The 110269-nt window shown below is 58.4% G+C and carries 121 protein-coding genes, 9 tRNA genes and 2 pseudogenes (2 of these 132 cut by a window edge); 101 read left to right on the top strand and 31 right to left on the bottom strand.

The genetic code is table 11. The features are described from left to right. The 11 genes from uvrB to AB4O41_RS06140 all read left to right on the top strand — a co-directional run. On the top strand, nucleotides 1-894 hold the 3' portion of the coding sequence (gene uvrB, locus AB4O41_RS06190; RefSeq protein WP_008007189.1) for an excinuclease ABC subunit UvrB. Its footprint begins 1122 nt before the window's first position; the window shows 894 of its 2016 coding nt (coding positions 1123-2016); its start codon lies beyond the left edge, outside the window; its stop codon occupies nucleotides 892-894. A gap of 318 nt (nucleotides 895-1212) precedes the next feature. After that, nucleotides 1213-2694 carry a glutamate--tRNA ligase gene (gene gltX, locus AB4O41_RS06185; RefSeq protein ID WP_460146697.1) on the top strand — a complete coding sequence of 494 codons (1482 nt, stop codon included), beginning with the start codon at nucleotides 1213-1215 and terminating at the stop codon, nucleotides 2692-2694. 190 nt (nucleotides 2695-2884) lie between these two features. Then, nucleotides 2885-2960, top strand: a tRNA-Ala gene (locus tag AB4O41_RS06180). Nucleotides 2961-3039: 79 nt separating this feature from the next. After that, a tRNA-Glu gene (locus AB4O41_RS06175) sits at nucleotides 3040-3115 on the top strand. Between the two features lie 53 nt (nucleotides 3116-3168). After that, nucleotides 3169-3244, top strand: a tRNA-Ala gene (locus AB4O41_RS06170). An 80-nt stretch (nucleotides 3245-3324) separates the two neighbouring features. Further along, nucleotides 3325-3400: transfer RNA gene (locus AB4O41_RS06165), tRNA-Glu, on the top strand. 180 nt (nucleotides 3401-3580) lie between these two features. Further along, nucleotides 3581-4120, top strand: a complete 540-nt coding sequence (locus AB4O41_RS06160; RefSeq protein ID WP_460146696.1) for a TetR/AcrR family transcriptional regulator — start codon at nucleotides 3581-3583, stop codon at nucleotides 4118-4120. A 30-nt stretch (nucleotides 4121-4150) separates the two neighbouring features. Further along, the gene (locus AB4O41_RS06155) at nucleotides 4151-4984 is read left to right on the top strand and encodes an alpha/beta fold hydrolase (RefSeq protein WP_460146695.1); all 834 of its coding nucleotides are present in this window, start codon (nucleotides 4151-4153) and stop codon (nucleotides 4982-4984) included. Between the two features lie 48 nt (nucleotides 4985-5032). Continuing rightward, nucleotides 5033-5470, top strand: a complete 438-nt coding sequence (locus tag AB4O41_RS06150; RefSeq protein ID WP_460146694.1) for an acyl-CoA thioesterase — start codon at nucleotides 5033-5035, stop codon at nucleotides 5468-5470. A 172-nt stretch (nucleotides 5471-5642) separates the two neighbouring features. After that, nucleotides 5643-6602: a tRNA dihydrouridine synthase gene (locus AB4O41_RS06145; protein WP_038980070.1), complete on the top strand. Its 960-nt coding sequence runs from the start codon at nucleotides 5643-5645 to the stop codon at nucleotides 6600-6602. Between the two features lie 131 nt (nucleotides 6603-6733). Further along, nucleotides 6734-7180: an Hsp20 family protein gene (locus tag AB4O41_RS06140; RefSeq protein ID WP_008075938.1), complete on the top strand. Its 447-nt coding sequence runs from the start codon at nucleotides 6734-6736 to the stop codon at nucleotides 7178-7180. A gap of 58 nt (nucleotides 7181-7238) precedes the next feature. Here AB4O41_RS06140 and AB4O41_RS06135 read toward each other — a convergent pair whose 3' ends face one another. Both AB4O41_RS06135 and AB4O41_RS06130 read right to left on the bottom strand, forming a co-directional pair. Continuing rightward, nucleotides 7239-10517 carry a sensor domain-containing protein gene (locus tag AB4O41_RS06135; protein WP_460146693.1) on the bottom strand — a complete coding sequence of 1093 codons (3279 nt, stop codon included), beginning with the start codon at nucleotides 10515-10517 and terminating at the stop codon, nucleotides 7239-7241. Between the two features lie 84 nt (nucleotides 10518-10601). Then, the gene (locus tag AB4O41_RS06130) at nucleotides 10602-11492 is read right to left on the bottom strand and encodes a LysR family transcriptional regulator (protein WP_007905966.1); all 891 of its coding nucleotides are present in this window, start codon (nucleotides 11490-11492) and stop codon (nucleotides 10602-10604) included. A 159-nt stretch (nucleotides 11493-11651) separates the two neighbouring features. Between AB4O41_RS06130 and leuC the strand changes: the two genes are divergently transcribed. The 22 genes from leuC (at nucleotide 11652) to AB4O41_RS06020 (ending at nucleotide 35270) form a co-directional block, all read left to right on the top strand. Further along, on the top strand, nucleotides 11652-13070 hold the full coding sequence (gene leuC, locus AB4O41_RS06125) for a 3-isopropylmalate dehydratase large subunit (RefSeq protein WP_460146692.1): 1419 nt from the start codon (nucleotides 11652-11654) through the stop codon (nucleotides 13068-13070). A 49-nt stretch (nucleotides 13071-13119) separates the two neighbouring features. Beyond that, nucleotides 13120-13725, top strand: a complete 606-nt coding sequence (gene leuD, locus AB4O41_RS06120) for a 3-isopropylmalate dehydratase small subunit (protein ID WP_460146691.1) — start codon at nucleotides 13120-13122, stop codon at nucleotides 13723-13725. A 155-nt stretch (nucleotides 13726-13880) separates the two neighbouring features. Next, complete coding sequence (locus tag AB4O41_RS06115) at nucleotides 13881-14669, top strand: class I SAM-dependent methyltransferase (protein WP_460146690.1); 789 nt, start codon at nucleotides 13881-13883, stop codon at nucleotides 14667-14669. Between the two features lie 72 nt (nucleotides 14670-14741). Next, nucleotides 14742-15824, top strand: a complete 1083-nt coding sequence (leuB, locus tag AB4O41_RS06110) for a 3-isopropylmalate dehydrogenase (protein ID WP_008007203.1) — start codon at nucleotides 14742-14744, stop codon at nucleotides 15822-15824. Nucleotides 15825-15891: 67 nt separating this feature from the next. Then, on the top strand, nucleotides 15892-17004 hold the full coding sequence (asd, locus tag AB4O41_RS06105) for an aspartate-semialdehyde dehydrogenase (protein WP_258621254.1): 1113 nt from the start codon (nucleotides 15892-15894) through the stop codon (nucleotides 17002-17004). 248 nt (nucleotides 17005-17252) lie between these two features. Beyond that, complete coding sequence (locus AB4O41_RS06100; protein WP_460146689.1) at nucleotides 17253-18263, top strand: aspartate-semialdehyde dehydrogenase; 1011 nt, start codon at nucleotides 17253-17255, stop codon at nucleotides 18261-18263. A gap of 208 nt (nucleotides 18264-18471) precedes the next feature. Further along, on the top strand, nucleotides 18472-21126 hold the full coding sequence (locus AB4O41_RS06095) for a FimV/HubP family polar landmark protein (protein WP_460146688.1): 2655 nt from the start codon (nucleotides 18472-18474) through the stop codon (nucleotides 21124-21126). 353 nt (nucleotides 21127-21479) lie between these two features. Further along, on the top strand, nucleotides 21480-22304 hold the full coding sequence (truA, locus tag AB4O41_RS06090; RefSeq protein ID WP_367375748.1) for a tRNA pseudouridine(38-40) synthase TruA: 825 nt from the start codon (nucleotides 21480-21482) through the stop codon (nucleotides 22302-22304). A gap of 63 nt (nucleotides 22305-22367) precedes the next feature. Continuing rightward, nucleotides 22368-23003 (top strand): phosphoribosylanthranilate isomerase, encoded by a 636-nt coding sequence (locus tag AB4O41_RS06085; RefSeq protein WP_460146687.1) that lies wholly within the window; start codon nucleotides 22368-22370, stop codon nucleotides 23001-23003. Between the two features lie 296 nt (nucleotides 23004-23299). Beyond that, nucleotides 23300-24220 carry an acetyl-CoA carboxylase, carboxyltransferase subunit beta gene (accD, locus tag AB4O41_RS06080; protein WP_007905946.1) on the top strand — a complete coding sequence of 307 codons (921 nt, stop codon included), beginning with the start codon at nucleotides 23300-23302 and terminating at the stop codon, nucleotides 24218-24220. After that, nucleotides 24217-25524 carry a bifunctional tetrahydrofolate synthase/dihydrofolate synthase gene (gene folC, locus AB4O41_RS06075; protein WP_460146686.1) on the top strand — a complete coding sequence of 436 codons (1308 nt, stop codon included), beginning with the start codon at nucleotides 24217-24219 and terminating at the stop codon, nucleotides 25522-25524. Before accD ends, folC begins: the two co-directional genes overlap by 4 nt. Next, a complete protein-coding gene (locus AB4O41_RS06070; protein WP_460146685.1) occupies nucleotides 25508-26170 on the top strand; it encodes an SPOR domain-containing protein in 663 nt (220 codons plus the stop codon). Before folC ends, AB4O41_RS06070 begins: the two co-directional genes overlap by 17 nt. A 98-nt stretch (nucleotides 26171-26268) precedes the next feature. Then, nucleotides 26269-26829, top strand: a complete 561-nt coding sequence (locus tag AB4O41_RS06065; protein WP_460146684.1) for a CvpA family protein — start codon at nucleotides 26269-26271, stop codon at nucleotides 26827-26829. A 41-nt stretch (nucleotides 26830-26870) separates the two neighbouring features. Beyond that, nucleotides 26871-28376 (top strand): amidophosphoribosyltransferase, encoded by a 1506-nt coding sequence (gene purF / locus AB4O41_RS06060; RefSeq protein ID WP_007905939.1) that lies wholly within the window; start codon nucleotides 26871-26873, stop codon nucleotides 28374-28376. Between the two features lie 78 nt (nucleotides 28377-28454). Next, on the top strand, nucleotides 28455-29666 hold the full coding sequence (locus AB4O41_RS06055; protein WP_048395135.1) for an O-succinylhomoserine sulfhydrylase: 1212 nt from the start codon (nucleotides 28455-28457) through the stop codon (nucleotides 29664-29666). Beyond that, the gene (locus AB4O41_RS06050) at nucleotides 29663-30439 is read left to right on the top strand and encodes an SDR family oxidoreductase (RefSeq protein ID WP_008007225.1); all 777 of its coding nucleotides are present in this window, start codon (nucleotides 29663-29665) and stop codon (nucleotides 30437-30439) included. Before AB4O41_RS06055 ends, AB4O41_RS06050 begins: the two co-directional genes overlap by 4 nt. Nucleotides 30440-30693: 254 nt before the next feature. After that, nucleotides 30694-30769 (top strand) — tRNA-Val (locus AB4O41_RS06045). A 55-nt stretch (nucleotides 30770-30824) separates the two neighbouring features. Further along, nucleotides 30825-30901: transfer RNA gene (locus AB4O41_RS06040), tRNA-Asp, on the top strand. Nucleotides 30902-30993: 92 nt separating this feature from the next. Continuing rightward, nucleotides 30994-31070 (top strand) — tRNA-Asp (locus AB4O41_RS06035). Nucleotides 31071-31328: 258 nt separating this feature from the next. Beyond that, the gene (locus AB4O41_RS06030; protein ID WP_460146683.1) at nucleotides 31329-31838 is read left to right on the top strand and encodes a sigma-70 family RNA polymerase sigma factor; all 510 of its coding nucleotides are present in this window, start codon (nucleotides 31329-31331) and stop codon (nucleotides 31836-31838) included. Beyond that, nucleotides 31835-32779, top strand: coding sequence for a FecR domain-containing protein (locus AB4O41_RS06025; protein ID WP_460146682.1), 945 nt, complete (start codon nucleotides 31835-31837; stop codon nucleotides 32777-32779). Before AB4O41_RS06030 ends, AB4O41_RS06025 begins: the two co-directional genes overlap by 4 nt. A 67-nt stretch (nucleotides 32780-32846) precedes the next feature. Beyond that, nucleotides 32847-35270: a TonB-dependent siderophore receptor gene (locus tag AB4O41_RS06020; RefSeq protein ID WP_460146681.1), complete on the top strand. Its 2424-nt coding sequence runs from the start codon at nucleotides 32847-32849 to the stop codon at nucleotides 35268-35270. 122 nt (nucleotides 35271-35392) lie between these two features. Here the strand turns inward: AB4O41_RS06020 and AB4O41_RS06015 are convergent, their stop codons facing one another. Next, nucleotides 35393-36676, bottom strand: a complete 1284-nt coding sequence (locus AB4O41_RS06015; protein ID WP_460146680.1) for an NAD(P)/FAD-dependent oxidoreductase — start codon at nucleotides 36674-36676, stop codon at nucleotides 35393-35395. 183 nt (nucleotides 36677-36859) lie between these two features. Between AB4O41_RS06015 and AB4O41_RS06010 the strand changes: the two genes are divergently transcribed. The 4 genes from AB4O41_RS06010 (at nucleotide 36860) to AB4O41_RS05995 (ending at nucleotide 39075) form a co-directional block, all read left to right on the top strand. Further along, nucleotides 36860-36936 (top strand) — tRNA-Val (locus AB4O41_RS06010). A 291-nt stretch (nucleotides 36937-37227) separates the two neighbouring features. Further along, on the top strand, nucleotides 37228-37695 hold the full coding sequence (locus AB4O41_RS06005; protein ID WP_460146679.1) for an anti-virulence regulator CigR family protein: 468 nt from the start codon (nucleotides 37228-37230) through the stop codon (nucleotides 37693-37695). A 177-nt stretch (nucleotides 37696-37872) separates the two neighbouring features. Further along, on the top strand, nucleotides 37873-38415 hold the full coding sequence (locus AB4O41_RS06000) for a hypothetical protein (RefSeq protein ID WP_460146678.1): 543 nt from the start codon (nucleotides 37873-37875) through the stop codon (nucleotides 38413-38415). Between the two features lie 204 nt (nucleotides 38416-38619). After that, a complete protein-coding gene (locus AB4O41_RS05995) occupies nucleotides 38620-39075 on the top strand; it encodes a DUF2214 family protein (RefSeq protein WP_460146677.1) in 456 nt (151 codons plus the stop codon). 189 nt (nucleotides 39076-39264) lie between these two features. On the opposite strand, the gene csrA is transcribed toward AB4O41_RS05995, so the two are convergent. Continuing rightward, a complete protein-coding gene (gene csrA, locus AB4O41_RS05990; RefSeq protein ID WP_007905913.1) occupies nucleotides 39265-39459 on the bottom strand; it encodes a carbon storage regulator CsrA in 195 nt (64 codons plus the stop codon). 248 nt (nucleotides 39460-39707) lie between these two features. On the opposite strand from csrA, the gene AB4O41_RS05985 reads away from it, so the two are divergent. Beyond that, nucleotides 39708-40073 (top strand): SPOR domain-containing protein, encoded by a 366-nt coding sequence (locus tag AB4O41_RS05985; protein ID WP_367372109.1) that lies wholly within the window; start codon nucleotides 39708-39710, stop codon nucleotides 40071-40073. 73 nt (nucleotides 40074-40146) lie between these two features. Here AB4O41_RS05985 and AB4O41_RS05980 read toward each other — a convergent pair whose 3' ends face one another. The 3 genes from AB4O41_RS05980 to AB4O41_RS05970 form a co-directional block, all read right to left on the bottom strand. Then, nucleotides 40147-40836: an endonuclease gene (locus AB4O41_RS05980; protein WP_367372108.1), complete on the bottom strand. Its 690-nt coding sequence runs from the start codon at nucleotides 40834-40836 to the stop codon at nucleotides 40147-40149. A gap of 4 nt (nucleotides 40837-40840) precedes the next feature. Then, entirely contained in the window at nucleotides 40841-41131 is a 291-nt protein-coding gene (locus AB4O41_RS05975) for a DUF1654 domain-containing protein (RefSeq protein WP_460146676.1), read from the bottom strand. Between the two features lie 163 nt (nucleotides 41132-41294). After that, nucleotides 41295-42383 (bottom strand): asparaginase, encoded by a 1089-nt coding sequence (locus AB4O41_RS05970; protein ID WP_201059996.1) that lies wholly within the window; start codon nucleotides 42381-42383, stop codon nucleotides 41295-41297. A 335-nt stretch (nucleotides 42384-42718) separates the two neighbouring features. Here AB4O41_RS05970 and AB4O41_RS05965 point away from each other — a divergent pair, with 335 nt between their 5' ends. The 8 genes from AB4O41_RS05965 to AB4O41_RS05930 all read left to right on the top strand — a co-directional run bounded on the left by AB4O41_RS05965 (nucleotide 42719) and on the right by AB4O41_RS05930 (nucleotide 50370). Then, complete coding sequence (locus tag AB4O41_RS05965) at nucleotides 42719-43171, top strand: hypothetical protein (RefSeq protein WP_460146675.1); 453 nt, start codon at nucleotides 42719-42721, stop codon at nucleotides 43169-43171. A gap of 179 nt (nucleotides 43172-43350) precedes the next feature. After that, nucleotides 43351-44307 carry a sugar ABC transporter substrate-binding protein gene (locus tag AB4O41_RS05960; protein WP_123356334.1) on the top strand — a complete coding sequence of 319 codons (957 nt, stop codon included), beginning with the start codon at nucleotides 43351-43353 and terminating at the stop codon, nucleotides 44305-44307. Between the two features lie 56 nt (nucleotides 44308-44363). Continuing rightward, a complete protein-coding gene (locus AB4O41_RS05955; protein WP_460146674.1) occupies nucleotides 44364-45917 on the top strand; it encodes a sugar ABC transporter ATP-binding protein in 1554 nt (517 codons plus the stop codon). After that, entirely contained in the window at nucleotides 45914-46891 is a 978-nt protein-coding gene (locus AB4O41_RS05950) for an ABC transporter permease (RefSeq protein ID WP_007905898.1), read from the top strand. Before AB4O41_RS05955 ends, AB4O41_RS05950 begins: the two co-directional genes overlap by 4 nt. 3 nt (nucleotides 46892-46894) lie before the next feature. Continuing rightward, nucleotides 46895-47914: a LacI family DNA-binding transcriptional regulator gene (locus AB4O41_RS05945; protein WP_460146673.1), complete on the top strand. Its 1020-nt coding sequence runs from the start codon at nucleotides 46895-46897 to the stop codon at nucleotides 47912-47914. Nucleotides 47915-47990: 76 nt separating this feature from the next. After that, a complete protein-coding gene (rbsK, locus tag AB4O41_RS05940) occupies nucleotides 47991-48908 on the top strand; it encodes a ribokinase (RefSeq protein ID WP_460146672.1) in 918 nt (305 codons plus the stop codon). Then, nucleotides 48850-49308, top strand: a complete 459-nt coding sequence (gene rbsD / locus AB4O41_RS05935; RefSeq protein WP_460148298.1) for a D-ribose pyranase — start codon at nucleotides 48850-48852, stop codon at nucleotides 49306-49308. The genes rbsK and rbsD overlap by 59 nt, the downstream gene beginning before the upstream one ends. A 33-nt stretch (nucleotides 49309-49341) precedes the next feature. Next, the gene (locus AB4O41_RS05930; RefSeq protein ID WP_460146671.1) at nucleotides 49342-50370 is read left to right on the top strand and encodes a nucleoside hydrolase; all 1029 of its coding nucleotides are present in this window, start codon (nucleotides 49342-49344) and stop codon (nucleotides 50368-50370) included. 38 nt (nucleotides 50371-50408) lie between these two features. On the opposite strand, the gene AB4O41_RS05925 is transcribed toward AB4O41_RS05930, so the two are convergent. Continuing rightward, complete coding sequence (locus AB4O41_RS05925) at nucleotides 50409-50615, bottom strand: hypothetical protein (protein WP_367372099.1); 207 nt, start codon at nucleotides 50613-50615, stop codon at nucleotides 50409-50411. Nucleotides 50616-50747: 132 nt separating this feature from the next. On the opposite strand from AB4O41_RS05925, the gene AB4O41_RS05920 reads away from it, so the two are divergent. Together AB4O41_RS05920 and AB4O41_RS05915 are read left to right on the top strand one after the other, a co-directional pair. Then, complete coding sequence (locus tag AB4O41_RS05920) at nucleotides 50748-51053, top strand: hypothetical protein (RefSeq protein ID WP_008075867.1); 306 nt, start codon at nucleotides 50748-50750, stop codon at nucleotides 51051-51053. Nucleotides 51054-51215: 162 nt separating this feature from the next. Next, entirely contained in the window at nucleotides 51216-51533 is a 318-nt protein-coding gene (locus AB4O41_RS05915; RefSeq protein WP_460146670.1) for an I78 family peptidase inhibitor, read from the top strand. A 72-nt stretch (nucleotides 51534-51605) separates the two neighbouring features. Here AB4O41_RS05915 and AB4O41_RS05910 read toward each other — a convergent pair whose 3' ends face one another. After that, a complete protein-coding gene (locus AB4O41_RS05910) occupies nucleotides 51606-51818 on the bottom strand; it encodes a cold-shock protein (protein WP_007905882.1) in 213 nt (70 codons plus the stop codon). Nucleotides 51819-52110: 292 nt separating this feature from the next. After that, complete coding sequence (locus AB4O41_RS05905) at nucleotides 52111-52413, bottom strand: hypothetical protein (RefSeq protein ID WP_460146669.1); 303 nt, start codon at nucleotides 52411-52413, stop codon at nucleotides 52111-52113. Nucleotides 52414-52787: 374 nt separating this feature from the next. Here AB4O41_RS05905 and thrS point away from each other — a divergent pair, with 374 nt between their 5' ends. The 9 genes from thrS to AB4O41_RS05860 all read left to right on the top strand — a co-directional run bounded on the left by thrS (nucleotide 52788) and on the right by AB4O41_RS05860 (nucleotide 60244). After that, complete coding sequence (gene thrS / locus AB4O41_RS05900) at nucleotides 52788-54710, top strand: threonine--tRNA ligase (RefSeq protein ID WP_010455934.1); 1923 nt, start codon at nucleotides 52788-52790, stop codon at nucleotides 54708-54710. Then, complete coding sequence (gene infC, locus AB4O41_RS05895) at nucleotides 54710-55261, top strand: translation initiation factor IF-3 (RefSeq protein WP_169857083.1); 552 nt, start codon at nucleotides 54710-54712, stop codon at nucleotides 55259-55261. Before thrS ends, infC begins: the two co-directional genes overlap by 1 nt. Nucleotides 55262-55321: 60 nt before the next feature. After that, the gene (rpmI, locus tag AB4O41_RS05890) at nucleotides 55322-55516 is read left to right on the top strand and encodes a 50S ribosomal protein L35 (RefSeq protein ID WP_002553160.1); all 195 of its coding nucleotides are present in this window, start codon (nucleotides 55322-55324) and stop codon (nucleotides 55514-55516) included. A 28-nt stretch (nucleotides 55517-55544) separates the two neighbouring features. Beyond that, nucleotides 55545-55901: a 50S ribosomal protein L20 gene (gene rplT / locus AB4O41_RS05885; RefSeq protein WP_007905879.1), complete on the top strand. Its 357-nt coding sequence runs from the start codon at nucleotides 55545-55547 to the stop codon at nucleotides 55899-55901. A gap of 109 nt (nucleotides 55902-56010) precedes the next feature. Further along, a complete protein-coding gene (gene pheS / locus AB4O41_RS05880) occupies nucleotides 56011-57027 on the top strand; it encodes a phenylalanine--tRNA ligase subunit alpha (RefSeq protein ID WP_007905876.1) in 1017 nt (338 codons plus the stop codon). A 26-nt stretch (nucleotides 57028-57053) separates the two neighbouring features. Next, the gene (pheT, locus tag AB4O41_RS05875) at nucleotides 57054-59435 is read left to right on the top strand and encodes a phenylalanine--tRNA ligase subunit beta (protein ID WP_460146668.1); all 2382 of its coding nucleotides are present in this window, start codon (nucleotides 57054-57056) and stop codon (nucleotides 59433-59435) included. A gap of 3 nt (nucleotides 59436-59438) precedes the next feature. Beyond that, nucleotides 59439-59741: an integration host factor subunit alpha gene (gene ihfA / locus AB4O41_RS05870; RefSeq protein WP_002553164.1), complete on the top strand. Its 303-nt coding sequence runs from the start codon at nucleotides 59439-59441 to the stop codon at nucleotides 59739-59741. Next, nucleotides 59722-60078, top strand: coding sequence for a MerR family transcriptional regulator (locus AB4O41_RS05865; protein ID WP_003179985.1), 357 nt, complete (start codon nucleotides 59722-59724; stop codon nucleotides 60076-60078). The genes ihfA and AB4O41_RS05865 overlap by 20 nt, the downstream gene beginning before the upstream one ends. 89 nt (nucleotides 60079-60167) lie before the next feature. Next, nucleotides 60168-60244, top strand: a tRNA-Pro gene (locus AB4O41_RS05860). A gap of 89 nt (nucleotides 60245-60333) precedes the next feature. Here AB4O41_RS05860 and AB4O41_RS05855 read toward each other — a convergent pair. Together AB4O41_RS05855 and AB4O41_RS05850 are read right to left on the bottom strand one after the other, a co-directional pair. Next, entirely contained in the window at nucleotides 60334-61446 is a 1113-nt protein-coding gene (locus AB4O41_RS05855) for a phage integrase Arm DNA-binding domain-containing protein (protein WP_460148297.1), read from the bottom strand. Continuing rightward, nucleotides 61446-61658 carry a hypothetical protein gene (locus tag AB4O41_RS05850; RefSeq protein WP_045060620.1) on the bottom strand — a complete coding sequence of 71 codons (213 nt, stop codon included), beginning with the start codon at nucleotides 61656-61658 and terminating at the stop codon, nucleotides 61446-61448. Before AB4O41_RS05850 ends, AB4O41_RS05855 begins: the two co-directional genes overlap by 1 nt. 149 nt (nucleotides 61659-61807) lie before the next feature. Here AB4O41_RS05850 and AB4O41_RS05845 point away from each other — a divergent pair, with 149 nt between their 5' ends. After that, nucleotides 61808-62449, top strand: coding sequence for a hypothetical protein (locus AB4O41_RS05845; RefSeq protein WP_460146667.1), 642 nt, complete (start codon nucleotides 61808-61810; stop codon nucleotides 62447-62449). 19 nt (nucleotides 62450-62468) lie between these two features. Here AB4O41_RS05845 and AB4O41_RS05840 read toward each other — a convergent pair whose 3' ends face one another. Further along, nucleotides 62469-63065, bottom strand: a complete 597-nt coding sequence (locus AB4O41_RS05840; protein ID WP_460146666.1) for a hypothetical protein — start codon at nucleotides 63063-63065, stop codon at nucleotides 62469-62471. A gap of 619 nt (nucleotides 63066-63684) precedes the next feature. Between AB4O41_RS05840 and AB4O41_RS05835 the strand changes: the two genes are divergently transcribed. After that, on the top strand, nucleotides 63685-64014 hold the full coding sequence (locus AB4O41_RS05835; RefSeq protein WP_460146665.1) for a hypothetical protein: 330 nt from the start codon (nucleotides 63685-63687) through the stop codon (nucleotides 64012-64014). Nucleotides 64015-64025: 11 nt separating this feature from the next. On the opposite strand, the gene yejK is transcribed toward AB4O41_RS05835, so the two are convergent. Further along, complete coding sequence (gene yejK, locus AB4O41_RS05830; protein ID WP_460146664.1) at nucleotides 64026-65033, bottom strand: nucleoid-associated protein YejK; 1008 nt, start codon at nucleotides 65031-65033, stop codon at nucleotides 64026-64028. A 117-nt stretch (nucleotides 65034-65150) separates the two neighbouring features. Between yejK and AB4O41_RS05825 the strand changes: the two genes are divergently transcribed. Next, complete coding sequence (locus AB4O41_RS05825; RefSeq protein WP_460146663.1) at nucleotides 65151-66092, top strand: hypothetical protein; 942 nt, start codon at nucleotides 65151-65153, stop codon at nucleotides 66090-66092. 26 nt (nucleotides 66093-66118) lie between these two features. Here AB4O41_RS05825 and AB4O41_RS05820 read toward each other — a convergent pair whose 3' ends face one another. Further along, the gene (locus AB4O41_RS05820) at nucleotides 66119-66508 is read right to left on the bottom strand and encodes a hypothetical protein (protein ID WP_460146662.1); all 390 of its coding nucleotides are present in this window, start codon (nucleotides 66506-66508) and stop codon (nucleotides 66119-66121) included. An 81-nt stretch (nucleotides 66509-66589) separates the two neighbouring features. Further along, complete coding sequence (locus tag AB4O41_RS05815) at nucleotides 66590-66952, bottom strand: hypothetical protein (RefSeq protein ID WP_460146661.1); 363 nt, start codon at nucleotides 66950-66952, stop codon at nucleotides 66590-66592. Nucleotides 66953-67009: 57 nt separating this feature from the next. Here AB4O41_RS05815 and AB4O41_RS05810 point away from each other — a divergent pair, with 57 nt between their 5' ends. Continuing rightward, nucleotides 67010-67177, top strand: a complete 168-nt coding sequence (locus tag AB4O41_RS05810) for a hypothetical protein (protein WP_460146660.1) — start codon at nucleotides 67010-67012, stop codon at nucleotides 67175-67177. Nucleotides 67178-67355: 178 nt separating this feature from the next. On the opposite strand, the gene AB4O41_RS05805 is transcribed toward AB4O41_RS05810, so the two are convergent. The 7 genes from AB4O41_RS05805 to AB4O41_RS05775 form a co-directional block, all read right to left on the bottom strand. Further along, complete coding sequence (locus AB4O41_RS05805) at nucleotides 67356-67607, bottom strand: DUF1654 domain-containing protein (protein ID WP_460146659.1); 252 nt, start codon at nucleotides 67605-67607, stop codon at nucleotides 67356-67358. Between the two features lie 173 nt (nucleotides 67608-67780). Further along, complete coding sequence (locus AB4O41_RS05800) at nucleotides 67781-67999, bottom strand: hypothetical protein (protein ID WP_460146658.1); 219 nt, start codon at nucleotides 67997-67999, stop codon at nucleotides 67781-67783. A gap of 84 nt (nucleotides 68000-68083) precedes the next feature. Next, nucleotides 68084-68569, bottom strand: a complete 486-nt coding sequence (locus AB4O41_RS05795; RefSeq protein ID WP_460146657.1) for a hypothetical protein — start codon at nucleotides 68567-68569, stop codon at nucleotides 68084-68086. Between the two features lie 10 nt (nucleotides 68570-68579). Next, a complete protein-coding gene (locus AB4O41_RS05790; RefSeq protein ID WP_460146656.1) occupies nucleotides 68580-69698 on the bottom strand; it encodes a HigA family addiction module antitoxin in 1119 nt (372 codons plus the stop codon). 16 nt (nucleotides 69699-69714) lie between these two features. After that, a complete protein-coding gene (locus tag AB4O41_RS05785) occupies nucleotides 69715-70011 on the bottom strand; it encodes a type II toxin-antitoxin system RelE/ParE family toxin (protein ID WP_415760297.1) in 297 nt (98 codons plus the stop codon). Nucleotides 70012-70388: 377 nt separating this feature from the next. After that, entirely contained in the window at nucleotides 70389-70598 is a 210-nt protein-coding gene (locus AB4O41_RS05780; protein ID WP_460146655.1) for a hypothetical protein, read from the bottom strand. 99 nt (nucleotides 70599-70697) lie between these two features. Beyond that, on the bottom strand, nucleotides 70698-71354 hold the full coding sequence (locus tag AB4O41_RS05775) for a LexA family protein (protein ID WP_460148296.1): 657 nt from the start codon (nucleotides 71352-71354) through the stop codon (nucleotides 70698-70700). An 88-nt stretch (nucleotides 71355-71442) separates the two neighbouring features. Here AB4O41_RS05775 and AB4O41_RS05770 point away from each other — a divergent pair, with 88 nt between their 5' ends. The 36 genes and pseudogenes from AB4O41_RS05770 to AB4O41_RS05595 all read left to right on the top strand — a co-directional run bounded on the left by AB4O41_RS05770 (nucleotide 71443) and on the right by AB4O41_RS05595 (nucleotide 99177). Then, on the top strand, nucleotides 71443-71655 hold the full coding sequence (locus AB4O41_RS05770; RefSeq protein ID WP_460146654.1) for a Cro/CI family transcriptional regulator: 213 nt from the start codon (nucleotides 71443-71445) through the stop codon (nucleotides 71653-71655). An 81-nt stretch (nucleotides 71656-71736) separates the two neighbouring features. Then, nucleotides 71737-72159 (top strand): phage regulatory CII family protein, encoded by a 423-nt coding sequence (locus AB4O41_RS05765; protein WP_460146653.1) that lies wholly within the window; start codon nucleotides 71737-71739, stop codon nucleotides 72157-72159. Between the two features lie 68 nt (nucleotides 72160-72227). Further along, nucleotides 72228-72389: a hypothetical protein gene (locus AB4O41_RS05760; RefSeq protein WP_460146652.1), complete on the top strand. Its 162-nt coding sequence runs from the start codon at nucleotides 72228-72230 to the stop codon at nucleotides 72387-72389. Between the two features lie 11 nt (nucleotides 72390-72400). Continuing rightward, nucleotides 72401-73177: a helix-turn-helix domain-containing protein gene (locus AB4O41_RS05755; RefSeq protein ID WP_460148295.1), complete on the top strand. Its 777-nt coding sequence runs from the start codon at nucleotides 72401-72403 to the stop codon at nucleotides 73175-73177. Beyond that, the gene (locus tag AB4O41_RS05750) at nucleotides 73177-73938 is read left to right on the top strand and encodes a replication protein P (protein WP_460146651.1); all 762 of its coding nucleotides are present in this window, start codon (nucleotides 73177-73179) and stop codon (nucleotides 73936-73938) included. The genes AB4O41_RS05755 and AB4O41_RS05750 overlap by 1 nt, the downstream gene beginning before the upstream one ends. Then, nucleotides 73931-74140 (top strand): hypothetical protein, encoded by a 210-nt coding sequence (locus AB4O41_RS05745; RefSeq protein ID WP_460146650.1) that lies wholly within the window; start codon nucleotides 73931-73933, stop codon nucleotides 74138-74140. Before AB4O41_RS05750 ends, AB4O41_RS05745 begins: the two co-directional genes overlap by 8 nt. Next, nucleotides 74137-75465, top strand: a complete 1329-nt coding sequence (locus AB4O41_RS05740) for a tyrosine-type recombinase/integrase (RefSeq protein WP_460146649.1) — start codon at nucleotides 74137-74139, stop codon at nucleotides 75463-75465. The genes AB4O41_RS05745 and AB4O41_RS05740 overlap by 4 nt, the downstream gene beginning before the upstream one ends. A 296-nt stretch (nucleotides 75466-75761) precedes the next feature. Beyond that, the gene (locus tag AB4O41_RS05735; RefSeq protein ID WP_460146648.1) at nucleotides 75762-76151 is read left to right on the top strand and encodes an antiterminator Q family protein; all 390 of its coding nucleotides are present in this window, start codon (nucleotides 75762-75764) and stop codon (nucleotides 76149-76151) included. A gap of 53 nt (nucleotides 76152-76204) precedes the next feature. Further along, nucleotides 76205-76606 (top strand): hypothetical protein, encoded by a 402-nt coding sequence (locus AB4O41_RS05730; protein WP_460146647.1) that lies wholly within the window; start codon nucleotides 76205-76207, stop codon nucleotides 76604-76606. Between the two features lie 223 nt (nucleotides 76607-76829). After that, entirely contained in the window at nucleotides 76830-77174 is a 345-nt protein-coding gene (locus tag AB4O41_RS05725; RefSeq protein WP_258696673.1) for a phage holin family protein, read from the top strand. A gap of 27 nt (nucleotides 77175-77201) precedes the next feature. Then, entirely contained in the window at nucleotides 77202-77939 is a 738-nt protein-coding gene (locus AB4O41_RS05720; RefSeq protein WP_460146646.1) for a hypothetical protein, read from the top strand. Nucleotides 77940-78118: 179 nt separating this feature from the next. After that, a complete protein-coding gene (locus AB4O41_RS05715) occupies nucleotides 78119-78664 on the top strand; it encodes a terminase small subunit (protein ID WP_223483648.1) in 546 nt (181 codons plus the stop codon). After that, nucleotides 78627-80684, top strand: coding sequence for a phage terminase large subunit family protein (locus AB4O41_RS05710; protein ID WP_460146645.1), 2058 nt, complete (start codon nucleotides 78627-78629; stop codon nucleotides 80682-80684). Before AB4O41_RS05715 ends, AB4O41_RS05710 begins: the two co-directional genes overlap by 38 nt. Then, entirely contained in the window at nucleotides 80675-80881 is a 207-nt protein-coding gene (locus AB4O41_RS05705; RefSeq protein ID WP_460146644.1) for a primosomal replication protein PriB/PriC domain protein, read from the top strand. Before AB4O41_RS05710 ends, AB4O41_RS05705 begins: the two co-directional genes overlap by 10 nt. Continuing rightward, nucleotides 80878-82412 (top strand): annotated as a pseudogene (locus AB4O41_RS05700) (phage portal protein). Before AB4O41_RS05705 ends, AB4O41_RS05700 begins: the two are co-directional and overlap by 4 nt. After that, nucleotides 82351-84417 (top strand): ClpP-like prohead protease/major capsid protein fusion protein, encoded by a 2067-nt coding sequence (locus tag AB4O41_RS05695; RefSeq protein ID WP_460146643.1) that lies wholly within the window; start codon nucleotides 82351-82353, stop codon nucleotides 84415-84417. The pseudogene AB4O41_RS05700 and the gene AB4O41_RS05695 overlap by 62 nt, the downstream one beginning before the upstream one ends. 67 nt (nucleotides 84418-84484) lie before the next feature. Continuing rightward, nucleotides 84485-84799 carry a hypothetical protein gene (locus AB4O41_RS05690; RefSeq protein WP_460146642.1) on the top strand — a complete coding sequence of 105 codons (315 nt, stop codon included), beginning with the start codon at nucleotides 84485-84487 and terminating at the stop codon, nucleotides 84797-84799. Next, nucleotides 84799-85182 carry a head-tail joining protein gene (locus AB4O41_RS05685; protein WP_460146641.1) on the top strand — a complete coding sequence of 128 codons (384 nt, stop codon included), beginning with the start codon at nucleotides 84799-84801 and terminating at the stop codon, nucleotides 85180-85182. Before AB4O41_RS05690 ends, AB4O41_RS05685 begins: the two co-directional genes overlap by 1 nt. Further along, a complete protein-coding gene (locus AB4O41_RS05680; protein WP_460146640.1) occupies nucleotides 85157-85669 on the top strand; it encodes a hypothetical protein in 513 nt (170 codons plus the stop codon). The genes AB4O41_RS05685 and AB4O41_RS05680 overlap by 26 nt, the downstream gene beginning before the upstream one ends. Next, nucleotides 85666-86223 (top strand): phage baseplate assembly protein V, encoded by a 558-nt coding sequence (locus AB4O41_RS05675; protein WP_460146639.1) that lies wholly within the window; start codon nucleotides 85666-85668, stop codon nucleotides 86221-86223. Before AB4O41_RS05680 ends, AB4O41_RS05675 begins: the two co-directional genes overlap by 4 nt. A 55-nt stretch (nucleotides 86224-86278) precedes the next feature. Beyond that, a complete protein-coding gene (locus AB4O41_RS05670; protein ID WP_460146638.1) occupies nucleotides 86279-86494 on the top strand; it encodes a hypothetical protein in 216 nt (71 codons plus the stop codon). 5 nt (nucleotides 86495-86499) lie between these two features. Then, a complete protein-coding gene (locus AB4O41_RS05665) occupies nucleotides 86500-86826 on the top strand; it encodes a GPW/gp25 family protein (protein ID WP_460146637.1) in 327 nt (108 codons plus the stop codon). After that, nucleotides 86823-87710 carry a baseplate assembly protein gene (locus AB4O41_RS05660; protein WP_460146636.1) on the top strand — a complete coding sequence of 296 codons (888 nt, stop codon included), beginning with the start codon at nucleotides 86823-86825 and terminating at the stop codon, nucleotides 87708-87710. The genes AB4O41_RS05665 and AB4O41_RS05660 overlap by 4 nt, the downstream gene beginning before the upstream one ends. Continuing rightward, nucleotides 87707-88315, top strand: a complete 609-nt coding sequence (locus tag AB4O41_RS05655) for a phage tail protein I (RefSeq protein WP_460146635.1) — start codon at nucleotides 87707-87709, stop codon at nucleotides 88313-88315. The genes AB4O41_RS05660 and AB4O41_RS05655 overlap by 4 nt, the downstream gene beginning before the upstream one ends. Then, a complete protein-coding gene (locus AB4O41_RS05650) occupies nucleotides 88308-90239 on the top strand; it encodes a phage tail-collar fiber domain-containing protein (RefSeq protein WP_460146634.1) in 1932 nt (643 codons plus the stop codon). Before AB4O41_RS05655 ends, AB4O41_RS05650 begins: the two co-directional genes overlap by 8 nt. A 9-nt stretch (nucleotides 90240-90248) precedes the next feature. Next, complete coding sequence (locus AB4O41_RS05645; RefSeq protein ID WP_460146633.1) at nucleotides 90249-90641, top strand: phage tail assembly chaperone; 393 nt, start codon at nucleotides 90249-90251, stop codon at nucleotides 90639-90641. 103 nt (nucleotides 90642-90744) lie between these two features. Then, entirely contained in the window at nucleotides 90745-91911 is a 1167-nt protein-coding gene (locus tag AB4O41_RS05640) for a phage tail sheath subtilisin-like domain-containing protein (protein WP_460146632.1), read from the top strand. Nucleotides 91912-91923: 12 nt separating this feature from the next. After that, the gene (locus tag AB4O41_RS05635; RefSeq protein ID WP_230172897.1) at nucleotides 91924-92427 is read left to right on the top strand and encodes a phage major tail tube protein; all 504 of its coding nucleotides are present in this window, start codon (nucleotides 91924-91926) and stop codon (nucleotides 92425-92427) included. An 11-nt stretch (nucleotides 92428-92438) separates the two neighbouring features. Next, nucleotides 92439-92750 carry a phage tail assembly protein gene (locus AB4O41_RS05630; protein WP_223483632.1) on the top strand — a complete coding sequence of 104 codons (312 nt, stop codon included), beginning with the start codon at nucleotides 92439-92441 and terminating at the stop codon, nucleotides 92748-92750. Between the two features lie 147 nt (nucleotides 92751-92897). Beyond that, nucleotides 92898-95396, top strand: a complete 2499-nt coding sequence (locus AB4O41_RS05625; RefSeq protein ID WP_460146631.1) for a phage tail tape measure protein — start codon at nucleotides 92898-92900, stop codon at nucleotides 95394-95396. A 12-nt stretch (nucleotides 95397-95408) separates the two neighbouring features. Next, nucleotides 95409-96254, top strand: coding sequence for a phage tail protein (locus tag AB4O41_RS05620; RefSeq protein WP_460146630.1), 846 nt, complete (start codon nucleotides 95409-95411; stop codon nucleotides 96252-96254). Next, nucleotides 96229-96435, top strand: a complete 207-nt coding sequence (locus AB4O41_RS05615; RefSeq protein WP_460146629.1) for a tail protein X — start codon at nucleotides 96229-96231, stop codon at nucleotides 96433-96435. The genes AB4O41_RS05620 and AB4O41_RS05615 overlap by 26 nt, the downstream gene beginning before the upstream one ends. An 86-nt stretch (nucleotides 96436-96521) precedes the next feature. Beyond that, the gene (locus tag AB4O41_RS05610) at nucleotides 96522-97571 is read left to right on the top strand and encodes a phage late control D family protein (protein WP_460146628.1); all 1050 of its coding nucleotides are present in this window, start codon (nucleotides 96522-96524) and stop codon (nucleotides 97569-97571) included. Nucleotides 97572-97627: 56 nt separating this feature from the next. After that, complete coding sequence (locus tag AB4O41_RS05605) at nucleotides 97628-98287, top strand: glycoside hydrolase family 19 protein (protein WP_460146627.1); 660 nt, start codon at nucleotides 97628-97630, stop codon at nucleotides 98285-98287. Beyond that, nucleotides 98269-98802: a lysis protein gene (locus AB4O41_RS05600; protein WP_460146626.1), complete on the top strand. Its 534-nt coding sequence runs from the start codon at nucleotides 98269-98271 to the stop codon at nucleotides 98800-98802. The genes AB4O41_RS05605 and AB4O41_RS05600 overlap by 19 nt, the downstream gene beginning before the upstream one ends. Before the next feature lie 30 nt (nucleotides 98803-98832). Continuing rightward, nucleotides 98833-99177: a hypothetical protein gene (locus AB4O41_RS05595; protein WP_460146625.1), complete on the top strand. Its 345-nt coding sequence runs from the start codon at nucleotides 98833-98835 to the stop codon at nucleotides 99175-99177. A gap of 91 nt (nucleotides 99178-99268) precedes the next feature. Here the strand turns inward: AB4O41_RS05595 and AB4O41_RS05590 are convergent, their stop codons facing one another. The 8 genes and pseudogenes from AB4O41_RS05590 to AB4O41_RS05555 form a co-directional block, all read right to left on the bottom strand. Beyond that, nucleotides 99269-99787 carry a GNAT family N-acetyltransferase gene (locus AB4O41_RS05590; protein WP_460146624.1) on the bottom strand — a complete coding sequence of 173 codons (519 nt, stop codon included), beginning with the start codon at nucleotides 99785-99787 and terminating at the stop codon, nucleotides 99269-99271. Then, nucleotides 99745-100056, bottom strand: coding sequence for a type II toxin-antitoxin system TacA family antitoxin (locus AB4O41_RS05585; protein ID WP_460146623.1), 312 nt, complete (start codon nucleotides 100054-100056; stop codon nucleotides 99745-99747). The genes AB4O41_RS05590 and AB4O41_RS05585 overlap by 43 nt, the downstream gene beginning before the upstream one ends. 568 nt (nucleotides 100057-100624) lie before the next feature. Continuing rightward, nucleotides 100625-100861, bottom strand: a complete 237-nt coding sequence (locus AB4O41_RS05580; RefSeq protein ID WP_460146622.1) for a hypothetical protein — start codon at nucleotides 100859-100861, stop codon at nucleotides 100625-100627. Nucleotides 100862-101772: 911 nt separating this feature from the next. Then, the gene (locus AB4O41_RS05575; RefSeq protein ID WP_460146621.1) at nucleotides 101773-102783 is read right to left on the bottom strand and encodes a YeiH family protein; all 1011 of its coding nucleotides are present in this window, start codon (nucleotides 102781-102783) and stop codon (nucleotides 101773-101775) included. A 58-nt stretch (nucleotides 102784-102841) separates the two neighbouring features. Further along, nucleotides 102842-104158 (bottom strand): MFS transporter, encoded by a 1317-nt coding sequence (locus AB4O41_RS05570; protein ID WP_460146620.1) that lies wholly within the window; start codon nucleotides 104156-104158, stop codon nucleotides 102842-102844. A gap of 141 nt (nucleotides 104159-104299) precedes the next feature. Then, nucleotides 104300-104545, bottom strand: coding sequence for an AMP-binding enzyme (locus AB4O41_RS05565; RefSeq protein WP_460148294.1), 246 nt, complete (start codon nucleotides 104543-104545; stop codon nucleotides 104300-104302). Between the two features lie 240 nt (nucleotides 104546-104785). Further along, nucleotides 104786-105915, bottom strand: a pseudogene (locus AB4O41_RS05560) (AMP-binding protein); the annotation flags it as partial. Nucleotides 105916-105991: 76 nt separating this feature from the next. Further along, nucleotides 105992-107014: an alpha/beta fold hydrolase gene (locus tag AB4O41_RS05555; RefSeq protein ID WP_460146619.1), complete on the bottom strand. Its 1023-nt coding sequence runs from the start codon at nucleotides 107012-107014 to the stop codon at nucleotides 105992-105994. 111 nt (nucleotides 107015-107125) lie between these two features. Here AB4O41_RS05555 and AB4O41_RS05550 point away from each other — a divergent pair, with 111 nt between their 5' ends. The 4 genes from AB4O41_RS05550 to AB4O41_RS05535 all read left to right on the top strand — a co-directional run. Next, the gene (locus AB4O41_RS05550; RefSeq protein ID WP_460146618.1) at nucleotides 107126-108178 is read left to right on the top strand and encodes an AraC family transcriptional regulator; all 1053 of its coding nucleotides are present in this window, start codon (nucleotides 107126-107128) and stop codon (nucleotides 108176-108178) included. A gap of 236 nt (nucleotides 108179-108414) precedes the next feature. Next, entirely contained in the window at nucleotides 108415-109461 is a 1047-nt protein-coding gene (locus tag AB4O41_RS05545; RefSeq protein ID WP_460148293.1) for a TauD/TfdA dioxygenase family protein, read from the top strand. Then, nucleotides 109442-109918, top strand: coding sequence for a 2,4'-dihydroxyacetophenone dioxygenase family protein (locus tag AB4O41_RS05540; protein WP_223516303.1), 477 nt, complete (start codon nucleotides 109442-109444; stop codon nucleotides 109916-109918). Before AB4O41_RS05545 ends, AB4O41_RS05540 begins: the two co-directional genes overlap by 20 nt. A gap of 253 nt (nucleotides 109919-110171) precedes the next feature. After that, nucleotides 110172-110269, top strand: the beginning of a protein-coding gene (locus AB4O41_RS05535) for a DUF1302 domain-containing protein (RefSeq protein WP_460146617.1). It continues 1897 nt past the right edge of the window; only the first 98 of its 1995 coding nucleotides appear in the window; its start codon is at nucleotides 110172-110174; its stop codon lies off the right edge, out of view.

Below are 110269 nucleotides of genomic sequence, written 5' to 3'. Positions count from 1 at the left end.
CCGATGCGCTTCGACGAGTTCGAAAGCATCAGTCCCCAGACGATTTTTGTCTCGGCCACGCCGGGCAATTACGAGGCGGAGCACGCCGGTCGAGTGGTCGAACAACTGGTGCGCCCGACTGGCCTGGTGGACCCGCAAATCGAAATCCGTCCGGCATTGACTCAGGTCGACGACCTGCTCTCGGAAATCACCAAGCGCGTGGCCCTGGAAGAGCGGGTGCTGGTTACCACACTGACCAAGCGCATGTCCGAAGACTTGACCGATTACCTGGCCGACCACGGCGTGCGTGTGCGTTATCTGCACTCGGACATCGACACCGTGGAGCGGGTCGAAATTATCCGTGACTTGCGTCTCGGCGTCTTCGATGTGCTGGTGGGGATCAACCTTCTGCGTGAAGGCCTGGACATGCCGGAAGTCTCGCTGGTGGCGATTCTCGACGCGGACAAGGAAGGTTTCCTGCGTTCCGAGCGCTCGCTGATCCAGACCATCGGCCGGGCGGCGCGCAACCTCAATGGGCGGGCGATTCTGTATGCGGATCGCATTACCGGTTCCATGGAGCGGGCGATCGGCGAAACCGAGCGTCGTCGCGACAAGCAGATCGCCTTCAACCTGGCCAATGGCATCACGCCGAAGGGGGTGTTCAAGGACGTCGCCGACATCATGGAAGGCGCGGTCGTGCCGGGTTCGCGCAGCAAGAAGCGCAAAGGCATGGCCAAGGCCGCCGAGGAAAGTGCCAAGTACGAGGCCGAACTGCGCTCGCCGAGCGAGATCAGCAAACGCATTCGTCAGCTGGAAGAAAAGATGTACCAGCTCGCCCGCGACCTGGAATTCGAAGCCGCGGCGCAGTTGCGCGACGAAATCGGCAAATTGCGGGAGCGGTTGATCGCGGTTTGAGATGTGCAGTGAATGGGCGGGCCTCATCGCGGGCAAGCCCGCTCCCACAAGGATTGAGGGTATTCACACAATATGTGGCCACCTACGGATCCTGTGGGAGCGGGCTTGCCCGCGATGAGGCCCGTCGGAACACTGCAAATATCAATTACGCGCTTGCGTAGCCTTCAGCCCTGCCTGCAACCTCCTGGAAGGCAACGCAGCCACCAAGCTGATCCCCCGATTCGGCTTATATGCCCTGCTGACTGGAGCCGGGCAGCTATCGCCTGTTACCATTCGCCTCTTGTTTGATCTTCGCTTTTATTCTTTTCGAGACATGCCATGACCACCGTCCGCACTCGCATCGCGCCATCGCCTACCGGGGACCCCCACGTAGGTACCGCTTACATCGCTTTGTTCAACTACTGCTTTGCCAAGCAGCATGGCGGTGAGTTCATCCTGCGGATCGAAGACACCGACCAACTGCGTTCGACCCGCGAGTCCGAACAGCAGATTTACGACGCCCTGCGCTGGTTGGGTATCGACTGGAGCGAAGGCCCGGACGTCGGCGGCCCGCACGGTCCTTACCGTCAGAGCGAGCGCGGCGATATCTATCAGAAGTACTGCCAGCAATTGGTCGACATGGGTCATGCCTTCCCGTGCTTCTGCACGGCCGAAGAGTTGGACCAGATGCGCGCCGAGCAAATGGCGCGTGGCGAAACTCCGCGTTACGACGGCCGTGCGCTGTTGCTCTCTGCGGATGAAGTCGCGCGCCGCCTGGCCGCCGGCGAGCCACACGTCATCCGCATGAAAGTGCCGACCGAAGGCGTGTGCGTGGTGCCTGACATGCTGCGTGGCGATGTCGAGATCCCGTGGGATCGCATGGACATGCAAGTGCTGATGAAGACCGACGGCCTGCCGACGTACTTCCTGGCCAACGTGGTCGATGACCACTTGATGGGCATTACCCACGTTCTGCGCGGTGAAGAGTGGCTGCCTTCGGCACCGAAACTGATCCTCTTGTATGAATACTTCGGCTGGGAACAACCGCAGCTGTGCTACATGCCGCTGCTGCGTAACCCGGACAAGAGCAAGCTGTCCAAGCGCAAGAACCCGACCTCGGTGACGTTCTACGAGCGCATGGGCTTCATGCCGGAAGCAATGCTCAACTACCTGGGCCGCATGGGCTGGTCGATGCCGGACGAGCGCGAGAAGTTCTCGCTGCAAGAAATGGTCGACAACTTCGACCTGCAGCGCGTTTCCCTCGGCGGGCCGATTTTCGACATCGAGAAGCTGTCGTGGCTCAACGGCCAATGGCTGCGTGACCTGCCGGTGGAAGAGTTCGCCGCTCGTCTGCAAAAGTGGGCACTGAACCCTGAATACATGATGAAGATCGCACCGCACGTGCAGGGCCGGGTCGAAACCTTCAGCCAGGTCGCACCGCTGGCCGGTTTCTTCTTCGCCGGTGGTGTGAACCCGGACGCCAAACTGTTCGAATCCAAGAAGCTCTCGGGTGATCAGGTTCGTCAGTTGATGCAACTGATCCTGTGGAAGCTGGAAAGCCTGCGCCAGTGGGAGAAGGACAGCATCACTGCAACCATCCAGGCGGTGGTCGAATCCCTGGAGTTGAAACTGCGTGATGCGATGCCGCTGATGTTCGCCGCGATCACAGGCCAGGCCAGCTCGGTGTCGGTGCTCGATGCGATGGAAATCCTCGGTCCGGACCTGACCCGTTTCCGTCTGCGTCAGGCCATCGACCTGCTGGGCGGCGTGTCGAAGAAGGAAAATAAGGAGTGGGAAAAACTCCTGGGCGCTATCGCTTAAGGCTGTTTAGCCTTGTGTAGGAGCTGCCGAAGGCTGCGATCTTTTGATCTTGCTCTTCGGCGCCACCCCCGTTTTTCGGGGGGAGGGCGGTAAGTGATTGTTATGTGGGCAAAAAATTTTGGAAATTGTTAAAAATAAGTTTGACAGCCTTCCGATGCGCCATTAAGATTCGCCCCGTCCTCAGCGATGAGGGGCTATAGCTCAGCTGGGAGAGCGCTTGCATGGCATGCAAGAGGTCGACGGTTCGATCCCGTCTAGCTCCACCAATTTACACTTCAAGGTCTGGCCACACCGGCCTTGAAGCGATCAACACTCAGCGTTGATCAAGTGTATAGAAGGGTTTGCGTCCCCTTCGTCTAGTGGCCTAGGACACCGCCCTTTCACGGCGGTAACAGGGGTTCGAGTCCCCTAGGGGACGCCAGTTTTACAGAAGCGATGTTGCAAGATGTCGCTCCGCCGCGAGGCGAAAAATCCGGGGCTATAGCTCAGCTGGGAGAGCGCTTGCATGGCATGCAAGAGGTCGACGGTTCGATCCCGTCTAGCTCCACCAATTTTACAGTTCAAGGTCTGGCCACACCGGCCTTGAATCGATCAGCTCTCAGCACTGATCAGTTGTATAGAAGGGTTTGTGTCCCCTTCGTCTAGTGGCCTAGGACACCGCCCTTTCACGGCGGTAACAGGGGTTCGAGTCCCCTAGGGGACGCCACGATTACCCGCTCTGCGGGATTTTTAAGGGTCATTCAATTATTGAATGGCCCTTTTGTTTGTCTGGCGTTTGGCCAACGCTCCTTTTTCCTCAAAACTTCTTCAGACCAGCGGTCACATCCACGACTTGCGGAAAATTATTATGAGAATAATATTCTAGTCGTAATATTCGGAGGCAACGATGAACGATAAAAAAGCTCAAACCCGCGAACGCATCCTCAAGGCTGCCAGTGCAGCGCTGATCCAGCGCGGCCCGGCCGAGCCGAGCGTGGGCGAAGTGATGGGCGCGGCTGGCCTGACGGTCGGCGGCTTCTATGCGCACTTCGAAAGCAAGGACGCATTGATGCTGGAAGCGTTCAAGCGGCTGCTCAGCCATCGTCGTGGCTTGATCGCCAGTATGGACGCCGAGTTGACCGGTGAAGAACGTCGCGCGTTGGTCGCAGCGTTCTACCTGTCGCGCAAACACCGTGATTCCACCGAGCAGGCATGTCCGATTCCGGCGTCGGTCGGCGAGCTGGGCCGTCTGCCGGACGAATTTCGTGTGGCGTTGAATGAGCATGTTGAGTTGATGGTCGCGCAGTTGGCGGCCAGTCCGGAAGAAGCCGACAAAGCCTTGGCCGACTTGGCCTTGATGGTCGGTGGCTTGGCTCTGGCGCGGGCGCTGGGGCCAGGAGAGTTGTCCGATCGTTTGCTGCGCGCCGCCAAGTCGGCGGTGTTATGACCTAAAGGCGTCAGCCTGAGGAGATGGGCGATGAACACGTTGAGCTGGGTTCGTGGCGTTAATGGCACCTTGGGCTGGTTCGCGCCGAAGCTGGTGGCGAGCAAGATGCGCCTGGCATTCATGACCCCGCGGCAATTGCTGCCGCGTGACTGGGAGTTGCCGCTGCTGGCGAAATCCGAACGAATCACCTTGCGCTTCGGTCTCTCTGCGCTGCGTTGGGGGCAAGGGCCGGCGGTGTTGTTGATGCACGGCTGGGAGGGTCGGCCAACACAGTTTGCCGCGCTGATCACGGCGCTGGTCGATGCCGGTTACACCGTGGTTGCCCTGGACGGCCCGGCTCACGGTCGTTCGCCTGGTCGCGAGGCTAATGTGGTGCTGTTCGCTCGGGCCATGCTCGAAGCGGCCGCTGAATTGCCGCCGCTGCAAGCGGTGATCGGTCACTCCATGGGCGGCGCCAGTGCCATGCTCGCAGTTCAGTTGGGCTTGCGCACCGAAACCCTGGTCTCGATCGCCGCCCCGGCGCGAATTCTCGGGGTACTGCGTGGATTCGCACGCTATGTGCGCCTGCCGCCCAAAGCGCGTTCGGCGTTTATTCGCCAGGTCGAGAAAGACGTCGGTATGCGCGCCGCTGCGCTGGATGTTGCGCGCTATCAACTCGACATGCCGGGGTTGATCGTTCATGCCGAGGACGACAACTTTGTTCCGGTCAAGGAATCGCAATTGATCCACGAAGCCTGGTTCGACAGCCGTCTGTTGCGCCTGGAAGAGGGTGGTCATCAGCGGGTGCTCGCCGATCCGCGGGTGATCGACGGGGTTCTTTCGCTGCTGGCCGGTCGCAGCCTGCAATCGCGCCAATCGGCCTGAGCTTCCGTTACACTGCCCCGGTCGAAATAATCTGACCGGGAGTGGGGTATGGGCTGGGATCGGGCAACGCCGTTTATCATTGATCTGGAAGTGGCCGCCGAGGACATCGACGGGCTGGGCCATGCGAACAACGCGGTGTACGTGACCTGGCTCGAGCGCTGTGCCTGGCGCCACTCGCAACGTCTGGGCCTGGATCTGGTCGAGTACCGGCGGCTGGATCGGGCGATGGCGGTGGTGCGACACGAGATCGATTACCTGGCGGCAGCCTATGAGGGCGATGAGTTGCAGTTGGCGACATGGATCGTCGATTGGGATCAGCGCCTGAAAATGACCCGACACTTCCAGTTGAAGCGCCCCAGCGACAACACGACGTTGCTGCGGGCACAGACCACTTTCGTGTGCATCGAACTGTCGACCGGCAAGCCCAGGCGCATGCCGGCGGAGTTTATCGAGGGCTATGGCCCTGCATTGCAAGTTCCAAGCTGACACGATTCTGTGGCGAGGGAGCTTGCTCCCGTTAGAGTGCGCAGCACTCTCCATTGCAGGGGACCGCTTCGCGCTCCAGCGGGAGCAAGCTCCCTCGCCACAGAGGTATGCGCAAGTCTTTCATTAGATAATCCAGTAAACTGCCGCACGTTTTTCGTTGAGTGTGTTTTTCATGCAAATTGCTTTGGCGCCCATGGAGGGGTTGGTCGACAACATCCTGCGGGACGTGCTCACCCGTGTGGGCGGTATTGATTGGTGCGTGACCGAATTCATTCGGATCAATGATCAACTGCTCACGCCTGCCTATTACCACAAGTTCGGCCCGGAGCTGCTGACCGGCGCCCGAACCGCGTCCGGCGTTCCGCTACGAGTGCAGTTGCTCGGCTCCGATCCGGTGTGCCTGGCGGAAAACGCCGCATTGGCCTGCGAGTTGGGTTCCGAAGTCATCGACCTGAACTTCGGCTGCCCGGCCAAGACCGTCAACAAGTCCCGTGGCGGCGCGGTGCTGCTCAAAGAGCCTGAACTGCTCAACCAAATCGTCGAACACGTCCGTCGTGCCGTACCCGCGCACATTCCGGTGACCGCCAAGATGCGCCTCGGCTTCGACAGCCCGGACGGTGCGCTGGTCTGCGCCACGGCCTTGGCCGAAGGCGGCGCGGCGCACATCGTGGTTCACGCACGGACCAAGACCGATGGCTACAAGCCGCCAGCTCACTGGGAATGGATCCCTCGGGTGCAGGACGTGGTCAAGGTGCCGGTGTTTGCCAACGGCGACATCTGGAGCGTCGAGGACTGGCGTCGTTGTCGCGAGATCAGTGGCGTCGAAGACATCATGCTCGGTCGTGGACTGGTATCTCGCCCGGATCTGGCCCGGCAAATCGCTGCCGCCCGCGCCGGTGAAGACGTTGTCGAGATGACTTGGGCCGAGCTGCTGCCGCTGATTCAGGACTTCTGGCTGCAAGCCAAGGCGCAGATGACGCCACGTCAATCGCCGGGCCGCTTGAAGCAATGGCTGGCGATGTTGACCCGCAATTATCCCGAAGCGGTAGAGCTGTTCACCGTCCTGCGTCGTGAGACCGAACTGGATAATGTCTCGCGTTTACTGGGGTTACAGGTGTCTGAAGCGGCCTGAAGCTACTTTAAAAAAAACAAAAAAAGAGCTCTTGAAAAGTAATCAGCGGTCCTTATCTAAGGATTACGCGATGCCGAATTCGGGTCGCGGAGACAAAAAAACTTGCTGATTATGTTCAGGAGATTTGAATCATGAGTACTGCATTTTCCCTGGCCCCACTGTTCCGTTCCTCGGTAGGTTTCGACCGTTTCAACGACCTGTTCGAAACCGCCCTGCGCAATGAACCAGGCAGCACCTATCCACCCTACAACGTTGAAAAATACGGTGATGATCAATACCGCATTGTCGTAGCGGCCGCCGGTTTCCAGGAAGAAGACCTGGACCTGCAAGTGGAGAAAGGTGTGCTGACCATCAGTGGCGGCAAACGTGACGCGGACGAAAGCGTCACTTACCTGTACCAAGGCATCGCGCAGCGTGCCTTCAAACTGTCGTTCCGTCTGGCGGACCATATTGAAATCAAGGCCGCCGAACTGCGCAACGGTTTGTTGAGTATCGACCTGCTGCGCGTGATTCCGGAAGAAGCGAAGGCCAAACGCATCCCGATCAACGGGACGGAAAAACCGGCTCTGCAGCACTGAGTCAGAGCAACGAAAAGGGCGCCATCCACTGGCGCCCTTTTTTGTGCCTGTGTCCGACTCATTTGAGAAGCTTCTGAAACTCCTCCACCAGCAGCGGCCTGCTGTGCAAATACCCTTGATACAAGTGGCAGCCCAGCCCCTGCAAAAACTCCAGTTGCTCCAGGGTTTCCACCCCTTCGGCGATGACTTCCAGCTCCAGGCTGTGGGCCATGGCGACGATGGCGCGAATGATTTCGGCATCGTTGGGATCGGTGGTGGCGTCGCGGATGAATGACTGATCGATTTTCAGGGTGTCCACTGGCAGGCGTTTAAGGTAGGTCAGCGAAGAGTAACCGGTACCGAAATCGTCCATCGCAAAGCTCACGCCGAGTTTTTTCAGGCGCCGCATTTTGCTGATGGTGTCGTCCAGGTTCTGGATGACGATGCCTTCGGTGATTTCCAGTTTCAGCAGCGAGCAGGGCAGGCCGTGGCTGCCGAGGCTGTGTTCGATGCGTTCGACGAAATCGTTCTGACGAAATTGCCGTGGGCTGATGTTCACGCACAGGCTGAAATCGAACGGGTCGATCAAGCCCTTGGCGATCAGGTGTTTAAAGGCTGCGCAGGCTTCGTCGAGTATCCATGTGCCGACTTCCAGAATCAGCCCGCTGTCTTCCAGCACCTTGATGAACTCGGTGGGCGATTGCGCACCCAGTTGCGGATGGTGCCAGCGGACCAGGGCTTCGGCGCCGGTAATGCGATTGTTGCGGGCATCCACTTGCGGTTGGTATTGCACGCTGAACTCACCTCGGGAAAGGGCCAGGCGCAGGTCGGTTTCCATGCGCAGGCGTTCGCTAGCGGCCTTTTGCATGGTGTTGTGATACATCTGCGTGGTGTTGCGGCCCGAGTCCTTGGCGCGGTAAAGAGCGATATCGGCGCGTTTGAGCAGGTCGGTCGGGGTCGAGCCATGGTCGGGAATCAGCGCAATGCCGATGCTCGGCGTCACTTGCAGGCGCTGTCCGTCGAGGAACATCGGTTCGGACAGCAGTTCGCGCAAGGTGTCCGCCAACTCCCGGACCTGAGCGCTGACGTCGCTGCGCGAGCCTTCCAGACCGCTGAGCAGCACCACAAATTCGTCACCGCCCAGGCGTGCGACGGTGTCCTCCATGCGCACGCTGGCTTCAAGGCGCGCGGTGATGATCTGCAGCACCGTATCGCCCACCGGGTGGCCGAGGGAATCGTTGATGTGCTTGAAGTGGTCGAGATCAAGGAACATCAGCGCGCCGCGCAGGTTGTGGCGTTTGAGTAGGGCGATCTGCTGGCTCAGACGATCCATCAATAGGGCGCGGTTGGGCAGGTTGGTCAGCGGGTCGTGGTAGGCCAGGTGACGGATCTGCGCTTCGGCATTTTTCAGCAGGCTGACGTCCCGCGCGGTCAGCAGCAGGCACGCCGTTTCGTTGAGGGTGATCGGCTCCACCGAGACTTCGACGGTCAGCAACTCGCCGCGTTTGTTGCGCCCGAGCATTTCCTGATGGTGAACCCGGCCCTTGATATGTAGTTCCGCCAGCAACGCCGAGCGTTGTTTTTCTTCGGCCCAGATACCGACCTGATACACCGTGCGGCCGATCACTTCATCGGCACGGTAGCCGGTCAGGCGACAGAAACCGTCGTTAACTTCCAGGTAGCGTCCGGTGTCGCGCTCGGTAATGGTGATGGCGTCGGGGCTTGAATGGAAGGCCTTGGCGAACTTCTCCTCGCTGGCCTTGAGCGCCGCTTCCGAGCGTTGCTGCTGGGTGATGTCGCGCAGGGTGGTGACAATGCACGGTTGGTCGCCGACGCTGATCTGTCGGCTCGATATCACGCAGGTCAGGGACTGCCCGTCCTTGTGCTGAACGATGATCGCCACGTTGTTCAGGCCCTGTTCGCGGATGACCCGCTCGATCCTTTGCAGGCTTTTCGCCGAAGCGTCCCACAGGCCGATTTCGTCGGCGCTGCGGCCAATCACGTCGACGGTGTTCCAGCCGAATGTCTGAGTGAAACTGGAGTTGATCTCGATGAAGTGACCGGTGTCCTGGCGCGTGACGCAAATCGGGTCCGGGCTGACTTGGAACAAGGTGGCGAATTTCTCTTCCGAGGCCACCAGTTGCTGTTCGCGTTCCACCTGATCAGTGATGTCCAGCAGTGTGCCGGCCATGCGCAGCGGGTTGCCGTGGTCGTCTCGATAAAGTCTGGCGCGGCTTTCCAGGTAGCGCGAACTGCCGTCCTGCAGCTGTACCCGGTACGTCAGTTGATAACTACCGGCCGGGCCCTCGCGCAAACTGCGGTAGGCATCGCGCATGCTGTCGCGTTCTTCGCCGGGCACGCCTTCGAAAAACGCGTCGAAGGATTCATGGAAGGGTTTGGGGTCAAGCCCATGCAACTGGGCGGCCCGCGCCGAGCCGTAAAGCATGCCGCTGGGAATGTGCCAGTCCCAAGTGCCGAGTTGCGCCGAATCCAGAGCCAGGTCGAGGCGTTCCTGGCTGTCTTTGAGGGCGTGCTCGGCAATTTTGCGTTCGGTGGTGTCGAGGAACGTGCTCAGCAGATAAGGCTGACCTTCGAGTTCGACCTTTTGCGCACTGAGAATGCCGTCGTGAACCTGCCCATTGCTGGCGCGAAACTGCACCTCCATGTTGATCAGCTCGCCTTTGGCCTTGGTGGCCTTGACCAACTGCACTCGTTGCTCCGGGTTGACCCAAAGGCCCAGTTCCAGCGTGGTTCGGCCGATGGCGTCTTGCACCGGCCAGCCGAACAGACTTTCGAAATACTGGTTGGCTTCGCTAATCAGGCCGTCTTCCTGGCGGGTCAGCAGGACCATGTTCGGGCACAGGTGAAACAGCGTGGCGAAGCGTTTTTCCGAGCTGCTCAGCGCCTGTTCGCGCTGGCGCTGATGGGTGATTTCACGAATGACCCCAATCATTCGCGGCCGGCCGTTTTTGTCCGGCAGCAGGCTGCCGTTGATTTCCAGCCAATGCAGACTGCCGTCGGGCCAGCGGATGCGGTGGTGCATCGCCTGTTCCAGCGGGGCCCCGGCGATCACTGCATTGAAGGCGCGAATGGCTTTCGCCCGATCCTCCTGAGGCAGCAGGTCGAGGTATTCCAGATCTTCCGGCAGCGGTTGTCGGGGATCGAAGCCGAACAACGCCTGAGTACCCCGGGACCAACTGATTTGCCCCCGCTCGATGTCCCAATACCAGGCGCCCAGCCGAGCGCCGTTGAGGGCCGCCAGCAACTGCGGGGCGCTTTCCCAGCTCTGCTCGGACCGTTTGGGGTCAAGTGCCTGAATTCGCGGCATCGGCGGCATACGTTCAACAGATTTGGGCATGGATAACAGGCCTTGGGCTGAATTGGGCGTTAGGCACAGGGTTTTGGGGCTCTATAGGCGTAGCACAAAAATAAGAAGCACAGCTTAGCCGCGAGTCCCTGGCTGATCGATTTGTGCATCCAGCAGAGCCATGAAGGCCCGTGCCGCGTTCGATAGCGTCCGTTCGGTGTGCAGGATATAGCCTAGCTGGCGAGTGAGCTGTATGCCCGGCAAAGGTATGCGCGCCACTTGATCGTCCAGCATGGTGCGCGGCAAAACGCTCCAGGCCAGACCGATCGAGACCATCATCTTTATGGTTTCCAGATAATTCGTGCTCATGGCGATGTTCGGCGTCAGGCCCTGAGCCTCGAACAGGCGCTGCACGATGTGGTGGGTAAAGGTGTTACCGCCGGGGAAAACCGCGGGGTGCAGGGCGATATCCGCCAGGCTGACCGGACCGTTAGCGATCAGCGAGTGCTCGGGGGCGACCACGAAATCCAGCGGGTCGTCCCACACGGGCGTCGCCTTGACCAGTGCGTGAGGCTCCGGTGCAAGGGTGATTACTGCCAGTTCGGCGCGGCCATGGAGTATTTCTTCGTAGGCCACTTCCGAATCGAGGAACTGAATATCCAGCGCCACTTGTGGGTAGCGTCGGGTGAACTCCCTTAATAAGGGCGGTAAACGGTGCAGGCCAATGTGATGACTGGTGGCCAACGTCAGACGACCGGAGACTTCGCCGGTCAGGTTGGTCAGGGCGCGGCGGGTGTCATCCAGTACATTGAGGATCTGATAGGCCCGTGGCAGCAGGGCGCGACCGGCTTCGGTCAAGCTGACTTCCCGGCCCAGTCGATCGAACAGCCGCACCTTCAATTGTTGTTCCAGGCCGGCGATGCGCTTGCTGATGGCGGGTTGTGTCAGGTGCAGCCGTTCGCCGGCGCCGGAGAAGCTTCCGGTCTCGGCAATCGCGATAAAAGCATTGAGGTTGGCGAGGTCCATGATGATGTCTCGGTGGCATTCCAGTTGGTTATGCAAAGCATAAAAAATATGAATTTGAGTTATTTAATGTAACCCCCTAGGATCGACCTCACAAGCCAAGGGGTTATTGAAACTTTCAAGATCCGGGGCATAGAAACAAGCTGATGAGGAAACCGTCTGATGGCCGGCAAAACGCTCTACGACAAGCTCTGGGATTCGCATTTGGTCAAGCAGCGCGACGATGGCTCGGCGCTGATCTATATCGATCGTCACATCATCCACGAAGTGACCTCGCCGCAAGCCTTCGAAGGCCTGCGTCTGGCCGGGCGCAAGCCTTGGCGCATCGATGCCAACATCGCGACCCCGGACCACAACGTTCCGACTACCCCGGAGCGCAAGGGCGGTATCGAAGCGATTGTCGACCAGGTCTCGCGTTTGCAGGTTCAGACCCTCGACGATAACTGTGACGAATACGGCATCGTCGAATTCAAGATGAATGATGTCCGCCAAGGCATCGTCCACGTCATTGGCCCGGAGCAGGGCGCAACCTTGCCGGGCATGACCGTTGTTTGCGGCGACTCCCATACCTCGACTCACGGCGCATTCGGTGCCTTGGCTCACGGTATAGGCACTTCCGAGGTCGAGCATGTGCTCGCTACCCAGTGCCTGGTCGCGAAAAAAATGAAGAACATGCTGGTGTCCGTCGAAGGCCAATTGCCGTTCGGCGTGACCGCCAAGGACATCGTCCTCGCGGTGATCGGCAAGATCGGCACCGCCGGCGGTAATGGCCATGCCATCGAATTCGCCGGTAGCGCGATTCGCGACTTGTCCGTTGAAGGCCGCATGACCATTTGCAACATGGCGATCGAGGCCGGCGCTCGTGTAGGTCTGGTGGCCGCCGACGAAAAAACCGTGGCTTACGTCAAGGGCCGTCCATTTGCTCCGAAAGGCGCGGAATGGGATTTGGCCGTCGAAGCCTGGAAAGACCTGGTCTCCAACGCGGATGCCAAGTTCGACACCATCGTCGAGCTCGATGCCACTCAGATCAAACCGCAAGTCAGCTGGGGTACCTCGCCTGAGATGGTCTTGGCTGTCGATCAGAACGTTCCCGATCCTGCGAAGGAAATGGACCTGGTCAAGCGTGGCTCCATCGAACGCGCCTTGAAATACATGGGTTTGACCGCCAATCAGGCGATCACCGATATTCAGCTGGACCGCGTATTCATTGGCTCCTGCACCAACTCGCGGATCGAAGACCTGCGCGCCGCTGCCGTGATCGCCAAGGGCCGCAAAGTGGCTTCGACCATCAAGCAAGCCATCGTGGTGCCGGGTTCGGGGTTGGTGAAGGCTCAGGCCGAATCCGAAGGCCTGGACAAGATTTTCCTCGAAGCCGGTTTTGAATGGCGCGAGCCGGGTTGCTCGATGTGCCTGGCGATGAACCCGGACCGTTTGGAGTCCGGCGAGCATTGCGCGTCGACCTCCAACCGCAACTTCGAAGGCCGTCAGGGCGCCGGTGGCCGTACCCACCTCGTCAGCCCGGCCATGGCCGCCGCCGCCGCGGTGAACGGTCGTTTCATCGACGTCCGTGAATTGATCTAAAGGAGCGCAGCATGAAAGCTTTACCCAGCACACTGGTCTTGTCGCGCCTTTGGATCGTGCCAACGTCGACACCGATCAGATCATCCCGAAGCAGTTCTTGAAGTCGATCAAGCGCACCGGTTTCGGTCCGAACCTGTTCGATGAATGGCGTTACCTGGATGTCGGGCAACCGTATCAGGACAACTCCAAGCGCCCGTTGAACAAGGACTTCGTCCTCAACGCCGAGCGTTATCAGGGCGCCAGCGTGTTGCTGGCCCGCGAGAACTTCGGTTGCGGTTCCAGCCGCGAACACGCGCCGTGGGCGCTGGAAGAGTATGGTTTCCGCAGCATCATCGCGCCGAGCTACGCCGACATTTTCTTCAACAACAGCTTCAAGAACGGCTTGCTGCCGATCATCCTGAGCGACGCTGAAGTCGATGAGCTGTTCCAGCAGGTTGAGGCGACTCCGGGCTATCAGTTGCAGGTTGATCTGCAAGCTCAGACCGTGACCCGTCCGGATGGCAAGGTGTTGAAATTTGAGATTGATGCGTTCCGTAAGCATTGTCTGCTCAACGGTCTGGACGATATCGGCCTGACGTTGCAGGACCACGAGGCGATTGCCACGTTTGAAGCCAAGCATCGCGCGAGCCAGCCGTGGTTGTTTCGCGACGCGTGATTGATCCGGAATTGATGTAGGCAGTACCGGCCTCATCGCGGGCAAGCCCGCTCCCACAGGTTTTGTGAACACCGCAAATCCCTGTAGGAGCGAGGCTTGCCCGCGAAGAGGCCCACCCAGACAACACAAGGCTAAACCCCAAAAAAGGAAGTCCCATGACCAGCACCGCCCAGCACAGTCAGGTAGTACAAAAGCAATTCGGTGAACAGGCCTCGGCCTATCTGAGCAGCGCTGTACACGCTCAAGGCACTGAATTCGCGTTGCTACAGGCTGAACTGGCGGGGCAGGGCGATGCCCGTGTGCTTGACCTCGGTTGCGGCGCCGGTCATGTGAGTTTTCACGTGGCTTCGCTGGTCAAGGAAGTGGTGGCTTACGATTTGTCTCAGCAGATGCTCGACGTGGTGACGGCTGCTGCCGTCGATCGGGGCTTGAGCAATGTGTCCACCGTACTGGGTGCCGCCGAGCGCTTGCCGTTCGCTGACGGCGAGTTCGATTTCGTCTTCAGCCGTTATTCGGCACACCATTGGAGCGATCTCGGGCTGGCCCTGCGCGAAGTTCGCCGGGTACTGAAGCCGGGCGGGGTGGCGGCGTTCATCGATGTGTTGTCGCCCGGCAGCCCATTGTTCGACACTTACCTGCAAAGTGTTGAAGTGCTGCGCGACACCAGCCACGTGCGCGATTATTCTGCCGGTGAGTGGTTGCGTCAGGTCAGCGAAGCGGGGTTGCATACCCGCAGCACCACGCGCCAACGGCTGCGCCTTGAATATACATCCTGGGTCGAGCGCATGCGCACGCCGCAGGTGATGCGCGCGGCGATCCTCGAGTTGCAGCAATCGATGGGCAATGAAGTTCGCGAATATTTTGAGATTGAGGCCGATGGTTCGTTCAGTACAGATGTGCTGGTGCTGATGGCTGAACGATCAGCTCTGAAACATAAGCTCTAAAACATAAGCGCCGAGCGATAGAATTTTTCCGGGTGTGCCCACGGGCGTGCCGACTGATGACATGAGGAAAGCATGAGCAAGCAGATTCTGATTCTCCCGGGTGACGGTATTGGCCCGGAAATCATGGCCGAAGCGGTCAAGGTGCTGGAGCTGGCGAACGACAAGTACAGCCTGGGCTTCGAGCTGAGTCATGACGTGATCGGTGGCGCCGCCATCGACAAGCACGGCGTGCCGCTGGCTGACGAAACCCTGGCCCGTGCCCGTGCCGCCGATGCGGTATTGCTGGGCGCCGTGGGCGGTCCGAAATGGGACACCATCGAACGCGACATCCGCCCTGAACGCGGCCTGCTGAAAATCCGTGCGCAACTGGGCCTGTTCGGCAACCTGCGTCCGGCGATCCTGTACCCGCAACTGGCCGAGGCTTCCAGCCTGAAGGCAGAAATCGTCGCGGGTCTGGACATCCTGATCGTCCGTGAACTGACCGGCGGCATCTACTTCGGCGCGCCACGCGGTGTGCGTGAACTGGAAAACGGCGAGCGTCAGGCCTACGACACTCTGCCGTACAGCGAAACTGAAATCCGCCGCATCGCCCGTGTCGGTTTCGACATGGCTCGCGTGCGTGGCAAGAAGCTGTGCTCGGTGGACAAGGCCAACGTGCTGGCGTCCAGCCAACTGTGGCGTGAGGTCGTCGAGCAAGTGGCCAAGGACTACCCGGACGTCGAACTGAGCCACATGTACGTCGACAACGCCGCCATGCAACTGGTGCGTGCACCGAAGCAGTTCGACGTGATCGTTACCGACAACCTGTTCGGCGACATTCTTTCCGACGAAGCGTCGATGCTCACCGGCTCCATCGGCATGCTGCCGTCGGCGTCGCTGGATGCCAACAACAAAGGCATGTACGAGCCGTGCCACGGTTCGGCGCCGGACATCGCTGGCAAGGGCATTGCCAACCCGTTGGCGACCATTTTGTCGGTGTCGATGATGCTGCGTTACAGCTTCAATCTGCAGGACGCGGCCGATGCCATCGAGAAGGCCGTGAGTCTGGTATTGGATCAGGGCCTGCGCACAGGCGACATCTGGTCGGCCGGTTGCACCAAGGTTGGTACGCAGGAAATGGGCGATGCAGTAGTCGCCGCGCTGCGGAATCTGTAATCTCTTTGGCCCGCTGCAACTTTCAACCATGAAAGCAGCGGCCCACTTTTAAGAAGGTGTAGTTGCGATGAAACGTGTAGGTCTGATCGGTTGGCGCGGTATGGTCGGTTCCGTGCTCATGCAGCGGATGCTGGAAGAGCAGGATTTCGATCTTATCGAGCCGGTGTTTTTCACCACTTCCAATGTCGGTGGCCAAGGCCCGTCCGTGGGCAAGGACATTGCTCCGCTCAAGGACGCTTACAGCATTGAAGAGCTGAAAACCCTCGACGTGATTCTGACCTGCCAGGGTGGCGACTACACCAGCGAAGTCTTCCCGAAGCTGCGCGAAGCCGGCTGGCAGGGTTACTGGATCGACGCTGCTTCCAGCCTGCGCATGCAGGACGACGCGGTGATCGTGCTGGACCCGGTGAACCGCAAGGTCATCGACCAGCAGCTCGACGCGGGCACCAAGAACTACATCGGCGGCAACTGCACCGTCAGCCTGATGCTGATGGGTCTGGGTGGCCTGTTCGAAGCCGGTCTGGTCGAGTGGATGAGCGCCATGACCTATCAGGCGGCCTCCGGTGGCGGCGCGCAGCACATGCGTGAACTGATCAAGCAAATGGGTGTGACCCACGGCGCTGTCGCCGATCAACTGGCCGACCCGGCCAGCGCCATCCTCGACATCGACCGTCGTGTCGCCGAAGCCATGCGCAGCGACGCGTTCCCGACTGAAAACTTCGGTGTTCCGTTGGCCGGCAGCCTGATCCCGTGGATCGACAAAGAGTTGCCGAACGGCCAGAGTCGCGAAGAGTGGAAGGCCCAGGCCGAGACCAACAAGATCCTCGGTCGCTTCAAGAGCCCGATCCCGGTGGATGGCATCTGCGTGCGTATCGGCGCCATGCGTTGCCACAGCCAGGCGCTGACCATCAAGCTGAACAAAGACGTGCCGATCGCCGACATCGAAGGGCTGATCAGCCAGCACAACCCTTGGGTCAAGCTGGTGCCAAACAACCGTGAGATCAGCATGCAGGAGCTGAGCCCTACAAAGGTTACCGGCACCCTGAACGTGCCGGTTGGCCGTCTGCGCAAGCTGAACATGGGTTCGCAGTTCGTCGGCGCTTTCACCGTCGGCGACCAGCTGCTGTGGGGCGCGGCCGAACCGCTGCGTCGCATGCTGCGGATTTTGCTTGAGCGTTGATCGATTGATGTAACGAAGAACCCGCGCCTTGAAAGAGGTGCGGGTTTTTTTTGCCCACCGATCATTCCCACGCTCCGCGTGGGAATGCCGCCATGGACGCTCTGCGTCCGCTCTTGAAGCGGTGACGCGGAGCGTCACAGGATGCATTCCCACGCAGAGCGTGGGAACGATCAGGATGGGGCGTGAATTGCCTCACTGCCAACCACCCGGTAAAGTGCCGCTCCCCCCGTTTCGCCAGAGGTAGAACCATGAGCCAGTCCTTCGATATTGCCGTGATCGGCGCCACCGGTACTGTCGGCGAAACACTCGTCCAGATTCTTGAAGAGCGGGATTTTCCGGTCGGTAACCTGCACCTGCTGGCGAGCAGTGAATCGGCCGGGCATTCGGTACCGTTTCGCGGCAAGAACGTGCGGGTGCGGGAAGTTGACGAATTCGATTTCAGCAAAGTCCAGTTAGTGTTCTTTGCCGCCGGCCCGGCAGTGACCCTCAGTTTTGCTCCGCGTGCCACAGCCGCCGGTTGCTCGCTGATCGACCTGTCCGGGGCCTTGCCGGCCGATCAGGCGCCGCAAGTGGTGCCTGAGGCCAACGCTGAAATTCTGGCCGGCCTGAAAAAGCCTTTCCAGGTCAGCAGCCCAAGCCCTTCGGCCGCGACGCTGGCGGTGGTGCTGGCGCCGTTGCTCGGTTTGCTCGACCTGCAACGCATCAGCCTGACGGCGTGTCTGGCGGTCTCTGCCCAAGGCCGCGAAGCGGTCACCGAGTTGGCTCGGCAAACCGCCGAGTTGCTCAATGTGCGCCCGTTGGAGCCGGCGTTCTTCGATCGGCAGATGGCTTTTAACCTGTTGGCGCAAGTCGGTACGCCTGATGCTCAGGGTCATACGCTGCTGGAAAAACGCCTGGTGCGCGAACTGCGTCAGGTCATGGCGCTGCCTTCATTAAAGATTTCCGTCACTTGCATTCAAGCTCCGGTGTTTTTCGGCGATAGCTTTAGCGTGACCTTGCAGTCATCGAGTGCTGTCGACCTGGCGAAAGTCAACGCAGCGCTGGAAGCGGCGCCCGGTATCGAGCTGGTCGAGGCGGGCGATTACCCGACCCCGGTAGGCGATGCGGTAGGGCAGGACGTGGTTTACGTTGGTCGGGTTCGCAGCGGGATCGACGACCCGGCGGAACTTAATGTGTGGCTGACGTCAGATAACGTACGCAAAGGGGCCGCGCTCAATGCTGTGCAGGTGGCTGAATTGTTGATAAAAGACCTGCTGTAAAAGATACTTGGCAACAATTTTTCGAATGATTCCCGTCGAGCGTCATGCTTGGCCGGAATGCTTAAGGTGAGCCACCCCGCAGGGCTTCCCATTGCATGTATGAAATGATCGCGCGCGACGACCCTTCGTCGCCGCGCGCAATGCCTTACGGCAGCGGCAATCAACACCTTCTCGCTGGCCGAGGAATGTTCAAACAAAGGAAGAGGTTATGGTTCAAGTTCGCAAACTGGTGTTAGCAATAGCGGCCGCCTCGGCGCTGTCCTCCGGTATGGCGCATGCCCTCGGGCTCGGGGAGTTGACCCTGAAATCGACGCTGAACCAGCCTCTGGTCGCAGAAATCGAGTTGCTCGACGTCAAGGACCTCACGGCTGCCGAAGTGGTGCCGAGCCTGGCCTCGCCCGAAGATTTCACCAAGGCTGGTGTCGATCGTCAGGCGTTTCTCAACGATCTGACCTTCACTCCAGTACTTAACGCCAGCGGCAAAAGCATCCTGCGCATCACGTCCAGCAAACCGCTGTCTGAACCGATGGTGAAATTCCTGGTTCAGGTCATGTGGCCCAACGGTCGTCTGCTGCGCGATTACAGCGTACTGCTCGATCCGTCCAAATTCTCGCCGCAGACCGCCGATGCCGCCGCGCAACCGGCGCCATCCCAAACAGTGACCGCGCCAGTCACCGGCGCCACCAAACCATCGCAACACACCACCACGCCGCGCGATACCCTGTGGGAAATTGCCGCGAAGGCGCGGAACGGCGGTTCGATCCAGCAAACCATGTTGGCCATTCAGGCGCTGAACCCGGATGCGTTCATCGATGGCAACATCAACCGGCTGAAAACCGGTCAGGTGCTGCGTCTGCCTGATCAGGTACTGAGCACCAACCTGCCGCAACCGAAGGCTATCGCTGAGGTCGCCGCGCAGAACACCGCGTGGCGTCAGGGTCGTCGCTATGTGGCGAAACCGGGAACCGGTCAGCAGCAACTCGACGCCACCAAGCGCGTTCGCGGTGAAGGTGCTTCGTCGCAACCTGCCGCAGACAAGCTGAGCCTGGTCTCTGCCGACACTGGCAAGGGCCGTGGCAAAGGTGCCGCCGGTGATGCGAAAGCGTTGAGCGATAAGCTGGCCGTCACTCAGGAAAGCCTCGACGCGGCTCGTCGTGACAACGCTGAACAGAAAAGCCGCATGAACGATCTGCAAAGTCAGCTGGACAAGCTGCAACGCCTGATCGAACTGAAGAACAATCAGTTGGCCAAACTGCAGGCCGAAGGTGGCGCGGGTGCGCCGGCGACCGCTCCGGCGATGTCGGCTGAGCTGGCGACCAACCCTGCGGCAACGCCTGCGGACGCGGCACCTGCACCAGAGGCTGCTGCACCAGAAGCCGTTCCGGCGCCAGCTGTCGAGCCAACGCCTGCGACATCCGATGATCAGAAATTCAACGAGCTGCTGACCAATCCGATCCTGCTGGGGCTGGTGGGTGGCGGTGCGGTGGTGCTGCTGCTCTTGCTGCTGTTGCTGGCCCGCCGCCGCAAAGCTCAGCAAGAGGCCGAGAAGCATCTGCGCATGGCCCGTGCCTTGGAGGAGGAACAAGAGTTCTCCGTCGACCAGGATTTGCCAGAAAGCAGCTTCGAAGGCCTGGAAGTTCCGCCGCCGAGTGTGAAACTTGCGACCGCACCAGCACCAGCACCAGCACCTGCGCCGGCCCCAGTGATTGCTCCGGTTGTGGTGACACCGCCGATCGCTGCGCCACTGGTGTCGCCTGCCGGCGAGCGTTCCGATCGTTCCGACGACGTACTGGCTCAGGCGCAGTCGCACATTACAGGCGGTCGTCTGAATCAAGCCGCCGCATTGCTGGAAGACGCTATTAAACAAGAGCCGCAACGCAGTGACCTGCGCTTGAAGCTGATGGAAGTCTACGGTCAGCAGGGCGACCGCGATGCATTCGTCGCTCAGGAGCGTCAACTGGTGGCAAACGGTGATAACTTCGCCCGGGTCGAAGAGCTGAAAAGCCGCTTCCCGGCGATGGCGGTCGCAGTTGCGGGTGGTCTGGCCGCCGCGGCAATCGCCGCCGAGCTGGACGCGCAATACGTCAAGGACCTGCTGCTGGACGAACCGCAAGTCCCGGAACCGGCATTGTCCGATTTCGACAGCGCCTTCGATCTGAGTCTGGACGATCTGGAGGCGGCTACTCCAATCTCGCCTGCCGTTGCGGCGGAACCAGAGCCAGCACCAGAGCCGGAGCCAGCACCAGCACCAGCACCAGAAGCTCTGGCTGAGCTGGACGAATTCCCGCTGGACGACGACCTGAGTTTTGAGTCGGTGTTGCAGCAGCAGACTGAAATCAAGGAAAACCTCGACGATCTGTCGGACTTCGACCTGGACATGGATCTGGGGGGCAATGCCTCCCCGGCAACGCTGGCCGAAGACGACTTCCTGCTGAGTCTGGATGAAGACCTCAAGGACTTGCCGGCCGCCGAAGCGCCATCCGTGACCGAGCCGACGCTCGACGACCTGGAGTTGCCTGCGGATTTCGACCTGTCACTGGCCGATGAAATGGACGCCACCCCGGATCAGCCTGACGCCTTCGAAAACGAACTCAACGACGTCAATGCCGAGCTGGATCGCCTGTCCCAGAGCCTCGGTGAGCCGAGCTTCACCGAGGAAGATGCTTTGGCCTCCGCGGCCGATGAGCCGGACTTCGATTTCCTCTCCGGCACCGACGAAGTCGCCACCAAACTCGACCTGGCCCAGGCCTACATCGACATGGGCGACAATGACGGCGCTCGGGACATCCTCAATGAGGTGGTGACCGAGGGCGATGCCGGTCAGAAGAGCGAAGCCAAGGAAATGCTCTCGCGTCTGGCGTGAGTCATCGGTAACGCATAAACAAAACGGCAGCCCATCGAGGCTGCCGTTTTTGTTTGGGTGGTGATGTGATGGCGCCTGCCAGATAGACCGAGGCGCGGCTATCGCGGGCAAGCCACGCTCCCACAGGGATGTATGCTGGCTGCATATCTTGTGTACGACACAAAACCTGTGGGAGCGAGCCTGCTCGCGATGAGGGCATCCCGTTCAACATCAAACCCGGCATTGCACCGATCGGGCAGGGCACGAAGATCACTCAGCTCTGGCGTCCCGGTCCGGCGGCCTTATAATGCCTGCCTTTGCGTAGATCAGCAGGCTGTCACCCTTTGGCAAACATAGATAATCCGGCCGCCGAAATGGCGGCCGACGGCTTTTTCCGGATCGCGTTGGGCGTTGAATACAAAGGTTCGCGTTATCGCGGCTGGCAACGTCAGGCCTCCGGTGTGGCTACGGTGCAGGAAACCCTCGAAAAGGCCTTGTCCAAAGTCGCCGACTCACCCGTGTCGCTACTTTGCGCCGGCCGCACCGACGCCGGTGTGCATGCTTGCGGGCAAGTGGTGCATTTCGACACCCAGGTCGAGCGTTCGATGAAGGCTTGGGTCATGGGGGCCAACATCAACTTGCCGCACGACGTCAGCGTCAGCTGGGCCAAGGTTATGCCGGCGGATTTTCATGCGCGGTTCAAGGCCATTGCCCGTCGTTATCGTTACGTAATCTATAACGATCAGATCCGCCCGGCGCACCTGAACGAAGAAATCACCTGGAATCACCGTCCACTGGATGTCGAGCGCATGTCCGAGGCTGCTCAGTATCTGGTCGGCACCCACGACTTCAGCGCATTCCGCGCCGGCCAGTGCCAGGCCAAGTCGCCGATCAAGGAGCTGCATCACCTGCGCGTCACCCGCCATGGCAAAATGATCGTGCTGGATATTCGCGCCAGCGCGTTCCTGCATCACATGGTGCGCAACATTGCCGGGGTGCTGATGACCATCGGCGCCGGCGAGCGTCCCGTGGAGTGGATGAAGGAAGTCCTGGAAAGCCGTGTGCGCCGTTCCGGCGGGGTGACGGCCCATCCGTTCGGCCTATATCTGGTGCAGGTCGAGTATCGCGACGAGTTCGAATTGCCCGAGCGTTACATCGGCCCACACTTCCTCACCGGTTTCTCGGAACTTGACGGCTGACGCCCTCGAACGCTTTTGTTACCATCCGGGACTTTCCCGGATTTGTCCTGAGGTTCTATCGACATGTCAGCCGTTCGCAGCAAAATTTGTGGGATTACCCGCATAGAGGATGCGTTGGCGGCGGTCGAGGCCGGGGCCGATGCCATCGGATTTGTGTTCTACGCCAAAAGCCCACGGGCCGTAACATTCCAGCAGGCGAGGGCGATCATCAAGGTCTTGCCGCCGTTCGTGACCACCGTGGGTTTATTCGTCAATGCCAGCCGCTGCGAGTTGGGGGAAATCCTCGACGCCGTGCCGCTGGACCTGTTGCAGTTCCATGGTGACGAGACTGCGGCCGACTGTGAAAGCTGGCACCGGCCCTACATCAAGGCGTTGCGGGTGAAGGCCGGCGACGACATCGCAGCAGCTTGCGATGCCTACGCCAGTGCCAGCGGGATCCTGCTCGACACGTACGTCGAAGGTATTCCCGGCGGAACCGGCGAAGCCTTCGACTGGTCACTGATACCGCAAGGCCTGAGCAAGCCGATCATTCTGGCTGGCGGTTTGACACCGGACAACGTCGCCGAGGCGATTGCCCGGGTTCGGCCTTACGCGGTGGACGTCAGCGGTGGAGTAGAGGCGAGCAAGGGCATCAAGGATCACGCAAAGATTCAGGCATTCATCAAAGCGGTTGCAGGAACTGGTGTAGGCGCTGTGTAGGAGCTGTCGAGTGAAACGAGGCTGCGATCTTTTGATCCTAAAGATCGCAGCCTCGTTTCACTCGATAGCTCCTACGTTGATGTGACGGCTGGCAGACTGCCGCCGTCCACTGCTCTGTACAAAAGAGGTGCACTGCACACAGCAGGCACGGCTGAGGATTGATGGGTTGTACGCAGGTCACGTCTCGCTGACCCGGCCACCCGATCAATCATCGCCACACACATGAATTTAGCTCAAGGGCATACGCGGGGCTGCGAACCAGAGCGTTCGGGCCGCCGGTACTGGAGAAAGAAAGCATGAGCAACTGGTTAGTAGACAAACTGATCCCTTCGATCATGCGTTCCGAGGTCAAGAAGAGCTCGGTGCCTGAAGGTCTGTGGCACAAGTGCCCGTCTTGCGAGGCGGTGTTGTATCGTCCGGAGCTGGAAAAGACCCTGGACGTTTGCCCCAAGTGCAACCACCACATGCGCATCGGCGCACGCGCGCGCATCGACATCTTCCTTGACGCTGACGGCCGTGCCGAACTGGGCGCGGACCTGGAGCCGGTTGATCGTCTGAAATTCCGCGACGGCAAGAAGTACAAGGATCGCCTGACCGCTGCGCAAAAGCAGACCGGCGAAAAAGATGCGCTGATCTCCATGAGCGGCACCCTGCTGGGCATGCCTGTGGTGGTATCGGCCTTCGAATTTTCCTTCATGGGTGGCTCGATGGGTGCCATCGTCGGTGAGCGCTTCGTGCGCGCCGCCAACTACGCCCTGGAAAACCGTTGCCCGATGATCTGCTTCGCCGCCTCCGGTGGTGCGCGGATGCAGGAAGCGCTGATCTCCCTGATGCAAATGGCCAAGACCTCCGCGGTGCTGGCGCGTCTGCGTGAAGAAGGCATTCCGTTCATCTCGGTACTGACCGACCCGGTCTACGGCGGTGTTTCCGCCAGTCTGGCAATGCTCGGCGACGTAATCGTTGGTGAGCCAAAAGCCCTGATCGGTTTCGCCGGCCCGCGTGTTATCGAACAAACCGTTCGCGAAAAATTGCCGGAAGGCTTCCAGCGCAGTGAGTTCCTGCTGGAACACGGCGCGATCGACATGATCATTCACCGTCAGGAACTGCGTCCGCGTCTGGGCAACCTGCTGGCACAAATGATGGGCCTGCCGACGCCAAAATTCGTCGCCGCGCCGATCGAGCCGATCGTGGTTCCGCCGGTGCCTGCCAACATATGACCCAACGCACCCTTGGCGAGTGGCTCGCCTACCTTGAACAGTTGCATCCTTCAGCCATCGACATGGGGCTGGAGCGTTCGCAACAGGTAGCGTCCCGCATGGGACTGGGCAAGCCGGCGCCTCGGGTGATCACGGTCACCGGCACCAACGGCAAGGGTTCTACCTGCGCGTTCGTGGCTTCGTTGCTGCGGGCGCAGGGCCTGAACGTCGGTGTCTACAATTCACCGCACCTGCTGCGTTACAACGAGCGGGTGCAGGTCAATGGCGTCGAAGCCACTGACGCCGAGCTGTGCGAAGCCTTTGCGGCGGTCGAGGCCGGTCGTGGCGACACTTCCCTGACGTACTTCGAAATGGGCACCCTGGCGGCGTTCTGGCTGTTTCAACAGGCAGGGCTTGATGCTGTGGTGCTGGAAGTGGGGCTGGGCGGGCGTCTGGATACCGTCAACGTGGTCGATGCGGACATGGCGCTGGTCACCAGCATCGGCGTCGATCATGCGGACTATCTGGGAGATACCCGTGAGTCCGTGGCTTACGAAAAAGCCGGTATTTTCCGCCAGGGCGCGCCTGCGCTCTGTGGCGATCTGAATCCCCCTCAACCTCTGCTGGATAAAGCGCGCGAGCTCAATTGTCCGTTTTTCCTGCGTGGGCGCGATTTCGACCTGGGTATCACCGATCACGCCTGGCAATGGCGCGGCCTTGATGCTCAAGGGTATGCAGTCGAGTTGCATGATCTGCCATTGCTCGATCTGCCGATGGAAAACGCGGCACTGGCATTGCAGGCTTACCTGCTGCTCGGTTTGCCTTGGGTGGATGCACAAATTATTGAAGCCCTGAAAGCGACGCGCGTGGTCGGTCGGCTTGATCGCCGTCAGTTCAACTGGCAGGGCAAGCGTCTGAATGTGTTGCTGGACGTGGGGCACAACCCCCATGCGGCAGAATACCTGGCCCGTCGTCTGGCCGGTCGCCCGCCGGCAGGCAAGCGTCTGGCGGTGTTCGGGTTATTGGCGGACAAGGATCTGGATGGTGTTGTCGGTGAATTGAATGCTAGTGTCGAGCATTGGGCTGTCGCCCCGCTGGATTCGCCGCGTTCGCGGCCTGTTGAGCAGTTGCGCGCGGCGTTGCAGAACCTTGGCGCCTCGGTAACGTCTTATGACAGCGTGGCCGCCGCTCTGGAAGGGCAGTGCGCGCAGGCGACGAGCGACGACGAAATTCTGTTGTTCGGATCATTTTATTGTGTCGCCGAGGCCCTTGAATGGCTGGCCCGGCGCTCCACGGAGGAAGCGGCAAATGGCTTTGCTGGATAAGGCGTACAAGCAGCGCATGGTCGGTGCCCTGGTGCTGGTGGCGCTGGCGGTGATTTTCCTGCCAATGCTGTTTTCCCGTCAGGACGAGCAGCGCCAGGTGAGGGTTGACGCACCGGCTGCACCGCAAGCGCCGGCTCTGCCGCAAGTGCAGATCGAGCCGGTGGTGGTGCCTGAGCCGCAGGCATTGCCGCAGGAACCTGTGCCAAGCGATGAGGAAATTGCCGCACAGCAAGCGCCGTCGACACAGATTGCGCCAAGTGCGCCCGTGGCGCCAGCACCTCCAGCTGCCAAACCGGTCACGCCGCCTCCGGCGCCAGTCGCCAAGCCTGTGCCAGCACCTGCCCAGCCAATGACTGCCGCACCGAGCAAGCCGGCTACCACCCCAAGCCGCGTCGATGCCAATGGCCTGTCAGTCAGCTGGTCGGTGCAACTGGCCAGCCTGGCGAGCCGTGAGAGCGCTGAAAGCCTGCAGAAAACCTTGCGCAGCCAAGGCTATAACGCCTATATCCGCTCCGCCGATGGCAAGAATCGGGTATTCGTCGGACCGCTGATCGAGCGTGCGGAAGCCGATCGTCTGCGTGACTTGTTGAGTCGCCAGCAGAACCTCAAGGGTTTTGTGGTGCGTTTTCAGCCTGAGCGCGGTTAAAACTATCGTCCCGATTTGAAAAGCACTGACAATCTCAGCTTACCGATAGCCATGGGCTCTGCTAAAATGCGCCGCCTTATCTGTCTGTAGGCTGCACTGTGCCATTTACCTGGGTTGATTGGGCGATCGTTGCAATCGTCGCCATCTCCGCTTTGATCAGTCTTAGCCGCGGCTTCGTCAAAGAAGCACTCTCGCTGCTGACCTGGATCATCGCAGGAGCCGTTGCCTGGATGTTCGGTGGTTCATTGTCCGAGTACCTCGGCGGATACATCGAAACGCCGTCGGCTCGTGTGATCACGGGCTGTGCCATCATGTTTGTCGCCACTTTAATAGTAGGCGCAATGATCAATTATCTTATCGGCGAATTGGTTCGCGTCACCGGGCTATCCGGGACCGATCGATTTCTCGGCATGGCCTTCGGCGCAGCGCGTGGCGTGTTGCTGGTGGTTGTGGCGGTCGGGCTGTTGAGCCTGGGGCCGGTACAGCAGGACGGGTGGTGGAAAGAATCACAGCTCGTGCCAAAATTTCTATTGGTCGCAGACTGGTCCAAAAACCTGATCCTTGGGTGGAGCAGTCAGTGGCTTGCCAGCGGAATCAGCGTACCCGCTGATATACCGTTCAAGGAGCACCTCTTGCCGACGGCCAAAACGCCTCAGTGAGTTGTGTTCAGTTCAGATCCATTAAGTAGGGGTTGCGTCGCATGTGTGGCATCGTCGGTATCGTCGGTAAGTCGAACGTCAATCAGGCGCTGTATGACGCGCTAACCGTCCTCCAGCACCGCGGCCAGGACGCTGCCGGTATCGTGACCAGCCATGATGGCCGGTTATTCCTGCGCAAGGACAATGGCCTGGTACGTGACGTGTTCCATCAGCGTCACATGCAGCGCCTGGTCGGTCACATGGGCATCGGCCATGTGCGTTACCCGACCGCGGGCAGCTCGACTTCGGCCGAAGCTCAACCGTTTTACGTCAACTCGCCGTACGGCATCACTTTGGCGCACAACGGTAACCTGACTAACGTTGAACAATTGGCCAAGGAGATTTACGAATCTGACCTGCGCCACGTCAACACCAACTCTGATTCGGAAGTACTGCTCAACGTGTTCGCACACGAGCTGGCCCAGCGCGGCAAGTTGCAGCCGACCGAAGAAGACGTGTTCGCTGCCGTCACCGACGTGCACAACCGTTGCGTCGGTGGTTACGCGGTCGTGGCGATGGTGACCGGTTACGGCATCGTCGGTTTCCGCGATCCGCACGGCATCCGCCCGATCGTCTTCGGCCAGCGTCATACCGACGAAGGCGTCGAGTACATGATCGCCTCCGAAAGCGTTTCGCTGGACGTGCTCGGTTTCACCCTGATTCGCGACCTGGCACCGGGCGAAGCGGTCTACATCACTGAAGACGGCAAGCTGCACACCCGTCAGTGCGCGACCAACCCGTCGCTGACTCCGTGCATTTTCGAACACGTCTACCTGGCGCGTCCGGACTCGATCATTGACGGCGTCTCGGTCTACAAGGCCCGCCTGCGCATGGGCGAGAAGCTTGCCGAGAAGATCCTGCGCGAGCGTCCGGATCACGACATTGACGTGGTCATCCCGATTCCGGACACCAGCCGCACCGCGGCCCTGGAGTTGGCGAACCACTTGGGCGTCAAGTTCCGCGAAGGCTTCGTGAAGAACCGCTACATCGGCCGGACTTTCATCATGCCGGGTCAGGCTGCACGGAAAAAATCCGTACGCCAGAAGCTCAACGCCATTGAGCTGGAATTCCGCGGCAAGAACGTGATGCTGGTAGACGACTCCATCGTTCGCGGCACCACCTGCAAGCAGATCATCCAGATGGCTCGCGAAGCTGGCGCCAAAAACGTCTACTTCTGCTCCGCGGCACCGGCCGTGCGTTACCCGAACGTCTACGGCATCGACATGCCAAGCGCTCACGAGCTGATCGCCCACAACCGTTCGACCCAGGACGTTGCCGACCTGATTGGCGCCGACTGGTTGATCTATCAGGATCTGCCTGACTTGATCGAAGCGGTCGGTGGCGGCAAGATCAAGATCGAGAAATTCGATTGCGCGGTGTTCGACGGCCAGTACGTCACCGGTGACGTCGACGAGGCTTACCTGAACAAGATCGAGCAGGCACGCAACGATGCCTCCAAGGTCAAGACCCAGGCAGTCAGTGCGATCATTGATCTGTACAACAACTGAGTAACTACCGGCCCCTAGGGGCCGGTTTTGTATCTACTACAGACTCTCTAAATCAAGAGCAGGGCAAGGAGTGACAGCATGAGTCAGGATTGGGATGCCGGTCGGCTGGACAGCGACCTAGAAGGCGTAGCGTTCGATACCCTGGCCGTACGCGCCGGTCAGCACCGCACGCCGGAAGGCGAACACGGTGATCCGATGTTCTTCACTTCCAGCTACGTCTTCCGTACCGCTGCCGACGCGGCCGCACGCTTTGCCGGTGAAGTGCCGGGCAACGTTTACTCGCGCTACACCAACCCGACCGTGCGCGCGTTCGAAGAGCGTATTGCCGCGCTGGAAAGCGCCGAGCAAGCCGTGGCCACTGCCACTGGCATGGCTGCGATCATGGCAGTGGTAATGAGCCTGTGCAGCGCCGGGGACCATGTTCTGGTCTCGCGCAGCGTGTTCGGCTCGACCATCAGCCTGTTCGAAAAGTACTTCAAGCGCTTCGGCATCGAAGTCGATTACGTGCCCTTGGCGGACTTGTCCGGCTGGGATGCGGCGATCAAGGCCAACACTAAATTGTTGTTCGTCGAGTCGCCGTCCAACCCGCTGGCCGAGCTGGTCGACATCAAGGCGCTGTCGGAAATTGCTCATGCCAAGGGCACGATGCTGGTGGTCGATAACTGCTTCTGCACCCCTGCGTTGCAGCAGCCGTTGAAGCTGGGCGCGGACATCGTCGTGCACTCGGCGACCAAGTTCATCGACGGCCAAGGCCGTTGCATGGGCGGCGTGGTGGCCGGTCGTAGCGAGCAGATGAAAGAAGTCGTCGGTTTCCTGCGTACTGCCGGGCCAACCCTGAGCCCGTTCAACGCCTGGATCTTCCTCAAGGGGCTGGAAACGCTGAGCCTGCGCATGAAGGCGCACTGCGCCAATGCCCAGCAACTCGCCGAATGGCTGGAGCAGCAGGACGGTATCGAGAAAGTCCATTACGCCGGTCTCAAGAGCCATCCACAGCACGAACTGGCCCAGCGTCAGCAGAAGGGTTTCGGTGCGGTCGTGAGTTTCGAGGTCAAGGGCGGCAAAGAGGGCGCCTGGCGCTTTATCGATGCGACTCGCCTGATCTCCATTACCGCCAACCTGGGCGACAGTAAAACCACCATCACGCACCCGAGCACCACCTCTCACGGCCGTCTCGCGCCGCAAGAGCGTGAAGCGGCAGGGATCCGTGACAGCCTGATCCGCGTTGCGGTCGGTCTGGAAGACGTGGCAGACCTGCAGGCCGATCTGGCGCGCGGGTTGGCTGCCTTGTGATCGAGTTGTCGACGCCGACCACGGGCACCCATGGCCGCGTCGCGCTGGTCACCGGTGCTGCGCGCGGCATCGGTCTGGGGATCGCGGCTTGGCTGATCAGCGAAGGCTGGCAGGTGGTGCTGACCGATCTGGATCGGGAGCGCGGTTCGAAAGTGGCGAAGGTGCTCGGCGAAAACGCCTGGTTCATCGCCATGGACGTCGCGAATGAAGCGCAGGTGGCACTGGGCGTGGCCGAGGTGCTGGGACAGTTCGGGCGTCTGGATGCGCTGGTGTGCAATGCGGCGGTGGCCGACCCGCACAACATCACACTGGAAAGCCTCGATCTGGCCTACTGGAACCGGGTGCTGGCGGTGAACCTCAGCGGGCCGATGCTGTTGGCCAAGCACTGTGCGCCGTACCTGCGCGCTCACAGCGGCGCCATCGTCAATCTGGCCTCGACCCGTGCCGCACAGTCGGAACCCGACACAGAGGCTTATGCGGCGAGCAAGGGCGGTCTGTTGGCCCTGACTCACGCCTTGGCCATCAGCTTAGGGCCGGAAATTCGCGTTAACGCAGTCAGTCCAGGCTGGATCGACGCGCGAGATCCCGCGGCACGGCGTGCCGAACCGCTGACCGACGCCGATCATGCGCAGCATCCGGCGGGCAGGGTGGGGACGGTCGAGGACGTGGCGGCGATGGTGGCGTGGTTGCTGTCCAAGAACGCCGGGTTCGTCACGGGTCAGGAGTTCGTGGTCGATGGTGGCATGACCAAGAAGATGATTTACAGCGAGTAATAGGGCGGGCGCTGTCTCGAGCATTGATGTTGAATGTGCCGCCATCATCGCGAGCAGGCTCGCTCCCACATTAGAAAGCATGTTGCCCGAAGAAACGCGGTCCACTGTGGGAGCGAGCCTGCTCGCGAAAGCGGTCTGACGGTTGTCGACCTCGTTCGGAAGGACACAATTTTGTCTTTTTCAGAAAAACTTCAAGCGGGGTATTGACTTAGCTTCGGTACCTGCGTAAATTTCGCGGCCTCGGAGATGCAAACGGGTGATTAGCTCAGCTGGGAGAGCGTCTGCCTTACAAGCAGAATGTCGGCGGTTCGATCCCGTCATCACCCACCACTTCCGAGAGTCTTGCGAAAGCAAGATGGAAGCTTTTAAAAGCCTCCACCGACGCGCAGCGGTAGTTCAGTCGGTTAGAATACCGGCCTGTCACGCCGGGGGTCGCGGGTTCGAGTCCCGTCCGCTGCGCCATATTTTCCGAGTCAGATTTATCTGGTTCGAGATTGAAAAGCTTCTGAGTTTTCAATCAGACGAGTTACTTGGGCGAAAGTCCAAAGCGATACGCAGCGGTAGTTCAGTCGGTTAGAATACCGGCCTGTCACGCCGGGGGTCGCGGGTTCGAGTCCCGTCCGCTGCGCCATATCTGCCTCAAGGCCCACTGAACGCCTTGGAGCTACGAAGCAAGCGCTGGTAACGCCAGTGTCTGTTTCGAGTCGATAGCAAAGACCCTGGTCGAAAGACCGGGGTTTTTTGTGTCTGCGATTTGGCTTTTCCTCTCTCATTTCCTTCCCGCCCAACCTTTCTGCGCCCCAATTGCATAAAGCACTTGGTTCCCAGTTCCTACATTAATTAGAATCACTCTCATTTACGATAACTCCTTGGCACAGGGCTTCTTGAGATGAGTGATGTGGCGATGCCGAAGGAGCAAACCTTCCACGACCTGTACCGCGATCACCGTGGCTGGCTGGAAGGCTGGTTGAGAAGACGCATGGGCAATGGCTGTGATGCGGCGGACCTCAGTCAGGATACGTTCCTGCGTTTACTCGCCAGCTCTCAACGAATTGCCGATCTGCAAGAGCCCCGTGCCTATCTGCTGACGGTGGGCAAACGCCTGCTGAGTAATTTCTATAAGCGTCGAAGCCTCGAGCAGACTTATCTGACGGCGCTGGCGGCGTTGCCGGAAGACTGTATGCCGTCGCCCGAGCAGCGCTGGTTGTTGCTCGAAACCCTGCAAGCCCTGGATGAACTGCTCGATGGATTGCCGGCGGCAGTGCGCAGGGTGTTTCTCTGGAGTCAGCTGGAAGGCTTGAACTATCAGCAAATCGCCGAGCGCCTGCGGGTATCGGAGCGCACGATCAAACGCTACATGGCGCAAGCCTATGAGCATTGCCTGTTGGTGGAACTGTGAACAGTCCAGTGCCCGATGCCCGTCAGGCGGTGCGAGCTGCCGCGCAGTGGCTCGCCTTGCTGGAATCTGGAAGTGCCAGTGAGCGGGATCATGCGAATCTGCAGCGTTGGCGCGACAGTTGCGTCAGTCACGAGCAGGCCTGGCAGAAGGCTCAAGCCTTGCGTCAGCGGTTTGCTGAGCTGCCTTCAGCGTTGGCGCTCAAAAGTCTGGATCGTCCCGAGCCGGGTCGGCGTGTGGTGCTCAAGCGTGTATTGGGTGCGGTGGCGTTGGTGCCGGCGGCTTGGCTGATTAGCCGACAATTGCCCCTGGATGTCTGGCGAGCCGATCTGCATACGGCCACCGGGGAGCGCAAACAGGTGCAGCTCGCTGATGGCAGTTCCTTGCAACTCAACACGGCCAGTGCCGTCGATGTGGATTTGCAAAGCCGTCGCTTGAAGCTGATTGAGGGTGAGCTGTCGCTGAAGGTGCCAAGCGCGTCACCGTTGACGATCCAAACGGAATTTGGACAGATCATCGTCAGCCAAAGCGAAGTCTGTGTTCGACAGGCGGCGCGCGGTTGCCGCGTGTCGGTGTACGGCGGCGCCGTGCAATTGCAGCCCTTGCAGGGGCCGGCGTTGGCTTTGCGCAGTGGTCAACAAGTCAGTCTTCAAGCAATCGGTGTCGGGCCGATCAGCCCATTCGATGTGCTTGCGCCGGGTTGGCGAGAGGGCGTGCTGATGGCGAAAAACCAGCCGCTGGGAGATTTCCTGCGCGAACTCAGCACTTATCGACCGGGTGTGCTGCGTTGGGAGCCGGAGCTTGAAGCGTTGCGTGTCACAGGCAGTTTCCGCCTGGACGACACTGATCGCGTCCTCGCGTTGCTCGCGGCCAGCCTGCCGCTGGAGGTGCATTCACGTACCCGTTATTGGGTGACGTTGCTGCCGCGCAAAAATAGTGTGTGAAGCCTGTCCCCTTTTTTCGACTCGCTTGTCATTCAAGGCATGTGAACGAATCAAGAGAACTCTATCAATGCCCGCAGTAATACCTTGCTGTCCGCGCCCGGCTTCTTCCCGCTTGCGTCCGTTGTTGCACTTGAGCCTGTTGCTGGGCCTGAGTGCCAGTCCGTTGTTCATCACTGCCAGTTGGGCCGAAGACAGTGCCCGGCGCAATTATCAGGTGCCTGCCGGCAGCTTGAGCGATGCGTTGACCCGGTTTGCCGGTCTGTCTGGCGTCAATCTCTCGGTCGACCCGGCACTGGTGGGCGGTCGCACCAGTCCTGGTCTTTCCGGCGAATACGCGGTCGAGGAGGGCTTTGCCCGGCTGTTGCAGGGTTCCGGTCTGCAATTGCAACTGGTGGGCGAGCAAGCCTACATCCTGACCCCGGCGCCAGAAGGCAGCAGCCTGCAACTGGCCCCCACCTCGATTCTCGGTGCCACGGGCGGGGCGGACGGTGAGGTGTATGCCGGCGGCCAAGTCGCGCGCCGCGGTTCGCAAGGCTTGCTGGGCTCGAAAGATTTCATGGAAACGCCGTTCAGCATGACCACCTACACCGGTGAGGCGGTCAAAAACCTTCAGGCTCGTACCTTGGGCGACCTGATCGCCAGCGATCCCTCGGTTCGCGCCACCAACCCGGCGGGTGGGCGTTATGAGCAGTTCACCATTCGCGGGCTCAGCCTGTTCAACAGTGATGTCGCCTACAACGGTCTCTACGGAGTCCTGCCGACCTATACGATCGACATGGAGATGGCTGACCGCGTCGACATCATCAAGGGCCCGAGCCAGCTCATCAACGGCATCTCGCCGCGGGGCAGTGTGGGTGGCGGGATCAACGTGGTGCCCAAGCGCGCGACCGACAAGCCCATCACTTCGTTTACCGGTAGCTACGCTTCCGACAACCAGGTCGGCGGTGCCGTGGATGTCGGTCGGCGCTTTGGTGAAGACAACAAGTTCGGTATCCGTTTCAACGGCGTGAAGCAGTCCGGCGACACCGAATGGGATCACCAGAGTGTCGACCGCGAGATGGCTGTGCTGGGCCTGGATTTTCGCGGTGAGCGTCTGCGACTCTCGACGGACATCGGGCGCACCGAGCGTGATACCGACGCCCCGCAGGAACGCGTGCAGGTTGGCGCCAATGCCAAGGTGCCGAATGCGAACGATGTGCGCGACAACTATGCGCAGCCCTGGAGCAAGGCGAGCACCAACGACACTTTCGGAGCGGTGAACGGCGAATTCGATGTCAGTGATTCGGTCATGCTGTACGGCGGCGTGGGCGCGCGTAAAAGCAATCATGACTTCCTCCGGCATGCCGTTGCGGTCACCAATGATGCCGGCGATTTCAGCGTTCAGCCCCGTGACTTCACCCGTGACGAAAATGTCCGGACGGCCACGGCAGGGGTGCGCAGCTGGTTTCATACCGGTCCGGTGAGCCATGAGGTCAACCTGGCCGCCAGCTATTTCTACATGGACTTCGAAAATGGCGGCGCCCGTTATGCCGCGGCCCGCAGCAACCTCTACGACCCCGTGGAAACACCAACACCTGCGAGACCCACTCGACTCGATTCGAAGGTCTACACCGAGAACCGCTTCAGCGGCGTGGCGTTGTCCGACACTCTGGGCTTCTTCGATGACCGGCTGTTGCTGACCCTGGGCGCCCGCTGGCAGCGCGTGAAGGTTGACGACTGGACGGATGATGTCAAAGGCGCCACGGCCTACGATGAGGAAAAGGTTTCGCCGTCGGGCGGCATCCTGTTTAAGGCAACCGATAAGCTGTCGCTGTATGCCAACTACATGGAAGGCCTGAGCCAGGGCAAGATTGCGCCATCAACATCGGTGAACGAGGACGAGATATTCCCGCCGTTCATCAGTCGACAGGTCGAGGTCGGCGCCAAGTATGACGCGGGTGCGTTCGCCGTGACTGCCGCGGTGTTCCGGATCAAGCAGCCGGCCTATGAAACCAACGCCACGACCCGGGTTTTCGGCCCGAACGGCAAGCGCGAGAATACGGGCGTGGAACTGAGTGTGTTCGGTGAACCGCTCGATGGTTTCCGCCTGCTCGGCGGTGTCATGTACATCGACAGTGAGTTGAGCAACACCACCAATGGCACCTATGACGGCAACCGGGCGCCAGCCACGCCGAAATACAACGTCAACCTGGGCGCCGAGTGGGATGTGCCGACCGTGCAGGGCCTGACCCTGACCAGTCGCGGCCTCTATTCCAGCTCGCAGTATCTGGACCAGTCCAACAACAAGGAAATCGACTCCTGGGAGCGTTTCGATGTGGGTGCACGCTACGCATTCAAGATCGACGAAAAGAACATTACCCTGCGTGCCAATGTCGAGAACGTGGCGGACAAAAGCTACTGGAGTTCGGCCGGGGCCTCGGATGACAGCGAGCCTGGCTTGACATTGTCGACCCCGCGCACCTACCTCCTTTCGGCAACCATCGACTTCTGAGTGAACCGCCTTTCGTAGGAGCCAGGCTTGCCGGCGAAAGCGTCATCAATTGCGCTTTCGCCGGCAAGCCTGGCTCCTACGTTTCCTAGTCGCATTCAGCGGCCCCTTTTCACATCTATCGGTCAGTATCCGAACTTGTCCCGCAATCCGTAATACCAGGCGCCCAACGCAGCGAACGGTGTACGCAGCAATTGCCCGCCGGGGAACGGGTAGTGGGGCAGATCGGCAAAGGCGTCGAAGCGTTCGGCCTGGCCACGCAATGCCTCGGCCAGCACTTTGCCCGCCAGGTGCGTATACGTCACGCCATGGCCACTGCAACCCTGGGAATAGTATATGTTGTCGCCCAGCCGTCCGACCTGGGGAAGTCGCGACAGGGTCAGCAGGAAATTGCCGGTCCAGGCGTAATCGATTTTCACATCCTTGAGCTGCGGGAAGGCCTTGAGCATCTTCGGTCGAATGATCGCCTCGATGTTCGCCGGATCCCGCGCGCCATACACTACGCCGCCGCCGAAAATCAGGCGTTTGTCAGCGCTCAGACGGTAGTAGTCGAGCAGGTAGTTACAGTCTTCGACGCAGTAGTCCTGAGGCAACAGGCGCTTGGCCAATTCATCGCCCAAGGGCTCGGTGGCGATCACTTGAGTCCCGCAGGGCATCGACTTGGCCGCCAGCTCCGGCACCAGATTGCCGATATAAGCGTTGCCGGCGACGATAATAAATTTGGCCCTGACCTTGCCCTGAGGCGTATGCACCACTGGATTGGCGCCGCGCTCGATGCGCACCGCTGGCGACTGCTCGTAAATAGTGCCGCCCAGCGACTCCACGGCGGCTGCTTCACCCAAGACAAGATTGAGCGGATGAATATGCCCGCCGCTCATGTCGAGCATGCCGCCGACGTATTGATCGCAAGCCACCACTTCACGGATGCGTCGCTGATCCAATAGCTCAAGCTGCGTATGACCGAAACGTTCCCACAGGCGCTTCTGGGATTCCAGATGGCCCATCTGCTTGGCGGTAATGGCGGCGAACACACCGCCGTCCTTCAGGTCGCACTGGATGTTGTATTTGGCCACCCGCTCACGAATGATCCGTGCGCCCTCGAACGCCATTTGCCCCAGGAGCTGAGCTTGCTTGGGACCGACACTGCGCTCGATCACATCGATATCACGGCTGTAGCTGTTAACGATCTGGCCACCGTTGCGCCCCGATGCGCCAAAACCCACTTTGGCTGTTTCCAGGACCGTTACCCGAAAACCGTTTTCCAGCAGGAACAGGGCAGAGGACAGGCCGGTATAACCAGCGCCGATGACACAGACATCAGTCTCTACATCATCCTGCAAGGCCGGGCGCGGCGGCGCTGCATTAGCCGATGCGGCGTAATAGGACTCTGGGTAGGGAGTGTTCGCCATCCTGCAGCCTCTGTTTAATATATTTTACGAGTGCATCGATCCTACCCGAGTTAAAAAACGACCGCCAGCCAGCGGAAAATCTTCTTTGCCACAGCAAAATTAAATATTTTGCATATTCATAGGGTTAGGTGAAAAAAAGGTGTTGACACCCCTCCGGAATTCCGTAGAATGCCGCCTCACAGCAGGCACGTAGCTCAGTTGGTTAGAGCACCACCTTGACATGGTGGGGGTCGTTGGTTCGAGTCCAATCGCGCCTACCAAACAAAATCCGCTCTGCTGGGCGGTCTAGAAGGGCTCACCGAAAGGTGGGCCCTTTTTTGTTGTCTGCGATTTGCAAAACTTTTGCAAAACCCCCGCTCAAAACGCCAGTTCGGCGCCTCCCTCCAGGTACTCGATCTTCTTTTCGTCGTGCCCTATCAATGTCTGAATGTCTCCGTTCATTCGATTTTCCCATCTGGCCCTGTCGCCACCTCCAGTGAACACAGTTTCTGAACTAACACAGCCATAACCGTCTACATTGCAGGGGGCATCCCCTTTCTGAGAGAACGGATATGTTTAGATCTCGCTCGTTGATTGCCGCTATGACGTGTTTTGCCTTGGCGTCCGGTTCAATGACTGCATTGGCCGACCCGGGAAACGGGAAGGGCCAGGGAAGCGGCAAGGGAAATCCACAAAACATCCAGGACCATGGCAACGCCAGCCATGGAAGCAAAGGCAAAGGTTCAGGGGGTGACGATTGGAGTCACGGCCCGAGCATCAATCACGGAAGTGTTCTTGGAGTCGTGGGTGGTTATCGCGACTACTGGAGCCCCGGGCCCGCCTTGCCACCCGGCATTCAAAAAAATCTCGCCCGCGGAAAACCGTTACCGCCGGGGATCGCCAAAAAACTCGATGGCCGATTGCTCGGCAGGCTTCCCCATTACGATGGCTACGAGTGGCGGCAGGCTGGCACTGACTTGATACTGGTGGCCATCGCTACCGGGATCATCTATGAGGTTCTCAATGGCGCATTCGATTGAGGTGAAACCACAAATTCCAATCGCGCCCTCGCTGCATAACGATCAGTAAAACTACGGGGAGCAATGTGCATCGTTCGATAACGGCACATTGCCTGCCCGCTGGTCGTCAACCTTTGAACTGTGTGGGGCCGGAACGGTCAATTACTTCGTGCGATATCAACCTCACGGAACCCACCCATGTTATTAAAAAACAAGAGTTTTGCAGCTGTCATGTCCTGCGTGCTGATGCTTGCAGCCGCCCCATTATTGCCCGCTGACCTGTCCATCATGAGTTCCGCCTACGCGAAAGATGGTGGTGGTGGTGGTGGTGGTGGTGGTGGTGGTGGTGGTGGTGGTGGTGGTGGTGGTGGTGGTGGTGGTGGTGGTAACGGCGGTGGCAATGGTGGCGGTAACGGTGGCGGTAACGGCGGTGGTCATGGTGGCAGCGGTAATTCCGGCCATTCTGGCGGCGTCAGCAGCAATGGCCGTGGCGCAGGCTTGAGCAGTGATCACGTAGGCAAAGCCGTCCGCGACCATGGTCTCAGTGGCAACCACTACGGTAACGATCGTAATGGTGTTAGCGGTGTTAGCGGCCATGGTTCAGTGACTTCGGGCATTGCGAATTCCCGGGATACGCGAGGGGTGACGAAGGCCTCTGCCATTTCGACCTCTACGCCTGGCGATCACAATGCTAAAGGACTGAGCAACGCTCGCACTTCGACTTCAAAAAGAACGGATTAAATCCAGGGTTCTCAAAGCCGGGTATCCATCAGGAGCCCGGCTTTTTTGTGCCCGCTATTTGCCAATTGAGTATGAAGTTAAAACAACCGGCGTATGGGGCGTCCTGATGTGTGGGTAATCAGCGGAGCTACGTGCGTGGGCAAATCCCCGCCAATGAACTACTACTGTAGGGCTGTTTCAACTTCGTCTATAAGGAGTATGTCGATGCTGGCTCACTGGTTTCTGGCGGCGATTCACCTGTTGGCCTTTGCGCTGGGCTTCTGGGCGGTACTGACTCGCGGCACGGCTTTACGTCGTTTGACTGCCGGTGCAGGAGAGGCGCGCAGCGTTTTGGTGGCAGATAATCTGTGGGGGATCTCTGCAGTCATTCTCTTGATCACAGGTGGGATGCGAGCCTTTGGCGGGTATGAAAAAGGCACTGATTACTATCTTCACCAACCGCTGTTTCATCTCAAAATGACGCTCTTCGTCCTTATTCTGTTGCTTGAAATTGCGCCGATGGTGACGCTGATCAAATGGCGGATTGCGCTGGGGCGTGGGGCGGCTATCGATACCGGGCGCGCAACGCTGTTTGCCCGTATCAGTCATATCGAAGCGCTGCTGCTGATGTTGATGGTCGTGGCTGCCGCAGGCATGGCGCGTGGGGTTACGTTTGGTTAGCCCCGGAAGGAGGAGATCCTTTCTCGCAGTAAATCCGAAACGTCTGACAGTCATGGCATGAGATGGGCGGTAGTATCGGCTCCACGTTGCGACGGTATCGCAAGGCTGGGCAGAGGGCGATGTGGTGCTTGAATCTCTAGCCAGCCGTTATTCGAGGCTGAATGGGCTGGCTACTGACCACTGCAGGATTCAGGGTGTTTGCGGTTTGTCTGGGGCGGTCAGGCCGGCCTGAATGCGTTGATAGATCTCTTCGCGATGCACCGCAACGTCTTTCGGGGCGTTGATGCCAATCCTGACTTGCTGGCCGCTAACGCCCAGAATGGTGATCGTAATGTTGTCACCGATGTTTATGCTTTCACCGACTTTGCGGGTGAGTATCAGCATGGTTTTCTCCTTGATTGCTTGTGGGGCACCTGATTGGGACAGTGCAGAGGTCGGTATAGGTATAGATTAGTGCGAAGTCTCGCAGTTTGGGTGCCTCTTTCTGACGCGCAGATGCTGCATTAATTCCCAAGGCGTAACTATACAGAGGCCGCAACCATCATTCTCGTTGTTTTGCGCCCATTTTGCGGCGCTCGAACAGGATCCATGAGTGTTAAAATCGCCGCTTTCAGCATCCAGAGGGAAGCGTTGTGCGCAAAATGGCCTTGGTAATCGCAGTATTGACGTTGGCCGGGTGCGATGAGGGTAAGGGGGTTGACGCGCAAAAGCCGCAACCGACAGTCGCTTCCGCACCCGCGGCGACAACCGGTCCGCAATGGGACGTCGAGGTGCGCGGCGAAACGCCCCAGGCGGTCAGCGACCTGAGCGGCTGGTTGATTGAGCATAGCTTCGTTTCCAGCGTCATCAGGGATAACGGAAAGGTTCGTATCCTGATAGGGCCGTTCAATTCGAAAACCGAGGCAGAAGCCAAACAAGCTGAGGTGACGGCAGCGCTTACCCGGGCAAAGAAAAGGAATATCGAGTCGCTGGTGGTCGAACATCCGACGGCTCAATAAACAAAAACAGCGGTTAGAAACGAACAAAGGCCTGGGGTGTAATGCCCCAGGCCTTTGTGTTTTCAGCGGTCGATCAGCCGCAGGCTTTCATGTCTACCGGGCCGACAAACTCGTTGCCGCGCCCCATCACGCACGCCACGCTCTGGTTGCGCTGACGTTCCCAGGTCTGTACCGGATAGGTCTTGTTCCAGGCTTCATACAGTTGCCGATCCTGTTTTGACAGGCGCAAGCCGTACTGCTTGCTCATGTAGAAGTAAGTCCGGGCGATCATGCCGCGAATGGAAGGGCGGGGCATGACCTTCTTTGCCTTGAAGTCGACCTGCGTCAGACACGAGCCGTATTGACCGGTTTGCACCGGCAACCAGCCGAAGCTGAAGTTGCTGCGATCGCCATTCACCTCGCCGATGCTCGGCACCAGATTGTGCAGATCGGCCTCGGCTTTCTGATAGATCGGATCGTACCGCGTGCAGTTCTTGCGACCGCCTTGTTGCCAGCATTCGCGTTGATGGCCGATCTGCCAGGCCGGGACGATGTGCTCCCACTCGATGCGCGAGGCGCGTTTGGCATTTTTACGCGGCACATAACCGCAGGCGGCGAGGTTTACACGGTTGCCGGTGTATTTGCAGCCGCAATAAAACTCGGTGGATTGCGGAGCGTACAACTTCCACGCGACTTTCTTGGCTTCGTTGAAGGTGCGTGGGGCGCCAGCCTGGGCGCCGAAGGTTATGCACAGAAGCAGTAAAGCAAACCAGCGGACACTCATTGACTCAATCTTCCTTCGGCACAACCCAGAAAATCTGCACACCACCGTCGTCGCGATGGGCGAGGGTGACGTTGTCGTTCTCATCAATCTCTTCGAGCAAGCGTTCCCACTCATCCACGGGTTCGTCCGGAAGACGGAAGATCAGTGCGGCTTTGGCTTTCTGAGCGGTGGGGGAATTGATGATTTTCTGAACGCGCATACCCAGGCGTTCATAGGCGTCTGGAGAGGCTGAGGGAGTGGCCACGGAATTATCCTTATTAAGCTGTACGTGCATACAGTATTTAACTGTAAGCATTTTCGCAACTGCTTAAAATTCAAGAAATCCTCTGACAGTAGTTTTTTCCGTTTGGTGTAGGACGAAGGGGTTTTTTTTATCGGAAAAAGTCGTGAACCACTCACCAAGGCTGGCGAGGTGGTGACAGCGGTGCCCGACCCGGAACAGGTCGGGCGAGGGCGAATCAGTATTCCCAGAACATCCGTTGCAGCTCTTTGCTGTCGTTGGTCTTGGTCAGTGCGACCATGGCCAGGATGCGGGCTTTTTGCGGGTTCAGGTCGTGCGCCACCACCCAGTCGTACTTGTCGTCAGGCTGTTCGGCGTTACGCAGTACGAAACCACCGGCGTTGACGTGGGAAGAACGAATGATTTGCACGCCGTCCTTGCGCAGGGCTTGCAGGGCGGGAACTACCCGAGACGAGACCGAGCCATTGCCGGTGCCGGCATGGATGATGGCTTTAGCGCCCGACTGAGCCAGGGCTTTGTAAGCGGTGTCGCTGACGTTGCCGTAGGAGTACGCAATTTCGACATCCGGCAGGCTCTTGATGGTTTTGATGTCGAATTCCGAGTCCATAGTGTGGCGCTTGGCCGGCAGGCGGAACCAGTAGGATTTACCTTCGACCACCATCCCCAGTGGGCCCCAGGCACTTTTGAACGCCTCGGTCTTGATGTTGATCATTTTGCTGACGTCGCGACCCGACTGGATTTCATCGTTCATGGTCACCAGTACGCCTTTGCCGCGCGCATCTTTGCTGCTGGCCACGGCGACGGCGTTATACAGATTGAGCATGCCGTCAGCCGACATGGCGGTGCCAGGGCGCATGGAGCCTACGACGATGATCGGCTTATCGGTTTTTTCCACCAGGTTGAGGAAGTAAGCGGTTTCTTCCAGCGTGTCGGTGCCGTGGGTGATGACAATGCCATCGACGTCATTGCTGTCGGCCAACTCAGCCACCCGACGGCCCAGTTGCAGCAGGTTGTCGTTGGTGATGCTTTCGGACGCGATCTGCATGACCTGTTCGCCGCGAACGTTGGCCAATTGGCTCAGTTCCGGAACCCCTGCGATCAACTGTTCGATACCGACTTTCGCCGCTTGATAGGTGGCGCTATTAGCAGCGCTGGCTCCCGCGCCGGCAATGGTGCCGCCGGTGGCCAGGATCACCACGTTTGCCAGTTTCTGTTGAGTTTCGACTTCTTTTGCCTGAAGGGCGGTCGGAAGGAGTAGCAAGAGGGCCAAAGCGCCCGGAATAAAAGTGTTGAAGGCAGATTTCATTATTGTTTTCTCTAGTAGTGAGACGGTGCGGAATGCAGGTCATCTAGAAGCGCCCCAAGCAGATCTGAATGCCGGGGGTGTAGAAGAAGAGCAGGATCTGTACCAGCCTGATATTCAACAATAAGGTCTTTTAACTTTATGATTTTTAAATGAATTATTGAAGCGTCTGGAAAAGTATTGGTACTTGGTCGTCCGGGTTTCCGAACATGTGCTGCTTTTACGTTCGGCTCTCCGACCTTCATTGAGAAAGTCGCCTTGCAAAATCGGAAATCAGTGCTAAAGAATCCCCTGCGCAGGTCGATGCTCCTTTAAAGGGATCTTTTTCAGGAGTTCACATGTCGTTTACTGTCGGTTTTCCAAATGCAGGCGCAATCACTATCGCTGGCAAGTCCCCGGCGACCATCAACGCCTTGAGTGAAGCGACGTCCGACGCCTCGGCTCAAGCGCTGGGCGAAGAAGAGGGGAGCGACAACCAGGTCAGGACCGGTGGCGGCGCGCAGACTCAGAACGAAACCAAATCCGAAAAAACCAGCAATCAAAGTATTGCGGTACAGGTATTGCTCAAGCGCATGCAGGAACTGCAGCAGCAATTGCGCGAACAGCAGCAACAACTGGCGGCCGCTCAGGCAGCGAATTATCCGACTCCGGAAGCCAAAGCCACCGCTGTCATGTCGATCCAGGGGCAAATCGCCGATACCAGCGGTGCGCTCGCGCAAGTGACAGGCAATCTGGTCAAAGAGCTGGCCAAGGGTTCCAGCAGCGGCAATCTGGTCAGCACGACGGCGTGATGTAAAAGGGTCGACTTTTGCCAACCAAGCACAGAGCGGGTCGTTGACAAATCTCGACAGGGTTCGCATAGTTCGGTCTACGCAAACGTTTGCGCGGTGGTCCTTAATGGCTTGATCCCGTGAGGGGCAGGATCCCAGCGCAGCGTTGCTCAGAATAATCATAAGATCGGAGTGAACCCATGAAGCTGCCATTCGCTGGACGTCTTCTCGCTGTCGCAATGCTGGCTGCCGCATCCGCCGCGCTGCCTGTCTCTTCGGCTTTCGCCGAAACCCCTGAAAAACCTAAAGTCGCATTGGTCATGAAATCCTTGGCCAACGAATTCTTCCTGACCATGGAAGACGGCGCCAAGGCTTACCAGAAAGACCACTCCGGCGACTTCGAATTGATCTCCAACGGCATCAAGGACGAAACGGACACGGCTGGCCAGACGCGCATCGTCGAGCAAATGATTTTGTCCAAAGTCAATGCATTGGTCATCGCCCCGGCAGATTCCAAGGCCATGGTTCCGGTCATCAAGAAAGCAGTCGATGCCGGCATCACCGTGATCAACATCGATAACCAGCTTGACCCCGCCGTGGTCAAAAGCAAGAACATCACCGTTCCGTTCGTAGGTCCGGACAACCGCAAAGGTGCGCGTCTGGTGGGTGAGTACTTGGCCAAACAGCTGAAGGCCGGTGACGAAGTCGGCATCATCGAAGGCGTTTCCACCACCACCAACGCCCAGCAGCGCACGGCGGGCTTCAAGGATGCGATGGAGGCAGCGCAGATCAAAGTCGTGTCCCTGCAGTCCGGCGATTGGGAAATCGACAAGGGCGGCAAGGTTGCCTCGTCGATGCTCAGCGAGTACCCGAACATCAAGGCCCTGTTGGCCGGCAACGACAGCATGGCCGTCGGCGCAGTGTCTGCTGTGCGCGCGGCGGGCAAGGCCGGCAAGGTGCAAGTGGTCGGTTACGACAACATCAATGCTATCAAGCCAATGCTTAAGGACGGCCGCGTCCTGGCCACCGCCGACCAGTTTGCTGCCCGGCAAGCGGTGTTCGGCATTGAGACTGCGCTGAAAATCATCAAAGGCGAGACAGTCGATAGCGGCGTCAACGGCGTCATCGAAACTCCGGTAGAGCTGGTTACCAAGTAGTCCTTCTGGCAACACAACGGTGCTCGCCTCTTGGGGCGGGCACATGGAGAGTTTTTATGTCCGTTTGCGCCCCGAACGCTGTCCTCTCGGTCAGCGGTATCGGCAAAACCTATGCCCAACCCGTCCTCACCGGTATCGACCTGACGTTGATGCGCGGCGAAGTGTTGGCGCTGACCGGCGAGAATGGCGCCGGTAAAAGTACGCTGTCGAAAATCATAGGTGGACTGGTTACGCCGACCACCGGCCAGATGCGATTCCAGGGCCAGGATTACCGTCCCGGCAGCCGGAGCCAGGCCGAAGAGCTGGGCATCCGCATGGTCATGCAAGAACTCAATCTGTTGCCAACGTTGTCGGTGGCGGAAAACCTGTTTCTCGACAACCTGCCCAGCCACGGTGGCTGGATTAGCCGCAAGCAACTGCGCAAGGCGGCGATCGAGGCCATGGCCCAGGTCGGCCTCGACGCCATCGATCCAGATACGTTGGTCGGCGAATTGGGTATCGGCCATCAGCAAATGGTCGAGATCGCCCGCAACCTGATCGGCGATTGCCACGTGCTGATCCTCGACGAGCCGACAGCCATGCTGACGGCTCGTGAAGTTGAAATGCTGTTCGAGCAGATCACCCGCCTGCAAGCCCGGGGCGTGTCGATCATCTACATTTCCCACCGCCTCGAAGAATTGGCACGGGTGGCCCAGCGCATTGCGGTATTGCGCGACGGCAACCTGGTCTGCGTCGAGCCGATGGCCAATTACAACAGCGAGCAACTGGTCACCTTGATGGTCGGCCGTGAATTGGGCGAGCACATCGACATGGGACCGCGCAAGATTGGCGCGCCGGCCTTGACGGTCAAAGGGCTGACTCGTTCCGATAAGGTTCGCGATGTGTCCTTCCAGGTGCGTGCCGGTGAGGTTTTCGGAATTTCCGGTTTGATCGGAGCAGGGCGCACCGAGTTACTGCGCCTGATCTTCGGCGCCGATACAGCCGACAGCGGCACCGTCGGGCTGGGGGCGTCGGCTCAGGTGGTGAGTATTCGTTCGCCGGCCGACGCGGTTGGTCACGGCATCGCCCTGATCACCGAAGATCGCAAGGGCGAAGGCCTGCTGCTGACGCAATCGATCAGCGCCAACATTGCCTTGGGCAATATGCCGGTGATTTCCAGCGGTGGCTTCGTCAATAACAGTGACGAGATGTCGCTGGCCCAGCGTCAGATCAACGCCATGCGCATTCGCAGTTCCAGCCCGACGCAATTGGTCTCGGAACTGTCCGGCGGCAATCAGCAGAAAGTCGTGATCGGCCGCTGGCTCGAGCGCGACTGCACGGTGATGCTATTCGACGAGCCGACCCGTGGCATCGACGTCGGCGCCAAGTTCGATATCTACGCATTACTCGGTGAGTTGACCCGTCAGGGCAAAGCGCTGGTAGTGGTGTCCAGCGACCTGCGCGAACTGATGCTGATCTGCGATCGCATCGGTGTGCTGTCGGCAGGGCGTCTGATCGACACTTTCGAGCGTGACAGCTGGACCCAGGATGATTTGCTTGCCGCCGCTTTCGCCGGCTACCAAAAACGTGATGCGTTGCTCAACGAAGCAGCGCCTAGGGATCTTCCATGAATACTGCATCTTTGGCCGGCAAACGTAGTGGCAACTTCTACGGCCTCGGCACATATCTGGGCCTGGCCGGTGCCTTGCTGGCGATGGTCGCGCTGTTCTCGGTCCTGAGCAGCCATTTTCTGTCTTACGACACCTTCAGCACTCTGGCCAACCAGATTCCCGATTTGATGGTGCTGGCGGTCGGCATGACCTTCGTATTGATCATCGGCGGTATCGACTTGTCGGTGGGGTCGGTGCTGGCGCTCGCGGCCTCGGCGGTCAGTGTGGCGATTCTCGGCTGGGGCTGGAGCGTCTTGCCAGCGGCTTTGCTCGGCATGGCGGTAGCGGCATTGGCTGGGACTATCACCGGTTCGATCACCGTGGCGTGGCGGATTCCGTCGTTCATCGTGTCCCTCGGTGTGCTGGAAATGGCGCGAGGCCTGGCGTATCAGATGACCGGTTCGCGCACCGCCTACATCGGTGATGCCTTCGCCTGGCTGTCCAATCCGATCGCGTTCGGCATCTCGCCGTCATTCATCATCGCCTTGCTGATTATCTTCATCGCCCAGGCCGTGCTGACGCGTACGGTGTTCGGTCGTTACCTGATCGGCATTGGCACCAACGAAGAGGCAGTGCGTCTGGCGGGGATCAATCCGAAGCCCTACAAGATCCTGGTGTTCAGCCTGATGGGGCTGCTGGCCGGTATCGCTGCGTTGTTTCAGATTTCGCGCCTGGAAGCGGCGGATCCGAATGCCGGCTCCGGCCTGGAGCTACAGGTAATCGCCGCGGTCGTGATCGGCGGCACCAGCCTGATGGGCGGGCGCGGCTCGGTCATCAGCACATTCTTCGGCGTGCTGATCATCTCCGTACTGGCGGCCGGCCTGGCGCAGATCGGCGCGACCGAACCCACCAAGCGCATCATCACCGGTGCGGTGATCGTGGTGGCGGTGGTGCTTGATACTTATCGCAGTCAGCGCGCAAGCCGGCGGACCTGAGTCATGGCAACAATCAAGGATGTAGCGGCACTCGCGGGCATTTCCTACACCACGGTTTCCCATGTGGTGAACAAGACGCGTCCGGTCAGTGAGGAAGTACGGGTCAAGGTCGAGGCGGCGATCAAAAGCCTCGACTACGTGCCCAGTGCCGTGGCCCGGTCGTTGAAAGCGAAAACCACCGCGACCATCGGCCTGCTGGTGCCCAACAGCCTCAACCCGTACTTCGCCGAGTTGGCCCGTGGCATCGAGGATTACTGCGAGCGCAATGGCTATTGCGTCATCCTCTGCAACTCCGATGACAACCCGGACAAGCAACGCAGCTACCTTCGCGTATTGCTGGAAAAACGCATTGACGGCCTGATCGTTGCGTCAGCCGGTGGTGACAGCGGTCTGGCCGAAGGTCTGGCGGGTGTGCGTACGCCAATGGTGATCGTCGACCGTGGGCTCGAAGGTCTCGATGCCGATCTGGTGCGTATTGATCACGAGTACGGTGCCTATCTGGCGACCCGGCACCTGTTGGAGCTGGGACACCGCGACATCGCCACGATTGGTGGGCCGGCGAGTACCAGCGTGGCGCAAATGCGTCTGGCCGGTTATTGCCGCGCCTTGAAAGAGGCGGGCGTCGAAGTGCCGCGCGAGCGCATGCTGGAAAGCGACTTCACCAGCACCGGCGGTTACAACGCCGCCGCGATCCTGTTGGAAAAGAACCCACCCAGCGCGATCTTCGCCGGTAACGACATGATTGGCATCGGTGTGTTGCGCGCCGCTGCCGAGCGCAATATTCGTGTGCCCACCGAGCTGTCGGTGATCGGCTTCGACGATATCCAGATGAGCCGTTACGTCTATCCGGCGCTGACCACCGTGGGCCAGTCGATCCTGCAGCTTGGTGAGATGGCGGCCGAAGTGCTGTTGCGCAGGATTGCCACGCCGGATCTGGCGACCGATCAGCGCATCGTGACGCCCAATATTGTCCTGCGCGAATCGACTGCGCCGCTGGTTGGTGTGTTCGCTGAGTACCGCTGAACAAAAAGCACCGCTAAACAAAAAGCACTGCTGAAACCAAAAGCACCGCAGAAACAGAATTGACGAGTAGTGATGTATGCCAGCAAAAGTAGTGGTAATAGGCAGCCTGAACATGGACCTGGTAACCCGGGCGCCACGGCTGCCCCGTGGTGGTGAAACGCTGATTGGCCAATCGTTTGCCACGGTTTCCGGCGGCAAGGGCGCGAACCAGGCCGTGGCTGCGGCGCGGCTGGGGGCGCAGGTGTCGATGGTCGGTTGTGTCGGCAGCGATGCCTATGGCGAAGCGCTGCGCGGGGCGTTGTTGGCCGAGCAGATCGATTGCCAGGCGGTCAGTACGGTCGAAGACTCCAGTGGCGTGGCGTTGATCGTGGTCGATGACAACAGTCAGAACGCCATAGTGATAGTTGCCGGTGCCAACGGTGCGCTGACGCCCGAAGTGATCGACCGTTTTGACGCCGTATTGCAAACGACGGATGTCATCATCTGTCAGCTGGAAGTGCCGGACGCCACAGTTGGCCATGCTCTGAAGCGCGGTCGTGAGCTGGGTAAAACCGTGATTCTCAATCCGGCGCCGGCCAGTCGCCCGCTGCCGGCGGATTGGTATGCGGCCATCGATTACCTGATCCCCAACGAAAGCGAAGCCTCGGCCCTGAGCGGTTTACCGGTGGACTCCCTGAGCACCGCCGAAACCGCCGCGGCCCGCTTGATCGCCATGGGTGCCGGCAAAGTGATCATCACCCTGGGTTCTCAAGGATCACTGTTCGCCGATGGCAAACGCTTCGAGCATTTCCCTGCACCGAAAGTGAAGGCGGTCGACACCACTGCGGCCGGCGACACGTTCGTCGGTGGTTTCGCAGCAGCCTTGGCGGCCGGCAAAAGCGAGGTCGAGGCGATCCGCTTCGGCCAGGTCGCCGCAGCGCTGTCGGTCACCCGGGCTGGCGCACAACCTTCGATTCCCACCTTGTCCGACGTACAGGCCTTTAAAGCACCATGAAAAGACTCCTTTGCTTAACGTCGCACTCTCGCGGCTGATCGCCTCCCTGGGCCATGGCGACACAGTCGTGATCGGCGATGCCGGCCTGCCGGTTCCACCCGGCGTCGAGTTGATTGACCTGGCCTTGACCCACGGGATTCCGGATTTCGTCAGTACCTTGAAGGTCGTGCTGAGCGAAATGCAGGTCGAAAGCCATGTGCTGGCCCATGAGATTCTGGACAAGAAACCTTCGGCATTGAGCACGCTGGATGAACTGAATGCCGAAGGTGCGCTGGGTCGGCGTGAATTGCTCAGTCATGACCAATTCAAAGTACTCAGCCGACAAGCACGGGCGATTATTCGTACAGGCGAATGTCAGCCGTACTGCAACATCGTTCTGGTGGCTGGCGTAACGTTCTAACTTTCCGTTCTTCCCATGCACAAGGAGTGCGCTATGCATCGCTATGCTCAGAAACTGAACCACCTGCTCCGGAGTCTGCTGCTTTTGTCCCTGATTACCGCAACAAGCGCCCAAGCGGCGGAAAAGATCGACTTGATCATCGACACCGATCCGGGTGCCGATGACGTGGTCGCCTTGCTGTTTGCCCTGGCATCACCGGAAGAGTTGAATATTCGTGCGCTGACCACCGTTGCTGGCAACGTGCGTCTGGACAAGACCTCGCGTAATGCGCGTCTGGCCCGCGAATGGGCAGGGCGCGAGGAGGTGCCTGTTTACGCGGGCGCACCGAAACCCATGATGCGCACGCCGATCTATGCAGAGAACATTCACGGCAAGGAAGGTTTGTCGGGTGTCACGGTCCACGAGCCGAAGAAAGGCCTGGCCGAAGGCAATGCGGTCAATTATCTGATCGATACCCTGAAGGCCGCCAAACCCCACAGCATCACCATCGCCATGCTCGGTCCACAGACCAACCTGGCCCTTGCGCTGATCCAGGAACCTGAAATCGTTCAGGGCATCAAGGAAGTGGTGATCATGGGCGGTGCGCACTTCAACGGCGGCAACATCACCCCGGTGGCCGAATTCAACCTGTTTGCCGATCCTCAGGCTGCGGAAGTGGTGCTGAAAAGTGGCGTCAAGCTGACTTACTTGCCGCTGGACGTGACCCACAAGATCCTGACCAGTGAAGCGCGCCTGAAGCAGATCGCCGCCCTGAACAACAATGCCAGCAAGCTGGTGGGCGATATTCTCAACGAGTACGTCAAGGGCGACATGGAGCACTACGGCATTCCGGGTGGCCCGGTGCATGACGCCACAGTCATCGCTTACCTGCTCAAGCCGGAGTTGTTCACTGGCCGTTCGGTCAACGTAGTGGTTGATAGCCGCGAAGGGCCGACCTTCGGCCAGACCATTGTCGACTGGTATGACGGCCTGAAGGCACCGAAAAATGCCTTCTGGGTTGAAAGCGGCGACGCTCAGGGCTTTTTCGACCTGTTGACCCAGCGTCTGGCTCGTTTGAAATAAGGGGCACACCCGCAGGTGCCAGCCTGCGGGTTTTTACGTTACTCGGTGACTGTTGCGCCCATGTAGTCAACGGGGTATCTCTCGAATATCTGAGTGATGAAGGTCTGTGCGGCTTGTGTTCCCAGTTCCTTGACCAACAAATCGATACCAATGATCGCCAGCTCTTCCGGGCTACCCGGGCTGTAAGAGCTGTGGCCCTGTGGCCACTTGGCTTTGATGTCGGCGTCGATGCTTACGGTGGTCATGATGGCGCTCGTGAAGTCGGGAAAGTCTGAGTGTCGAGTTAACCATTTTGCGGGACGTTTGGCACTCCGACTTAGGCATGAGGGGAGGGCTATGCGACACTTGGTCTTTGACGATTTTTCAAGGACCGTGCTGTGCAGATCGATTTGAACACTCCTGACGGCTTGACTCTCGAAGCGGTGCGTCAGCTGCTGGCTTCTGCCAGTGACGATGAACATACTCAGTTGCGGGTCACCAAGGGCGGCATCGCCTACATCTCGTCGGGCATTGTGGGCGGCACGGACATCGACGGGTTGCTGTTTCGCCTGGAGACCTGGGCCAAGGGTTCCGGTTATGTCGGATTGGTAGCGGCCAGCGACGAGGTCTGGGTCATGCAGATTTTCAATGCGCTCAAGGAGAACTGGCCGAAACCGCCTTTCGACTACATCGACGTTTACTGATCACGTTCATATTCAGTCACGATTGATTGATGAACGGCATGCCGATGCTCAGGCACACTCGCGGCTGTCTGTATCGAGGGATGCGATAGTGCCCGCCCTGAAACCAAACGCCAAAATGGCAGTCGCACGATCTCTGCTTAATTATTGAATGAAGGAGGCTTCATGCCTTGGAAGCTCGCGTCATTGGGTACTTTGTTGGCCGCCACTCTGCTGGCCGGTTGCAGCAGTACGTCCACCGATTCGGCAAAGGACCCTGTGGCGACCGACACCGGTCACAGTCGTTGTGAAGCAAAGGCTGCCGAATTTGCCCTTGGCAAAAAGGCTTCGCCTGAATTGCTCGAGCAGGCACGTACCCGCGCAGGCGCGCAGAATGCCCGGTTCCTCAAGCCTGATGACATGGTGACCCTGGAGTACCGCTCCGATCGCCTGAACCTGAACACCGACAACAACCTGGTGGTCACCCGCGTCAACTGTGGCTGATTGCTTCAGGCTTTTGTTTCGCCCATAAAAAACCCCGTCACATGGACGGGGTTTTTTTAGTGCGGCAGAAAATTACTCTGCGCGGACTTGTGCAGCTTGCATACCCTTTTGGCCTTTCTCAGCCACGAAGGAAACGGTCTGGCCTTCTTTCAGGCTTTTGAAACCGTCGCTTTCGATAGCTTTGAAGTGTACGAACAGGTCGTCACCGCCACCTTGAGGAGTGATGAAGCCGAAGCCTTTTTCATCGTTGAACCATTTAACGGTGCCGGTTTGGCGATTAGACATGGTGTATCTCCAAGAAACATATATTTTCAGTAGTACTGTGCTGCTCAGGCCAACTGGGCACACCGGAGTATCATAGTCGAAATGTTCGCTTTGGGAGCCCCCCGGGTGAGCTGTTTGCCCTGCAGTCGCGGTTGCTTTGTTGCTTCGTGTGGCTGAAAGCCCCGGTTTAAAAGGCTTTCAACCGAAAGTATAGACAATAAAAAAAGCTGAAAAACCTGCAAAATTTGTACGAAAAAGCTGTTTTCAGACACTTTTCATCGGCTTCGAAGGCCTTCGAGGCGCTTCGTTGAGCTTATTTTTTCGCCTTGTTATCGACCTTGCAGGCGGCGATCTGGCCCAGTGCCTTCTGTTGCAGTTCCGGGCTGGCCTTGTTATCCATCAGAGCCTGAATGTCGCTGGCCGGGTACGATTTGATTGCGTCGGCACCACAGGCGCAGTGTGACTTGGCTGCCGCAGCGCCGATCTGCGGAGTGGCCGCCTGAGTGCACTGAGCCATGTATTTCTCGCGCTCGCCCTTTGGCCAGTCGGCATGGGCAGCCAGCGGCAGCAACAGGACGACGGGTGCGACGATGGCGAATAAACGATTCAGACGCATGCTGAGATGCTCCTTTTGGGTCAATGTCTTGTTATCTGAGGGGTAAAGCATGGTTCAAGTTCAGCACTCTGGCATAAAAATGCCTGATTTACCCCCGCAGAAAACCTTGCCAACGCGACGACCGTTCATCTGTGCTAGCATGCCTCGCTCGGGCGTTTGCAGGCTCCGGATGACCTTCAGTCCCGGTAGCGGCAGCGGCTCGAATAACCCTGATTTGAATCCCAGTCACTCTGGTTCGGTTTTCCGGTTGGCCGCAAGGCTCCTGCCGCTGTAAGGCAGGCGTTCGTTATTGAATGGCCTGGATCGGATCTTGTACTGGCTCATCCCAACCCACGTGACCTTTGGTAGGGGTCACCACTAGGAGAGGAGGCGCCATGCCAACTATTACTCTTCCCGACGGCAGTCAACGTTCATTCGATCACCCGGTTTCCGTAGCCGAGGTCGCCGCATCCATCGGCGCCGGTCTGGCCAAGGCCACCGTGGCCGGCAAGGTCAATGGCAAGCTGGTCGACGCCAGCGACATCATCGACAGCGATTCCACGCTGCAAATCATTACGCCAAAGGATGAAGAGGGGCTGGAGATCATTCGCCACTCTTGCGCCCACCTGGTTGGCCATGCGGTCAAGCAGCTGTACCCGACGGCCAAGATGGTCATCGGCCCGGTCATCGACGAAGGCTTCTATTACGACATCGCCTTCGAGCGTCCTTTCACGCCGGACGACCTGGCCGCCATCGAACAGCGCATGCAACAGCTGATCGAGAAAGATTACGACGTGATCAAGAAAGTCACTCCGCGCGCCGAAGTGATCGAAGTGTTCAAGGCCCGCGGCGAAGACTACAAGCTGCGTCTGGTCGAAGACATGCCGAACGAGCAGGCCATGGGCCTGTACTATCACGAAGAATACGTCGACATGTGCCGCGGTCCGCACGTGCCGAACACGCGCTTCCTGAAATCCTTCAAGCTGACCAAGCTGTCTGGCGCCTACTGGCGTGGCGATGCCAAGAACGAGCAATTGCAGCGCGTTTACGGCACCGCATGGGCAGACAAGAAGCAACTGGCGGCTTACATCCAGCGCATCGAAGAAGCCGAGAAGCGCGATCACCGCAAGATCGGCAAGCGTCTGGGCCTGTTCCACACCCAGGAAGAGTCGCCGGGCATGGTGTTCTGGCACCCGAACGGCTGGACTCTGTACCAGGTGCTCGAGCAGTACATGCGCAAGGTTCAGCGCGACAACGGTTACCTGGAGATCAAAACTCCACAAGTCGTTGACCGCAGCCTGTGGGAGAAATCCGGGCACTGGGCCAACTACGCCGACAACATGTTCACCACGCAGTCGGAAAACCGCGACTACGCCATCAAGCCGATGAACTGCCCGTGCCACGTGCAGGTGTTCAATCAGGGCCTGAAAAGCTACCGCGAGCTGCCGATGCGTCTGGCTGAATTCGGTGCCTGCCACCGTAACGAGCCGTCGGGTGCGCTGCACGGCATCATGCGCGTTCGCGCCTTCACTCAGGACGATGCTCACATCTTCTGTACTGAAGAACAGATGCAGGCCGAGTCCGCTGCGTTCATCAAGCTGACCATGGACGTTTATGCCGACTTCGGCTTCAAAGACGTCGAGATGAAGCTGTCCACTCGTCCGGAAAAACGCGTCGGTTCCGACGAACTGTGGGATCGCGCCGAAGCTGCACTGGCTGCAGCCCTTGATAGCGCTGGCTTGCCGTACGATCTGCAACCAGGCGAGGGTGCGTTCTACGGTCCGAAGATCGAGTTTTCGCTGAAAGATTGCCTCGGTCGCGTCTGGCAATGTGGTACCCTTCAGCTCGATTTTAACCTGCCTGTCCGTCTGGGAGCCGAATACGTCTCCGAAGACAACAGTCGCAAGCACCCGGTTATGTTGCACCGGGCGATCCTGGGCTCCTTCGAACGTTTCGTCGGAATCCTGATCGAGCACTACGAGGGTGCGTTCCCCGCGTGGCTGGCTCCGACACAGGCAGTGATCATGAATATCACTGATAAACAGGCTGATTTTGCCGCTGAGGTTGAAAAAACCCTCAATGAAAGCGGATTTCGTGCCAAGTCTGACTTGAGAAATGAAAAGATCGGCTTTAAAATCCGCGAGCATACTTTGCTCAAGGTTCCCTATCTCTTGGTTATCGGAGATCGGGAAGTCGAGATGCAGACTGTCGCTGTGCGTACTCGTGAAGGTGCTGACCTGGGCTCGATGCCCGTCGCCCAGTTCGCTGAGTTTCTCGCGCAAGCGGTTTCCCGGCGTGGTCGCCCAGATTCGGAGTAATTACTATTAAGCGTGAAATGAGACAAGATAAACGAGCTGCACCGAAAGCCCCGATCAACGAGAATATCTCGGCACGCGAGGTTCGGTTAATTGGGGCTGAAGGTGAACAGCTTGGGATTGTGTCAATTGAAGACGCGCTTCTTAAGGCTGAAGAGGCCAAACTGGATTTGGTGGAAATTTCCGCCGATGCAGTACCCCCTGTTTGCAAACTGATGGACTACGGCAAATCGATCTTCGAGAAGAAGAAGCAGATTGCCGCGGCCAAGAAAAACCAGAAGCAGATTCAGGTTAAAGAAATCAAGTTTCGTCCAGGGACGGAGGAAGGGGATTACCAGGTAAAACTGCGCAACCTGGTACGTTTCCTGAGTGATGGGGACAGGGCCAAGGTATCCTTGCGATTCCGCGGCCGTGAGATGGCCCACCAGGAGCTGGGGATGGAACTCCTCAAGCGAGTTGAAGGTGACTTGCTCGAGTACGGTTCGGTCGAACAGCATCCTAAGATGGAAGGACGCCAGCTGATCATGGTCATCGCCCCGAAAAAGAAGAAGTAATCAATAGGGCACGGCAGGCCTTCTGATTATGTTTATCAACTGAATGCGGAGTATCCGAACATGCCAAAAATGAAAACTAAAAGTGGTGCTGCTAAGCGGTTTTTGAAAACTGCTAACGGTATCAAGCACAAGCACGCTTTCAAGAGCCACATCCTGACTAAAATGTCGACCAAGCGTAAGCGTCAACTGCGCGGTAGCAGCTTGCTGCATCCGTCTGACGTGGCAAAAGTCGAGCGCATGCTGCGCCTTCGTTAATTTTAGTCAAGAATAGAGGAAGTAACTCATGGCTCGTGTAAAGCGTGGCGTCATTGCCCGTAAACGTCACAAAAAAATTCTGAAACTTGCTAAAGGCTACTACGGCGCTCGCTCGCGCGTATTCCGTGTTGCCAAGCAAGCGGTAATCAAGGCAGGCCAATACGCCTACCGTGACCGTCGTCAGAAAAAACGTCAGTTCCGCGCTCTGTGGATCGCTCGTATCAACGCTGGTGCACGTATCAACGGTCTGTCCTACAGCCGTTTCATCGCCGGCCTGAAAAAAGCGTCCATCGAGATCGACCGTAAGGTTCTGGCTGATCTGGCAGTGAACGAAAAAGCGGCGTTTGCTGCGATTGTCGAGAAAGCTAAAGCCACCTTGGCTTAAGTACCCCCGACAGTCACCCGGCCTCACCTCTGTGGGGCCAGGTGTTAAACGTCATAAATAGGGGAAGAGCCTTCAAGCTCTTCCCCTATTTTGTATCTGGAGTCTGTACATGGAAAACCTGGATGCGCTCGTCTCTCAAGCACTAGAGGCTGTGCAAAGCGCTGAAGATATCAATGCCCTGGAGCAAATCCGGGTTCACTACCTTGGTAAAAAGGGCGAATTGACTCAGGTGATGAAGACCCTGGGGAATTTGCCGGCAGAAGAGCGTCCGCAAGTCGGCGCGCTGATCAACGTTGCCAAGGAGCGTGTCACAGAGGTTCTCAATGCCCGCAAGGCACTGTTTGAAGAGGCCGACCTGGCCGCCAAACTGTCCGCCGAGTCCATTGACGTGACCCTGCCTGGCCGTGGCCAGACCTCCGGTGGTCTGCATCCGGTTACTCGCACTCTGGAACGTATCGAACAGTTCTTCACCCACATCGGCTACGGCATCGCCGAAGGCCCTGAGGTCGAAGACGACTATCACAACTTCGAAGCGCTCAACATCCCAGGCCATCACCCGGCCCGGTCGATGCATGACACCTTCTATTTTAATGCCAACATGTTGCTGCGCACCCATACCTCACCGGTACAGGTCCGCACCATGGAATCGAAACAGCCGCCGATCCGCATTGTCTGCCCAGGCCGTGTGTACCGTAGCGACTCGGATATCACTCACTCCCCGATGTTCCACCAGGTCGAAGGCCTGCTGGTCGACCGCGATATCAATTTCGCCGACCTGAAAGGCACCATCGAAGAGTTCCTGCGCGTGTTCTTCGAAAAAGAACTGGCCGTGCGTTTCCGTCCTTCGTACTTCCCGTTCACCGAGCCATCCGCTGAAGTCGACATGGAATGCGTGATGTGCAGCGGTAAAGGCTGCCGGGTCTGCAAACAGACTGGCTGGCTGGAAGTCATGGGCTGCGGCATGGTTCACCCGAATGTGCTGCGCATGTCCGGGATCGACCCGGAAGAGTTTTCGGGCTTTGCCTTCGGCATGGGCGTTGAGCGTCTGGCCATGCTGCGTTACGGCGTGAACGACTTGCGTCTGTTCTTCGACAACGACTTGCGGTTCCTCGCGCAATTTCGCTAGTCGTAACGAATTCTTAGGAGAGCAGGATGAAATTCAGTGAACAATGGCTGCGTGGCTGGGTAAGCCCGCAGGTAAGTCGCGACGAGCTGGTTGCTCGTCTGTCGATGGCCGGTCTTGAGGTCGATAGCGTTACGCCGGCCGCCGGTGAATTCAGTGGCGTGGTGGTGGGCGAGGTGCTGAGCACCGAGCAACACCCGGACGCCGACAAGTTGCGTGTTTGCCAGGTCAGCAGTGGCTCGGAGACCTTCCAGGTAGTGTGCGGTGCGCCAAACGTGCGCCCCGGCCTGAAGATCCCGTTCGCGATGATCGGCGCCGAACTGCCGGGCGACTTCAAAATCAAGAAAGCCAAGCTGCGTGGCGTTGAATCCAACGGCATGCTGTGCTCCCAGGCCGAGCTGCAAATCGGCGAAGGCAACGATGGCCTGATGGAATTGCCGGCCGATGCACCAGTCGGTCAGGACATTCGTGAGTACCTGAGCCTTGACGACGCGAGCATCGAGGTCGACCTGACCCCGAACCGCGGTGACTGCCTGTCGCTGGCCGGTCTGGCCCGCGAAGTCGGCGCGCTGTACGCCGCCAACGTCACTCGTCCGGTTGTTGCTACCGTTCCGGCCGTGCACGATGAAGTGCGTTCGGTTGAAGTACTGGCACCGGCCGCGTGCCCGCGTTACCTGGGTCGTGTGATCCGTAACGTCGACCTGTCCAAGCCTACGCCGCTGTGGATGGTCGAGCGTCTGCGTCGTGCCGACGTGCGCAGCATCGACGCCGCCGTCGACATCACCAACTACGTGATGCTGGAACTGGGTCAACCGCTGCACGCCTTCGATCTCGCCGAAATCAATGGCGGCATCCGCGTGCGCATGGCCGAAGAAGGCGAGAAGCTGGTGTTGCTCGACGGTCAGGAAGTCAGCCTGCGTAGCGATACGCTGGTGATTGCAGACCACACACGTGCCTTGGCTATCGCCGGCGTCATGGGTGGCGAGCACAGCGGCGTCAACACCGCGACCACTCGCGATATTTTCCTGGAAAGCGCGTTCTTCGACCAGATTGCTGTCGCTGGCAAGGCTCGTTCCTACGGCCTGCACACCGATGCCTCGCACCGCTATGAGCGTGGCGTGGATTGGCAACTGGCCCGTGAAGCCATGGAGCGTGCCACTGGCCTGCTGCTGGAAATTACCGGTGGCGAAGCGGGTCCGATCATCGAGACCGTCAGCGAGCAGCACCTGCCGTCGATCGCGCCGATCACCCTGCGTGCCCAGCGCATTACTCAGATGCTGGGTATGGAAATGGATTCGGCCGAAGTCGAGCGTCTGCTCAGCGCCTTGGGCCTGGCCATTTCTGCCGATGGGGCAGGGCAGTGGCGCGTTGAAGTGCCAAGCTTCCGTTTCGATATCAGCCTGGAAGTCGACCTGATCGAAGAGCTGGCCCGTCTGTACGGTTACAACCGTTTGCCGGTTCGCTACCCGCAAGCCCGTCTGGCGCCGCAAGCCAAGGCCGAAGCGCGCAGCGATCTGCCTGAACTGCGTCGTCTGCTGGTGGCTCGTGGTTATCAGGAAGCGATCACTTACAGCTTCATCGATCCGAAACAGTTTGAGTTGTTTAATCCGGGTGTCGAGCCGCTGCTGCTGGCCAACCCGATTTCCAACGACATGGCTGCGATGCGTTCGTCCCTGTGGCCTGGTTTGGTCAAGGCGCTTCAGCACAACCTGAACCGTCAACAGGATCGCGTCCGCCTGTTCGAAAGCGGCCTGCGCTTCGTCGGTCAGCTGGAAGGCCTGAAGCAAGAGCCGATGCTGGCGGGTGTGGTGTGCGGTAGCCGTCTGCCGGAAGGCTGGGCACAAGGTCGCGACGTCGTGGATTTCTTCGACGTCAAAGCTGATGTGGAAGCGGTACTGGGCTTCGCAGGCGCACTGGATTCGTTCACTTTCGTGCCGGGCAAACACCCTGCGTTGCACCCGGGTCAAACCGCGCGCATCGAGCGTGAAGGCCGTTTGGTAGGTTTCGTTGGCGCGATCCACCCTGAATTGTCGAAAACCCTCGGTCTCGACCGTCCGGTCTTCGTATTCGAGCTGGTTCTGGCCGAAGTGGCTTTGGGCAAAATGCCTAAATTCCAGGAGTTATCGCGCTTTCCTGAAGTGCGTCGTGACCTTGCACTGCTGGCGGATAAAGACGTTGCGGCCACTGCCGTACTGGACGTAATCCGTGAAAATGCAGGTGAATGGCTGACAGACCTCAGGCTATTTGACGTGTATCAGGGTAAAGGCATTGATCCTGATAGAAAAAGCCTCGCAGTCGGCTTGACCTGGCAGCATCCATCGCGCACTCTTAATGACGATGAGGTGAATACCACGACGCAAAATATCCTCACCTCGCTCGAACAAAGGTTGAACGCCACGTTAAGGAAGTGACGTATGGGGGCTTTGACGAAAGCTGAGATGGCGGAACGTCTGTATGAAGAGCTGGGCCTGAACAAGCGGGAGGCCAAGGAATTGGTCGAACTGTTTTTTGAAGAAATCAGGCACGCTCTTGAAGACAACGAACAAGTCAAATTGTCCGGTTTCGGCAATTTCGACCTTCGGGACAAACGCCAGCGGCCTGGCCGCAATCCGAAAACGGGAGAAGAAATCCCGATCACGGCTCGCCGTGTGGTCACCTTTCGTCCAGGGCAGAAGTTGAAGGCCCGAGTTGAGGCTTATGCTGGAACCAAGTCATAACGACGAACTACCCGTCATCCCGGGCAAACGCTACTTCACCATTGGTGAAGTCAGCGAGCTATGTGCGGTAAAACCGCACGTGCTGCGCTACTGGGAGCAGGAGTTTCCTCAACTCAACCCCGTCAAACGCCGCGGAAACCGCCGGTATTATCAGCGCCAGGACGTGCTGATGATCCGGCAGATCCGCGCGCTTCTTTACGATCAGGGGTTTACCATCGGCGGCGCACGCTTGCGTTTGTCCGGCGATGAAGCCAAAGACGACACCACCCAATACAAACAAATGATCCGCCAGATGATCGCCGAGCTTGAAGATGTTCTGGTGGTGCTCAAGAAATAAATTCCTGCTTTTAAATACTTCCAGTTTTCAAAAGCTTGCGATATATTCTTGAGCGTTCCTCGAGATGAGGGACAGATGTAACGCCTAGTCGGGGCGTAGCGCAGTCCGGTAGCGCACTAGCATGGGGTGCTAGGGGTCGAGTGTTCGAATCACTCCGTCCCGACCATATTTCCTGAGTAAAATCAGGCAGTTAAGCCGATCAGATAGATCGGCTTTTTTGTGCCTGCGCAAAACCCGCGCAAAACTTGCGCAAAACTACCCGCTGATTTCGCTAATATTCAGGTCTGGAATTGCCTCCGACCAGACGATTTCTGCGTGGTCTTTCTGGTAGTTCTTGGTCATGCTCTCGCTCGCATGGCCAGCGATTTTCTGCCCGTCCTTTCCGGCTTTTTGGTACAGGTGCAGCGACAGCGCCTGCACTTCGTGGAAGCCCGGCATTTCCTCTTCCTTCCATCCTTTGTAACAACCTGCCAACTCCCGAGCCTCCTTGAAGGCCCGCGTCAAATACCGCTCTTCAACCTGCGTCCAATGATCCTTCGTCTGCGCCTGTTTCTGTTTCAGGCGATCGGGACGGCGATGGACCAGGTACGGGGAGGCGATATCATCCCGGCACCGGCTGATCACGGCCTGAAGTTCTTCGGTCACCTTGAACCGGATCCATGCCGCATCACTGGCCTTGGCCGTTTTCTGTTGCACCACATACAAATACCCTTCCCGAACACCATCGAATCGCATGTTGAGGATGTCGGTGCGGCGCTGCGCGGTGATCAGTGCAAGGTCGATAGCGTTCTGCAGCCAGACCGGCGATTTCTCGCGGATGGCTTTCAGGCCTTCAATCGTGTGCCGTTTGCGCTGCTTCTTCTCGATCCGGTTGATGGTGCTGGCCGCCGGGTTATCTGGGCACAGACCCTTGGCCGCTGCGTGGTTAAAGATGTCGATCAGCAGGGCCCGACACTGGTTGGCCGTGCGCGGGGTGAGGGCGTCCAGCATCTCCGCGATCATGCGGATGGTGATCTGGTCGATGGCCTTTCCTTCGAAATGCTTCCGGAAACGCCGAAAATGCACCGCGTACAAACCTAGGGTCCCCTTGGCCAATTCGCGCGGCGGCAGTACGTCGCGCTCGTAGGTATCGAGGAACCCCGCGAACGATTCAGATGTGCTACCCAGTACGGCGCCGATCAGGTCAGCGCCGCGCATGAACTCCAGGTTCAACTGCTTCGCGGCGTCGATCGCCTTGATTCGGTCGGTGCCGAACTGAAACCACTTACCGTCGGTAGGCCGCCGGTAGCGATAGGTCGAGCGCCGCGAATCGAAGTACAGGTTCTGCGGGAGGCTCTTGTTCGCCTTGTTGCGCGGCCGTGGGACCATCATGCAGCTCCTTTCAATACCATCGCCACTAGATCATTGCCGTCCGAGCGGTTGAATGCTGTCCAGTCAACGTACCAGAGTTTGCCTATCTGCTCGCCGGGTACCACGCCGTTGCGGATGTGGTTGCGGATCGCCTGGGGGCATTGCGGGGTGCCGTTTTCGCCCCAGCGCCGACGCTGGAACTCACTGATCTTGATCAGCTCTCGTTTCATTGGGTGCTCCATGCCGCGCGTGGCGGCAGAAGGTGGAGGGGTTACAGAGGGGCAGGTTTACTATCTTTTGGCGATCTTTATGCTTCTAGATTTTTTTTGCTCCAAGGATGTATCCTCTTTAATCGCTTGACCAACAAGGAATGTTTTAATTGAATAATCCCTTATCAGAAAAAACGGTCCGTTACTCAGTAACGTTGCTTTGGGCACTTTTATTTCTTAGTTCCAGTAGTTGGGTTCTTGTCGGATCAGTAGCGTACTGGGTGAAGAACGGATGGTTACCTCCAGATAGTGCAGGGTGGGCGCAAGCAATCGGTGGGTTACTTGCAGTCATAGTGGCAATAGCGGTGCCTTCCTATCAGAGTTACCAACAGCAAAAACAGCTTCGAGATAAAGACGTTAAGGGCCGTCTCGATGGCCTGCAAGCAACAAGAGCGTTAATGGATCATTTGCTTGGCGTTCAGAAGCGACTGCGTACCGCACTCTTGGATTTTCAGTATCGTAGAAGTCTGACCACTTCACTAGATGGTGCCCGTGCTTCCGCGCACAATGCTAAGCAGTCTGCTGCGATGCTAAGAGAGCTATCGGTAGTGGCGTTAAGTGTTGAGATGGTCCATTTTATGGTCGGTATGCGAGAGATTGCTAACTATGGAGAGTTTGCGGCCGGGTTTCTAGACAATCCTCTTTTAGTTGTTAGTCCGGATGTTATTAAGAAGCTGGATAATCATACAAAGCTTTTGCAAAAGTGGATTGATGAGCTGGATGATTTAGAGCAGGAGCAATTTTTTTCTTAGTAAGTCTTGTCGATGCGCTTCATGCTGACACCTTCGGTGTATAGGTCAGCGTGCCGTCGAGGATCGCTTCCTTGATCGCGTTGAACTCCCAGGCGTAGTACTGCGAATCGACGTAGACCCGCATGCCTTTGCGGTAGTCGTGTTTCTTGCGCCGGATGAACGCCTCGGCGGCGTCCTTGGTGAAGTGCGCGTTGACGTACTCCCAGGTCTCTTGCCATCCAGTGATGCTGTGCCCCTCCAGATCGCCCAGCACATACCACTGATCAGACTCGTCGGCCTTCATGAACTGGCAGCTCGACCAAGCCTGCATCGCCTTGTTTAAAGCAGTGCGCTCGTCATGATCCTGATCGGCCCAGAATTCTTCCGGCGAGAACCATTCGCCCTCGTTGCAATGATCGATCAGCACACGATTGTCGCTGTAGTCGGTATCAATGCCGTAGATGATGCGCTTGGCCTGTACTATGAAGATTGCGTTGGCGGTGCAGTGATCTCGCACACCTGCACCAACGCAGTCATGGCGCAGGCGTTGGACGAAGTCGGTCCAGGTGGCTGCTTCGAGGTCAGCACCGGTTGCCACGCTCGCTTGCGGCTCGGCCGGTTTGTTTCCTGTGGGCATGGGGCGTCCTATGCCGGGTCATGCCCGGGCGGTGGATAGTTGTTATGGGTTCAAGTTGTGGACTGAAGTCAGCTCAAGCTGACATGATCAATGTCTTTTGAGTGGGGCACGCTGTTGTGGAGAGAAGGACTATTGGGATTGTTTTGGCAGTTGGGCTCGCTGGTCTTGTCGGCAAGGGAATGATTGATAGTCACAACAATCCAACCGCCAAAGTCACTCCTAGCTACAGCGTTGCTCAAGCACAGGTCGCGCCAGTTCAAGCATCTCCCCCGAGGGAAGCAACCAAGGCTGAAGATTCTGAGTTCAATCATGATCTCTCACATGCTCATAGCAGTCGGAACCTAAGCAAGGCGGACCTGGCATGGCATGCGCTAAATACCTACGGCTGGGACTGCTCGGAGGTTGTTGCTGAGAAGCTGCAACCCACGGAAAAGTACTCAGTGATAACTTGCTCCAGCGGCCTGAAGCTCAGAGTATATCTTCGGAGTGACGCGCACCCGATCATCCGCAATATGAAGGGCGGCTATGACTGAGTCTGCGGCAGAGTCATAGTGGATCATCGCCGGCTGGCGTGAAGTGTGTTTGTGGGCTATTGCTTGATGGCCTGGCATGGAGCCAGATGAAGGAGATCGAAATGGTCGGAATTACCCAGCTTTCTGAGTATCACCGTGCTTACCGAGCAGCGCTTGACCTGCACAGGCTTTGGGATGAGTCAGATGATCGAGCGCTAACAGAACTGTACGAGCGGCTTATCAGTAGGCTGAAGCCGTTGATGGATAGCGTTGGCGGTGAATGGTCCCGCAAAGCTGATTTGATTAGGCACTTGGGGTTCATTAAAAGAAACCTTGAATTGAGCGACAGGTCGCTTAGCACTGGTGATGCTCGAGATATTGTCTTCTTCGATATGCCCGCACTTGCAGACCATCTTTTAAGCCAAGCCGCGCAATAGGTGAGAGGAGGTCAGGCGGCTGCGCGCTTGAGTTGGTCGGTGAGCTGGATAGGCAGATTGCGCAGAGTCAGCTTGCCGCCTGCTTCGTCGAACTCAACTTTCGAGCCAAGGAGGTGCTGCTCGAAGCTGATCGACAGGCCATCGGCCCGGCCGGTGAAGCGCCGGAATTTGTTGAGGGTCTTCTTGTCTGGTGGAAGTGAGGCGGAAAGACCGTAGTCCTTGGCCTGGATGAAGTCTGCGAAGTTCTTCGGCTGATCTTCATCGAGCAGTTCGGACAACTCGTCGAGGGTGATTGCCTCGCCCATCTTGGCTTGGGCCATCGCGTAACTGACCAGCGTGTTGGTCTTCTCTCGAGCAGAATCTTCGCCCAAGTCTTCGCTTTCAACGAAGTCGCTGAAGGCCTTCAGCAGAGTTCGGGTTTCGCCCGGACCGTCAACCCCTTCTTGGCAGCCGATGAAGTCGCGAAAGTACTCGGTGACGCGCCGGCCCTTCTTCGCCTTGAGGAACGACAAGTATTGCTTTGAGGCCGGGTTGTTTTTCCATTCAGACAGATTGATTCTCGCAGCAAGGAAAATGCTGTCGAGATCCAGGCGCCGAATTGGCATCAGTGTTAGGCCGTCAGTCACGACCACCGCTTCTGTTTCCTGCACCAAAGCGACGACCAGATAATCGGTCAGGCCTTGCAGGTAATGGCAGAAGAGTACGTTGCCGCCAACCGTCAGGCAGGATTCTTCCATTAGCTTTTGTAAGTGCTCGACGGCCGTGCTGCTGAATTCCATAAAATCATCAGTACCAGCCAGGTATTTGCCGAGCCAACCGCTGAATGGATGGGCGCCGGATTCAGCATGGAAGAAACCCCAGCCTTTCCCGGGCTTCGCGTTGTAGCTTTCGTTGAACTGTTGAATCAGCTCGTCGCGGGCCTGGCTTTCGATCAGTTCGCCGGCGCTGCGGTGAAGAACTGCGGGATTGCCGTCGGGCTTCTTGTCGATCTTATGAATCACGCTGTGGAGAACAGGCATTGCTGTTACCTCGGGTAGGCGCCGCCCTCCGTGACCGGATGCGACAATGGTGTAGTGGCAATTTAATTTCGGTTGTGTTTGATTGGAGCGAAGCGCTTACAAAAAAAAGGAAATGTCATGGCTGACGGTAGGAACAAAACACCACAAACAGGTGCGAGTAATAGGATCAAGCACGCTCTACTTCTTCCAGGGTGGAGCTTCTCGAATGGCAGCCAGGCATTGCTCAGGCAGACAGGAAAACCTGTCCTAGTTTCTGAGTATGATGTCGAAATGAAAGGCAAAATTTTCTGCCCAGAATGTTGCTGCCCATTGTTTCGCTCCCCAGAAGATGAGGATGCAAATAAAAGGGGACGAAGTGCTTTTTTTGCACATAAAAGAGGAATCAAGACTGAGTGCAGCCTTAGGACAAAGCCGGCGGTAGGAAAAAATTACACGACCGAGGAAGAGGCAAACCAAGCTATTGTTGATGGTGCGCTTGTCGTTATTAAAGGCTTTATGCAAAGCCGGCCAATTTCACCAGACATCGAATCCAGTGTGTATGACCAAACGAAGGTCGAAGACCAAAATGGCGAATTGTCAGAGGTGCCAATTAGCCGATATCGCGGTAAAAAATTTACAGTGCCTAGCGTTTTGACATCTGTTGCAGGGATCTGTAGAAAATTTGATTCAAATCTATATAAGTACTATTACTTTCCAGAAGCTCAGCATGCTCAGCTTCTAGTAGACGCTTTAAGGCCGGTGACTCCAGCCACTGATGTGACTGAGCACCCAGTTCTTATCCATGGAGTTATTACGAGTGTCGGTGATGCAGGTAATAACCCATGGAACGTGCGATTTGTATTTTTGAAGTTTTCGTCCAACTTGGGTTATAAAGACTTCAGTCTAAAAATTTCAGTTGCCGACGGTGATCATCATGGCATCAATAAATCTGCCGTCGGCCGGACCGTTATAGCTTATGGGCGAGTGCGACAAAGCGGAATTGGGCTTGCTCTTAATGAATTAAAGTGGGGGGAAGTTGCGTTGCTGCCTGCTAAATATGTCGAAATTTTAAATTCGTGAGTGTCCGTCATTGTGCAAACCGAAAACTAAGTTTTTTTGGTTCGGTCTGTGCAATTGGGCTCGATGATTTCATCCGCGGGCTCGCTAGGTTCTTTTGCCAGTGCGCGGAGGCTCCGTGCGCGGAATGACTGCGACACCTTTTCGTTTATCTCATAAGGTGTCGTGACATTCCGCAGCATCCAGGCTTGCGTTTCGAAGTCGGCGCCGATCAGGTTCACCAGTAGCCGCTGATGGATGTCCTGCTGGTTGTTGATGCGGTGGGCGGCCATGACCTTTTTCAGGTCGGATTTGAAAACCCCGGCAACCTCAACCGTAAACTTCTCGATGCCCAGCGCGGCGTTCCGGGCTGCTTCCTTCTCGCGCTTTTTCTTCTGCTTCACCGACTCTGCTGTCGGTTCCTTCTGTTCCTCGGTCATGGCCTGCCTCTTCACTTCCGTGGGCCGGTATATCCAGCCATGTCTGTCGTCGGCGCTGGCGCACCTGGTTGTTGATGCGCCTCAATGGCCCGATCCGTAGTAGGCGAACACGATTAGCATCAGAGCCGCGCCGGCAGTCCAGCGCAGAAGCGTGCGGTAAAACTTCTTCATTGACTTGCGGCGCGCGGCGAAGAAGTCGGCGTTGTCCTCGAGCTGTTGGGCGAGCTGGCAGGCGCTGTCATGACCGAACCGTTCACCCTTTGGCGTGTCAGTGGAGCGATCGATTACCACGAAGGTGTTGTTGCCTCGGGGCAAGACGTTGTAGCGCGGTGTGCGGACGGGTTCGTCACGGCCGATCATTTGATACATGGTGCTGGTTTCGAGTGATGTCCGGAGGCGCAATCCCTGGAGAATGGCTTGGCTCTGTCTGATGGTTTGATTCATTGCGATTCCTCTGGGTAGGGATTACATCCCGATGCACCCTGTCGCCAAGGTGCAGCAGTGATGCTGTATGTCCTATTGCCGCCGGAGGGGCGGGGCGCATTGCTTGCCGGGTCATTCGTGCCTGCTGGGCGTAAACGGTTCTGGCGTTTCACCATCGAGCAGCCGTCCAGGTTGTTCCTGCCGTTGGAAGGCTTTCGGGCCTATCTGCTCGCCGGTCGCCGGTAGAGGCAATGCGGTCTGTTGTTTGTTGCGCTGACTGTTAAAGAGCGGCGCGGCTTTCGCTGCTGGGCCGGTGATGTCTTGGCTTGGCTCGAAATATAAGGCAGCTTATTTTGTTCGTCAATAAGCACGCTTATATATTTTTGCGAAGACGATAAAAAGCCCGCTCGAAGGCGGGCTCATTTCAGGCTTCGCAGTACTCTCGCCATCCGATCCTTACCGCGCCGCTCTCAAGGCGCTCCATGCTTACACCACTGGTCTCTTCAATCTCCTGAAGGACTTGCTGCCATGCTTCAGCGGGTTCTGCTTCGAGTCTGGTGACAGTTATGGCCTGGATCTTTTGAACGCCGGGCGCAGCTATCAGGCGTTGGATGCGCCGGCCAACCAATTCATATGAGTCTTTGGCTTGTGATACGGGTGACGCGATTTTCGACATAAGAAGCTCCTTGCTTTAACTGTATGTATATACAGTATTATTCCTGCCGTATTTTGGCAAGAGACATGTCCTATCTTGTTCGGAAGTAGGAGGCTGGCTCTCGCCTTTTCTTCGGGCGTAAAAAAGCCCGCGCTTGGCGGGCTCAAATTTTGTTGTATATATCAGGACCTCAATCAGTCCGGTCCCTGAGTCTTCAACCTGGCCAGTCCTTGATTGATATGCCCGGCATTCTCGCGGATCGTATCCAGAGCGCCGCGGACGTTACCGGCTATCTCGATCGCGCCCTGACTTTCAACCAGCAGCGTTAGCTCCATAATGGCGGCTTCCAAGGCGTGTTGATTTTCATGAATGCGCTCAAGAATATCGGGGAGAGAGTATTCGTTGGTGGGCATGGCTTCGACTCCGTTCGAGGGAATGGGAAGCGTAGCAGTGAGGAGAGAGAACGTTAAAGCCCGGCGCTGGGCCGGGCTTGGGTTTTATGCAGCAGCGCTGTCCTGAAAGGGGAGCTGAAGCTCCTCGACGTCATATGTGAAGTCGAGAACTATCTGGATTGGCTCCTGAGAGTGATCTTTCGTGTTGTACACATCCACATCTGTTTTCAGTTGATAGCAATCACCTACAATTTGCTGCCTACGCTGAGCGAAAGACCTCACAAAGTGTTCTCGAGGTGCTAACTCGTCATCTATATCAGCCCAGAGCGAAAGTGTTTTATTTCCTTTTTTCGACCTGACGGCGTGTTTTGCTCTGTAGCGCTGACCATTCTTGTTGGTTCTGTACTCTTCACGAAAAGCTTGAGAAATATCTGAAGCAATCGCGTCAATAATTGTTTTAGTATTTGGTTTGTGAAGGCCGTTTTTATATGCCCACGCCGCAATTGCGTGAGCATCAATCAGGCCATCATCACCGACTTCTCTCTTGTATCTTTCAAGATACAACTTTATCTGGTTGGAATAAGCAGTCATAAGTACCCCTTCAGCTTGAAAGTGATCCCCAGCCATCGGCGTCAGCCGAAGGCAAGACGAAGCTTCTTACTTTTACTTGATGCTTTCTAAGGAAGTCATGACGATCAAGCTTTCTCTGGAGCTGACCTACAACTATCCCAGGGTGGACTTTAATTCTTTGTGCGAACAAAATAACCTTTTGCTCTGAGAAGTATGGCTGAACGCGAGAAACAAAATCGTTAAGCTGTTTTGCTGAAACGCAAAAATCTTGCGCTGCTTCGTTGGCAAGTTTCTCGCACTCGTCTAGCTCGCCATCAGCAGATCCTAAATCAAGGTCTACTATTGGCATATCGGAGTGTCGTCCATCTTCCCTTAGAACGTGCTCAATCTCGTGGCGCAATACAAACCAAAAATTATCTATTCTGTCGTAACGCAGGGTCATGCCGATCACAGGCTTGTCCTCTGACAGCCAGAAGCAGGCGCCATCTATTTTTGAACCAGATATAGCCTCTACAAACACTAGTCGAACGCCGGCTTCTGCAAGGAATCTCGGTACGTGTCGAATTTCTTCAGCCGACAACAGTAAGTTTTTTAAACTGTCTACGGCGGCTAGTAATTTCTCTTTTTTATAAGATGCAATGACCTGTCTGTCGGCCATGAGCCTGACACGGAAAAGCCATGCAAGCTGAAGAGAAGTAACATCTAAAGCCACATCAGTTTTTTTTGCGTAGTGAGTCAGACTTGGATGGTCTTGTAGTGTAGGGATGTTGAAAAAATCACAAAACCGTTGCTCAAGAACATCAAGGTTTTCACTTGCCTGAATCCAGCCGCGCCTAAGCATTTCCCGCACAGGGAATTTACTATACAAATTAGCCTTTCTAGCAACACTGCTGTGTTCTGTTTTAACTTTAGAGAGCTGGTATTGACTCTCTAAACTCATCCAGTACTCAGCAGATGTTCCGAAAGCCTCGGCAAGCCCTTTCGCTGTTTCAGGCGTTACGGCTCGCTTCCCAGCGATCAGCTCACTAATAAGGCGCGGCGGGCGGTCCAGAATGTCCGCAAGTTCTTGCTGACTCCACTCTCGCGCTTCCAGCTCTTCCCGCAGGAACTCTCCTGGCGGAAATACTTCAGCAGGCACGCGTGCGCTCATAATAATAATTCTCCTGTCAGTGATAGTCGGCTATTTCAACGATTCCGATGACTTTGCAGGGGTGATTGCCTCTGATTTCCAGAATTAGACGCCACTGTAGATTTAGTCTGATCGAATGCTGGCCTTCTCTGCTTCCTTTCAATTTTTCACAATGCAGCGACTTCACTGCGTATAGATCTCTCTCATCACTAAACGCACGAATTTGCTGCATGCGTCTTCGGAAGGCGCGAACTACGTCCTGTGAATGACCTGCTGTGAACCGAGCTTCAACCTCAAGTCTATCCAGGTCTTCATCGTCAAATTCAACGTCCATGGCGCTACTCTAGATCAAGGCGTAAAAGGCGTCAAGTGACGTCATTACACCTAGTGTAAAGATGGTGTTCGGTTCATTCAAGCTGGATCAGCTTTCCCGCACAATCCTCCCCGCTTTTACCTCATCAGCACATGCCCAAAGAATTTCTAGCGCCCACTGTAGAAATGGTTCAGCGTCATCAACTCAAGGACAGTCACCATCACGCAGAATGCGACAAATCTGCGCGTGAAGACCCTGCGAGGCTTGGTGCCAGAGGGCTGGAAATTGCCAAACGCAGACAGAAGGTCGGCGAAAAACTCTATAAAGCCCATCAGTGTTCGTCCTTGGTTTAGGTTATTTGCCCAGCCTTCAACTCAGCCGTCGGTGACTCGTACGCCCTAATGGAGAGTCGCAATCCTGCGACTCTCTCCAATCCTGATCCGATCAAGCGCCCGGTTTAGTGCGTCCAAGGCATCAAGGAGGGCTTTCGCCTCAGCTTCACGGCCATCTCCCCAAAGGCGTTCAGCCATTTTGTTCAGGGCCTGGATAGAGCGCTCAATTTCAGCAGCAGTCGCTGCGACTTTACTTTCCGGTTGTTTCTTCTGCATTCGGTAACCCTTCAGCAGGGCATCGCTTTGTCTTAACGCGAGTACATCGCCCACCAGAGGACATGCCCCAGGATCAAAATCTGCCGCTGGACCATCGCCCTAAAACTTCTGAAGCGCCCGCACCACAACGCCAACGATCCGACAGTCCTCATCGAATGGCTCGATTCGCCAGGCAGGATTCAGCGGTTTCAGGAACAGCTTTCCGCCATCATTGACCAACTTCTTGAAGGTCGCCTCATTGCTGTCTGGCAGCTTGGCGATCACCAGCTTCCCGGGCACTGCTTCTGCCTCAGTGTCCACCAGAATCAGCGTGCCCTCGGTAACGCTCTGGCCGACAGGCGATGTCATCGAGTCGCCTTTGACTTCAAGCCAGAACGCAGCGCCCTTCGAGTCGTATTCGGAAAATTCGTATCGATCAGAGAATCCGGCAGGGTAGGGCTCAACGGCTTCAGCCCAGGCGCCGGCGGCGACCCAGCTGATAACCGGGTAGCGGTAGGACTCAACGGGTTGGCGAGCGTTACTTACGTTTGAGTCGACAGCGCTCGAGCCAGTCATAGGCCCAATGTTCTCGGAGAGCCAGATAGCGTTCACCCCACACACATGTGCAATTTTTGGCAGGTGTGCGCTTTGAAGGTTCTTTCCTGTCTCCAGCTGCGAAATCACTGGCTGCTCGACCCCCACCTTTAGGGCGAGAGCCTTCTGCGTCAGCTTGGCGTGATTTCGTGCGGATTTGATTCTTTCGGCGAGTGTGCTCATCCGCTGGAATTTATAAGTTCCCTTATTGGCTTGCAAATAAGTGTCCTTCTACTTAGGATATAAGCATGCTTATTATGAGGGCTCCCACATGACCCCTATCGAAAGGCTCGTCGACTTCTTCGGCGGGCAAACCAAAACAGCTTTGGCGCTCGACGTTTCCCAGGCCGCAGTTTCGTACTGGGTGGCCGGGATTCACCCGATGGGCGCCGAAAAGGCATTCAAGGCTGAAGAGTTGACTGGTGGAAAAGTTACTGCGCGTGAGCTGTGCATGCGAATAAAGCGGTCCCAGTCCGCTGTATAGCAACACAGTCAACCATCCATTGAACAAATTTTCGCCCACGCACTGGCAGGGCGCCACGGAAACAAATTTGAGGTTTTACGAATGGAAGATTTCTTGAGGGCTTGCCACACCACCATCAAGGAAAGCGGGGCAGAGGAGCTGGCAGGGAAAATGTGCATGTCGCATGTGAGCCTGCTTCAGCGCTCCAACCCGGACAACGCCGCGCATCATCTGACTATCGAACATTTGTTCGGCGTTCTGCTGCACACCGGTGACATGCGCCCATTGACCGCTCTGGCCGATCAGTTCGGGTTCGACTTGATTGCGCGGGAAAAGCCTGCGGTCAAGCCGTTGATGGTTGCGCTTGGGCAGCTTTCGGCAGAGTGCGGGGATGTTGGCCGGCTAATTTTTGATGCTGCCGAGGATAACCACATCAGTCAGCACGAAAAAGCTCAGGGCGAGAAAGCAATCTTTGAGGCGATCGACGCACTTCAGGTTCTCCGCGAGTCGCTCAGGGCCGCCTGAATCGCAGACACAAAAAAGCCGGGCTGCAACCCAGCTTTCAACAACTTGTAAAACTCTGTGGGGCCATTATGAACACGATCGTTGCTCCAAGCAATACGGTCATCATGTCAAGCCGGAAGATCAACGAATTCACCGGCAAACATCACCATGTCGTGTGCGATATAAAAGTGATGGTGACTCGATCAGGCAACGTCACGCTGGTTGAACAACTTCAAGGAATTACGCTTTGAGTGTCCAAGCAATGTCATGGGCGCTCTCTCTGCCCACCCAATCCCTGAAAGACCCAAGCGCTCGTCATGTGCTGCTGTGCCTGGCCAACTATGCCGGCTCCAACGGCGCTGGTGCATTCCCTTCGGCTTCGACATTGTCCCTGGACACTGGCCTTTCCGAGCGCACGGTCCGCTACAAGTTGGATGATCTAGAGAAATGCGGGCTGATTCAGAAGGGCAATCAAGCCATTGCCGCCGTGCACATCGATCGTCATGACCGCCGCCCAGTCGTTTACGACCTCCAACTAGCGCGGGGTGCAAATCCTGCACCCCGTACAAATCGGGGTGCAAATGACGCAGCGGGGTGCAACTCACAACAGAACGGGGTGCAGCCTGGAGCAGAACGGGGTGCAGCGGCTGCACCCAATACATCACTTAACCATCAAGGAACCGAAGAGCAGCTGCAGCGCGAGATTTCCGATGTGATTGCCGAGCAGGACCAGGCCGCCGTCGATGCGCTGAATGAACGCCAACGCTTCGCCATGTTCGCCGCCTGGGTACCGAGTGAGAAGGGATTGGCTGATCAACTCGCAATCGCCGGGCTGCCTGCTGAGTCGGTGACTGATGAGTTGTTCGCTGATTTTAAGGGCTTCTTCGTTGCCAAGCCTGTGACCGTCGACAGCCAGTCTGGCTGGTGCTTTCGACTGGTCAAGTGGATCAAGCGTGAGCAGGTGAAGCGTGCCGGAGGCCAATCTGCGCAGCCTGACTTCGATGACTCCAGCTGGGCTGATGATCTGGGGGATTTGTGATGGAGATGAAAGCGCCGCGTAGCGCTACTCAATTGCTCGGCACGATGGGAAACCTGCCCCCCGTTGCGCTGGTTCAACCGAAGCAATTGCCACCCGGCACCACCGACGTCGTTAACGCATTGTTCAAAGAGCTACAGGCGATTTTTCCGGCATGGAAACAGGCCTGGCCCGACGACGATGCCTTGCGAGCTGCAAAGCGTAGTTGGATCAAGGCGTTCATCGTCGCCGGAATCAATACCCTTGAGCAGATCCGGTATGGGCTTCAGAACTGCCGACAGTACGGCGGCGATTTCGCGCCGAGCGTTGGTAAGTTCGTAAAGTGGTGCCAGCCAACGCCTGAGATGTTAGGCGTCCCTTCACACGATAAGGCTTTCCGCGAAGCCCTGGTCAATTTGGACCCGAGCCGCGCCTCTTCCCGTGTGTGGTCGCACCCAGCGGTGCGTCATGCGGCGCTCCAGTGCGAGATGCATAACCTCAACAGCTTGGTGTCGGAAAAAGCCAGCAAGGTTTTCGATCGGGCGTACGACATCACAATCCGGATGTTGGTCCAGGGCAAGCCGCTTGAGGATATCGCCGTCGGCATCGGGCACGACTCGCAGAAGCCCGAAGTGCAGCTTGCTCAGGAGTACGGTGATGCGCGGCTGCTGGCAACCATGGCTCGGCAGTCCATTCCCGTCGACGGTCAGGTCGCCCGTGCTCAGTTGCTGTCTCGTCTCGGTATTCGAAAAAAAACAAATATCGAGGGCCACTCCAATGCCTGATCGCCTGCTGGCTGTTCCTGACCCGAAGAACTACCGATTCGCCGTGTTCTCCTGCTCTTTCAAGTGGGATCTAGGGAGCACTCCCGATCACGCATTGGCGCTGTTCGTTGATCAGGCGATGGCCGAGCGTTATGGCGCATCGATGTGGCCGAATACCTTTCAAGTCGTCGATCTTCTGGCTCCCGTAGGTAACCCGCAATGACCGCCCAACTGAAAACCCTGACCGTGAAACTTTCGGATGCCGAAATTGAGCGCAGTGCCAAGAAGCTGCACATCCGCGATCTGCGCGATGCGAGTTACCCGGCGTTGCACTTTCGTTTCGCGAAGAATCGAGCGCGCGGTTCTTGGTACTTGCTCAGCAAACGCACCTGGCACCGGATTGGCGGGTTTCCAGATCTGAGTACCAAGCAGGTTGTGGCCGCGTTGCCGGCGGTGCGCCTTCGGGTTGCTGCCGACGAGGGCTCAACGCTTTCAACTTGGGTCACTACCGGTGAGTTGTTGGCTTGGTATGCCGATCGAATGGCCCGCGACCGTAACCTATCCGAGAAACGCAAGAAGACCGGCGCTTCGATGATCAAGTGCCACCTGATGCCGCGCCTGGGTGATCTGCCGCTGACCGACATCGACAAGGCCACTCTCGACAGCCAGCTGATGTGGCCATTGCAGGAAAGCATTTCCATCGACTACGTGCGCTCGGTGTTCCAGCTGCTGGCTCTGGCCTTTCGGCAGGCGTTCAAGCTGGGCCTAATTTCGGTCAACCCGATGGCGAGCATCAAGTTCAACGACTTCTCCAAGGCCAAGGTCGGGATCAAGCCGTCTCGGTTGCGCGGCACCCAACTGCAAGACCTGATGACACGCTTGCTCGGAGCAATGGCGAGCAACCCTTCGGATGCCCTGTTGGCTCTGATGATGCTCTGCCATGGCACGCGGATCGGCGAAACCCGGCAGGCACGCTGGTCGCACATCAGCCTGGCTGAGCGTGAGTGGTTCATTCCGGCCGAGCACACCAAGACCGGTGTCGAGCATCGCCTGCCGCTGACCGATCAGGTGCGCAAGGTATTGATCAGCTATCGCGAGATTCAGCAGTTCAAAGGGTATGACGGTCAATTCCTGTTCCCATCGCGTAACGGCAAGACACTCAGCGAAGGGCAGGCGAGCGCCGTGTTCGTACGGCTGGGGGAGGGCGAGTGGACCAGTCACGACCTACGCAAGTTGGCGCGTACCGGCTGGGCAGACCTCGGCATTGACCACTTGATTGGTGAACTGCTGATCAATCACGCGATGGGTCACAACGTGAAGGTGTACATCCAGTCGGACGTGATGGGTCGCAAGCGGGACGCCCTGGAACAATGGCACGCGCATCTAGATACAAAGGGTTTTGACCAGATCCATAGGTTGACCGGCGTTAGATTTGGAGATTCCGATAATGCACTGGAAGCCACGCAGGACGAGGGCTACAAGGCCATTCAAGAATCAACCATAGGCGAGGTTTCAAAACATGGAGAAAGGGCTAGTGCCTGGCTTTAAGCGGGAACGGATCGAGCTGGAGCCTTGCCCGATCTGCAAGGGGAAAGCGGTAGTAAATGGGCTGTTTTATGAGCTGGTTTGTACTGATTGCAACGGCTCAGGTTGGGTTGTTCGGGGTAGCAAGTTGGTGCTTTCTTCTGACGAGTTAGTCACCCAGTTAAGTTTCAAATTGCAGCACGCTCAGCGTGAAATTACGGCGCTGAAAGGTTCACCACCTACGGCTGGGCCGCAAAGACAGTACGAACATTCGAACCGCCTGGGACCGGGCGGCACAAATTACACAGGGGATTGAGAGCATGATGATTCGTAAGCCGGCAGGGCGACCACTGGGAGACACCGAATACCTACTTGAACAGTGGGGCTGGTGGCGAATGGATGGAATGGGGGTTCCTGGTTACACGTCCCCAACTTTAGCGCTGATGCGCCAAGCGGTAGCCCAGCCGTCTGCCAGCAAGAACTACTGCATTACGGACGACTGGGCTATTGCTATCGACAATGCAGTGGCCAGGCTCACACATCGGGATCAGCAAATGGGCGATGTACTCTGGCTGTACTTCGGCGAAAAGTGGCCCATGGTGCGAGTGGGAAAACACTTTGGGGTCAGTGAGGGAAAGGCGAGGGAGCTAGTCAGGGCCGGGGCGGCGTGGGTCGACTGTGCAGTAAGTGACATGAGGGTGGCCGCTTGACCTTGATGGCCTATTGCTGGCTATCATCAGTGTTTTAACATCGAGACATTTACATGGATGCGTATGTAAAAGGTGCACTGGTGTTGGTTGCGATTGCTTTTGTAGTGCTTCGGTTTAGAAAAAAGGCCAGGAATGTCGAGGCTAGTGACTGGAGAGAAGGGGAGCTGGAGCAGGTGAAACACGCGGCACAGGTGGAACAGTTCGTGCCACCGTCGACGCCAGCTTCCAGGGTCCGACTGACAGAGATCCAAAGCGTGGCACTCAATTCTGCTTCCCTTGGTTACGTGCTTTACCCAGACAGTAAGTTTCAGCGTGGGCCTGAAGAATTAGAAACTTACTCTTTCAGGACAATCGACTCATTGGTCAAACGTGGCTTTCTTGAGTCAAATGGCTCGGACGGTTATGTGATCACGCAAGCAGGACGCGACGGGCTGAGGAATCATGACGGATTCTGAAAAAAGACCTTTTCCGCGCGGAATAGATTTGTTTTTATAGCAGCGTGTGTTGCTGTGAACGCAGCGAGACGCTTTCAAAAACCCGGCCATCGAGTCGGGTTTTTTGTACCTACTTACAAGCCCTGCCATTGAGCGGGGCTTTTTCGTTTTCGGCCCCATGCCTGGCTCTTTGCTCTGCGCGGATGACAGTGACATGGAGGCCGAACCTATTTGAGGACTACAGATGAACACAGAGCATCAAGCTCTCGCCGATGTGCCCCTTTGGCTATTGGTGTTGTTGAGCATGGCCGGTTTGTCTGGGGAGATGCTGAGGGCATCAGGTAGCGATCTTGGACTGCGTCAGATCCTGCAGCGCGTGGCTTTGCGCTTTCTGGCATCTGGTCTTTTGGGTATGGCCACTTTGCTGCTCGCAATGGCCCTTTGGAGCAACCTGTACCTGGCAGCCGGACTCGGCATAGTCATCGCGGTTATTGGTGCTGATGTTGCGGGCGGCCTCTACACGCAGTTTTTGGCAAGGAAGGCAGGTGTTAGCAGCCCATCGACAACGAACAATGTGCGCGATCAGTAAGGCCTTGAATGAGGGGAGGGCGATCCAGTGTTCAAAGTAGGCTTTGGATTGGATTCAGCTCCGCTTCTTTGGGAACTGGACGACATCGAGCATCGGCAATTGCCGTTTGTGCAGATGCTGGCCGCGACCCGGCTGGCTCAGCGCGTCAAGAAAGGCATGTTGCCGGTGATGAAGGCCAGGCTTGATCGGCCGACTCCTACCACGATGAACAGCCTATTTGTTGAGATGGCTCGCAAGGGCAAACCTGCCGAGGTCTATTTCAAGGACTCATGGGCGTCAGGTGTACCGGCAGATGCCTATCTACAGCAGGCGGTCAGCGGCGGCATTCGGCCCCACAAGCGTTTCGAGAAGGCGCTGATAGCTCGCGGCATCATGCAGGCCGGTGAGTACGCGGTGCCCACCACCCCGTTCATGAATCAGTACGGCAACGTCTCGCGCGGCACCATGACCAAGATCCTGTCGGGGTTGGGTGCGGCCGAGACGCGGTCGGGCTATCAGGCCAATGCCACGGGCAGCAAACGAAGCAAGCGCAAGGGCAATGCCCATCGGTTCTTTTCCGGTGAGGTCAACGGCACGCGGGCAGTGTGGGAGCGCAAGGCGATGGGCAAGGGCGATGAAGTTCGTCTGGTCTTTGTCTTCAGTGCGTCGGCCCCGCGCTACCGCATCATTTTCCCGTTCTTCAAGATCGGCGAGAACATCGTAAAGGCGCATCACGCGGCCGAGTTCGCCCAGGCATTCGCCGATGCGCGGGCGACGGCGCGCTGATCTGGCGTCGAGGCTGAAAAATGTCGAAAAAAGGCCGCTTTCCGTTGGTTTTTCGCTTGACAGGGGGGTGGGGGGCAAATCCAAAAGGTACTCCCGGACCCCACCCCCATAGGGGGTAATTCGGGCCCCGCTTCTTCGCTATGTATGACCCTTTTTCAGAGGTTGGTTGTTGTGTAGTTATGGCTAATCCATCGATCACTCGTAAGCCTGAATGGCTAAACAAATCCCGCATGGCTGAAAGCCTGGGTATCACGACGCAGGCCTTCGATAAATGGGGGGTCGTGGCGGTTGCCAAGATCGGTCGCGAGTCCTTTTATGACGTCCGGTCAGTGGTCGATAACCGCCTTCAACACCAAACCGGAAAGCAACAACCTGGTTCCGAAGAAGTCGATCCGCTGATTGGTTACAAGATCGATTGTGAGCGCCTGCGTCTGACCCGGGAACAGGCCGACGCCCAGGCGCGCAAAAACAAGGTCGGCGACAAGGAGCTTGTCCCAGTCGGATTCATGATTTTTGCCCTGTCCAGCCTGTCGGCGCAGTTGGCCTCAACCCTGAACACCATCCCCAAGAGCGTAAAGCGCAAGCACCCCGATATCGCCGTGCGTCACCTTGATGCGGTCGAGAACGAGATTGCCGTTACGCGTAACGCTGCTGTCGGGTTGGCTGACCGCATACCGGAGCTTTTGGATGAGTACATCGCCTCCTTGGATGAGGCCACTGGTTGACGCTGTCCGGCGTGGGCTGAAAAGCCTGCACAAAGATGCCCCGATGACGGCGGTCGAGTGGGCAGACGAATATTTCTACATGTCGTCGGAGTCCTCCTACGGGGAGGGCAAGTGGACGACCGAGGCTTTTCAGGTGCCCTTGCTGAACGCCATGGGCAATGACCTGATCGAAGAACTGAACCTGCTGAAGTCGGCGCGGGTTGGCTACACCAAGATGTTGGTGGCGAACATCGCCTACAAGATCGAACACAAGAAGCGCAGCGTCTGCATGTGGAGTCCGACCGACGACGACGCCAAAGACATCATGAAAAAGCACGTCGATCCGATGATTCGCGACGTGCCGGTGATCAAGGCTCTGGCGCCCTGGTGCGGAAAGAAACACGGCGACAACACCCAAGAGTCCAAGGTGTTCGAAAACCGCAAGGTGCTGTGGTGGCTGGGCGGTACCGCCGGCGGTAACTACCGGGAGAAAAGCCCGGATGAAGTCGGCTATGACGAGCTGTCGAACTTTGATGAGGATATCGATGGCGAGGGGTCGCCGACCTTCCTTGGCGACAAGCGTTTAGAAGGGGCGACCTACCCCAAGTCAATTCGCGGTTCCACGCCCAAGCTGGCTGGCACCTGCCAGATCACCCGGGCGGCCGAGGAATCGGCCTACCTGATGCGCTTTCACATTCGTTGCCCGCACTGCCGCACGGAACAAACGCTGAAGTGGGGCGGGCCGGACGAGCCGTTAGGCATCAAGTGGCTGAAGGATGAGCGCGGCGAGGTCGTCAAGGCCTGGTATCTGTGCGAGTCCGGTCACGGCTGCACGTTCGAACATCACGAGATGATCGAGGCGTCACTGTCAGGTCGGTATATCTGCGAAAAAACCGGGATTTGGACGCGCGACAGCATGGAGTGGTTCGAGGCGGACGGCACGCCGATGCGCACCCCGCGCCGTCTCACGTTCCATATCTGGACTGTGTACTCCACCTTCACCACGTGGGTAAAAATCGCCGACGAGCGCGTCAAGGCCGGTAAGGATCGGGGCAAGCTCAAGACGTTTACCAACACCACATTGGGCGAGACGTGGGAAGAAGATCAGACCGAGAAAGTCGACTGGGAGCTGCTGCACGCTCGGCGTGAAGTTTACGCCGCCCAGGTGCCGCCGCGCGTGGTGGTCTTGACCGGTTCGATCGACACCCAAGACGACCGTTACGAGCTGCGTGTGTGGGGTTGGGGGGCCGGCGAAGAAGCGTGGTTGATTGACCGCAAGATTCTGTACGGCGACCCAGACAGCGCGGTTCTCAAGCGCAAAGTCGGACGTGAGCTGCACCGCATGTACACCCGTGCAGACGGCGCAAAAATGCGGGTCGAGCGTTGGTGCTGGGACTCCGGCGGCCACCACTCGGACGCTGTCCGGGCGGAAAGCCGCAAGCATGGCGTTCATTGGGTGATCCCGATTTTCGGGGCCAGCACCTACGGCAAGCCGATTGCGAGCTTCCCACGTCGCAAGGAAAAGAAGTCGAAAACCTACCTGACGGAAATTGGTACCGACAACGCCAAAGAGGTGATCTACAACCGCCTCAAGCTACAGCCGGACGGCAATCGACCGGTTCCGGGTCTGGTGCATTTCCCTGCCGACGACCAGATCTGCGACGGCGACGAGCTGAAGCAGCTCACCAGTGAAACCAAGAAATGGATCATGGCCCGAGGGCGCCGCGTGCTTCGCTGGGATGCCAGCAAGAAGCGCAACGAGGCGCTCGACTGCTTTGTGTACGCCTTGGCGGCGCTGCGCATCAGTCAGGAAAAATTTGGCCTCGATCTGGAGTATCTGGCGCGGCAGAACTCGGCAGCGAGTGATGAGGGCGAGCAGGACGAACCGGACGAGCAGGACGAATCGATCGACCTTGACGAGCCACAAGCACCGGTCCCCGAGCCGGAGCCTGAGCCAGCCCCGGCCACGATCCAACATCAACCAGACCACCAGCCTGCCGCCGGCGGCTGGATTGAAACAGGAGCGAACGCATGGCTGTGACAGCACAGGAAATGCTTGATAAGTACCTGCAGGCCGAAGCGGACGTGCTGGCTGGTAAGGACGTGCAGTTCAACGGCCGGCGTGTCGTCATGGCGGATCTGCCGCAAATCAGACAGGGCAGGGCGGAGTGGGAGCGTCGCGTGGCCCAGGCACAGCGCGGAGGGCGCCCGGCGTATTCCCTGGCGGCGTTTGAATGAACTTGCTGGATAAGGCTCTTGCGCCGCTGTTTCCGGGCATGGTCGCCGAGCGGATGCGGGCACGGAACGTGATCATGGCCTTTGAGGCCGCCACGGTGACCCGCACGCACAAGGCCAAGAAGCAAACCAAAGCGCTGACGCTTCGCTGAACAAAACGCTGAAATCACTGCGTGATCAGTGCCGCAAGCTGGACGAAGACCACGACATTGTCACGGGTCTGTTTGATCGTCTGGAAGAGCGGGTGGTGGGCGGCCCGGGTATTGCGGTGGAGCCGATTCCGCTGGGGTATGACGGCACGATCAACGTGGCGTTTGCCGCGCAGATCAAGGCGCTATGGGGGGAATGGTCGCTCACGCCTGAGACGTCCGGCGAGTTGACCCGGCCGCAAATGGAACGGCTCATGTGCCGCACTTGGCTGCGTGATGGCGAGGGATTGGCGCAAATGCTGATGGGCAAGGTACCCGGCTACGACCACCTGCACGGTGTGCCGTTCGCGCTGGAGCTGCTGGAGCCGGATTACCTGCCCATCGACTACACCGACCTGTCCAAGGGCATCGTCCAGGGCGTGGAGCGCAACGCATGGCGGCGCAAGCGGGCTTATCACCTGTTTAAGGGCCATCCCGGGGATCAGCGCGGCATCTTCGCGCAGAACACCAAGCGCGTACCGGCCGAGCAGATGATTCACATTGCGCACCGTAAGCGCATTGGTCAGAACCGTGGCCAGCCGCTGCTCCACGCGGTGTTGATCCGCTTGGCGGACATCAAGGATTACGAGGAAAGCGAGCGGGTCGCGGCGCGGATTAGTGCGGCGTTGGCCATGTACATCAAGAAGGGGCTTCCTGACGATTACATTCCGCCGGCCGAAGGTCAGGTGCGCGCAGAGCGAACCTTTCCGATCGCGCCGGGCATCGTGATCGACACGCTGCTGCCCGGCGAAGACGTCGGGATGATCGAAAGCAACCGCCCGAACCCCTTCCTTGAAGGGTTCCGCAATGGCCAGCTCAAGGCCGTCGCGGCGGGTACGCGCGGCACCTATTCCAGTGTGGCGCGCAGCTATGACGGCACCTATTCGGCGCAGCGTCAGGAGCTGGTCGAGGGTCAGCTGGGTTACGACCTGCTGCAGCACGAATTCATCGACTACTGGTGCCGTCCGGTTTATCGCAAGTGGCTCGAAATGGCGATCCTGAGCGGCCAACTGGTTGTGCCTGCCGATGTTGATCCGCGCACGATTTACGGCGCGTTTTATCAAGGCCCGGTAATGCCCTGGATCAATCCGGTGCATGAGGCGACGGCGTGGAAACTTCTGGTTGAGGCCGGCTTTGCAGATGAGGCCGAGGTGGCCCGATCGCGGCAGCGCAACCCTTCAGAACTCAAGGCGTCGCGCAAGGCGGAAATCGCCGCGAACCGCGAGAGCGGGCTGGTGTTTAGCTCGGACTACTACCACCAAATCTACGGGAAGAATCAGCCCAATGATGACGAAAAACAACGGGCCGCTGATGCGGCCACGGGCATCGATAAGCCCGACGAATAAGCCAGAGGAAAGCTGGTACTCCATTCGCGCCGCGTCGCGGGGCGTGGCGGAAGTCATGCTCTATGACGATATCGGCGCCTGGGGAATCTCGGCTCGCCAGTTCGCTCGCGATCTGGCAGCGCTCGGTGACGTGTCACAGATCAACCTGCGGATTCATTCCGGCGGCGGTGACGTGATGGATGGCACGGCCATGTACAACATTCTGCGCGGCCATTCGGCCCGCGTAGAGGTGTACATCGACGGTATGGCCGCTTCGATGGCCAGCGTGGTCGCGATGGCGGGTGATGTGATCTACATGCCGGCCAACTCCATGATGATGATCCACAAGCCCTGGGGTGGGCAGATTGGGGATGCCGATGACCTGCGCGAATACGCCGATTTGCTCGACAAGGTCGAGGGCACGTTGGTGCAGGCGTATGCGCGCAAGACGGGCAAGTCTGCCGAGGAAATCGCAGCAATGCTCAAGGTAACAACGTGGATGGACGGAAACGAAGCGGTGGCGGCCGGCTTCGCGGATCAGGTATTAGAGCCTATCAAGGCCGCCGCACAACTCAATTCGAAACGCCTGGAGGAATACACCAGCATGCCTCAACAAATGCACACCTTGATGAATCCGCGCGGTTCGATTCCTGCACCTGCACCTGCACCTGCACCTGCACCAGCGCCAGCGCCAGCGCCTGCCCCGGCGCCCGTTAACCTGACGGCTGACCAGATTCGCGCTCAGGCGCTGGCGGATGATGTGGCCCGTCGTGGCAGCATCGTGGCGGCCTTCGGCGCTTTCGGCGAGGCCCATGCGCAGTTGCTGCGCACTTGCCAGGATGACGTCAGTTGCACGGTCGCACAGGCTCGCGAGCAACTGCTGGCCGCCATGGGCGCGGCTACCACTCCGACCGCCGGCATTCGTCACCCGGGCCACGTCGGCAACGGCAATCTGGTGGGTGATTCGGTGCGGGCTTCCCTGCTGGGCCGCCTCGGCATCGAAGAAAACCAAGCGGATAACGCTTACAACCACATGACCCTACGCGAGCTGGCCCGTGCATCCTTGGCCGATCGCGGCATTGGTGTCGCGAGCCTGCGCCCGATGGACATGGTCGGTCTGGCGTTTACCCACGATACCAGCGACTTCGGCAATATCCTGCTGGATGCCTCGCACCGCTCGTTGCTGGCAGGCTGGGAAGATGCCGAGGAAACCTATCACCTGTGGACTCGCCAAGGCCGTTTGAGCGACTTTAAGGTGGCCAACCGCGTCGGCCTCGGTTCCATGTCGACTCTGCGTGAAGTTCGCCCAGGTGCTGAATACAAGTACATCACCCTCGGCGACACCGGCGAGACGATCCGTCTGGCCACCTACGGCGAGATTTTCAGCATCAACCGTCAGGCCATCATCAACGACGACCTCGACGCCCTGAGCGCAATTCCGCGTCTGATGGGGGCCGCGGCTCGCGCAACGATCGGTGATCTGGTGTATGACACCCTGATCAACAACGGCAAGATGAAGGACGGCAAGCCGCTGTTCGATGCCTCGCGCAAAAACCTGTTCACCGGTGCCAGCTCGGCACTGTCGATCGCGGCCATGAGCGCGGCCAAAACCGCCATGGCGTTGCAGAAGGGCAAGCCCGCCAAAGAAGGCGAGAAGACCCGCACGCTGAATGTGCGTCCTGCGTACCTGCTGTGCCCGGTCGCGCTGGAAGATCAAGCCAATCAGTTGATCCGCTCGACATCGGTGCCGACCGCCCAGGTCAACGCCGGCGTGGTCAACCCGATCCAGAACTTCGCCCAGGTGATCGGCGAGCCGCGTCTGGACGACAATTCGTCGTCGGCCTGGTATCTGGCCGCGAAGCAAGGTAGCGACACTATCGAAGTGGCCTATCTTGACGGCGTTGACGTGCCCTACATCGACCAGATGGAAGGCTTCACCAGCGACGGTATCGCGACCAAGGTGCGCATCGACGCCGGCGTGTCCGCGCTCGATGCGCGCGGTCTGAACAAATCCGCCGGCGCGTAACGCGTCACCCACCCCAAAGCCCCGCCAAGTGCGGGGTTTGTTGTTTCTGGACAGGAGAAAACTGGCTATGACCACGAACTATGTAAGCACTGGTGAAACCACTACGTTGCCGGCTCCCACCGGTGGCTCTGTCGCCGGCGTCCCGCAGGTGATCAATGATCTGGCGGTGATGCCGATGGGCTCCGGCCCGAAGGGGACCATGATTGTGTATCGCACTTCCGGCAACTGGAGTGTCCCGGCGGATGCCGCGCTGAAAGCTGGAATGAAAGCCAGCGTCAAAGCCGGCGCCCTGGTGCCGGCCGGAACCGCTGATTCGTTCCCCTACGGCAAGATGCAGTCTGATTCGGTCGGTGGTTGGGCCGAAGTGATGATTGTTCAGTAATGCCGTTTGATCGGTTTCGGGCCTTGGCCGATCGCACCGACGCGCTGCTGGTGGCGCGTCTGGGCGACAAGGCGATTTTTGACGACGGCCGCACGGTCTACGGCGACTTCACGTCGCCTTTTGTCGGTGCCGAAATTGGCGGCGGCAAGGCTGGCTCTGCGCGCTTGGGGTCGGCCATCAACGCCGATGCGGTGCTTGAGCCGAACCTGAATGCACGGACGGTCGACGTGCAGGGCGTCAAAAAGGGCGACCTTCTTACCATCGACTTGCCGGCCCATTTGGGCGGTGGCCGCTACAAGGTCAGCCGCTTGAAGCCTGACGGTACGGGCATGGTCGATCTGGTGTTGAGTGTGGGCAATGAGCGAACTGACGACATTACATGAGGCCATCACCCGCACGATCAGCGCGGCGATGCCGAAGATCCTGCACGTCGAGCAATTCCCCGAACTGGGTTCTGAAGTGCAGACTCCGGCGCTGTTGTACGGGTTGACGGACATGACCCTGGGCACCGATCGCGGCGAAGGCAAAACGGCCCTGATCGGCCGTTTTCAGTCGTGCATTCTGGTCGATGCGGTGCGCAAAAAGGCGTCGCTACAGGCGGCCATTCTGGCGTCTCAGATGGTCGCGATTCTGAATTACCAGATGTGGGATCTGGATTTTGTCACCGGCCCGCCGGAGAACATCCACGCCCAGCCCGAGGCGCCGACGCAAGACCTTGAACAGTTCGTCATGTGGTCGGTGCAGTGGACGCAAAACTTCGAAGTCGGAGAGCTTGAATGGCCGTGGCCAGACGAGCCGCCGGGTACGCTGATGTTTGGCCTCAGTGGCGATTCGGAAGGCGAGTTTTTCCCGCCGGAGACGCCGCCGTGAGTTTCGCCCTGGGTGAGCATGACCGCATGATCGCGGCCATGCTGATGCCGTGCGTGGTAGTGGGGGTGGATCTGGCGGCGGGGGCTGTGCGGGTGTCGAATGGCGAGTGGACCAGTGCCTGGGTGCGCTGGCACAGCCTCGCGGCCGGTAAGGCGCGGCACTGGCGATCGCCGAGCCTGAGCGAGCAGGGGGTGCTGTTCAACCCCAGCGGTCAGGCCGGCATGGGCACTTTCATTCCCGGGCTGTATGGCAATGCCGGCGCCCAGCCGGACAACCGCGATCACGTCGAGGTCTGGCGTTTTGATGATGGCGGTTCGCTGGTCTACGACTGGCAGGCCAAGAGTTACACCATCACCCTGCCGACCGGCACGGTGACGATCAAAGTAGGCAGTACGGAGGTCGTCGTTACGGATAACGCGGTGACGGTGAAGTCTGGAACGATCGACCTTGAGGGGGCTGTGAACATCAAAGGTCCGTTACACGTAACAGGCAACATCGACGGCGCTGCGAACATCATGGCCGCCGGCAATAGCGACAACCACCACACGCATTAATCAATCATTCATCCGGCCCGCCAAGTGCGGGCTTTTTTGTGCCCGGAGAAAACCCATGGCCAAGACCGCTGCAACACCCGTCGACGATCAAGCGCCGGCGGCGGATCTGCTGTTGAAGTTCCGCGACACGCTCTTTACCTCGCGCACCCTGTGCATCCCCGGAACGGGGCGCACGCTGTCGGTGGCCAAGGCCATTGTCGAGGTATCGGCATCCGATGAGCAGGCTGTCAGCTACCTGAAAACCCATCCCGAACTTGAAGCCCTGGAGTGACGTAGATGATCGGAATGGATCGCCACACCGGCCAGCCCATTTCCGGCATCGCGCATGTGCTTCAGGCCATTCCCGACATTCTCGGCACGCCGCTGGGCAGTCGTCGGGAGCGCCCGGACTACGGCAGCAAGCTGCGCACCTACGTGGATTTGCCGGTAAATGCCGGCTGGAAAAGCTCGGTGCAGGCAGAGGCGGCGCGCGCGATCGGCATGTGGGAGCCGCGCGTGAAGCTGGAGAGTGTCCGCGTGGTGGCCGTGCTGGGCGGGAAAATTGATTTGGTTGTTGCCGGCAAGTACCTGGGCGACAGCTTTGTGGTCGAGGTGAGCGCATGAGTATCTTGGATCTGTCAGCGCTGCCGGCGCCGGACGTGCTGGAGCCGCTGGATTATGAGCTGACCTATGACGACTGTCTGAGCACCTTTCGCGGGCACATGGGCGATAACTGGACGGCCAATTTGGAGTCCGATCCGGTGGTCAAGCTGCTGGAGGTCGGGGCCTATATCAAGCTCGGCAACCGTGCTCGGGTCAATGACGCGGCCAAGGCGCAACTGTTGGCCTATGCGACCGGGAGTGACCTCGATCAGCTTGGGGCCAACGTCAATCTGCCGCGCCTGGTGATTCAGGCCGAGGATCTGACGGCTGTGCCGCCAGTGCCTGAGGTCATGGAAGAACACGACCCCTACCGCGAGCGCATCCAGTTGGCCTACGAGGGGCTGACCACGGCCGGGCCGCGTAACAGCTACATCCTGCACACGCGCAACGCCTCGGGATTGGTGGCCGACGCCACCGCCGAAAGTCCGGCGCCGTGCAACGTTACGGTAACGGTGCTGAGTACCGAGGGTAAGGGTGAGGCCAGCGCCGAGCTGCTGGCCATCGTCGCGGAGGGATTGGACGACGAAGACACCCGCCCGGTCGGTGATCGGGTCAAGGTGCAAAGTGCGGAAATCCTCGACTACCGCATTGACGCGATTCTGCACATGAGCAGCGCCGGACCTGAAGGGGATGCCAGTTTGGCCGAGGCCACTCGGCGACTGGCGGCCTGGATCAATCCGCGTAAACGGCTGGGCGTCGAAGTGGCGCGGTCGGCCGTGGACGCCCAGTTGCACGTTGCCGGCGTTTCGCGGGTCGAGCTGCCCGGTTGGGTTGATCTGGCGCCGACGAAGGCGCAGGCGGCCTGGTGCTTCGGCTATGACGTGAAGATGGCGGGGGCGACATGAAAAGCCTGCTGCCGAGCAATAGCACGCCACTGGAGCGGGCAATTGAGGCGGCTTTCTATGAGCGCACCGTTGTCCCGCTGCGCACGCTGTACAACCCCGACACCTGTCCGGTTCATCTGCTGCCGCATCTGGCGTGGGCATGGTCGGTCGACCGCTGGGATTACCGGTGGTCTGAGGCGACCAAGCGCGCCGCCATCAAGGCATCGTTCTACATCCATAAGCATAAGGGCACGATCGGCGCGCTGCGCCGGGTGGTCGAGCCGCTGGGCTATCTGATCGAGATTGTCGAGTGGTTCAAGACCGTGCCCGAAGGCGTGCCGGGCACCTTCGCGCTGAAGGTCGGCGTTCTGGATACCGGAATCACCGAGGAAATGTATCAGGAGCTGGAGCGCCTGATCGACGACGCCAAGCCGGTCACCCGGCACCTGACCGGGCTGGCGATAAGCCTCGAAACCCAAGGCAATCTGAACATCAGTGTCGCGCTGTACGAAGGCGATGAAATCGACGTTTACCCGCCGGTGATGCGTGACATCGAGGTCACGGGCCGCTTCGGCGTGGTCGGGCGCGAACACTCCATAGACACCCTGGACGTTTACCATGATTGATGCGAATTCGCAGTTTTTCGCCATCCTCACGAACGTGGGCATGGCCAAGCAGGCGAACGCCGACGCGCTCGGCATTCCCTGGAAGATCACCGAAATGGGCGTGGGCGATGCCAACAACACCGACCCGATCCCCAATGCTTCACAAACCACACTGATCAACGAATGGCGTCGCCGTCCGCTGAATCAACTCAAGATCGACCCGATCAACCCGGCAGTGCTGATCGCCGAGCAGATTATCCCGGCGGATGAAGGCGGCAAGTGGATTCGCGAAATCGGTCTGTACGACGCGGACGGCGATCTGGTGGCGGTGGCCAACTGTGCGCCGAGTTTCAAGCCGATCCTGTCGCAAGGCTCGGGCCGCACGCAGATTGTGCGGATGAACTTCATCGTCACCAGCACCGGCAACATCACGCTCAAGATCGATCCGTCGATTGTGCTGGCCTCGCGGGCCTACGTCGACGCGGCCATTCTGGAAGTGCTGCCGAAGAACAAGGCGCCCGGCGAATGGACTCGGGTCAAGACTAACGATCGGGGGCTTGTGGTGTCGGGTGATAACCCTGCCACGCTGGCAGCGATGGGTATCACGGATACCTATACCAAGCTTGAAGTCGAGGCCATGATTGCCCAAGCCTCGGCGCTGCCGGTCGGCGCGCAAATGTCGTTTCCGGTGAATAAGATCCCCCCGGGCTTTTTGGAGCGTGACGGCAGCACCAAACTCATCGCGCTTTATCCTGACTTGGCGATGTACCTAGATGGCGCATTCAACCGAGGCGATGAAGGAGTGGGTTATTTCCGGCTGCCGGAATCGCGCGGTGAATTCGAGCGTGGCTGGGATCATGGGCGCGGGGTTGATGCTGGGCGGGCAATTGGCACTTATCAGAAAGGTTCGCTGCTCTCCGGTAATGACGACGCGACTGCTGAAGTTCACGCGTTCTATAACATCAACACCAGCCGAGCTGGGCTTGGGTGGGATGTTCCGACAATAGCTGAGTACTCCGGCACCAGCGGGTACGGCTCCAGCATATTCTCCAGTGCACTGTTCTCTCAGGCGCATTATGGTGTGGCGCGCCCGCGCAACGTGGCCGTAGTGATGTGCATCAAGGCCTGGAACGCGCCGATCAATCAGGGAAACATTGATATTGCGGCGCTGTCGGCTCTAGTCGCAGAACTTTCGCAGAATGGCCCTGTAGTGGGCACCGCGCGCAACGCCAAGATGTCAGTAGCGGCTGCCTCTGCGTCGGCTACGGTTACCGCCGATGAGGTGACAGTAGAAGGCGCGAACGGCAGGACTTACCGCCTCAAGAACTTCAACCAGTCGATCAACCTGGCATCAGCCATAAAAGGCTTGGGGGCCATGGACGTCGGTGCGGCTCCTAATAGCGGCTATGTCGCACTCTATGCGCTGTTCAACCCGGAAACGAAAACTCAGGGCGCTGTGGCGGTTAATGCAACGGTCAACGCTGCGCCAGAGTTGTGTGCGGGTGTTGTCCCGGCAGGATATTCGGCCTCTGCCTTGATCGGCGTATGGCCTACGGATGGCGGCGGGCTTTTTGTTGCTGGCGATCTTGAAGACCGGTCGTTCAGTTACAGCAGTGGCATACAGGTTTTAGCTGCCAATACAGGAACCGGTGCTACTACCGCACTCGGCGTGTCTGGGGCGATCCCGAAGAACGCCAAAACAGCCAGCGGATTTCTGTTTGTCATTACGACAGCAACAACTGCCGGGCAAGGCACTTTGCTTTTGTTCCACAAGCTGAACAGCGGGTCCGAGCGCACTGGCGTGATAGGGGCCGTATCGAATCTATTCGGGATTGAAGCTCAATATACCTTGCTGCCGATTACCACGCCTCAGACGCTGTTTTACCAAGCGGGAGGGCCAGCTACGCCTCTTTTCAAAATAATTGTAAATGGCTACAGATTCTAAGGAGCGCATATGTTTGTTCAGTTTGATGACGAAGCGCAAACGTCGATTAGAGCTGTATTTAGTTGTCCTCAAAATCTGGATGATTGCCCCCATCAAGGCGAGGTGGCTGAGGATGATCCGCGGCTCTTGGCATCCGGCCTAATCCTGCCGATTGCTGTTGCGGATGATCAAGAGGCTATTGGACGAGCGTGGCGAGACGCTGAAATCATCCGCGTGACCTGGCTGCGTGATCGGCATCGGGACGAGGTTGAAATCGGCGCCGAAACGACGATCAGCGCTGAGCAGTACGCCGAGCTGTTGGCTTACATCAAAGCTCTGCGGGATTGGCCGGCGACCGCCGAATTCCCGGCTGAGGACTCCCGGCCCGTAATGCCCGAATGGATGGCCAGCCAAGCGCTATAGACGCCCCGCACTGACGGGGCGTTTTCTTTTCCGTTACGCGTAACACGAACACCCTCACAGCCTCGCTTATGCGGGGCTTTTTCGTTTCTGGAGATTGACCCTTATGAGTGGTTTTTTTCACGGCGTCACGACCGCGTTGATCGAAACCGGTGCGCGCACTATTTCGCTGCCGTCGTCCTCGATCATCGGTCTGTGCGACACCTTCATCCCGGGTATCCTCGGCGGCGGCACGGCCTTGGCCGGCGAGCTGAAGTTGATCACCTCCGAGCGTGAAGCCATCGCGGCATTCGGCGCGGGCTCGGCCATCGCCAAAGCGGCAGCGGCGATCTATGTGCGGGCCAAAGCGGTGATTGTCGCTGTCGGCGTGCCCAAGCTTGAAGACGCCGCGCTGCAAACGTCGGCCATCATTGGTGGCGTTCTCGCCGGTGGCCAGCGTACTGGCCTTCAGGCGTTGCTTGACGGTAAGAGCAAGCACAACGCCCAGCCCAAGCTGCTGATCGCCCCGGGGCATTCGTCGACGCAGGCCGTGGCCACCGCGATGGATGCGCTGGCCGCCAAGCTGCGCGCGATCGCGATCATCGACGGGCCGAACACCACCGATGAGGCCGCCATGGCCTATGCCTTGAACTTCGGCAGCAAGCGGCTGTTTCTGGTCGATCCGGGTGTGCAGTTCTGGGACACGATCGAGAGCGCGACGATCGACGCGCCGGGTTCGGCGTGGACGGCGGGTCTGTTTGCCTGGACCGATGCGACTTACGGCTATTGGGCGTCGCCTTCGAACAAGGAGTTTGTCGGCATCACCGGCACTACTCGCCCGATCGAGTACCTGGACGGCGACGAAACATGCCGGGCCAACCTGCTGAACAACGCCAATATCACCACGATCATTCGCGACGGCGGTTTCCGTCTGTGGGGCAACCGCACACTGTCCAGCGATCCGAAATGGGCGTTCGTCACCCGCGTGCGCACCTGCGACATCCTCATGGATGCGATTCAGGCGGGCCACAAGTGGGCAGTCGACCGCTCGATCACCAAGACCTACGTCAAGGACGTCACCGAAGGCCTTCAGGCGTTCATGCGCGACCAGAAGAACGCCGGCGCGATCATCAACTTCGAAGTCTACCCGGACACCGAAATGAACACGGCCAGCCAGATCGAGCAGGGCAAGGTGTATTGGCGTATCCGCTTCACTGACGTGCCGCCGGCTGAAAACCCGAATTTCCTGATCGAGGTCACCAACGAGTGGCTGACCGAAGTGCTTGAAGCCTAAGGGGGCTAACCGATGATTCCTCAAGTTCTTAAGAACATGAACCTGTTTGTGGACGGCGTCAGTTTCTCCGGCGACGTGCCGACCCTGTCGCTGCCCAAGCTGACCCAAAAAGTCGAGGACTATCAGGGCGGCGGCATGTTCGCCCCGATCGAATTCGCCGTGGGCATGGAAAAGCTGGAGTCGGCGTTCACCACCAACGGCGTGCGCCGCGAGTCGCTGAAGTTCTTCGGTCTGGCCGACCAGACGGCGACCAGTCTGGTGTTCCGTGGCGCGTTCGCGGATCTGAAAGGCCGCGTGGTGCCGGTGATTGTCACCCTGCGCGGTGGCGTGAAAGAGGTGGACATGGGCGACTGGAAGCCGTCCACCGTGGGTGAAATCAAGCATGGCGTGAAGATCACCTACTACAAGCTCGAAATCGATGGGCGCCTGATGTACGAGATCGATCCGCTCAACATGATCATGGTTGTCGATGGCGTTGACCAATTGGCCGCCGAACGTTCGGCCCTCGGCCTGTAAGGACTTAGAAAATGACTCAAGCAAGTGCAAACAAAGTGGTGCCATCGTGGCTGAAAGTGAGCGATGACAGCGTGATCGTCACCATGAAAGGCGCCGTCAATATCGGCGGGCTTCTGGTGGACAAGCTGACCATGCGCGCGCCGACGGTGCGCGATCAGCGCGCCGCCACTGCGACCGCAAACAACGATTACGAACAGATCGAAATCAACATGCTGTGCAGCCTGTTGACGGCGACCGAGCCGGAGATTGCCGCCCTTAGCGTGCGCAACTACAACCGCTTGCAGGCAGGCTATTTTCGCCTGGTCGAAGAGGACGAACTTTAACGCCGAGACCCAAAGGATCGCGGCCAAGCGCTTGGCGAGAGAGACCGGTTTCTCTGCCGCCGAGATCGAGGCCATGACTTTTGACCGGATGCTGTGGTGGCTCACGGATTGAGCCGCTTTCGACTCGACGACGAATAGGGCACGCACATGAGCAATAAACTCGCGCTCGGCTTGGTCATTGGCGGCGCCGTCAGCTCCACGGTGGGGGCGGCGTTCAAGGACGTCACCAGTCGCATCAAGAAGCTGGAGGACACCGGCAAAAAAGCCCGGGTGCTGGAAAAGACCATTGGCGACACCATGCGTCTGCGCGACGAATGGATTAAGGCGCACCGGGCAGGCGAGAAGGGCGCCGATGCGCTGCGCAAGAAACTGGAAAGCAACCTCGCGGCTCTGAAGAAACAGGGCGTCGAGGTTCGCAATCTGGGCAAGGCTTACACCCAGATGGGCAAAACGGCGCGGGCCGCCGAGCTGAAGGCCAAGGGACACGCCCAGCTCGATGCCGGCAAGCAGCAGATGAAGAGCAGCATCGGGCAAGCCACGGCGGCCTCGGCCGCGATGATCATTCCGGCGAAGATCAGCGCGGACTATGGCGCGATCATTCGTGACATTGCGATCAAGGCCAACATTGCCAACACGCCCGAAGAGGCGACGCTGTCCAAGACCGTGATCGACACGTCACGCGACACCGGCATGGCGCGCAATCAGGTGGCCGAGGTGGTCAACGCCCTGGTGGGCGCCGGCATGGAGCTGGACAAGGCCCTGGCGTATGCCCCGACGGCGGCCAAGTTTGCCGTGGGCCAAGGCTCGGATGGCGGCGAAACCGCACGCATGATCAACGCCCTGGGGCAGAACGCCAAGATCACCGACCCCGAGATGATGCAAAAGGCACTGGAGGCGATCGCCTACCAAGGGCAGGCGGGCAGCTTTGAGGCGGCCGACATGGCGCGCTGGTTCCCTGAATTGCTGGCGGGCATGGGCAAGCTGGGCATTACCGGGATGGACTCGGTGACGCAACTGGGCTCGATGCTTCAGGTGCAGATGAAGACCGCCGGCGGTTCGGACGAAGCGGCCAACAACCTCAAGAACTGGATGGAGAAAATCGGTTCTGGTGACACCGTCGAGGCGTACAAGAAGGCTGGCATCGACTATCAGGGGTCGATGAACACCGGCCTGCAGAATGGCAAGTCCACCTTGGAATCCAGCTTTGCGCTGGCCCAAAAGTACATTGAGGCGACCGACCCGAAGAAGGCCGCCGAAATGGCGAAAGCCACGGCCGCGATCAGCAAGGAGTCTGATCCCGAGAAAGCCAAGGCCATGATCGCCTCCCTGGAGTCGGCGCTGCGTACCGGCGACCTGTTCGCCGACATGCAGGTCAAGGGCGCCTTGACCGCGTACATGCAGAACAAGGATCTGTACGACAAGCTGAAAAAGGAGTCGGCCAGCGCGACCGGGATTCTGGACAAGAACCTGGCTGAGCGTCGGGAGTCCTCGGCGCAGCAACAGGCCGAAATGGTGCAGGGGCTTGATGACGCCATGCGCGGCATTGGCGATGCCATGCGCCCGGTGACGGATGCGGTGGTGGGCGGCATCACGTCCATGGCTGGCGGGCTGGCCAAGCTGGCGGACGAATCGCCCCGGCTGGTGACGGGCATCGGTCTGGCCACTGCCGGCTTGATCGGTCTGTCGGCGGCGGTGAGCGGCTTCAAGATGGCCAAGGGGCTGATGAACATCGGCCGCGGCTCCTTGATGGGCAATCCGAACATTCCGCAAAAGGTGATCGTGACCAACCTGCCGGCCGGTGGTGGCGTCGGTGATGGGCTGGACGGCGGCGACGTGGAGGCCGGCGACGACAAGAAGGGCAGGAAAGGCAAGGGGGGCGGCAAGGGTGGCCGGGGTGGTGGAATGGGTCGCGGTGTCGGCAACGTCGTGAAGGGGGCGGCGGTGCTCGCTGTCGCTGACGCCGGGTTCAAGGCCTATGACACCTACCAGAACGCCGAGACGAAGGACGAGAAGGCCGAGGGTTACGGCGCGGCCGCCGGTGGTTTGGCTGGCTCGCTCTCCGGTGCGGCGGCCGGTGCGGCCCTCGGTACGCTGATCCTGCCGGTGATCGGTACGGCGATCGGCGGGCTGATTGGCGGTGTGATCGGCAACATGGGTGGCGACGCCCTGGGCGGCTATGTGGGCAAGTCATTGTTCGGCGCGGACGATGCGACGAAGAAGATGCCCGACGCCGGGCCGCTGATGATGGCCAACGCCGGCAAGGACATTGCGCCGGTGATGGGCGACATCGCCAAATCGTTCACCAAGCCGCCGGGGTCGGCCCCGCTGATGATGGCGCCGGCGGGTCAGTCGCCAGTACCGGCCGCGTCGGCGCAGATCGGCGATGCCGGGCGTTCCATGATGCTGCCGGAGGCCAGTGCCGACGCCAAGGCCGGGCCGTTGGCCAAGCCAGCGCCGACCGCTGCGCCGCCGGCCAACATCGAAGCCAGGGTGGACATTCAGGCGCCGTTTTCGTTGACCGTGCAGGGCGACGTGCAGGACGCCAACGCGCTCTACAACAAGCTCAAGCCAATGCTCGATCAGCACTACCGCGACCTCGCCAAGCAGCAGGAAAACCGCAAGCTGTTCGATGCGCCGCACGTTTAATCAGGGGGACTCATGGAAGCATTGGGGCAGTTGCAGTCTGGGATGAAGTACTTGGCCACGGCCGGCGAGACGGGCCGGCGCAGCCTTGATGGGATGATGGCGCCGGTGAATGGCGCGATCGGAGAAATCACCGGGGCCGCGTCCGAGCTGGAGGGGTTGCCCTTTGTTGGGCCGGCGATGGGGGCCAAGCTTCAGCGCGTCATGCGTGGGGTCAATGCGGCCCAGGCGCAGGTCGGGCGGGTGGTGGCCCTGTACGGCACGGCCACCCGTGCGGCCACACAAATTGACGAGCGCCTGGGGGTGCTGAAGGAACAGGCCGGCCGGGCTGCCACGGCCATCAACAAGATTGCCGGCAAGGCCAGCCCGGCGCTGGCTAACATCGTTCCCACCGGGGCCTTTGCCACGGATCAGACGCCGGCACCGGAAGCGGTGAAGCCGTTCCCGCACCTGCTGATCATCCAGCCGCAAGACCCCAAGGCACCGCAGTACACCTTCAACCTGGACACGGCCGCCTTTGACGAGCTGCGCCGGTCGACCGAGTTCCGCTGGGCTTCGCAGGAGCGCCTGTCGCGGCGTCCGGCGCAGCAGGCGGTGGGCATCGGTGACGAGAAGATCACCCTTAAGGGGGCGATCTTTCCGGGCTTCAAAGGTGGGCTAAAGCAGCTCGACACCCTGCGCACCATCGGCGGCCGGCTTCAGCCGCTGATTCTGACTACGGGGTATGGCGACGTACTAGGGACGTGGTGCCTGAAGAGCGTGGACGAGGAACAGAGTTCACTGATGGCCGGCGGCATTCCACGCAAGCAGGCCTTTACTTTGGAGTTTGTACGCTATGGCGACGACATGCAGAACGTCTGACGGGGATCTGCTGGACACTATCTGTCACAACTATTACGGGCACCTGAATGGCTGCGTCGAGGCGGTACTGGATGCCAATCAGGGGTTGGCCGACGAGGAACAGCCTTACCGCATCGGCGTGGTGATCGTCCTGCCGGATCTGGCGCCCCCGGTGGCCGAGGCAATCACTTTGTGGGACTGATCCCGTCCGCCGGCGCTCTCTCGCGTTACGCGTAACGCTTCGTTTATTTGGCCCGCCCCGTGCGGGCTTTCTTTTGGAAAAAATCCATGACCCCCCGATTCCGTATTGTTGCCGACGGCAACGACATCACGGCGCTATTGAATGACCGGTTGATTCAATTGAGTACCACCGACAAAGTCGGCATGGAGTCCGACGAATTCGAGCTGCGCATTGACGACCGCGACGGGCTGGTGACGTTGCCGCGCAAGGGCGTGGGGATCGAGGTCTATCTGGGCTACCTTGAGACGTCGCTGGCGCGGGTGGGCCGCTACGTGGTTGACGGGGTCGCAGTGTCCGGCCCGCCGGACACCATCGTGATCAAGGGCAAGGCCAGCGACATGCGCGGCAGTGGCAAGACCACCCGTAGCGGGAGCTGGGAAGACGTGCCGCTGTCGAAGATCGTGGCCGACGTCGCCGCGCGCAATGGCTGGACGCCAGTGTGCCCGGTCAACACCAAGGTGGCGCGGGCCGATCAGCTCAATGAATCCGACTTCAATTTCATCACGCGCCTGGCCAAACAGTACGACTGCACGGCGAAGGTCGCCGACGGCAAGTTGCTGGTGATGCCGCGTCAGGGTGGTCAGTCCGCGAGCGGCAAGGCCTTCGCGCCGATCGTCATCACGAAAAGCGACGTCAGCCGCTGGCAGTTCAACTTTGAAGACCGCGATTCACACAAGGCGGTCGGGGCCAAGCATCAGGACAAGAAGACCGGCCAGCTCGCCGTGGTGTCGCTGGAGAACGACGACGCTCCGGACGGCCTGCCGGCGGTGCATACCGATCGGCACATTCACCCGAACAAGACGGCGGCCGAAGCAGCGGCCAAGGCGCGCTTGGCGGCGTTCAACCGTTCCACCGCCGGCGTGCGCCTGGAAATGCCCGGCCGTACAGACCTGTTTGCCGAAAGACCGATCATTGCCCAGGGCTTCAAAGTCGGCCTCGATGGCGACTATCTGGCCGAATCGGTGGAGCAGACCTTCACCCAAGCCGGCTGGTCGACCGTCGTTGAATGCAATGGCGGCAAGAAAGGCAAGGCCAACGCCAAGGGCAAGAAGAAGAAAAAGGAGGCCGCGCCGGTCAAGGTCGTCAGCCTCAAATAGCGCGCAGGCGCATCCCATCCGCCGCCTTGTGCGGCTTTTTCATGTCTGGAGTTTGTATGTCGCTCACTCAGCAGCAGTTGCTGCAAATCCTCCCCAACGCCCGCCCCGTCGCGGGCGTTTTTGTGTCCGCGCTCGGCCCGGCCATGGCGCGATTCCGTATCACCTCGCCGGTGCGGCAGGCGGCGTTTATCGCGCAGTGCGGGCACGAGTCGCAGCAACTGACCAAGCTGTCGGAAAGCCTCTATTACAAAGACCCCGAGCGGGTCGCGCGGCTGTTCAAGTATGGCTTTGACCTGAACCGCAACGGGCGCGTAGATCCGGCCGAAGTCGAGGACGCCAAAGGCTATCTGCGCAACTCGGAAAAGATGGCCAGCCGCGTCTATGGCGGTCGGATGGGCAATGGTCCCGAGGCCTCGGGGGATGGCTACCGCTATCGGGGGCGCGGATTGATCGGCATAACCGGCCGCGACATGTACCGCCTGTGCGGTCAGGCGCTGGACTTGCCGTTGATCGAGCAGCCCGAGCTGCTGGAACAGCCGGAATACGCCGCGCTGTCGGCCGCGTGGTTCTGGTGGGATCGCGGCTTGAATGAACTGGCCGACGCCGGTCTGTTCGATCGCATCAGTCGCGTCATCAACGGCGGCGACAACGGCCGCGACGATCGGCGTGAGCTGTGGGCCAAGGCCAAGGCGGTGCTATGTCAGTCCTCGATCTGATTCCGGCGGCCGTGCGCCCTTGGCTCGTCGCCCTGGTACTGCTGTTGATCGCCGGCGCCGCCGCCGGCAGCGCGTGGACGATTCAAGACTGGCGCTATGGCAAGACACTCGCCGATCGGGCGCGTGAGTCCGCCGAGGCAGCACAGCACCGCGTCGAAGCGCTATTGGCCGGGCTGGAAGCCGAGCAGGGCAAGCGCCTCGCACTCGAACAGCGCCTGTCAGCCAACGAACAAACCCACTACAAGGAACTGATCGATGCTCAAACCAACCAGGCTCGCCTACGCGATCGCCTTGCCACTTCTGATCTGCGGCTGTCAGTCCTCCTTGCCGAGGATTCAGGTGGTGGCTGCTCAGTGCCAGCCGATGCCACAGCCGGCGGCATGGTTCATGGAGGAGCGCGCGCCCGACTTGACCCTGCGCATGCTCAACGAATTGTCGCCATTACCGACGCCGGTGATCAAGGACTGATCGCGCTTGCCGCGTGCCAAGCTTACGCCAGGGAGTTGAGTCGATGACCGTCGATCAGTGAGTCGTTGAAACTCACCATGTTGATTGCAGATACTGTATTTTTATCCAGTATAGAGCAAGCAATGCGGTTCCTGATTGTGCCCATGAGAGAGCGAGGCGTCGCCAGAGCGCAAAGGGATATCGCCAGCGCCGAACCGGTGAAGGGCGATATCATTTTCTCCAGTGCGCCGTCTGACATCCTCAAAAGAACGTCCAGCACCGCGTCTCTGCGGCATGGTGCCTGGCCGGGTGATGCGCCCCCGATTCGGCCGCTTCTTGATGCTCGCCTGACCAGCATGGCAACGCTCGGTTTCACGTTGAGTGGGCTGGAAGAGGTCGATGGTGTTCTGTATGCGCAGTCTTGGTATTGCAGGGAGGCTTGATTGTGTTAGGTCGGCAGAACGCCAGAGAGGGGCGGAGTGGAATGCCCTAACCGGCCGCAGTAGATGCGGCCAGTTTGATGTCCATCATTGATTAAGTGAATGGAAGCATCATCGAAATCGGAGACAGTTGTGGACACCGGATAAACTCAGCTTTCTCATAGAACTTCACCAAACGTTCGTTCAATGGGTGGACTACGAGAGCGGTCGATGCGATCTCTTCGGAGGCTGCAAGCGCGCGGTGGATTGCGTCTTCAAGCAGGTCGTATGACAGGCCCGTACCTTGGAGCGACTTACAAACTCCCATACGCCCCAGGACTGTAACCGGGTGCTGATCTGGAGAATTACGTTGCGCTTTTTTTGGTACAACGTTTGCCCGAAGAATAGAGCCAGCCGATAGCGTGTAGTAGCCAACGACGGTTTCAGTGCCCTTGATGCAAGTGACTACGACTGTGGCAGTTTTGGCCATCTGGGCCTTCAACGCCTTTTTTTTCAGGTACTCGGTGATTGAGTCTTCGCCACAATCGAAGGTATCCAGGTCGTGGTTTTCGTTCATCTTTACCGGAGCGCTCAGCTCCACCGAGATGGACGGGTTAGCCTTTGTTGTAGCCATTTGTTACTCCTTACGGGTTTGCTTTGTAAGGCTTTTTCGAACGCGTCAAAGTCATCGTCTGCAAGGACGAACAGGCGTTGATCCAGAATGACTTCCTCTGCTTTTTTGCAAGCAGCATCTAGAATAAAGCTGGTCCGATCGCTTCCAGACATGGCTGCGGCCACATCGATCAAGTCTCGTTTTTTAAAATCCACCCGCATGTTGATCGGGACGGGTTTGGTTTTTTCTGCTGCAACGGATTCCGCATGCAATAGAGAAGAACTGGTCATGGTCTTGTTCCTGGTCTTGAGTGGTGATGTTGGTGATTTACCTCCTTAGACTCATTTCGTCGTGTTTGCGCTGATTAGATATTTCATAAGTACTTCCTCTTAGGTGGGCCCTCATGGCCTTTAGCTACTCAGTAGCAGGGTCTATCTGTAGGCGACCCGTGGAATCAATCATAATCCAGCTGTGTAGCTATTGTCTACATGTGAAGCTGAGAGCTACACAAAATTGTTGAAGTGTCAGTCTGATATTCGAGTGTCATCAGGTCCGCCAAACCCCACGTAGGTCTAGGTAAGGAGGCGTGGTGGTACATATCAGGCTTGATTTTGACTCGCTGCAAGGGTGGATTTGTTCTAATTCGGCAGAACGCCAGGGAAGGGGGACTACTGTAGGAATATACAACGCTAAATTATTGATTCTTATAGGGTGAAGAAGCTGTTTTGTACCTCCTGTAAATCACCTATTTTTCTTTACGGATCAATTGCTTGCAGAGGTTTCGAGGTCACCTTGACATGGTGGTGGGCTTGCATGCCGGGCAATCGCCAAGGATCGGCCCGACACGATCAGTTCGAACTACCAGCGCACGTCGACAATCACCTTCCCAGCGTTATCAACCTGGAGAACCGTTTTGGTCACCTTGAAACCTTTCACTGCCATGTGATTGGTGTACGTCACCTTCCCAACGATGTTCCCTTCAGGGTCTACGACGGAATATTCGTCGATATCCTCTTCTCCCATGAAGCCTTTGGTACGAGAGCTATCGAGCTTCAGCTCTTCGCCTGGGTTGAGCTTAACCTTGTCCTTCAACATGGATCGATCCTGATCGGGTTTATATGACCCGTAAACGTACCACACTGCCCAGAAACTCTGGAGGGTGACGGCGGCCCCGCATTTGCGCAAAACCTCCGCTGAACGCCCCGGTTTACCGTTTGCATAAGCACAAAAAAACGGATGTTTTGCAACCCTGGAAAATGGCTATTATCTTTATAAAACAAGTGGTTAGGTCGCTACAGCCCCCAGCATGGGGTGCTAGGGGTCGAGTGTTCGAATCACTCCGTCCCGACCATATAATTCAAGGGGTTGCGAGATTTTATCTCGCGACCCCTTTTTGTTTTTGTCTATTTTTACCCCTACAAAACGACTGGCTCTTGGTGGAATCTTGACTGAAATGTCTTAGGTCGGGAGCTGTCCTGTGGGCTTTTGACCCGTTTGATGACGACGGCGGTGAGTTGATCCAAAGCGGTTATGTCGTCTATTAGCCATAAACCAGAGCCAGTCCTGGTTCTGCGGATGAACCCCCAGATGGCTGCATTCACTCCGTAAGGCATGAAGCCGCGGTCATTCACCAGATTGCCCAGCAGCGCGCTGGTGCTCGGCGCCACTTGAGAATGTCTGTAGATTTATGCTGACGTTTTAAGACTTTCCTTACAAGGATGAACCTACTGCGAACGTCGGCTATTGGCCATTCGTAAGAAGGCGAGACGGCTCTGCTGCGTCTGGAGAAAAACACCTCTGACACAGCGTTATGGCGTCATGTTTCTTCCATGCAAGCGGTAACCGAGCCGACTACTCAAGCGTTTGTAATAGTTGCTCACGGTAGGGAAAGCCGGAGCAAGAAAATTTCGATGTAAAAAATGCCGCGGAACGGAGCAGCTGGTACAACTCCGACGCGGCAAAAGGCTCTGTTTGACGAGAGCGTCGATAACCCCGCAGGGTTCGGTTTACATGGCCCAGTGCAGCATTGCTAGCACCAGTGCGCCAAGGAATACGGTCTCTCCTATCATCAATAGAATGGGTTTGATCCCCACCGAGGCCAGCTCCTTGAGCTGCGTCTTTATGCCTAGTGCGCTGATGGCTATCACCAGGCACCAACGTGACAGGCTGTTGCCGGCGTCCTGAACCACCTGTGGAATGAACCCGGTGCTGTTGGCTGCGGCAAGGATTACGAATCCCACCGCGAACCAAGGCAGCAGCGGTGGCCGCTTGCTGCCAGGTTCGGCCCCGCGGGCGCGGGTGATCATGGCCGCACACAGAATTACTGGTAGCAACATTGCCACGCGCATCAGTTTCACAACCGTGGCGCTGTCGCCAGTCTCATGGGACATGCTGTAGCCGGCGCCAACCACCTGGGCGACGTCGTGAATGGTTCCGCCGAGGAAAAAGCCGGCATGGAGCGGGGTCAGGTTGAAAAACTGGGCAATCATCGGGTAAAGGATCATTGCCACGGTGGACAACGCCGAAACGCCTATAACCGTGAACAGCGTCGCCTGCTCCTTCTTCGCATGACCGGGCAGCGCTGCGGCCAAGGCAAGGGCCGCCGACGCGCCGCAAATCGCGGTGGCGCCTCCGGTAAGGAGGCCGAACAAGGTGTTGAAGCCCATGGCGCGGGCCGCGACGATGGACACCAGGATAGTCACCACGACCGACATCACTACCATCACCACCGGCTGCCAGCCGAGGGCAACGATCTGCTCCAGCGTAATGCGGATGCCGAGCAGCGCAACACCGACCCGGAGGATCTCGCGGGCCGTGAACTCGATGCCCGGCTTGCACACCCCGTCACCGGATAGAAAATTCATCGCCATGCCGAGTAGCAATGCGAAGAGCATCACGGGCGCACCGTAGTGCTCGGAGAGGAACGTGGCCGCTGCGGCGACCATGGCGCTGACGATAAAACCGGGAATCAGCAATTGGCTGCGAACCCCCAGCGAGGCGATGGTTATGGAACTCATGCAAGACTCTCTTGGACGCAAGGCAGTGGTTGTGTCATGGGCGGCTTGATTGGGGCGTTCATGACATCCTCCCGGCTGGCGTCGCACCTGCGACTGTCGGCACCCGTTTCTGGATATCGCGTTGGTAGTGGCGTTTGCCGTAGAAGAACACGAGGGCTGCGGCGACGCTGATCAGCGGGATCAACTGGAAGGCGCGATCGAGGCCAAAATTGTCGGCCAGCAAGCCCGTGATATAGGGGCCGGGCGCCTGGCCAAGCAGGTTATTGGCCAGAGACAACGTAGCGAAGGCTGTGCCGTGCACCGAGGGGTGGGTCAAGTTGGCGACCATGGCGCCGGCTGGGCCGGACGTGCCTGTGACCACCAACATGGCCAGAGCGATGACCACCAGTTGCGCCACGCCGGGGGGCAACAGCATGGCCACTGACAGCAATATGCTGGTGATCAGGCAGTAGGCGATGGCCAGGGAAATCTTGCGCTCGGGAGCTTTGCGGCACAGGCGGTCGCTGAGGATGCCGCAGAGGATCATGCCGGCGCCACCGGTCAGGATCAGTAGGGCGGAGATCATGCCAGCCTGATCGGTACCCATGTGGTAATAACGATTCAGGTAGCTTGGCAACCAGACTATCAACGAGCCTCCGATGAACATCTGCAGGCCGCTGCCGACATAGGCGCTGATTACCGAACGACTAGAGTACAGCGTGCGCAGCGGGCTCTTGCCGCCTGACTCGGCGGATTGGCCAGCGACCTGATTGCAGTTGCCAAGGCGCGCCTCCTTCACAACCAGTGGATAGATGACGGCGAGCGCCAGGCCGAATGTCGCCATGACGACGAAGGCAGAACGCCAGCCCAGGTGCTCGGCGATGAGGCCACCCAGTGCCATGCCCAGTACTGAGCCAAACATGCCGCCAGCCATGAAGGCGCTGATGAGAGTCGCACGCATGTGCTTAGGGAAAACCGAAAGCACCACAGCGACGCCGACGCTGCCATAGGCTGCCTCGCCGATACCAACCAATAACCTGGCGAGGAACATGTGCTCGTAATTTTGCGCAAGGCCGCAGCTCAGTGTAGCCAGGCTCCAAAGCGCGGCCATCAGCACCAAGCTGCGGACCCTCCCCCAGCGGTCGGCCATCATTGACAAGGGTACGGCCAACAGGCCCACCATCAGGGCGACGATTCCGCTCAGCAGGCCGAGTTGGGCGTCGCTCAGGGTCCACTCGGATTTGAGCAGCGGAAAGATTGCATTGAGCACTTGTCGCGACATGTAATCGGAAATCAGCAGGCCAAAACTCAGTGCGAAGACGACCCAGGCATACAGCCGGGGCGCGCTGACGGTCGAAGTTTCGATCTTGTCTGCATGGGCGTGGTGAACAGTCATGGCGTTTCCTTGAATCTGCGCTTCTTGTTGTTATTTGCACGGTCCTGATCGAACTCGTGAACCGGGGCCTTGACCTGCGTGCGGCTCGGGCAAGCATGGGAACGTGTTGCTACTCGCCCGAGCGTTGAGGAAGGCCGGCCCTTAGGCGGTGGGCAGTCGGTAGTCCTGGAACCTCTCACGAAGTTTGTTCTTCAGCATCTTGCCGGTCGCGCCGAGCGGGATGCTGTCAACGAACACAACATCATCCGGAGCCCACCATCTGGCGATCTTGCCTTCATAGAAGCCAAGCAATTCGTTGCGCGAAAGTTCGCTGCCGGGCTTACGGGTCACGATTAGCAGCGGGCGTTCATCCCATTTCGGATGGTGGGCCGCAATACACGCGGCCATCGCAACTTCCGGATGAGCCATGGCGATGTTTTCCAGATCAATGGAGCCGATCCACTCACCTCCGGACTTGATGACATCCTTGCTGCGGTCAGTGATCTTCATGAAGCCGTCGGTATCGATGGTCGAGACATCGCCTGTCGGGAACCAGCCGTCCACCAGGGGATCACCACCGTCGCTCTTGAAGTAAGAGGAGATGATCCAGGGGCCGCGAACCATCAGTTCGCCCGAGGTTTTGCCGTCACGGGGAAGTTCCTTGCCATCCTCGCCGACGATCTTCATATCGACGCCGTACACGACCCGGCCCTGTTTGGTCTGCAGGGCGCGGCGTTCGGCGCTATCCATGGCGAGGTGCCTGGCCTTGGGGGTGCACACGGTCCCGAGCGGGCTCAGCTCGGTCATGCCCCAAACATGCAGCACCTGTACGTCGTAGCGGTCTTGGAAGGCCGCCATCATGGCCGGGGGCAGGCCGAGCCGCCGATTACCGTGCGGCGCATGGTCGAGAATGTATTGCCGGTTGCTTCGACATGGGCAAGCAGGCCTTGCCAGACGGTGGGCACGCCGGCGGACAGGGTGACTTTCTCTGCCTCGAACAACTCGTAGAGCGATTTGCCATCGAGCAATGGGCCGGGGAATACAAGCTTGGCCCCGACCATGCAGGCCATGTACGGCAGACCCCAGGCGTTGACATGGAACATCGGCACCACTGGCAAGATGATGTCACGCTCCGAGCAGTTCAAGGCATCGGGGAGGGCGGCGGCATAAGTGTGCAGAAGCGTCGAGCGGTGGCTGTAGAGCACGCCCTTGGGATTGCCAGTGGTACCGGAGGTGTAGCACAGCGACGATGCGCTGTTCTCATCGAAGGTTGGCCATACGAAGTCATCGACGTGCATTTCGATCAAATCTTCGTAGCAAAGCAGATCGGGGATCGAGGTAATCGCCGGCATATGCGCTCGGTCCGTCATGAGAACGAAGCGGGTGATGGTCGAGACTTCGCCAGCGATGGATTCGACCAGCGGCAGGAAGGTGAGATCGAAGAAGAGAGCGCTGTCCTCGGCGTGGTTGGCGATCCATTTCACCTGGTCGGCATGCAAGCGTGGGTTCAGCGTGTGGAGCACGGCACCCGAGCCGGATACGGCATAGTACAGCTCCATGTGGCGGTAGCCATTCCAGGCAAGCGTGGCGACGCGGTCACCAAAGCTGACGCCGAGCGAAGTGAGTGCATTGGCCAGGCGGCGCGCGCGCTGCCCGAGGTCGCGATAGGTTTGTCGGTGGATATCACCTTCGACGCGGCGGGAGACGACCTCCTGGTCGCCATGATGGCGCTCGGCATGGGTGAGGAGCGTCGAGATAAGCAGCGACTGCTGCTGCATCAGTCCATTCATGTTGGACACCTTCTTATTATTGTTCATGTGAAATACCTTGGCGCATAGCCAACGCGGGAGCGACTTAGTTGTTGTCCAGTTGTTCGAAGAACTCGAGAAGCAACGCGTTGATCTGCTCTGGCTTTTCTTCCGCCGCGCTGTGGCCCACACCGGGAAGCAGTACCTTCTTGCGCAGTCCGACCAGGTAATCGTCGAGCTGCTCATACAGCCCGCGAACCTCCGGCGGCTCGAGGGATGGGTCATTGGCGCCACCGATGAACATGCTGGGCTGGCGTACCACCGCGCCATCGAGAAAGGCAGAAATCTCCCAGTTACGGTCACGGCAGCGGTAGTAGTTCAGGGGGCCGGTGAAGCCAGCGCGGGTGTACTCATCCACGTAGTAGTCGATCGCTTCCGGGCTCAACCAGGCGGGGAACGCAACCGGATCGGTGAAGGCATTGAGGATGGGCTCATCCGGCTCGATGAACAGGCGCCAGCGCTCGGCACCGACCGCATCGCCCGAGATCGAGTAGTAGATGCTGCGCAAGGTCTTGCGCGTGTCGGCGGCCAGTTCACGGTCTGGCTTTTCCAGCTGCTGGAAGTACAGGTGGTGGTAGCCCTTGCCCTTGGCCATCGCCCGCAGGCCGTCTGTGGGTCGGATCTTGCCGCGCGGCGGCACCGGCGTGTTAAGCATGACCAGTGCGCGAAACAGTTCCGGACGCAGCATGGCACAGGCTTGGGCTACCCAGGCTCCGAGATCGTGACCGACGACGATTGCGGAGGTTTCGCCCAAGGCCTGCATCAGACCGACGATGTCACCCACCGCTTGGCTCATGTCGTAGTCCTCGACAGCAGCGGGACTGTCGGACATGCCGAAACCTCTTAGGTCAGGAACGACCACTCGGTAACCAGCAGACGCCAAGGCCGGAATCTGTCGTCGCCACATGTACCAGAGGTAGGGGAATCCATGCAGTAGGATGACCAAAGGCCCCTGGCCTTCCTCGACGTAGTGCATCCGGATGCCGTTGGTGTTGATGAAGTTGTGGGCGAACGTGTGCGGAGCGTCTACGTCCCGCAGGGACAGGTCGTGGATATGTTCCAGATTCATCGCAGTACTCGTCATATTGTTGTTTGTATGGTTTGAGCTTGACGAGATAGGGTTGGTTGAGTTTGTCTATTCAGGACACCAATTTATCCAAATGGGACAGAGGGTGGCCGCATGTCCAACCTGATTCGCAGTGCCAGTTTGGCCAGCTACGAGTCCATCGCCCAAGCAGTGGGGCTGGATCCTTTCCGGATGTTGCGGCAGGCTAAATTGCCACTCCGTGTGCTTGACGATCCGAATCTGCTGGTCAGCAGTGATTCGGTCTGCTGGTTGTTGGAAGAGTCGGCACGCCTTTCCGGCCAGGAAGCGTTCGGCCTGCTGATGGCGGAACGCCGAGACTTGGCCGACCTAGGCATGCTTGCCCTGATGATGCGCGAGGAACCCACCCTGCGCGCTGCGATGGAGTCGTCCGTGCGTTATATGCAGCTTCATAATGCCGGGGTGCAATTGCGCCTGGAGGACGCCGGAGACCTGTTGCTTTTACATGTGGATATAAAGCTGAAGCACCCGGGTCTTTTGCGCCAGGCGGTCGAAATGTCCACAGGCATTATTGTTCGATCCTATCGGGCGCTGGCGCACGATGCTTTCAAACCGGTGACCATCTGTTTCAGCCATGACCGGCCAGCCAGGCTGGACGTCCATCGCCGAGTGCTTGGAACGACAATCGATTTTGCGCAGGAGTTCAACGCCGTCGTCTGCCGAGCCCGCGACGTGGACTTGCCGATTGTCGCGGCCACACCCAAGTTCAATCGCGAAGTAAAGCGCTGGCTGGACATGCAACTGGAGGACCTGGGGGATCAACCTCTGGATCGGGCGCGCCAGGTCATCAGGATCCTGCTGCCCACCGGAACCTGTTCGGTAGAGCGCGTCGCCCAGCACTTGGGGATGCATCGCCGCACGCTTAATCGGCGCTTGGCGGAAGTCGGCGAGAGTGTACTTTCGGTGATCAATGCAGTGCGCGTCGAACTCGCTGAAGAGTACCTGATGACTAGCAAGCGCAAGCTCTACGAAATCGCCGACTTGGTGGGTTTTTCATCGGGCGCCGACTTCTCTCGCTGGTTCCGTTGCCAGTTCGGCATGTCCCCTTCAGAGTGGGCCATGCAACATCGTGAGCGGGGGGCAGCTGGGGCCTCCCTTATGACACCGCCCCCTCCCGGGAAGCATTGACGAAGGCGGATACCCCGCCGCATTCGCTGTCCCAAAAGGAAAATATGTTGTCCTGTCTTGCAAAGGGCGCGACGACGGTAATCCCTAGCATCTCTCCAAGGGTCCGAAGCGGTGCCATTGGCTCGCTTTGATCCTGTCTGATTTGCCGGGTATGCGATTGCATGCCGGCGTACATCCAGAGACTGGAGATTTCAATGATAAAAACAACAGCTTTTCAAGGCAGTTCTCCGCAATCCATGCCCGTGGCACCGGCGATCATCCGCCCTTCGGTTCGTCAACATTCGTTCAAGGTCGAGCTTTGCACGCCTAACATCGGCGCCGAGCTCAGCAACATCAGCCTGGCCGACGCTGCCCAGGACCCGGAACTGATCGCAGAGATCCGGGCACTATGGCTCAAGCACAAAGTGCTGTTCTTTCGCGACCAAAACATCACCGCGATGGAGCAGCAGAATTTCGCAGCGCAATTTGGCGAACTGGAAGCCCATCCGATTGCTCCGAGCCATCCGGAGGCAGACAAGCTGTTGATGCTGTACCGCAATATCGATCCGAGCAAGCCTAACCTCGTCGAGAAAATCAGTCGTGAAAACTTCTGGCATGCCGATGTCACCTTCAAGAAGGCGCCACCCCGCGGAGCCGTATTGCGTTTAGAAATGGGTCCGGAGACCGGCGGGGACACCATGTGGTCCAACATGGTGATGGCTTACGAAAAGCTGCCCGAAAGCATCAAGCAACGGATCGATGGATTGTATGCAAAGCACAGTGCCGAGCAGACCTTTGGTGCCCAATTGCCGCTCGAAGAGCGTCATGCGATGGCCGCGAAGACCCCCTCCGTTGAGCATCCGGTTGTGCTCATCCATCCTGAAACGGGCGAAAAGGTTCTGTTTGTCAACTCCGCGTTCACGACCCATTTCTCGAATTTCTACAACTTCGAGGACGCGCGATACGGCCAGGACTTCATGCCGGAGGCTCATCACCTGATGAACTACCTGGCCTCTCAAGCCGCAATTCCGGAATACCAGGTACGCCTGAAGTGGCGAACCAACACGGTTGCCATGTGGGACAACCTGCAGGTTCAACACTATGCAGTGGCCGACTATGGCAATGCGCCGCGCAAGATGCTCCGCGCGACGTTGACCGGTACCCTCTTATCTGATCCACCCAATTCCAGAAGTCTGCGCCTCGCGCTGGATCTGTCGTGCGCGTACATCGCCGGTCAAGTCGAGCGGTCAGCTTCTGGTAAAAACAATAGCAATGGAGATAGTCATGCTTTTTCAACAAGTTGAAACTGCCGTTATGCACGGCGAATCGCTGCCTTGGGTTCCTTTCACCCCTTATGCAGATAACGTCTTCCTGAAGTATTTCAAGCTCGACCCCATCCGCGGCGAGATCATCGTTTTGATGAAGGCGCCCATCGACATGGAGCTGCCGAGGCACCATCACTCCGGCACCGTCATCGTGTACACCCTGGAAGGCCAGTGGAAGTACAAAGAGCACGACTGGATCGCGGGGCCGGGCAGCATTGTCTACGAGACCGCCGCATCCACTCACCAACCGGAGGTAGTCAGCACTGAAGGTGGTGAATACATGCTGACACTGGTGATCGTGAGCGGAGACCTCATCTTCGTCGATGAGAACGACAAGGTCATTGCTATCGAGAACTGGAAAACCGCGCTTCAGCGCTACCTCGATCACTGCGAGGCGAACGATATCCAACCACAGGATCTCACTGCCTTCCACTAAGGCAAAACGGGCCCTCGACACCAATAGCTATCCACGAAGCTGGTGTCGAGGCCGCCCATCTTGACCGAGCGGTTTAATTAACTGTTCGAATGTCAGGTTGCTACGTCCATTTCTCCTGCTTTGCGGCGGCAGGTGTCAGGTTCGACGAAAGCCATCTCTGGAGTTGACCAGTCAGTTCCTGCTCATCAAGGCCGAGGATGGGATTCCGTCGGTCCAAGCATCCCCAACAATAATAAGAAATGGAGCTAACCATATGAAACATAGTCATCCCTTCACCCTGCGTCGCAGTCTACTGGCCTCGGCCATTCTCGCGGCAACCGTACCGGTGGCCCATGGGGTCGAGCTCGATTT

The sequence above is a fragment of the Pseudomonas sp. S2_A02 genome, from assembly GCF_054668495.1.
The sequence above is the reverse complement of the archived record's forward strand: the minus strand, read 5'-3'. Positions and strand labels throughout refer to the sequence as shown.

Bases quoted from the DNA above. Each gene is read 5' to 3' on its own strand.
- yejK (WP_460146664.1), bottom strand. From the start codon at position 65,033: ATGCCTGTTCTCCACAGCGTGATTCATAAGATCGACAAGAAGCCCGAC.
- AB4O41_RS05965 (WP_460146675.1), top strand. From the start codon at position 42,719: ATGTCGTTTACTGTCGGTTTTCCAAATGCAGGCGCAATCACTATCGCT.
- AB4O41_RS05955 (WP_460146674.1), top strand. From the start codon at position 44,364: ATGTCCGTTTGCGCCCCGAACGCTGTCCTCTCGGTCAGCGGTATCGGC.
- ihfA (WP_002553164.1), top strand. From the start codon at position 59,439: ATGGGGGCTTTGACGAAAGCTGAGATGGCGGAACGTCTGTATGAAGAG.
- AB4O41_RS05735 (WP_460146648.1), top strand. From the start codon at position 75,762: ATGATGATTCGTAAGCCGGCAGGGCGACCACTGGGAGACACCGAATAC.
- AB4O41_RS05565 (WP_460148294.1), bottom strand. From the start codon at position 104,545: ATGGCCGCGTGTATTGCGGCCCACCATCCGAAATGGGATGAACGCCCG.
- AB4O41_RS05705 (WP_460146644.1), top strand. From the start codon at position 80,675: ATGGCTGTGACAGCACAGGAAATGCTTGATAAGTACCTGCAGGCCGAA.
- AB4O41_RS05740 (WP_460146649.1), top strand. From the start codon at position 74,137: ATGACCGCCCAACTGAAAACCCTGACCGTGAAACTTTCGGATGCCGAA.
- AB4O41_RS05975 (WP_460146676.1), bottom strand. From the start codon at position 41,131: ATGCTTACAGTTAAATACTGTATGCACGTACAGCTTAATAAGGATAAT.
- AB4O41_RS05780 (WP_460146655.1), bottom strand. From the start codon at position 70,598: ATGCAGAAGAAACAACCGGAAAGTAAAGTCGCAGCGACTGCTGCTGAA.
- AB4O41_RS06070 (WP_460146685.1), top strand. From the start codon at position 25,508: ATGGCTTTGCTGGATAAGGCGTACAAGCAGCGCATGGTCGGTGCCCTG.
- AB4O41_RS05745 (WP_460146650.1), top strand. From the start codon at position 73,931: ATGCCTGATCGCCTGCTGGCTGTTCCTGACCCGAAGAACTACCGATTC.
- AB4O41_RS06145 (WP_038980070.1), top strand. From the start codon at position 5,643: ATGCAAATTGCTTTGGCGCCCATGGAGGGGTTGGTCGACAACATCCTG.
- AB4O41_RS05555 (WP_460146619.1), bottom strand. From the start codon at position 107,014: ATGAATCTGGAACATATCCACGACCTGTCCCTGCGGGACGTAGACGCT.
- AB4O41_RS05695 (WP_460146643.1), top strand. From the start codon at position 82,351: ATGATGACGAAAAACAACGGGCCGCTGATGCGGCCACGGGCATCGATA.
- AB4O41_RS05710 (WP_460146645.1), top strand. From the start codon at position 78,627: ATGAGTACATCGCCTCCTTGGATGAGGCCACTGGTTGACGCTGTCCGG.
- AB4O41_RS05670 (WP_460146638.1), top strand. From the start codon at position 86,279: ATGGCCAAGACCGCTGCAACACCCGTCGACGATCAAGCGCCGGCGGCG.
- AB4O41_RS06135 (WP_460146693.1), bottom strand. From the start codon at position 10,517: ATGCCCAAATCTGTTGAACGTATGCCGCCGATGCCGCGAATTCAGGCA.
- AB4O41_RS06020 (WP_460146681.1), top strand. From the start codon at position 32,847: ATGCCCGCAGTAATACCTTGCTGTCCGCGCCCGGCTTCTTCCCGCTTG.
- AB4O41_RS05595 (WP_460146625.1), top strand. From the start codon at position 98,833: ATGTTGATTGCAGATACTGTATTTTTATCCAGTATAGAGCAAGCAATG.
- AB4O41_RS05815 (WP_460146661.1), bottom strand. From the start codon at position 66,952: ATGAATCAAACCATCAGACAGAGCCAAGCCATTCTCCAGGGATTGCGC.
- AB4O41_RS05750 (WP_460146651.1), top strand. From the start codon at position 73,177: ATGGAGATGAAAGCGCCGCGTAGCGCTACTCAATTGCTCGGCACGATG.
- AB4O41_RS05980 (WP_367372108.1), bottom strand. From the start codon at position 40,836: ATGAGTGTCCGCTGGTTTGCTTTACTGCTTCTGTGCATAACCTTCGGC.
- AB4O41_RS05790 (WP_460146656.1), bottom strand. From the start codon at position 69,698: ATGAGCGCACGCGTGCCTGCTGAAGTATTTCCGCCAGGAGAGTTCCTG.
- AB4O41_RS05615 (WP_460146629.1), top strand. From the start codon at position 96,229: ATGGCGACGACATGCAGAACGTCTGACGGGGATCTGCTGGACACTATC.
- AB4O41_RS05865 (WP_003179985.1), top strand. From the start codon at position 59,722: ATGCTGGAACCAAGTCATAACGACGAACTACCCGTCATCCCGGGCAAA.
- AB4O41_RS05640 (WP_460146632.1), top strand. From the start codon at position 90,745: ATGAGTGGTTTTTTTCACGGCGTCACGACCGCGTTGATCGAAACCGGT.
- AB4O41_RS05795 (WP_460146657.1), bottom strand. From the start codon at position 68,569: ATGACTGCTTATTCCAACCAGATAAAGTTGTATCTTGAAAGATACAAG.
- AB4O41_RS05680 (WP_460146640.1), top strand. From the start codon at position 85,157: ATGAGCGAACTGACGACATTACATGAGGCCATCACCCGCACGATCAGC.
- AB4O41_RS06160 (WP_460146696.1), top strand. From the start codon at position 3,581: ATGAACGATAAAAAAGCTCAAACCCGCGAACGCATCCTCAAGGCTGCC.
- AB4O41_RS05915 (WP_460146670.1), top strand. From the start codon at position 51,216: ATGCCTTGGAAGCTCGCGTCATTGGGTACTTTGTTGGCCGCCACTCTG.
- AB4O41_RS05820 (WP_460146662.1), bottom strand. From the start codon at position 66,508: ATGACCGAGGAACAGAAGGAACCGACAGCAGAGTCGGTGAAGCAGAAG.
- AB4O41_RS06095 (WP_460146688.1), top strand. From the start codon at position 18,472: ATGGTTCAAGTTCGCAAACTGGTGTTAGCAATAGCGGCCGCCTCGGCG.
- AB4O41_RS05625 (WP_460146631.1), top strand. From the start codon at position 92,898: ATGAGCAATAAACTCGCGCTCGGCTTGGTCATTGGCGGCGCCGTCAGC.
- folC (WP_460146686.1), top strand. From the start codon at position 24,217: ATGACCCAACGCACCCTTGGCGAGTGGCTCGCCTACCTTGAACAGTTG.
- AB4O41_RS06150 (WP_460146694.1), top strand. From the start codon at position 5,033: ATGGGCTGGGATCGGGCAACGCCGTTTATCATTGATCTGGAAGTGGCC.
- AB4O41_RS05660 (WP_460146636.1), top strand. From the start codon at position 86,823: ATGAGTATCTTGGATCTGTCAGCGCTGCCGGCGCCGGACGTGCTGGAG.
- pheT (WP_460146668.1), top strand. From the start codon at position 57,054: ATGAAATTCAGTGAACAATGGCTGCGTGGCTGGGTAAGCCCGCAGGTA.
- AB4O41_RS05835 (WP_460146665.1), top strand. From the start codon at position 63,685: ATGAAGGAGATCGAAATGGTCGGAATTACCCAGCTTTCTGAGTATCAC.
- AB4O41_RS06015 (WP_460146680.1), bottom strand. From the start codon at position 36,676: ATGGCGAACACTCCCTACCCAGAGTCCTATTACGCCGCATCGGCTAAT.
- AB4O41_RS05650 (WP_460146634.1), top strand. From the start codon at position 88,308: ATGATTGATGCGAATTCGCAGTTTTTCGCCATCCTCACGAACGTGGGC.
- AB4O41_RS05575 (WP_460146621.1), bottom strand. From the start codon at position 102,783: ATGAGTTCCATAACCATCGCCTCGCTGGGGGTTCGCAGCCAATTGCTG.
- AB4O41_RS05590 (WP_460146624.1), bottom strand. From the start codon at position 99,787: ATGGCTACAACAAAGGCTAACCCGTCCATCTCGGTGGAGCTGAGCGCT.
- AB4O41_RS05690 (WP_460146642.1), top strand. From the start codon at position 84,485: ATGACCACGAACTATGTAAGCACTGGTGAAACCACTACGTTGCCGGCT.
- AB4O41_RS05610 (WP_460146628.1), top strand. From the start codon at position 96,522: ATGACCCCCCGATTCCGTATTGTTGCCGACGGCAACGACATCACGGCG.
- AB4O41_RS06030 (WP_460146683.1), top strand. From the start codon at position 31,329: ATGAGTGATGTGGCGATGCCGAAGGAGCAAACCTTCCACGACCTGTAC.
- AB4O41_RS05635 (WP_230172897.1), top strand. From the start codon at position 91,924: ATGATTCCTCAAGTTCTTAAGAACATGAACCTGTTTGTGGACGGCGTC.
- AB4O41_RS05765 (WP_460146653.1), top strand. From the start codon at position 71,737: ATGGAAGATTTCTTGAGGGCTTGCCACACCACCATCAAGGAAAGCGGG.
- csrA (WP_007905913.1), bottom strand. From the start codon at position 39,459: ATGCTGATACTCACCCGCAAAGTCGGTGAAAGCATAAACATCGGTGAC.
- AB4O41_RS05850 (WP_045060620.1), bottom strand. From the start codon at position 61,658: ATGAAACGAGAGCTGATCAAGATCAGTGAGTTCCAGCGTCGGCGCTGG.
- AB4O41_RS05840 (WP_460146666.1), bottom strand. From the start codon at position 63,065: ATGCCCACAGGAAACAAACCGGCCGAGCCGCAAGCGAGCGTGGCAACC.
- AB4O41_RS05805 (WP_460146659.1), bottom strand. From the start codon at position 67,607: ATGTCGAAAATCGCGTCACCCGTATCACAAGCCAAAGACTCATATGAA.
- AB4O41_RS05995 (WP_460146677.1), top strand. From the start codon at position 38,620: ATGCTGGCTCACTGGTTTCTGGCGGCGATTCACCTGTTGGCCTTTGCG.
- AB4O41_RS05755 (WP_460148295.1), top strand. From the start codon at position 72,401: ATGTCATGGGCGCTCTCTCTGCCCACCCAATCCCTGAAAGACCCAAGC.
- AB4O41_RS05665 (WP_460146637.1), top strand. From the start codon at position 86,500: ATGATCGGAATGGATCGCCACACCGGCCAGCCCATTTCCGGCATCGCG.
- AB4O41_RS05825 (WP_460146663.1), top strand. From the start codon at position 65,151: ATGGCTGACGGTAGGAACAAAACACCACAAACAGGTGCGAGTAATAGG.
- AB4O41_RS05770 (WP_460146654.1), top strand. From the start codon at position 71,443: ATGACCCCTATCGAAAGGCTCGTCGACTTCTTCGGCGGGCAAACCAAA.
- AB4O41_RS06155 (WP_460146695.1), top strand. From the start codon at position 4,151: ATGAACACGTTGAGCTGGGTTCGTGGCGTTAATGGCACCTTGGGCTGG.
- AB4O41_RS06130 (WP_007905966.1), bottom strand. From the start codon at position 11,492: ATGGACCTCGCCAACCTCAATGCTTTTATCGCGATTGCCGAGACCGGA.
- AB4O41_RS05715 (WP_223483648.1), top strand. From the start codon at position 78,119: ATGGCTAATCCATCGATCACTCGTAAGCCTGAATGGCTAAACAAATCC.
- AB4O41_RS05785 (WP_415760297.1), bottom strand. From the start codon at position 70,011: ATGGACGTTGAATTTGACGATGAAGACCTGGATAGACTTGAGGTTGAA.
- AB4O41_RS05685 (WP_460146641.1), top strand. From the start codon at position 84,799: ATGCCGTTTGATCGGTTTCGGGCCTTGGCCGATCGCACCGACGCGCTG.
- AB4O41_RS06000 (WP_460146678.1), top strand. From the start codon at position 37,873: ATGTTATTAAAAAACAAGAGTTTTGCAGCTGTCATGTCCTGCGTGCTG.
- leuB (WP_008007203.1), top strand. From the start codon at position 14,742: ATGAGCAAGCAGATTCTGATTCTCCCGGGTGACGGTATTGGCCCGGAA.
- gltX (WP_460146697.1), top strand. From the start codon at position 1,213: ATGACCACCGTCCGCACTCGCATCGCGCCATCGCCTACCGGGGACCCC.
- AB4O41_RS06100 (WP_460146689.1), top strand. From the start codon at position 17,253: ATGAGCCAGTCCTTCGATATTGCCGTGATCGGCGCCACCGGTACTGTC.
- purF (WP_007905939.1), top strand. From the start codon at position 26,871: ATGTGTGGCATCGTCGGTATCGTCGGTAAGTCGAACGTCAATCAGGCG.
- AB4O41_RS05855 (WP_460148297.1), bottom strand. From the start codon at position 61,446: ATGGTCCCACGGCCGCGCAACAAGGCGAACAAGAGCCTCCCGCAGAAC.
- AB4O41_RS05600 (WP_460146626.1), top strand. From the start codon at position 98,269: ATGTCAGTCCTCGATCTGATTCCGGCGGCCGTGCGCCCTTGGCTCGTC.
- AB4O41_RS05910 (WP_007905882.1), bottom strand. From the start codon at position 51,818: ATGTCTAATCGCCAAACCGGCACCGTTAAATGGTTCAACGATGAAAAA.
- AB4O41_RS06005 (WP_460146679.1), top strand. From the start codon at position 37,228: ATGTTTAGATCTCGCTCGTTGATTGCCGCTATGACGTGTTTTGCCTTG.
- AB4O41_RS05760 (WP_460146652.1), top strand. From the start codon at position 72,228: ATGAACACGATCGTTGCTCCAAGCAATACGGTCATCATGTCAAGCCGG.
- thrS (WP_010455934.1), top strand. From the start codon at position 52,788: ATGCCAACTATTACTCTTCCCGACGGCAGTCAACGTTCATTCGATCAC.
- accD (WP_007905946.1), top strand. From the start codon at position 23,300: ATGAGCAACTGGTTAGTAGACAAACTGATCCCTTCGATCATGCGTTCC.
- AB4O41_RS05655 (WP_460146635.1), top strand. From the start codon at position 87,707: ATGAAAAGCCTGCTGCCGAGCAATAGCACGCCACTGGAGCGGGCAATT.
- AB4O41_RS05960 (WP_123356334.1), top strand. From the start codon at position 43,351: ATGAAGCTGCCATTCGCTGGACGTCTTCTCGCTGTCGCAATGCTGGCT.
- AB4O41_RS05925 (WP_367372099.1), bottom strand. From the start codon at position 50,615: ATGACCACCGTAAGCATCGACGCCGACATCAAAGCCAAGTGGCCACAG.
- asd (WP_258621254.1), top strand. From the start codon at position 15,892: ATGAAACGTGTAGGTCTGATCGGTTGGCGCGGTATGGTCGGTTCCGTG.
- AB4O41_RS05775 (WP_460148296.1), bottom strand. From the start codon at position 71,354: ATGAGCACACTCGCCGAAAGAATCAAATCCGCACGAAATCACGCCAAG.
- AB4O41_RS05540 (WP_223516303.1), top strand. From the start codon at position 109,442: ATGCTTTTTCAACAAGTTGAAACTGCCGTTATGCACGGCGAATCGCTG.
- AB4O41_RS06115 (WP_460146690.1), top strand. From the start codon at position 13,881: ATGACCAGCACCGCCCAGCACAGTCAGGTAGTACAAAAGCAATTCGGT.
- rpmI (WP_002553160.1), top strand. From the start codon at position 55,322: ATGCCAAAAATGAAAACTAAAAGTGGTGCTGCTAAGCGGTTTTTGAAA.
- AB4O41_RS05945 (WP_460146673.1), top strand. From the start codon at position 46,895: ATGGCAACAATCAAGGATGTAGCGGCACTCGCGGGCATTTCCTACACC.
- AB4O41_RS05725 (WP_258696673.1), top strand. From the start codon at position 76,830: ATGAACACAGAGCATCAAGCTCTCGCCGATGTGCCCCTTTGGCTATTG.
- leuC (WP_460146692.1), top strand. From the start codon at position 11,652: ATGGCCGGCAAAACGCTCTACGACAAGCTCTGGGATTCGCATTTGGTC.
- AB4O41_RS05605 (WP_460146627.1), top strand. From the start codon at position 97,628: ATGTCGCTCACTCAGCAGCAGTTGCTGCAAATCCTCCCCAACGCCCGC.
- AB4O41_RS05585 (WP_460146623.1), bottom strand. From the start codon at position 100,056: ATGACCAGTTCTTCTCTATTGCATGCGGAATCCGTTGCAGCAGAAAAA.
- AB4O41_RS06055 (WP_048395135.1), top strand. From the start codon at position 28,455: ATGAGTCAGGATTGGGATGCCGGTCGGCTGGACAGCGACCTAGAAGGC.
- AB4O41_RS06085 (WP_460146687.1), top strand. From the start codon at position 22,368: ATGTCAGCCGTTCGCAGCAAAATTTGTGGGATTACCCGCATAGAGGAT.
- AB4O41_RS05620 (WP_460146630.1), top strand. From the start codon at position 95,409: ATGGAAGCATTGGGGCAGTTGCAGTCTGGGATGAAGTACTTGGCCACG.
- rbsK (WP_460146672.1), top strand. From the start codon at position 47,991: ATGCCAGCAAAAGTAGTGGTAATAGGCAGCCTGAACATGGACCTGGTA.
- AB4O41_RS05545 (WP_460148293.1), top strand. From the start codon at position 108,415: ATGCCCGTGGCACCGGCGATCATCCGCCCTTCGGTTCGTCAACATTCG.
- AB4O41_RS05730 (WP_460146647.1), top strand. From the start codon at position 76,205: ATGGATGCGTATGTAAAAGGTGCACTGGTGTTGGTTGCGATTGCTTTT.
- rplT (WP_007905879.1), top strand. From the start codon at position 55,545: ATGGCTCGTGTAAAGCGTGGCGTCATTGCCCGTAAACGTCACAAAAAA.
- AB4O41_RS05550 (WP_460146618.1), top strand. From the start codon at position 107,126: ATGTCCAACCTGATTCGCAGTGCCAGTTTGGCCAGCTACGAGTCCATC.
- AB4O41_RS05950 (WP_007905898.1), top strand. From the start codon at position 45,914: ATGAATACTGCATCTTTGGCCGGCAAACGTAGTGGCAACTTCTACGGC.
- AB4O41_RS06140 (WP_008075938.1), top strand. From the start codon at position 6,734: ATGAGTACTGCATTTTCCCTGGCCCCACTGTTCCGTTCCTCGGTAGGT.
- AB4O41_RS05580 (WP_460146622.1), bottom strand. From the start codon at position 100,861: ATGTTGAAGGACAAGGTTAAGCTCAACCCAGGCGAAGAGCTGAAGCTC.
- AB4O41_RS05970 (WP_201059996.1), bottom strand. From the start codon at position 42,383: ATGAAATCTGCCTTCAACACTTTTATTCCGGGCGCTTTGGCCCTCTTG.
- pheS (WP_007905876.1), top strand. From the start codon at position 56,011: ATGGAAAACCTGGATGCGCTCGTCTCTCAAGCACTAGAGGCTGTGCAA.
- AB4O41_RS05930 (WP_460146671.1), top strand. From the start codon at position 49,342: ATGCATCGCTATGCTCAGAAACTGAACCACCTGCTCCGGAGTCTGCTG.
- truA (WP_367375748.1), top strand. From the start codon at position 21,480: ATGGCGGCCGACGGCTTTTTCCGGATCGCGTTGGGCGTTGAATACAAA.
- AB4O41_RS05645 (WP_460146633.1), top strand. From the start codon at position 90,249: ATGTTTGTTCAGTTTGATGACGAAGCGCAAACGTCGATTAGAGCTGTA.
- AB4O41_RS05570 (WP_460146620.1), bottom strand. From the start codon at position 104,158: ATGACTGTTCACCACGCCCATGCAGACAAGATCGAAACTTCGACCGTC.
- AB4O41_RS05905 (WP_460146669.1), bottom strand. From the start codon at position 52,413: ATGCGTCTGAATCGTTTATTCGCCATCGTCGCACCCGTCGTCCTGTTG.
- AB4O41_RS05630 (WP_223483632.1), top strand. From the start codon at position 92,439: ATGACTCAAGCAAGTGCAAACAAAGTGGTGCCATCGTGGCTGAAAGTG.
- AB4O41_RS05800 (WP_460146658.1), bottom strand. From the start codon at position 67,999: ATGCCCACCAACGAATACTCTCTCCCCGATATTCTTGAGCGCATTCAT.